We start from the raw sequence: 115,343 nt of genomic DNA on the forward strand, positions 1-115,343 counted from the left end.
GTTGGTCTTCCCGCCGCCCGCGACGTCCAGGCACATGCCCTTCGCGCCCGGCACCTCGATGGTCACATGGCTGTCACCGATCCAGCCGACCCCGCCCGGAGACCAGTAGTCCTGCCAGCGGGCAAGATGGTCGGCGACCCAGGAGTGCCCCAGCAGGTCGCCCAGTGTCTTCGCGCCCGCGGCGAGGGACTTGGTGGCGTCCTTGTTGGCAGTCAGGAGCTGGTTGCGCTGCGCCTGCTGGGAGACGATCTCCTGCTGCCACTCCTTCGCGGCCGTGGCGGAGATGTCGCCCAGCGCCTTGTCCGGGTCGATCGGGTCGCGCCACGCACACGACGCGAACCGGGTCTTCAGGTCCTCGACCGCGATGCGGTGCTCCGCCGTGCCCGGCTGCGGGGCGGTGCGGGGGAAGCCGCCGGAGGCGAGGAAGAGACGGGCGTTGTCCGCCCCCGCCGGCTCCAGCGCGAATCCGTGCAGCCACTTGAACGCGCTCTGCTCGGCCAGCTGACGATCCCACTCAGGCAGGTTCGGATCAGGTTCCTTGCCGTAGAGGGGGGTACCCAGGTCGTCAACGGCCTTGAGCGTGGCCGCATCAGCCTTGGGGGTGGGGTCCTCGTAGAAGTCGCTCTCGCTCTTCCAGAACCGGTCAGAGATCCACTTGCTCAGACCGGTCTGGGAGTAGAAGTCCTCCTTGCTGTCACCCGGCGACCCCGGCGGCCAGTGGAAATCGGAGTCATTGATGCCGCCCGGAGTCTCCAGCCCTACGAGGGGCTTGCTCCATCCGCCCCGGAGAGCGTGGAGGGCGTCCAGTTCCCTGGACGCCGCGTCCCTGTCGTTCTCGTACGCCTGGGCGAGCGGTGTGTTCTCCCAGTGCTGCCGGTTGGCCAGCGCGTGGAGCTTGTCCTGCGGCTGGTTGAGGCCGTCCTGCGCGACGGTGGCCATGGCCGGCCCACCCAGGCGCAGCACTTCGGACATGAGGCACTGGTCCTGCCGCAACTGTTCGACGGCGGTGTCCTCGAACCAGTCGTAGGAGTCGCCTGCCGGGGCCATGCGCTGTCCCGCGACCTGGTCGAGTACAACGGGCTGGACAGCCAGGCCACCGAGGACGGACAAAGCGGCGACGGACGTGACGACAGAGGTGAAAGTTGCGGATGTTCGTGATCTGGGTCTGAGCAACCCTGGTCTGGGGCGCAAAAGAGGCATCCTTCGTAGCGAACGAGGGCAGGCGGGGGCGACCGTCCCAAGAGTCGGTGGCGATGCGCGCGGGTCAGCCCGCTGTCCCGGCGCGGAAACAGGGGCAGCGGACGGCGCCGACCGAGACGGCATTCGCAAGGAGCCGGTATCGCGGCATGACGGTCATCCCTCCCCCGTGGCGGCACTGTCCCCCCGGCCGCCGGCTGATGTGCGCGCGTCACGACGGAGCGGTCAAGGTCCACCACGCGCGCGCGGCGATCACCATAGGCACAGGTCAACACCCCGGAGCAAGAGGTGACTTCAGCGTCCGGAGCCCATGACCCGAGGCACCCACGGCGAGCCCCTCCGATCGGGCGGACGCAAATCCCGTGCTCATGACGGGGGCTACCTGTGTGTCTGCTGTGAAGGCCGAGTGGACGTGACGACGCTTTTCAGCCTGGAAGTTGACCAATAAGCGACCTTCATTGACGGAGGGATGTGTGGCGCAGGCCGCACGCCGGGTCGCTGGTGAACCGCGTGGCGCGGGGGTACTCCGCGAACGCCTATCCGGCCCCAGGCCTGGACCCCCGGACCGGGAACGGTGTCGGGCAGCGAAGGTCCCCGGCCATCGGGACTTCGCGACGGGGGCTGGCCGGCGAAGGCGACGCCACCAGCTTCCTGAGGGCCTCGAACACGACCCGGTCTACGCGGTCGCTGTCACCGCCGTACAGCGGCCAGGGGCGCGCGTACCTGCCCCTCTGGCTGCTCGGCGGCAGCCTGCTGGGCCCAGCAGGCTGCCGCCTGGCGTCGTGACACTCGATGCCGTCTGGTCCAGGAGGCTGCTCGGCCGACGGGGCGACTACAGCAGCTCGGCTTTGGCTGAAGTGGAGTTCGTACGCGACCCAAGATCGCCGTTCACTGCCGGGCCATGTGCATACGCATCTCGCTGTCCGCGTCGGTGATGAGCTCGCCCGACAGGTCGATGGTCACGCTGTGGAGCGTGCCGGTGAACCGGAACGGCGCCCGGTATTCGGCTGTGACCGGTTGGCCGGGGTTGGCGCCGCAGGTCAGGCCGCCGGGGTTGAACATGATGGGGGTGGTCACCGGGAAGTCGGCCTCTGCCACGAGGTTGCGGTCGATGTAGAGCTGGGCACGGCCCGGTGCGCCCTTGCCGATGGCGAGGTCGGGCTTTCCGGTCGGTTCGAATTCGAAGCGCAGCTCATGACGGCCTGCGGGCACCGGGTCGGTCGCGGACACGGTGTAGAGGGCTCGCGAGACGTAATTGTGGACGTACGTCAGCTTGCCGTCCTTGATGTAGAAGCTCCAGCCGCCGGCCATCGAACCTTGGCTCATCAGTACGCCTTCGGCGCCGCCCGTGGGGATCTCCGCGTCGGCGGTGATGCTGTGCGGCCGGTTGAGCACCCGGGGCACGACGGAGGCCGGCAGCGTCTGGGTGTCGGGCCGGAAGGCGTAGCTGGTCCGCTCCCTGGTGATCTGGGGGCGTTCCACGGTCATCCGTGCGAGGGCGCTGCCGTCGATCGGCAGCACGCCGTACTTGCCTGCCTCGACGTACCACAGCGACACCATCTCGATGAGCTTGTCGCGGTGGTCTGCGGCGATGTCATGGGTTTCCGCGAAGTCCTCGTCGATGTGGAAGAGCTCCCAGGAGTGGGCGTCCAGTTGGGAAAGTGTCTCGGAGCTGATGGGTGTGCCGAAGGGCTGGCGCGCCTCGGTGAAGGAGGAGCCCGGCCAGGGGCATACGGCGCGCCAGCCGTCGTGGTCGATGGCGCGGTGGCCGAGCATTTCGAAGTACTGGGTGTGATGGCGTGTCGGCGCGTTCGGGTTGTCGAACGTGTGGGCGAAGCTGACGCCGTGCAGGGGGGACTGGGTGACGCCCTTGATGGTGTCGGGCGGTTCGATCCCGAGGACGTCGAGGACGGTGGGGACCATGTCCACGAGGTGTGCGTACTGAGTGCGCACCTCTCCTCGCGCTCTGATGCCGCGTGGCCAGTGGACGAGGAACGGGTCGCTGGCGCCGCCTCGGTAGGTCTCCCGCTTCCAGCGCCGGAACGGGGTGTTGCCCGCCCATGTCCAGCCCCAGGGGTAGTGGTTGAACGTGGTCGGGCCGCCGAGTTCGTCGATCGTCCTGAGGCTGTCCTGGATCGGTTCGGGGGCGTTGTTGAAGAACTGTGCCTCGTTGGTGGTCCCGGTGACTCCGCCCTCCGCGCTGGCCCCGTTGTCGGAGACGACCATGATCAGGGTGTTGTCGAGTTCGCCGGTCTCCTTGAGGAAGTCCAGCAGTCGCCCGATCTGGTGGTCGGTGTGGGACAGGAATCCGGCGTAGACCTCCATCATGCGGGTGGCGAGGCGCCGGGCGTCCGGGGGTAGGGAGTTCCAGGCCGGGACGTCGGGGTCGTGGCGGGAGAGTTCGGCGTCAGGCGGGACGATGCCCCGTCTCTTCTGGTTGGCGAACGTGACCTCGCGGTACGCGTCCCAGCCGTCGTCGAACCGGCCCCGGTAGCGGTCCGCCCATTCGCGCGGTACGTGGTGCGGTGCGTGGGTGGCTCCGGGGCAGAAGTGGAGGAAGAACGGCTTGTCGGGGGCGACCTGCTTGGCGTCGGAGATGAAGAGCATCGCTTTGTCCGCCAGGTCCTCGGTGAGGTGGTAACCCTGCTCCGGCGAGCCGGGGGGTTCGACCTGGTGGTTGTCGTACACAAGGTCCGGATACCACTGGTTGGTGTCACCGCCGAGGAAGCCGTAGAACCGCTCGAAGCCACGGCTGAGCGGCCAGCGGGTGTAGGGGCCGGCGGGGGACTCCTGCTCCGAAGGCATCAGATGCCACTTGCCGAGCATGTACGTGTTGTATCCGTGCTGCAGCAGCATCTCGGACAGGAACCCGTTCTCGAACGGGATGTTGCCGTTGTAGCCGGGGTATCCGGTGGCCATCTCGGTGACCGCAGCCATGGCGTTGGCGTGGTGGTTGCGGCCGGTGACGATGCAGGAACGCGACGGCGAGCACAGTGCCGTGGTGTGCATGTTGTTGTAGAGCAGCCCCTCGGCGGCCAGCCCGTCGAGGCTGGGGGTCTCCATCGGACTGCCGTAGCAGCCCAACTGTCCATAGCCCGTGTCGTCGAGCACGATCATCAGCACGTTGGGGGATCCCGGCACCGCGCGTGGTGGCTCGGGCCATGCGGGGCTGGACACATCCGTGGTCCGCCCGATCACTCCGGGGAACCCGCTTCCTGGCTTGTACTCGTTCACTGGCATCGTGCCTGTCCTCCTTGCGACCGAACCGATGAGCGGCTCCGGCAGGTGGATTCGGGTGGGTGATACCAGGCCGTCGCCCCTGTCGGCCGTGTACCCGTGAGCCTCGGATCGTCGATGTCCAGCAAGCCTCGGCCGCACGGATTCACCGGTACGAACGCCGGCGCCGGGGTGCTCGCCGGTCCGCACAACTGCGCCGGCCCAAAGAGGGCCGCACACGGACCGCTTCGCGATTGCGTGCGCTCACATGGAGGTGTCTGCCGACGGGTCAGATCCGTGGCGCACCATCACCTGGCAGGCGGCCTTTCAACTGAGGTCGGACCGCGTGCGGTCCGACCTCTGCCCGCTTACCGCGTATTTCGCCCACTGTTTATGCTAGATCTTCGCCACGACGGCTGCCACCGGAGCCGCGGCCGATGCGGCCCTTCCCGCGTAGGACTCCGGTTCCCCGTGCGCGGTCGCCAACGCCGCACCCGACCGGGAGAATTGAGACCGGGAAACCGGCACGGGCTCTGGGCCGGTTAAAGGCAATCGATTGAGAGCTGCGCCTGGCCGCCGAGTCAACCTGCCCGGCGCAGCTCACAAATACGGTCAGCGCGGCGCCGGATGCAATATCGGGCCATGGATGAATCCTCCGTCGAAAATCACAAGTCCAGGAGGATTTCCGCCGAGGAGTTCCACGGCCACCCCTGCGAGCGTTGACGTGAAATGGAAAGCGCATCACTGAACCTACTGTCGAGCCTGGGACTCAAGGGCACTCTGTCGGCGATGGGGAGCTGATCGACAATCTGACGAAACTGTTCTTTGCGAGAAGCGCCCGACCGCCGGCTGGAGCGCGGGAATCCGCATGTGCAATCCACGCGGGGAGGGGAAGGAAGATCGGTGGTACTCATGGCTCGGCATTGGTATCCACTCGCCGAGAGTGGAGACGCATTTCTGAAGTCCGCACCCTTCCGCTATGTGCACTCCGTGGAGGCCACAGCCCCTGCCGAGCGCATCTGGGAGGTCCTGACCGGCGATAAGTTGGTCCACTGGGTGTGGGTATTCACCGGCCTGCGCTGGGTTTCGCCGCGCCCGTTCGGCGTCGGAACCGTACGTGATGTCACGCTACTGGGAGTGTTCACCGCTCGTGAGCGCTTCTTCCGCTGGGACGAGGGACATCGGTTTACGTTCAGCGTTTTCGAGGCATCGCTTCCCGGCCTCCGCCACGCGGCGGAGGACTGGACCATCGAGTCCACCCCTTCCGGCTCACGCCTCACCTGGACGATGGCCATCGAGGCAATCCCGCTGGTCACCCCGCTGATGTGGGTCAGCAGCCCGGTCATCAGGCTCGTGAAACGCCGCGCCCTGCGCACCATACGTGCCCACGTCGGCAGCTGACGCCCGGCTCCCGACCCCCAGTCGGTACGCCGCCGGGCCTGGCGGTGGCCCTGTCGGCTCCGGCCAAGGAAGCTTCGCCGCCGTGATCCGCGTATCTCCGGTGGGCAGCAGCGGTGCCGGGCCCGGATGCGAACGGCCCACCTCGATCCACGTCCTGCTCTGTGAGCGAGGACACAGAGACCGACAGGACTGCGGACGTACGATCCATGCGAAACACCACTCCGCACGATGCACGGGGAAGCCCGGTGCTGACTGGCGACGTGGCCGTCGACGGGGTGTCCCGACACTGCGGAGGACCCGAATGGTTCGCCTGGCTTCCTTGACAGACGCGCGCGTGCGCGCGGTGAGCGAGGCCCTGAGCCCCTACGCGTGGCGAAGGCTCACCCCCGAAATGGTCAGCCGTCGCGCGCTCGCCGCGATCGACGACCCCGGAAGGGCCGACCCAGTGCCGGCGGCCCGCCATGACGAGCGGATCGGCGTACTCGTCGAGTTCCTCGGAGGCTGCCCGTGGCGCTCACTGACAGCCGACGCAGTGAGCCGCCAGATCGTGACCGCCCTGGACACATGGCGTCACGAAAGCCAGTGGCTTGAGATCGAGTTGCGCTGGTTGTCGGACGCAGACAGCTGAGACACGGCTTGGAGACGCCCCGGGCCACGCCATCACGGCTTGGAGACGCCCGGGCCACGCCATCACGGCTCGGGCTCGCCCTGGAGCGCCCATGACCGGTCCGTACGAGCCCGGTGGCGGCCCGAAGGGGGCGAGTGACGCGGCAGGGGGTGGGCACCCGTCACTCGCAGGTGGACGCATTGCACGGAATACCGTCTCTGCGGTGCTCATCGTGCTCACCTGCGTCTTGGTGCCGGTCGCGCAGCTCACGGTCTGGGCGGCGCACGACATCGTGCTGGACACCGACCGGTATGCGGCCGGGCCGACCCAGGCCGCCCGTTGGCTCAGGTAGCTGGGAACACCATCCGGAGATACGCTCAAGGGAATAGGCAAACAAGCCTATTTCACCCAGTGCGGGTGGCTGGGGGCGATCCGTTACGGCGGCGACCCGGTCAGTACCGAACTCGACGTCATGCTGGACGACCCGCGACCTCGGCGGCCGCCGACCACCATGCGCTGCGCGCCGACGACGAGATCGTGGAGCGTCTGCAATGACCGAGAATCATCTCTCCGGCGACGAGACACGGCACCTCACCCCGCAGGAGCGGGTCGCCCGCGGCAAGGCCGCACGATCCGCCGCACCCCGGTCCAGTCACGCCGAGTTCCATCCCCCGCCGAAGCGCACGGACCCCGTGGAGATCATCGAGAAGCAGTCCGCGACGCGCGTGCCGGAACTCGTGCCGATCCGCTACGGCAGGATGAGCGAGGCGCCATTCCGCTTCTACCGCGGGGCCGCCGCCATCATGGCCGCGGACCTCGCCGAGACGCCGCGCAGCGGGATCAGGGTGCAGTGCTGCGGCGACGCGCACATGCTGAACTTCCGGTTGCTGGCCTCACCGGAACGCCGGCTGATGTTCGACATCAACGACTTCGACGAGACACTGCCTGGACCATGGGAATGGGATGTCAAGCGGTTGTCGGCCAGCCTCGTCATCGCGGGCCGGGCGAACGGTTTCAGCTCCAAGGAGCGGGCGTCGGTGGTCCGGACGGCCGTGGGGTCCTACCGCGAGAGCATGCGTGGCTTCGCCGGGCTGGGCAATCTCGAGGTCTGGTACACCCGCTTCGACGCGGACGAGCTGCAGCAGCAGTTCGCCTCCGCGGCGAGTGCCAGGCAGCGCGATCGCTGGGAAAAGACGCGGGAGCGGGCCCGTGCTCATGACACGCTGCAGGTCTTCGACAAGCTCACACACGTTCTCGACGGAAGGCGTCTGATCGCTCCCGATCCGCCGCTGCTGGTACGGCTCCAGGATCTGCTTCCGGACGCCGAACGCGGCGCGCTGGAGAAGGAACTCAGCCGGCTGATCGAGCGCTATGGCCAGACCCTGTCGACGGACCGCCGGTTCCTGCTGGAGAGCTATCGTTTCGCCGATGTGGCCCGCAAGGTGGTTGGTGTGGGCAGTGTGGGAACCCGCTGCTGGATCATCCTGCTGCTCGGCAAGGACGATGAGGATCCTCTGTTTCTCCAGGCCAAGGAGGCCGACGAGTCGGTTCTGGCGCCATACGTCGGCGGCAGCACATTCGGCACGCAGGGCGAGCGCGTCGTCGCCGGCCAGCGGCTCATGCAGGCCACCAGCGACATGTTCCTGGGATGGGAACGCCTCACGGGTATGGACGGCAAGCGGCGGGACTTCTACGTACGCCAGTTGCGGGACTGGAAGGGAATCGCCGTGGCCGAGGACATGTCGCCCAAGAAGATGGCTCTGTTCGGCCGGCTGTGCGGTGCCACGCTGGCCCGCGCCCACGCCAGGTCCGGGGACCGGATCGCGATCGCCGCCTACCTGGGCGGCGGCGACGCCTTCGACCGCGCGCTGGCGGCATTCGCCGAGCTGTACGCGGACCAGAACGAGAAGGACCACCAGGCCCTGGTCGATGCCATCGAAACCGGACGGGTCCCGGCCGAAGCGGCCTGAGAAGCCGGCCGCCCGCAGTATCGGCAACGCCTTCGGGCTGGAGCTTCCCTCGGACAGGACCAGTTACGAACGGCCCGGCCGGGACCCCGCGCTTCCGCATGAGGGCCCGCGACCCCCGTCTCAACATGATCTTCCAGCCATCCGCCGGACGCTGCTGGACGTACCCGCTCACATCCCCGAGTACTCGCCGACCGACCCCTTCCATCAGCGATTCCCGTGGTTCGACACAGAGGGTCATGTCCGCTCGTACCTCTACCGTGCCGCGACGCGGTAGGGCGGTTCTGCGGCCGCTCTCCGGACCAAGGGCCGTCCCGCTCCTGCCGGTTGCGGGCCTGGTGGCATGATCAAAGCGTGACCAGCGAACTCGGCCGGCCCGGCCCCAAGAGGTACGTCCTGTTCGATGTCGATGGGACGTTGATCGACGCTGTGGACAACCAGCGCCGGGTCTGGCGAACGTGGGCGGAGCGGTATGGGCTGGATCCTGATGGGGTCTATCAGGTGGCGCTGCGGACGAGGCCCCTGGAGACCTTCGCCGAGGTCGCTGCGGATCGCGATCCGCAGGAGTGCCTGGCTGTGCTGCACGAGCTGGAGGACGAGGATGTTCGGTCCGGTGACTATGCGGCGTTCGACGGTGCGGCGGATCTCCTGTGTGGCCTGCCGCCCGGGTCGTGGGCGCTGGTGACCTCGAACTATGAGCACCGGGTGCGCGGACGGTTCGTCCGGACCGGGTTGCCGGTCCCGGGCTTGATCGTGGACGCGGCCGCCGTCGGGGAAGGCAAGCCATCGCCCGTTCCCTATCTCCAGGCCGCTGAGCGCCTTGGCGCCGCGCCAGGGGATTGCCTGGTCATCGAGGACGCCCCGTCGGGGGTGCGGTCCGGGCTGCGTGCCGGCATGACGGTGTGGGGGGTCAACGCTCCTGTCGCGGTGGAGGGCGTGCACCGTCACTTCGGGAGCCTGCGCGATGCGGTCCACGACATTCTCGCCTTCGCGTCCGCAACCCTCCCTCATCAGCTGGAAGGATCGGCCCCAGTGGAATGATCGTGCTCTGGCTGGTGTGCTCACGGCGTCGGAGCCGTCTTGGACAACCCCGTTCACCGGGCTGAGCCCGCGCCGGTTCGCAGAGCCGGCGACCGCGCCGCGTCGCGAGGGTGTCGACTCCGTGATGCGGGGTCGGCCGTGGGGGCTGCCCCTGGAGGGCCGGGTTCTGCTGGTCGCGTCCTACTGGCGCACGAACGTGACGATGCGCCCGCTCAGCTGACTGACATGACAGCACTGTGGGCCGCACCCCGAGGGGGTGCGGCCCACAGCCTTGTGCGGCTCCCGGTGGATCTGGTCAGGCGTTTCCGCCCGTGAAGTAGTTGTGCAGGCCGGGAACCGACAGCGTCCCGCCGAACTGGCCGGCCTGGGTCACCTTCACATTGGTGAAGAAGGCGAAGGGAACATTCAGCGGCGGAGGGGTCTGCGGGCTGAATGTGATCGGGATGAGGCCGAAGAGGTTGCCCTTCAGCTCCTCCGTGTACATCGTCACCGTGCCGTTGCGGATCTTGGACGTGGAGCCCTTGGACGCCTCGACGTGCGAGGTGGTGCCCATGGGGCCGACCACCAGTTGGTGGAGGTCCTTGATGTCGACGCCCGAAGCGGTGAACTTGAGCACCTTCTTGACCTTGCCGCTGCCCGTCTTCACCTCGACGATGCCCTTGTAGTCCAGGCCCGTCAGGGTGAGCATCGAGCTCTGCAGAACCCACGGGTCGTCAGGGAGCAGCGGGATGCCCGGCTCCATGTCCGCGGCTGCGAGGGCCTTCGGGTCGGCCGTGGGACAGGGGAAGTGCGGCTTGGCGCCGTCGGGTATGTCCTCGTCCGCCTTCGGGTCGAGGCCCTTGACCGCGTCGTCGAGTTCCTCGGTCGTCGCACCGGCCTTGTCCGCCGCGTCCTTGATGGCGTCCTTGGCCTTGTCGGCCTTGTCGGCCACCGTGTCCACCGGGTTGGTGGACGGCTTCTCGGCGGGCTTCTCCGACGGCTTGGTGGACGGCGTCGCCGAGGGCTTCGGCTCCTCCGCCGGCTTGCTGCTCTCGGAAGCGCTCGGCGTCGGAGCGCTGGCCGGCTCCTTGTCGGGGTCGAACAGATCCTTGAGCGCGTCGCCGAGGCCCAGCGGGTCCAGCGGATTCTTGGTCTTCGTCTCGCTCGGTGTGACGGCCGGGTCCGGCGCTGGCGCCTTCGCGTCCGCGGCCTTGCCCGCGTCGGAGGCCGACGGGGTCTGGCCCGGCTTGGGCTCGTTCGCGTCGGTGCCCTTGTCGTCCGCAGGCTCGCTCGCGGTCGGGTCGGGCTTGTCCGAAGGCGTCTCGGACGGCTTCGCCGAGTCCGACGGCTTGGGCGACTCGGACGCCGCCGGCTCGTCCGAGCGGGTCACGCACGGACCTGGGGCGAACGGGATGTCCTTGTCCTCGGCGAGCGCCAGCTTGGGGGTGAGGCCCATGCCCACGAAGACTGCGGTCGGCATCGCTGCCAGGGCTATCGCCTTGCCGGCCGGCATCTGGAGCTTGTTCAGCAGGGATTTGCGGGGAGCCGCGTGCCGCGGCCCTCTTCTGGCCTGCGTCCCGTCGCCTCCAGCCGTGGTCAGCGGTGTGACATCACCCGGCACTGTTCCTCCCGCCGTTGGCGTCGTTGGATGACTCGTACATGTCCGCGCCCGCCATGTCCCACTGCTTGGTCGCGGGGGCATCGGCGGGCTCGGCCGCCGACTCCTTGGCAGGGACCGCCTCCGCGACGGGCTTGCCCGGCGCCCAGGAGAGCGCGAGAGCACCGCCGACGAGGGAGAGCAGGAAGCCGACGATGAAGCCGCCCAGGTTGGAAATCGGGATGGAGATCAGCGCCAGCAGAATCGTGGCGACTCCGGCGAACACTCTGACGATGGCGTGGAACCACATCGTCAGTCCGAGCGTGACCAGCAGCACGCCGATGATCAGCGAGCCCGCACCCGCGGTCGTCGACATGGAGAGCGTCATGTGCCCGAGCTTGAAGCTCGCGTACGGGAAGTAGGCGATGGGGATGCCGCCGAGCACGGTGAACAGACCTGCCCAGAAAGGCCGCTGCCCCCGCCAGGTTCGGAAGACCCGCCGAATGGCACGAAGGTAGTGCTCGTCCCGCCCCGGTGACACTGCAGACTCGGCGCTCATGGAAAACAGCTCCCTGAAACTGGCGTTGCTGTGTAGAGAGAAAGATGGGCGGGCGAGGACCGTTCTGTTTTCCCCGCCCGCCCGGACGGCATGACCGTCAGTAGCACTCGACGCCGTCGCCGGAGCCCTTGAGCAGCTTCATCTTCAGGCCGCTCAGCTTGAAGGTGCCGGCGGTCGTCGCCCACGCCTTCTGCTTGACGTCGTCAAGAATCGCGCGGTCGGCCTGCTGTGCGAACCCGTTCGGAAGGATCGAACTGTCCTTGACCGCGGGGCCCTTGCCCGTTGTCGGGTTGTCCGTGTCCTTGGCGGCGACACCGATGTCGATGTTCCTGAACTCGGCGTCCGCCTCCAGCTCGGAGACGTCGAGGTACAGGTTCTCCGCGGAAACCGGAGTCTTGCCCTCGCCCGCCTTCAGCTGAAGGGTGATCTTGCCCACGAACGGCACGTCGGTGACGACCGACTGGCACATCTTGTTGATCGTGGCGTTCTTGAAGGTCGAGATCGCGACCGGGTGCGCGGTCTTCGCGTCACCCTTCAGGTCCGCGTATCCCATGTCGACGCCGCCGTACTGGGCGAAGCCGTGACCGTCGAGGTGACCGGCCGTGACCTTGAACTCCTGGCCGGACACGGCGAAGGACGCTGCGAGCGCCCCCTGTGCCAGGCCGATGCCTATCGCGGCCGTTGCGGCCACACTCGGCACCATGACAAGGGCGAACCGCTTCCATCTGGTTCCACCACGAGCCACAGACTCCATGACTTTCCTCCTTCTCGGACGTACATCTCCGGCCCGGACTCTCATGTCCGTCCTTTGATGGGAGAAGTGCTACGTCCTCGGGAAGGAGAGCGCCTGTACTTTCAGGCGCTAGCTGCGTCCGAAACACCGGCGATCACCCCCGAGCGACAACCACTGGTCGCGCCTGACGCATCACGCACAACCTGTCGGACAGGCCCTGCTGAGTGGCAGGAACCCCCCTGTCCGCGGTCGGCGCCACTGCCGCCGACCGGCCCAGTGGGGACCCGAACTCCCGCGGCACGGCTGGAGGCCGGGCTGGTGCGGTATCGGACCGAGCGTGGCCGATCGTGGTCCATTCCCGCCCTCGACACAAGGGGGTTCGTTACTCACTAGTAACGGCCCGATAACCACGCAACGACCGGCAGGTATCGGGTGGCCACACACGGTACAGCCGAGGGGTGAGCCCCAGGGGGAGAAAGCCGCCAATAAGCGGACAGAACAAGCCGGTTGATTTACTACGAGTAACAGCTCGTCCGATTACCAAGTTTTGGTAAAGCGGCGCCGCGTTCTGTCACCAGGTCGCCAAAGCGGCGACGGCGCCTCACCAGCGCCGCCGCCGCAAAACCGTCAGACCCGGCGGAACGTCTCGTTCAGCACAGGCCTTTCAAACATGGCCGAGATATGACCTCAGAAAAGCACCCGCGCCAGCGCCGAACGTGCCGCGGTCACCCGTGGATCGTCCGGACCGACGACCTCGAAGAGTTCCAGGAGCCGGACCCGGGCCGCGTCACGGTCCTCGGCCGCCGTGCGCCGCACGGTCTCGATGAGCCGGCCGAACGCGTCCTCCACATGGCCGCCGACCAGGTCCAGATCCGCCGCGGCGATCTGCGCGGTCACATCGGCCGGGTTGTCCGCCGCATCCTGGCGCACCTTTGGCGGGTCCATGTCCTTTACGCGCCCGAGCAGTTCGGCCTGGGCGAGGCCCAGCTTGGCCTCGGTGTTGCCCGGGTCGTCCGACAGGACGTTCTTGTACGCCTGGGCCGCACCGCCGAAGTCGCCCGCGTCGAGCGCGTGCACGGCCGCCTCCAACAGGGCGTCGTACGGACCCTCCGGGACCGCGGCGGGAGCCGCCTCCTCGGCGGACGCGTCCGCGTCGACCGCGACACCGGTGAGGCCGAAGCGCTCCTCGGCGACCTGCACGAGCTGGTCCAGCGTCTGGCGGATCTGGGCTTCGGGGGCCGCTCCCTGGAAGAGGGGCAGCGCCTGGCCGGCCACCACCGCGAAGACCGCGGGGATGCCCTGGACCCCGAACTGCTGCATCAGCATCTGGTTGGCGTCGACGTCGATCTTGGCGAGGACGAAGCGGCCGCGGTACTCCTGCGCCAGCCGCTCGAGCAGCGGGCCGAGCTGCTTGCACGGCTCGCACCACTCGGCCCAGAAGTCGATGACGACCGGGACCTCTGCGGAGCGCTGGAGGACATCGCTCTCGAAGCCCGCCTCATCGACGTCGATCACAAGACTGGAGGGGGCCACCGCACCGGCTCCGCCCTGACGGGCGGCCTCCGCACGGGCCTGCTCCGCTTTGGCCTTGGCCTCGCCGGCCGCCTTCACCGCGGCGAGGTCGACGACGCCGCTCATGGACATGTTCCTAGGCTGCATGAGTACATCCTCCCCCCTCCGCGCGCGCATGTGAAAAGTGCGGCCAAAGGACCGCGGTACTGGCCAGAATGCGTCGCACTGGCCAGAATGGTCGGCGGCGGGTCCCCACCCGGCGCCAGTGGTCTGTCGCGTGGTTGTCGCTCAAGCCGGTCAAGGCTTTCGCTACGAGGCGTAGCGTATCTGCATCCACTCGTGCGCGTGTGAGATTCCTCCGGTGAACTGCCTCACAACACTTTGCCTACTCGCCGGTATGGTCGCCGTCATGTGCAGCCACACCCGCCCCCATACCCTGCGTACAGGTCGTACGGGACGCCCTCGCAGCGCCGCGGCCGACGCCGCGATCCTCGAGGCGACCCGCGCTGCCCTCGTCGAGCTGGGCTGGTCGAAGCTGACGATGGGCGATGTGGCCACCCGAGCGGGCGTCGCGAAGACAACCCTCTACCGTCGCTGGGCGAACAAGAACGAGCTGGTCGTCGATGCCGTCGCGGTCCTCTTCGATGAGCTCGAACTCCCCGACCGCGGAAGTCTGGTGGCCGACGTGGAGGGTGTGGTGCTGCAGTTCGCCGCGCTGCTGGCCCGGCCCGAGGCGAAGACCGCACTGATGGCGGTGGTCGCCGAGTCGACACGCGACGAGGCGCTGCGCAGCCGTATCCGCTCGGCGATCGTCGACCGCCAGAAGCGTCTGGTGATGGAGGGGCGGGCGCGCGCCCAGGCCCGCGGGGAACTGCCGTACGAGGAGGACGCCGAGGCGGCTTCCCGCAGCGCGGATCTCATCTTCGACGTGATCGCGGGGGCGGTGGTGCACCGGGCGCTGGTCAGCGCGGAGCCGGTGGACGAGGCCTGGGCACGCAGCTTCACACTGCTGCTGGTGTCGGGGCTGGCGTCACTGCGGAGCTGACGCACGGAGCACGCATGCCCGGGCCGACGAGCTGACGCACGGAGCACGCATGCCCGGGCCGACGAGCTGACGCACGGAGCACGCATGCCCGGGCCGACGAGCTGACGCATGAAGCACACACGCCCGGGCCGACGGCACGGCGGGCCAGGTCGCCGGAGCCGGCACAGGGGGCATGCCCCGCTCCGGCTGACGACGGCGGGGGGCCCGGGCGGCCGTGCCTGACGCTGTCGGTACGTCGGCCGTGCCTGCCCGGGCCCTCGGTGTTCGGGCTCAGAAGCCGGGCGGCTCGGTGTACGTCCCCCACTCGTCCCGCAGGGCGTCGCAGATCTCCCCGAGGGTGGCCTCCGCGCGGACGGCGTCCAGCATCGGCGCGATCATGTTCGAGCCGTCGCGTGCCGCGCTCAGCATCGCTTCCAGCGACGACTTCACGCGCGCGTCGTCCCGGCCCGCCTTGCGGCCCGCGAGCTCGCGCACCTGCTCCCGCTCGACCTCGTGGCTGACCCGCAGGATCTCCAGATCGCCGGTGACGGAGCCGTGGTGGACGTTGACGCCCACGACCCGCTTGTCGCCCTTCTCCAGCGACTGCTGGTAGCGGAAGGCCGACTCGGCGATCTCGCCGGTGAACCAGCCGTCCTCGATGCCGCGCAGGATGCCGGAGGTGATGGGGCCGATGGGGTGCTGACCGTCGGCGTGGGCCCGGCGGCCCCGCTCCTTGATCTGGTCGAAGATCTTCTCGGCGTCCGCCTCGATGCGGTCGGTGAGCTGCTCGACGTACCACGAACCGCCCAACGGGTCGGCGACATTGGCGACGCCGGTCTCCTCCATCAGCACCTGCTGGGTACGCAGCGCGATCTCCGCCGCCTGCTCACTCGGCAGGGCCAGGGTCTCGTCCAGGGCGTTGGTGTGCAGGGAGTTCGTGCCGCCGAGGACCGCGGAGAGCGCCTCGACCGCGGTGCGGACGACGTTGTTGTACGGCTGCTGGGCGGTGAGCGAGACGCCCGCCGTCTGGGTGTGGAAGCGCAGCCACTGCGCCTTGTCGGTCGTGGCGCCGTACACCTCCTTCATCCAGCGGGCCCAGATCCGGCGCGCCGCGCGGAACTTGGCGATCTCCTCGAAGAAGTCGAGGTGCGCGTCGAAGAAGAAGGACAGTCCGGGCGCGAAGGTGTCCACGTCCAGGCCCCGGCTGAGGCCCAGTTCGACGTAGCCGAAGCCGTCGGCGAGGGTGTACGCGAGCTCCTGCGCGGCTGTCGCGCCCGCCTCGCGGATGTGGTACCCGGAGACCGACAGCGGCTTGTACGCGGGGATGCCCTGCGCGCAGTGCTCCATCAGGTCGCCGATCAGACGCAGATGCGGCTCGGGCTGGAAGAGCCACTCCTTCTGCGCGATGTACTCCTTGAAGATGTCGGTCTGGAGCGTGCCGTTGAGGACGGCGGGGTCGACGCCCTGGCGTTCGGCGGCGACGAGGTACATACAGAAGACGGGGACGGCGGGCCCCGAGATCGTCATCGAGGTCGTCACGTCACCGAGCGGGATGTCCTTGAACAGGACCTCCATGTCGGCGGCCGAGTCGATGGCCACACCGCAGTGGCCGACCTCGCCGAGCGCGCGCGGGTCGTCGGAGTCGCGGCCCATCAGGGTCGGCATGTCGAAGGCGACCGAGAGGCCGCCGCCGCCCGCGGCCAGAATCATCTTGTAGCGCTCGTTGGTCTGCTCGGCGTTGCCGAAGCCGGCGAACTGGCGGATGGTCCAGGTGCGGCCTCGGTAGCCGGTCGGGTACAGGCCACGGGTGAAGGGGTACTCCCCCGGCCAGCCGATCCGCTCGAAGCCTTCGTACGTGTCCCCGGGACGGGGACCGTAGGCAGGCTCGACCGGGTCGCCGGAGAGCGTGGTGAAGTCCGCGTCCCGCTTGCGGGCCTTGTCGTAACGGGCCTGCCAGCGTCGGCGGCCTTCCTCGATCTCGTCAGCGTCCATACCTACGAATTTACTAGGACGTCCTAGTAAATGTCGATGGCAGACGGCCGCGAGCCGCGCTCGCGGCCGTGGGGAGTTCTACGCTTCCGCGGTGGCGGGGGCGTCCGTGATCAGCGGGCGGACCTCGCGGGTGATCTTCGGCTCGACGAAGAAGGAGGCCACGGGGATACAGCCCGCTGCCAGCACCCACAGGAGCTTGCCGAACGGCCACTTCGCCTTGGAGCCGAGATCGAAGGCGAAGACGACGTAGATGATGAACAGCACACCGTGGATCTGGGAGATCAGCATGGTGTCGCCGGTCTCGAACCCGTACTTCAGGATGATGGCCGCGGTGAAGACCAGCAGCCAGACGGCGGTGACGTACGCCATCACCCGGTAACGGGACAGCACATTCGACTTCATGGCATCGAGCGTAACCGGCAGGTGAGAGCGATCTTCGGGCGGGGCGGCGGCCCTGGAACGGGGGCCTGTGCCTCACTTCTGCGTCCCCGCGTCCCCGCGTGTCCCCGCCTTCCTGCGTTCCTACGTCCCCGCGTTCCTACGTCTCGTCGAAGTCGTGCGCCGAGACGCGCAGCGGGCGGAGCAGCGCGAAGATCTCCCCGCACTCCTCCGCGTCGTACGCGCCGAGCCCGAAGTCCATCTCCATCAGGTCGCGGGTGGCCGCCTCGACGACCTCCCGGCCCTTGCCGGTGATGGAGGCGAGGGTGCCTCGTCCGTCGTTCGGATTCGGCCGCTTGTCGACCAGACCGGACCTGACCAGCCGGTCCACGGTGTTCGTCACCGAGGTCGGATGGACCATCAGCCGCTCACCGATCTTGGACATCGGCAGCTCACCGGCCTTGGAGAAGGTGAGCAGAACGAGTGCCTCGTAGCGTGCGAACGTCAGTCCGTACGGCTTGACGACGGCGTCGACCTCGGCGAGCAGGATCTGGTGCGCGCGCATGATCGAGGTGATCGCCGCCATCGAGGGCACGGCACCCCAGCGCTGCTGCCAGAGCTCGTCGGCTCGGGCGATGGGATCGAAGGGAAGACTGAGCGGCTTCGGCACGGCACCGACCCTACCGACTGGTCATATGGCGGTCAGCTCCGTCTCGCCCTTCGGTCCTCCGTACCTCCGCGAGAAGCAGGAGCAGACATCCCGTGCCCACCACCGCGGACCCGGCGACCACCTGGTGCACGGGGAAGAACTCGGCCGCCAGGCCGGCCAGTGCCATACCGACGCCCTGGACCGTCATCATGCCCGCGGTCATGAGCGTCATCGCACGCCCGCGCAGTTCCTCCGGGACGGCGTCCACGTACCACTGGTCGAGGCCGAGGGTGTAGGCACTGGCAAGACCGGTCAGTACGAGGACGACCAGCGCCAGGGGCACTGCGGGCCGTACGGCGAAGACGGCGAGCGGCAGCAGACACACCGCGGCCACCGGCAGCACGATCCTGGAGCGCGTGCGGGGGCTGAGGACGGAGCCCGCGAAGAGCTCCCCGGCGATGTGGCCGACCGGCATGGTGCACATCAGCAGCCCGAGCGCGGCGGTGCCGACGCCGATCTCGTCGGCGTACGGGGCGCCGAGGGCCTCCGGCGCGACGACGAACATCGGCGGCACCCAGAACATCAGCGTCAGCGCGCGGATCCGGCGGTCGGCGAAGACCAGCCGGGCCCCGGCCAGCGACTCCCGCATCAGCGCCCCGCCCTGCCCGCCCCGAGGCGGGCGGCTGCGGGTGCCGAACCGCAGCAGCGCGGCGGAGCCGAGGAAGCTCACCGCGGTGATCGAGAGCGCGCCGCGCGCGGGTACGACGGCCAGGAGCACACCGCCTACGCCGAACCCGACGAGCAGAGCGCTCTGCGCGACGATCCGCAGGAGCGAGCGCCCGAGGACGTAGAGGCCACCGTCGCCAAGGATGTCGGCGAGGGTGGCGGCCCGCGTTCCGTTGAACACCGGCGAGACGGCGGCCACGGCGCACCGCAGGGCGAGCAGCCCGAGGACGGGCGTCCAGGGCAGCACCATCAGCGACGCGCACCCGGCACAGACCAGATCACACACGACGAGCACCCGGCGGGCCGGGTAGCGGTCGGCGACGCCGGCCAGGAGGGTCCCGCCGAGCAGGTACGGGAGGAAGCCGAGCGCGAAGGTGAGCGCGCTCATCAGGGGCGAACCGGTGAGGTCGTAGACGAGGACGGTGAGCGAGATCTCGCAGACGACGACCCCGAGGATGGACATGAGGTGCGCGGCGAAGACGGCCCGGAACTCATGGACCCGGAAGACGGCGAGATATCCGTCGGACGCACCGGTGTCCGCGCCGGGATGCGGGTGCCCGCCGGGCTCCGCTGCCGGGCCGGGGGCGTCGCCGGCGCCGGGACCTCGACCGGAGCCCGGGCCTTCACCGGGACCGGGACCTCGACCGCGGCCGGGGCCTCCACCGGGACCGGGGTGTTCCGCGCCTGCCTCCGCCAGGGCCGGTTCGCGACCCGCATGCCCGCCCGAGCCCATGCCCATGCCCTGCCGACCGGCGTGCGCGGGCCCCTCGTCCGGTACCGCGCCCGGCCCCGTGTCCGGCCCCGTGTCCGCTTGGGCGGCTGTCACCCCCGGGCGACCGTCAGCGCCCCCGCCTTCCTGTCCGTCACGGCCCGGCCGGGCCCCCCGCGCTCTCTTCGCCTGCTCGTTCCGCATGGGCGTCAGCGTGCCGTCGGCGGTCCCCACCGCCCTAGACTTTCGGCTTCAGCCGAATCTTCGATCTTCGGAAGGGGTTCAGGACGTGCCGTTCCATCTCCACTTCGGCGAAGTCGATCTGCTCCGATTCCGTTTCGCCCTCTCGCCCTTGTGGGAGACCCAGGAAGCCGTCCGCACCCTCACCCGGCCCGAGCGGCACGGATACCACCTGCCCTGGCTGCGCCGGATCCGGGAGGCGGCCGGCGGGCTGGAGCTCGCTCCCCTGCGGCTGCTGATGCCGCTGCGGGGGCACACTCCGGACTTTCTGGGCCCGCCCCCGATCGGTCCCGCCGCCTCCTTCGAGGAGGAGATCGCCGCGGTGCGGTCCGCCGACCCGGTCGCCGCACGCGAGGACATCAGGCAGTCCCTCGTCTGTACGCCCGGAGCCGTGGAGAGCGCCGCGGGCCTCGCCCTTCTCGCCGATCCCGCGCGTGCGGTGCGGGAGTTGGCCGATCTGCTGGAGCGTGCCTGGCAGGTGCTGGTGGAGCCCGAGTGGCCGCGGCTGCGCGCCCTGCTGGAGGCCGACGTGGCGTATCACTCGCGACGTCTTGCCGAGGTCGGACTCGAAGGGCTGCTCGCCGAGCTCCACCCGGCGCTCAGCTGGCAGGACCGCACGCTCACGCTGGCGAGGAAGGGCGAGCACGTACGGGACCTGGACGGCCGGGGTCTGGTCCTGATGCCCAGCGTCTTCGCCTGGCCGGACGTGGTCAGCGGATTCGAGCCGCCCTGGCAGCCGACCGTCGTCTATCCGGCGCGCGGCATCGGCAGCCTGTGGACCGAGGCCGGCTCCAGCACACCCGAGGCGCTGGCCCGGTTGCTCGGCCGGGCGCGGGCGGACGTCCTGTGCGCGCTCGACGAGCCCGCGGGGACGACCGCGCTCGCACACCGCCTCGGGCTCGCACCCTCATCCGTGTCGGCGCATCTGTCGGTGCTGCGCGGCGCGGGTCTGCTGACCTCGCGCCGCTACGGCCACCAGGTGCTGTACGAGCGGACACCGCTCGGTATCGCCCTGACGGCCGCACAACCGTCGTGACCGCGGGCGCCATGACCCGCAGGCGCCATGACCGCAGGCGCCATGACCCGCCGCCGCTACGCGGAGAGGTGCCGCTCCACGGTGTCGACCTTGGACGTCAGCCCGTCGGTGACGCCGGGCCGGATGTCGGCCTTGAGGACGACGGAGACACGCGGCGCACGGGCCTCGACCGCGGCGACGGCACGTCTGACGACGTCCATCACCTCGTCCCACTCTCCCTCGACCGAAGTGAACACGGCGTCCGTGCGGTTGGGCAGACCGGACTCGCGGACGACGCGGACCGCGTCGGCGACGTACTCCCCGACGTCCTCGCCGACGCCCAGCGGAGTGACCGAGAAGGCGACGATCACGCGTTCACCGTGCCCTCGCGGCGGGCGCGGGACGCGATGACCTCGGCCTCGGCCGCACGCCGCAGCTTGCGGTCCGCGACGAAGCCGCCGAAGGGGAGGACGGAGAGCACGAAGTAGAAGGCCGCGGTCGCCAGACCCCACTTGGCACGGTTCCAGGCGAGGACCCAGAAGATCACGTACAGGACGAAGAGCACGCCGTGGACCATGCCCATGACCGGGACCGCGTTGAACTCGGTGGTGCGCTTGAGCACCGAGCAGACCAGGAGCAGCAGGAACGAGACGGCCTCCGGGGCGGAGACCAGACGGAGGCGGTGGAGGGACGAGGCGGTCTTGATGTCCACGGGGGCACCTTCGGTGGGAGGAGGCGGCAGTGATCTTGTGAACGTGCGCACAAGCGCTGCACCATTGTGGCAGCCGCAGCGCCGTGCCCGGCGCCCGGGGTACCCCGGGGCAAACGCCGCATCAGGGGCCATGTCGGGGTTCGTATCCTCCCGGGGTATCTGTTCGCACCGCGCACCGGCCGCTAACGTCGCTCCGTGGCAACGTTCCGGCTCCAAGGGAGCAAGGTGCTCGCCGTCGACATGACCGGCGACTCCGTCAAAGCGAAGAACGGCTCGATGGTCGCCTACGACGGCCAGGTGGCGTTCAAGAAGATGTCCGGCGGCGGTGAGGGCATCCGAGGGATGGTCACTCGCCGCCTCACCGGAGAACAGATGACCGTGATGGAGGTCAAGGGGCAGGGCACCTGCTACTTCGCCGACCGCGCGTCCGAGATCAACCTGGTGAACCTGCACGGCGACAAGCTGTATGTCGAGGCGAGCAATCTGCTCTGCACCGACGCCGGGCTGCGTACCGGGACCACCTTCACCGGCCTGCGCGGCGGTGCGAGTGGGAACGGCCTGTTCACCACGACCGTGGAGGGCACCGGCCAGGCGGCGATCATGTCCGACGGCGCGGCCGTGGTGCTGCGGGTGACGCCCCAGTACCCGCTCTCCGTCGACCCCGGCGCCTACATCGCCCACCAGGGCAACCTGCGGCAGGACTTCCAGTCCGGGGTGACGTTCCGCACGTTCCTGGGCGAGGGCGGCGGCGAGGCCTTCCAGATCCGCTTCGAGGGCGACGGCCTGGTCTATGTGCAGCCGAGCGAGCGGAACACCATCGGAGGGGACGTCTGATGCCGTTCCGCGAAATCAACTCAAAAATGGTCGAGGCGACGGTCGTCCCGGGCCAGAAGATGTTCAGCCAGCGCGGCGCGATGCTCGCGTACCGGGGTGATGTCTCCTTCACGCCGAACATCCAGGGCGGCCAGGGCGGCCTGATGTCGATGATCGGGCGGCGGGTTGCCAACGAGGCGACCCCGCTGATGACGGTCGAGGGCAACGGCACGGTGATGTTCGGCCACGGCGGCCACCACATCCAGGTGATCCAGCTGACCGGCGACACCCTGTACGTCGAGGCGGACCGGCTGCTCGCCTTCGACGGGACACTCCAGCAGGGCACGATGTTCATGGGCTCGCAGGGCGGGGTCATGGGCATGGTGCGCGGTCAGGTGACCGGCCAGGGGCTTTTCACCACGACACTCAAGGGGCACGGCGCGGTCGCCGTCATGGCGCACGGCGGTGTGATCGAGCTTCCGATCATGCCGGGGCGCGACATCCATGTGGACCCTCAGGCGTATGTCGCGCACCACGGCGACGTACGCAACAAGCTCTCCACGGCGCTCGGCTGGCGCGACATGGTGGGGCGCGGCTCGGGCGAGGCCTTCCAGCTGGAACTGAGCGGCAGTGGCGCGGTGTTCGTACAGGCCTCGGAGGAGAAGCTGTGACCGGTCCGGTGGTCTTCGACCCGATGACGCTGCCGAGCGACGACAACGTCAACAAGTACACCTTCTGCGTGGAGCTGAAGGGCAGCCAGTGGTTCCTGCAGAAGGGGAAGATGATCGCCTACTACGGGCGCATCGACTTCAACGGCATCGGCCACGGCCGGCTCGACCGGCTGCTGCGGACGTCCTTCCACTCGCCGCTGCACGCCGCCGACTGGGTGGTGGCGGAGGGCAGCGGCAAGATGCTGCTCGCCGACCGGGCCTTCGACGTCAACTCCTACGACCTGGAGGAGGGGAACCTGACGATCCGGTCCGGGAATCTGCTGGCGTACCAGCCGAGTCTCGCGCTGAAGCAGTCGATCGTGCCGGGCTTCCTCACACTGATCGGCACGGGCAAGTTCGTGGCCGCGTCGAACGGCCCGGTGGTCTTCATGGAGCCGCCGATCCGGGTGGATCCGCAGGCGCTGGTGGGCTGGGCCGACTGCCCCTCCCCCTGCCATCACTACGACCACGGCTACATGACCGGCGTCATGGGCGGTCTGCGGGCGATGACGGGAGTCGGCGGGGCCTCCGGCGAGGAGCACCAGTTCGAGTTCGTCGGCGCCGGTTCGGTGCTGCTGCAGTCGACCGAGGTGCTGATGCCCGAGCAGGCGGTGGGCGCGACGCCCGCTCAGCCGGGCGTCCCGGGGGGCCACGCGGGAGCCGGAGCCCCAGGTCAACACGGGTCCACTCCCCGTCTCCCGGGCCAGCTGGGGGACCTCCAGCGTCGCTTCGGCCTGTGAGCGGTAGTCTGCGGAGTGTGACGTCGAACGTCTGCGCCCTTGTGGGCGCCGCCTCCTTGGCGCGCCGGGTGCCCGGCGTCACATCCACCGACTTCGTCCGTCTTTCAACTTCTTAGGTAGAATCCATATATGGAGACCGAGACGGCCACCCGCTGGCTGACCGATGACGAGCAGTGCGCCTGGCGCACCCACCTGGACGTCAGCAGGCTGCTGATGCACCAGCTCGAAAAGGACCTCCAGCCGTTCGGCCTGACCAACAACGACTACGAGATCCTGGTCAACCTCTCGGAGTCGCCGGAGCGGCGGATGCGGATGAGTGACCTGGCCGCGGCCACCCTGCAGTCCAAGAGCCGCCTCTCCCACCAGATCACCCGCATGGAGAACGCGGGACTGGTCCGCAGGGAGAACTGCGAGTCGGACCGGCGCGGGCTGTACGCCGTACTGACCGAGCAGGGCACGGAGACCATGCAGAAGGTCGCGCCGCACCATGTCGCGTCCGTACGCAAGCACTTCATCGACCTGCTGACGCCCCAGGCGCTCGCCGAGCTGCGCGAGTCGCTGTCACCGGTGGCCGAGCATCTGCGCGGGCGGCGCGGCAAGCCGTAACGGCTTCGGCCGGCGGGGGGCCTCACCGGCCTGCCCCGCCGGCTCCGAAGGCCCCGGGCGCGCCCCAGGGGCGTCCTGGGTCGGCTCGGGCCTACGACCGCGTGATCCCCGCGACCAACTCGGGCCTACGACCGCGTGATCCCCGCGACCAGCTCGTCCGCCGCCCTGTACGGGTCCAGCTCCCCCGCCACGATCCGTTCCGCCAGGGCTCCCAGCCGGCGGTCGCCGTGCAGATCGCCGATGCGCTCACGCAGGGCCGTCACCGCGATCGTCTCCACCTCGCCCGCCGCCCTGGCCGCGCGCCGCTCCGCGAGGACGCCGTGCTCCTCCATCCACGCGCGGTGCTTCTCCAGCGCCTCGACCACCTCGTCGATGCCCTCGCCGCGCGCGGCGACCGTCTTCACGATGGGCGGGCGCCAGTCCCCGGGCCCCCTCGCCTCACCCAGGCTCAGCATGTGGTTCAGTTCGCGGGCCGTCGCGTCCGCGCCGTCCCGGTCCGCTTTGTTGACGACGTACACATCGCCGATCTCCAGAATGCCCGCCTTCGCTGCCTGGATGCCGTCACCCATGCCGGGCGCCAGCAGCACCACCGAGGTGTCGGCCTGGGAGGCGATCTCGACCTCCGACTGGCCCACGCCGACCGTCTCCACGAGGACCACGTCACAGCCCGCCGCGTCCAGGACGCGGATCGCCTGCGGGGCCGCCCACGCCAGGCCGCCCAGATGGCCGCGCGTGGCCATGGAGCGGATGTAGACGCCCGGGTCGGACGCGTGGTCCGACATCCGGACCCGGTCGCCCAGCAGCGCCCCGCCCGAGAAGGGCGAGGACGGGTCGACAGCGAGGACACCGACCCGCTTCCCCGCCTTGCGGTAAGCGGTCACCAGCGCCGACGTGGAGGTGGATTTGCCGACGCCGGGCGAGCCCGTCAGGCCCACCACGTACGCCCCTCCCGTCAGCGGGGCGAGGGCCGCCATCACCTCGCGCAGATGCGGGGACGCCCCCTCCACCAGCGAGATCAGCCGGGCCACCGCCCTCGGCCGGCCTTCCCTCGCCTGGGCGACGAGCTGGGGGACGTCCACCATTGCCGTGCTCCTCAACTCGACTTACTTGCCCGGAACGCGGACGATCAGCGCGTCGCCCTGACCGCCGCCGCCGCACAGCGCGGCAGCACCCACACCACCGCCGCGGCGCTTCAGCTCCAGCGCCAGATGGAGAACCACGCGTGCGCCGGACATGCCGATCGGGTGGCCCAGGGCGATCGCACCGCCGTTGACGTTCACCTTTTCCGGGGATACCCCGAGATCCTTCATTGACTGCACGGCGACCGCGGCGAACGCCTCGTTGATCTCGATGAGGTCGAGGTCGTCGACCCCGATGCCCTCCTTGCGCAGCGCGTGCTGGATCGCGTTGGACGGCTGGGACTGAAGGGAGTTGTCGGGTCCGGCGACATTGCCGTGCGCGCCGATCTCCGCGATCCAGTCGAGGCCGAGCTCCTCGGCCTTCGCCTTGCTCATCACCACGACCGCCGCCGCACCGTCGGAGATCTGCGAAGAGGTGCCGGCGGTGATCGTGCCGTCCTTGGCGAACGCGGGGCGCAGCTTGCGCAGCGACTCCGCGGTCGTCTCGGCGCGGATGCCCTCGTCCTTGGTGAACAGGATGGGCTCGCCCTTGCGCTGCGGGATCTCGACCGGTGTGATCTCCGCCTCGAACAGGCCGTTCTTCTGCGCGGCGGCGGCCCGCTGGTGGGAGAGCGCCGCGATCTCGTCCTGCGCCGGGCGCGCGATGCCGAGCCGGGTGTTGTGCTTCTCCGTCGACTCGCCCATGGCGACGCCCTCGAAGGAGTCGGTCAGACCGTCGTACGCCATCGAGTCGAGCATCTCGATCGCGCCGTACTTGTAGCCGTCGCGCGACTTCGGAAGGAGGTGCGGCGCGTTGGTCATGGACTCCTGGCCGCCGGCGACGACGATGTCGAACTCGCCGGCGCGGATCAGCTGGTCGGCCAGCGCGATGGCGTCGAGCCCGGAGAGACAGACCTTGTTGATCGTGAGCGCGGGCACGCTCATCGGGATGCCCGCCTTGACCGCCGCCTGGCGTGCCGGGATCTGCCCCGCCCCGGCCTGGAGCACCTGGCCCATGATCACGTACTGCACCTGATCACCACCGATGCCCGCCCGGTCGAGCGCCGCCTTGATGGCGAAGCCGCCGAGATCGGCGCCGGAGAAGGACTTGAGGGAACCGAGCAGACGTCCCATGGGCGTTCGGGCGCCCGCGACGATCACTGAGGTGGTACCGGTCGTTCCAGACATGAGACAGGATCCCCTTCCAGCACGGAGCTGAGGAGTGAACGAGGGTTTACCTCAATGTACTGAGCGGTACTGGCCCCGGTCACCGGGCAGCCAGTGTGATCGCGCGCACGTTGCGTAACCGGCCTCCGGGGCGATGCACTGGTGGAATGCTGACGCGAATCGACCACATCGGGATCGCCTGTTTCGACCTCGACACGACTGTTGAGTTCTACCGGGCCACCTACGGCTTCGAGGTGTTCCACACCGAGGTCAACGAAGAGCAGGGCGTCCGGGAGGCCATGCTCAAGATCAATGAGACGTCCGACGGCGGCGCCTCCTACCTCCAGCTCCTGGAGCCCACCCGCGAGGACTCGGCGGTCGGAAAGTGGCTGGCCAAGAATGGTGAGGGGGTGCATCACATCGCCTTCGGCACGGCGGACGTGGACGGCGACGCCCAGTCGATCCGGGACAAGGGCGTGCGGGTCCTCTACGACGAGCCCCGTATCGGCTCCATGGGCAGCCGTATCACCTTTCTCCACCCCAAGGACTGCCACGGCGTCCTCACCGAACTCGTCACCTCTGCAACGGAGCACTGACCCTCACGATTCCCGGCCCGGTAGAGTGGGCGATTCCGGGCCGGGGCCGGGTCGGGGCCGCGCCGCGTCCTCGCCGTTGATCTGTCACCATTCCCCGGGGGACCGTTCGCCGGCGAACGGTGCTCGTACGGAGAAAGTTGCGACCAGGGGACGGATGGGACCGCGCAGTGCGGGGCTACGAACGCCAGGAGAGCCACCGAGCTGACGACGACCACCTCTCGCGGTTCGAAGCCGAGATGGACCGGCTGAAGACCGAGCGGGAGAAGGCCGTCCAGCACGCCGAGGACCTCGGTTACCAGGTCGAGGTGTTGCGCGCCAAGCTCCATGAGGCGCGTCGCACCCTTGCCTCCCGTCCCTCGTACGACAGCGCGGACATCGGCTACCAGGCCGAGCAGTTGCTCCGTAACGCCCAGATCCAGGCCGACCAGCTCCGCACGGACGCCGAGCGCGAGCTGCGCGATGCCCGAGCGCAGACCCAGCGCATCCTCCAGGAGCACGCCGAGCACCAGGCCCGGCTCCAGGCCGAGCTGCACTCCGAGGCGAACCAGCGCCGGCAGCGGCTGGACCAGGAGCTGGCCGAGCGCCGCCAGACCGTCGAGGCGCACGTCAACGAGAACGTCGCCTGGGCCGAGCAGCTGCGCGCCCGTACCGAGGCACAGGCCCGCCGGCTCCTCGACGAGTCCCGCGCCGAGGCCGAGCAGGCCCTGGCCGCCGCCCGCGCCGAGGCCACCCGCGTCGCCGAGGAGGCACGCCACCGGCTCGGCTCCGAGGCCGAGTCGGCCCGCTCCGAGGCCGAGTCGATCCTGCTGCGCGCCCGCAAGGACGCCGAGCGGCTGCTGAACGCCGCCTCGAACCAGGCGCAGGAGGCCACCAGCCACGCCGAGCAGCTGCGCTCCTCCACCAGCGCCGAGTCCGACCAGGCCCGCCAGCAGGCGGCCGAGCTGAGCCGCGCCGCCGAGCAGCGGATCCAGGAGGCGCAGGAGAAGCTCCGCGAGGCCCGCGCGGAGGCCGAGAAGGTCCTGACCGAGGCCAAGGACTCGGCGGCCAAGCAGGTGGCGACCGCCGAGTCGGTCAACGAGCAGCGCACCCGTACCGCCAAGGCGGAGATCGCCCGGCTGGTCGGCGAGGCCACCACGGAGGCCGAGGCGCTCAAGGCGGAGGCCGAGCAGGCGCTCGCGGATGCCCGCGCGGAGGCCGAGAAGCTGGTCGCCGGCGCGGCGGAGAAGGCCAAGACGGTCGCGGCCGAGGACTCTGCCGCTCAGCTCGCCAAGGCGGCCCGTACCGCCGAGGAGGTCCTGACCAAGGCCACCGAGGACGCGCGGCAGACCACCCGCAAGGCGGGCGAGGAGGCGGAGCGGATCCGCCACAAGGCCGAGGCCGAGGCGGACCGGCTGCGCGGCGAGGCCGCCGAGCAGGCCGACCAGCTCAAGGGCGCGGCCAAGGACGACACCAAGGAGTACCGCGCCAAGACGGTCGAGCTGCAGGAGGAGGCGCGCCGGCTGCGCGGCGAGGCCGAGCAGCTGCGGGCCGAGGCGGTCGCCGAGGGCGAGCGCATCCGCGGTGAGGCCCGCCGGGAGGCCGTCCAGCAGATCGAGGAGTCGGCCAGCACCGCCGAGGATCTGCTCACCAAGGCACGGGCCGACGCCGACGAGCTGCGGTCGACCGCCACCAACGACAGCCAGAAGGTCCGCACCGAAGCGATCGAGCGCGCCACCACGCTGCGCAAGCAGGCCGAGGAGACGCTGGAGCGCACCCGCGCCGAGGCCGAGCGGCTGCGCGCCGAGGCCGAGGAGCAGGCGGAGGGCGTCAGGTCGGCCGCCGAGCAGGCGGGCGCCGAACTGCGCGTGGAGGCCGAGCGCGGCATCACCGCCCGCCAGGCCGAGGCCGCCGACGAACTGACCAGGCTGCACACCGAGGCCGAGGCCCGGGTGGCAGCCGCCGAGCAGAACCTGGCCGACGCCCGTGGCGAGGCCGAGCGCATCCGCCGCGAGGCCGCGGAGGAGACGGAGCGGCTTCGCACCGAGGCCGCCGAGCGCATCCGTACGCTTCAGGCGCAGGCCGAGCAGGAGGCGGAGCGGCTGCGCACGGAAGCCGCCGCCGACGCCTCGACCACCCGCGCCGAGGCCGACAACATCGCGGTACGGCTGCGCAGCGAGGCCTCGAACGAGGCCGAGCGGCTCAAGAACGAGGCGCAGGAGAGCGCCGACCGGCTGCGCGCCGAGGCCAACGCCGCGGCCGACCGGGTCGGCGTCGAGGCCGCCGAGGCGCTGGCCGCCGCCCAGGAGGAGGCGAGCCGGCGTCGGCGCGAGGCGGAGGAGATCCTCGAATCCGCCCGCGGCGAGGCGAACCGCGAACGTGAGCTCGCCCGCGAGCAGAGCGAGGAACTGCTCGCCTCCGCCCGCAACCGGGTCGAGGAGGCGCAGACCGAGGCGCACCGGCTCGTGGAGGAGGCCGACCGCCGCGCCACCGAGATGGTGGGCACCGCGGAGCAGACCGCCCAGCAGGTCCGGGACTCGGTCAACGGCCTCCAGGACCAGGCCGAGCAGGAGATCGCCGGACTGCGTTCCGCGGCCGAGCACTCCGCCGACCGCACCAGGAGCGAGGCACAGCAGGAGGCGGACCGGGTCCGCGCCGACGCGTACGCCGAGCGGGAGCGGGCCGCCGAGGACGCGGGCCGGCTGCGGGCGAGGGCCCAGGAGGAGACCGAGGCGGCGAACGCGCTGGCCGAGCGGACCGTTTCGGAAGCGATCACCGAGTCGGACCGGCTGCGCGCCGACACCGCGGAGTACGCGCAGCGGATGCGTAGGGAGGCGTCGGACGCCCTCGCCTCGGCCGAGCAGGACGCCTCGCGCGCCCGTGCCGAGGCGCGCGAGGACGCCAACCGGATCCGCTCCGACGCCGCCATCCAGGCCGACCGGCTCATCGGCGAGGCGACGAGCGAGAGCGAGCTGCTGCGTACCGAGGCGGCCGAGGCGCTTGCCTCCGCGGAGGAGTCCGCGACGCGGCTCCTCGGCGAGGCCGAGCAGATCAAGGCGGAGGCCGAGACCGAGGCCGAGCGGCTGCACGCCGGCATCCGGGGCGAGGGCGAGCAGATCCTGGACGAGGCCCGCGAGGCGGCCGACAAGCGCCGTGCCGACGCGGCGGCCCAGGTGGACCAGCTGATGTCCGAGGCGACCGGAGAGGCGGAGCGGCTGCGCGCCGAGGCCGCCGACACGGTGGGCTCGGCCCAGCAGGCGGCCGAGCGGATCAAGTCCGAGGCGCAGAAGATCAAGGCCAACGCGGAGGCGGCGGCGGAGCGGATGCGCGCCGAGGCGCGCGAGGAGGCGGACCGCACCGTCGACGAGGCGCGTGTGGCCGGGGCGAAGCGCCGCGCGGACGCCGCCGAGCAGGCCGACCAGCTGATCAACAAGGCTCAGGAGGAGGCGCTGCGCGCGGCCACCGAGGCCGAGGAGCAGGCCGACACGATGGTCGGCGCGGCCCGCAAGGAAGCCGAGCGGCTGGTCGCCGAGGCGACCGTCGAGGGCAACTCCCTGGTGGAGAAGGCCCGCACCGACGCCGACGAGCTCCTGGTCGGCGCCCGCCGGGACGCCACGGCCATAAGGGAGCGCGGCGAGGAGCTGCGGGCCCGGGTCGAGGCCGAGATCGAGGAGCTGCACGAGCGGGCCCGCCGGGAGACCGCCGAGCAGATGAAGTCCGCGGGCGAGCGCGTCGACCAGCTGGTGAAGGCCGCGACCGAGCAGCAGGCCGAGGCGGCGGCGAAGGCCAAGGAGCTGCTGTCCGACGCCAATTCCGAGGCGGGAACGGTCCGTATCGCCGCGGTCAGGAAGGCGGAGGGGCTCCTCAAGGAGGCCGAGCAGAAGAAGGCCGAGCTGGTGCGCGAGGCGGAGCGGATCAGGTCGGAGGCCCAGACCGAGGCCGACCGTCTGGTGGGCGACGGCAAGCGGGAGCTCGATGTGCTCGTCCGCAGACGCAAGGACATTCAGGCGGAGATTTCCCGTGTCCAGGACGTACTTGAAGCGTTGGAATCTTTCGAGACACCGGCCGGGGGCGGCAAGGAGGGGAACGGTGTGAAAGCAGGCGTGACCGCGGGGGTTACACGTTCGAGTGGCAAGTCGTCGGAGGGCTAGCCACTCAAAAGGCTGGACATTCTCCAGATCAAACGGGCATCCGCTCGATGACACGCCGCTTCGGCCCCTAGGATTCCCCCTAACACCTCACCGGTCTCATTCGACAGGAACCCCATGAGCGACACATCCTCCCCCTTCGGCTTCGAGCTCGTGCGGCGTGGTTACGACCGCGGTCAGGTGGACGACCGCATTACCAAACTCGTCGCCGACCGTGACAGTGCACTGACCCGAATCACCTCTCTGGAAAAGCGCATCGAGGAGCTCCACCTCGAGACGCAGAACGCCCAGGCCCAGGTCAGCGACGCGGAGCCGTCGTACGCCGGTCTCGGTGCCCGCGTCGAGAAGATCCTCCGCCTCGCTGAGGAGGAGGCGAAGGACCTGCGTGAGGAGGCCCGTCGCGCGGCCGAGCAGCACCGTGAGCTCGCCGAGTCGTCCGCCCAGCAGGTGCGCAACGACGCCGAGTCGTTCGCGGCCGAGCGGAAGTCCAAGGCCGAGGACGAGGGCGTCCGTATCGTCGAGAAGGCGAAGAGCGACGCCTCTACACTGCGTGCCGAGGCGCAGAAGGACGCGCAGTCCAAGCGCGAGGAGGCGGACGCCCTCTTCGAGGAGACCCGCGCCAAGGCCGCCCAGGCCGCCGCGGACTTCGAGACGAACCTCGCCAAGCGCCGCGAGCAGTCCGAGCGCGACCTGGCCTCGCGTCAGGCGAAGGCCGAGAAGCGCCTGGCGGAGATCGAGCACCGCGCCGAGCAGCTGCGTCTGGAGGCCGAGAAGCTGCGCACGGACGCGGAGCGCCGCGCCCGTCAGACGGTGGAGACCGCTCAGCGCCAGGCCGAGGACATCGTGGCCGACGCGAACGCCAAGGCCGACCGGATCCGCAGCGAATCGGAGCGCGAGCTGGCGGCGCTCACCAACCGCCGCGACTCGATCAACGCGCAGCTGACCAACGTCCGCGAGATGCTGGCCACGCTGACCGGTGCGGCCGTCGCCGCGGCCGGCACCCCTGCCGACGACGAGCCGATCTCCCGCGGCGTCCCGGCGCAGCAGTCCCGCTGATTCCTCTCCGCGCACGACTCGTACGCCCTCGAACGCCGGGCGGGCCGACATCGGCCCGCCCGGCGTTCGCCGGTCCGGGTCCGGGAGCGGAGCCTCGCCGTCCAGGATTGCGGGCCGCCCCGGCCCCCCTTAGCGTGGCCGCATGATTGAGCTCGAGGGCCTCACCAAGCGCTTCGGTGCAAAGACGGCGGTCGACCATCTCTCGTTTCAGGTCAGACCGGGTGTGGTGACGGGATTCCTCGGCCCGAACGGCGCGGGCAAGTCGACGACGATGCGCATGATGCTCGATCTCGACAACCCGACCAGCGGAACCGTCAGGATCGACGGCAGGCGCTACCGGGAGCTCCAGGAGCCGCTGAAGTACATCGGCGCTCTGCTGGACGCGAAGGCGATGCACGGCGGCCGAAGCGCGTACAACAATCTGCTCTGTCTCGCCCAGGCGAACCGCATCCCCTCGTCCCGCGTCGGCGAGGTGCTGGACACGGTCGGTCTGACGCCGGTGGCGAAGAAGAAGTCCAAGGGCTTCTCGCTGGGTATGGGTCAGCGGCTGGGAATCGCCTCCGCGCTGCTGGGCGATCCGGAGATCCTGATGTTCGACGAGCCGGTCAATGGGCTGGACCCCGAGGGAATTCACTGGATCCGCAATCTGATGAAGACGCTGGCGTCCGAAGGGCGGACGATCTTCGTCTCCTCGCATCTGATGAGCGAAATGGCGCTGACCGCGGATCACTTGATCGTGATCGGGCAGGGAAGACTGTTGGCCGATACCTCTATGGCCGATTTCATTCATGAGAACTCACGAAGTTTTGTGAGACTCCGCTCTCCGCAGCAGGAACGACTGCGGGATGTGCTGCACGCCGCAGGTTTCATCGCCGTCGAGTCGGGAAACGGCACGCTGGAGATCGACGACGCCACCACCGAGCAGCTCGGTGAGCTGGCCGCGCAGCATCAGCTGGTGCTGCATGAACTGAGCGCGCAGCGCGCCTCGCTGGAGGAGGCGTTCATGCAGATGACGGCCGGTTCGGTGGAGTACCACGCGCACTCGGCGCACGAGGAGGCTCCGCCGCCGGTGCAGCCTCCGGCCCCCCAGTGGGGCGAGAGCTACGAGCGCAGCAAGGGAGTCTGACCCATGGCTTCGGTACCCGCGGTCCTCCAGTCCGAGTGGACGAAGATCCGTACGGTCTCCTCGACGACCTGGACACTGGTGAGCGCCCTCCTGGTGACGGTCGCGATGGGCGCGGCGATCAGCGCGCTGCTGAAGTCGACCTTCGACGATCTGTCCCAGGCCGAGCAGCTCACCTTCGACCCGACGTTCGTCAGCTTCTCGGGGATGATCCTCGGGCAGCTGGCGATGGTGGTCTTCGGGGTGCTCGTGGTCGGGACGGAGTACAGCTCCGGCATGATCCGCACATCGCTGGCCGCCGTGCCGCAGCGCGCCACCTTCCTCTTCAGCAAGATCGCGGTGGCGACGGCGCTGGCGCTGGTGGTCGGTCTGGCGACGAGCTTCCTCTCCTTCTTCCTGGGACAGGCGCTGCTGGGCGACCACCGCACGACGATCGGCGCGGACAACGTCCTGCGCGCGGTGGTCGGCGGAGGCCTCTACATGGGGCTGATCGCGCTGTTCTCGATGGGCGTGGCCACGATGCTGCGCAGCTCGATGCTGTCGCTCGGCATCCTGATGCCGTTCTTCTTCCTGGTCTCGCAGATCCTCGCGTCCGTGCCGAAGGCGAAGACGGTCGCGCTGTACTTCCCCGACCAGGCCGGTTCCAAGATCATGCAGGTGGTCCCGGACGCGCTGAACAGCGACCCGGCTCCGTACGGGCCGTGGGGCGGGCTCGGGATCATGGTGCTGTGGGTGGTGGCCGCGCTGGCGGGCGGCTGTCTGGTGCTCAAGAAGCGGGACGCGTAGGGGGCGGCGGGGTCCCTTCGTCGGGCAGCAGCTCGTCGAAGTCCCTCCAGCCCTGCCAGGACCAGACGTCCTTCGCCAGGTTCGGCTCCAGCGGTACGAAGCGTCCGGTCTCGAAGTCGTCACCGTCGAGGTCGAACCAGCGCTCGTCGACCACCTCGGTGCCCATACCGACGGTCCGCGCGGTGAGACGGACCAGCAGTTTCGCGCCGTGGGACTGGGAGAGATCCTTGCCCTGGATGCTGCTGACGGGCAGCTGGGCCACCGGGGCGTCGACGGGTATCCATACGGTGAAGGGCGCGCCGCGTTCCACCGCGAGCCAGGACCGTTCGTCGGCCGGCTCGCCCTTCTCGTCCAGCACCCGGAGCCACTTCTTGTAGATGACCAGGCTGCCGTCGTGCGGGGAGCGCTCCAGATAGCGCAGATGGACCCGGGCCCGCAGATCGACCACGGAGAGATTGTCGAGGTGGTTGTAGAAGCGCACGGCGATGATCGCGTCATCGCTCTGGGCGTGCATCCGCGCATAGCCGGGGAAGTCCGCCGCCCAGGCGTGGGAGACGCTCGCCCGTTGCCGCCAGACGAAGGGCCGCAGGGCGAACATCTTGATCAGGACGATGCCGAGGAGCACCGCGGGCGCCAGCGCCCCGGTCACCGAGGCGAGCGTGGCCAGCAGTTCCTGGGCCACACTGCCCTTCTCCGGGCTGAGGCTGTCGGTGCCGACACAGGCCCGCAGCGCCTCCAGCGCCAGATTCAGCAGCCTTTCCCCATCCCGCAGCCGCTCGCCGACGCCGCGCGGGGAGTCCTCGGCGAGCGTCCAGGCGACCGCGATGGCGACGGCGAGGACGGTCAACGCGCTCAGTGCCATCAGGAACAGAGCGTGAACGGGACGCCCGGCAACCCACCACCGAACGGAGGTCCGGTACCGGGGGTGCGCTCTGTGCCGCCCCGGCCACCCCGGAAACGCTTTCAACTCCCGACCCCCCACGTTGAGTTCATCTCACAGCAGATCATCCTGCCCGGGGCGGGCCGTTGCCAACCGCCATCGCGTGGAGGGTCCCGTACGCTCGGCATGGGTAGACATGAGGTGAAGGCTCTGCCCGTATGCGCGCGAACGACCCCGAAGGGCATCTCCCGTGAAGGACCGAAGCCTTGAAGCTCTTGGCCTGGACGGCGTCCCGGCCAAGCAGCCGCTGACCTATCCGGGCCGCCCCACCACCGAGCCCTCGCTGCTCACCGGTGACGAACTGCTCCAGCTGGACGTCCGTCCGCTGCGGCTCGGCGACTGGTACGTCGAGGAGAAGGCGCAGCAGCAGAGCCTGGACGAGGCGCTCTCCGACCTCGGCCAGGTCGTCACGGGCCGCCGCCACCCGGTCATCTCCGTCGGATCGAACGCCTCGCCGGGCCAGGTCAGCCACAAGCTCAACCGGCTCGGCATCCCCGCGACCGTCCCCATGGTGCCGGTGCGCGTGGGCGGCATCGGCGTCGGCTGCTCGGGCCACATCAGCCCGGCCGGCTATGTGGCGGGCACGCCGTACGTCGACCGGGACGCGGAAGCCGTCCTTGTGGTCGCCTGGCTGGACTCCAACCAGCTCAAGGCCGTCGACGACACCGAATTCCCCGACTACCGGCGCGCGATACTGCCGGGCGAGGCGTTCCCGATGACGATGCCGTCCGGGGAACGGCTGGGCGGCGCGTACATCTACTTCAGCGCCCATGGCGTTCTCGCGGGCCCGGACAGCTCGCCCCGCCCGGGCGGCGGGGACCAGGCGGAGCTGCTCGCGGCCCTGCTCGATTCCTCTGCGCGCCTGCGTGAGCTGCTGGGGCCCGATCCGGCGACCTGGGTTCGCAGGGCGGGCGCGGACGGGTCGCTGCGCGAGGAAGGCACCCGGATCTTCGGCGACGAGGGCTGGGTCCTGCCGCAGACGGACTTCCTTCCCTATCTCGACGAATCCGCCGAACTGCGGCTCTACGACGATCTGCCGCCCATCGGCGACTCGCTCCCGCCGAGACCGTAGCGTTACGGCTTGGCCGGAACCGTCAAGCCCCGGATATCCTCCTAACTCTTACGGGGGCGTCTGGCCACATGGCCTGGGCCCCGCCGACCCAAAAGTCGATGGGGCTGGAGAATGATCGAGGCAGTCGGCCTGACCAAGCGCTACGGCGCCAAGACGGCCGTGTACAACCTTTCCTTCCAGGTACGGCCCGGCGCCGTGACCGGGTTCCTCGGTCCCAACGGCGCCGGCAAGTCCACGACGATGCGCATGATCCTCGGGCTCGACCAGCCGACCGAGGGACATGTGACCGTCGGTGGCCGCCCCTTCCGGCAGCTTCCCAACGCGCCCCGCCAGGTCGGCGCGCTGCTCGACGCCAAGGCCGTCCACGGCGGGCGCAGCGCGCGCAGCCATCTGCTGTCGCTGGCCCAGCTCTCCGGCATCCCTGCCCGCCGGGTCGACGAGGTGCTCGGCGTCGTCGGCCTCCAGGAGGTCGCCAAGAAGCGCTCCAACGGCTTCTCGCTCGGCATGGGACAGCGGCTCGGCATCGCGGCGGCACTGCTCGGCGACCCGAAGGTGCTGCTCTTCGACGAGCCGGTCAACGGTCTCGACCCGGAAGGCATCCTCTGGGTCCGCAATCTGATGAAGCAGCTCGCCGCCGAGGGACGCACGGTCTTCGTCTCCTCCCACCTCATGAGTGAAATGGCGCTCACCGCCGACCACTTGATCGTGATCGGCCGCGGCCAGCTGCTCTCGGACATGAGCGTCAAGGACTTCATCTCGCACAACTCCGCGGACTTCGCCCGGGTGCGTACGCCGCACACCGAGCCGCAGCAGCGCGAGAAGCTCTCCGCCGCGCTCACCGAGGCCGGCGGCCAGGTCCTGTCGGAGCCGGACGGCGCGCTGCGCGTCACCGGGCTGCCGCTGCCGCAGATCAGCGATCTGGCGCACTCCGCGGACGTCCGGCTGTGGGAGCTCTCGCCGCACCAGGCCTCGCTGGAGGAGGCATACATGCGGATGACGCAGGGAGCCGTCGACTACCGCTCGACGGCCGACCAGAAGTCGGGTCTGATGCAGCAGCAGCCGATGGGGTACGGCCCGCCGCAGCCGCAGATCCCCGATGTGCCGCAGCAGGGCTGGTACGCCCCGCCGCCGCCGCCCCAGCCCGGCCAGAACCCGTATGCCGCGCCGATGCCTCCCGCCGGGCCCGCGATGCCCCCGGCAGCCGCTCCCGCCGATCTGACCAAGCCCGAGGACGCCCGATGACCACCCCGTACCAGCAGCAGGGCACGCCCAACGCCGGGTACTCCTCGCCGATCCCCGAGCGCAGCGCGCATCTCGGCGACGCCCTCGCCTCCGAGTGGACCAAGATCCGTTCCGTGCGCTCCACGATGTGGACGCTCGGCGTGATGATCGTGCTGATGCTCGGCATCGGCGTGCTCTCCGCGGTGGCCGTCTCCGCGTCGAACGCCGATCTCGGGGACCAGTCGGTCCTCTCGCTCGGCTTCTTCGGCGTCCTCCTCGGCAGCATCTGTGTGATCACGCTGGGCGTGCTGACCATCGCCTCGGAGTACGGCACGGGGATGATCAGGACCACGCTGACCGCCTGCCCGAGCCGCACCCGCGTGCTGACCGCCAAGGCAATCGTCTTCTTCCTGCTCGTCTTCACGCTCACCACGGTGGTCACCGCGCTCGTGGGCGCACTGCAGACCTCGATCATCGACGCGAGCTCGTCGACCCCCGGGGAATGGTTCCACGCGACGGTCGGCACCTCGCTCTACGTCGCGATGCTGGGTCTGATCTCGCTGGCCGTGGGCACCCTGATCCGGCACTCGGCGGGCGCGATCACCGTCATGATCGGTGTGGTGCTGCTGCCGCTCGTGCTGGCCATGTTCATGTTCTCGGAGTCCCTGAAGGATCTTCAGCAGGCTCTCTTCGAGTACTCGATCCCCAACCAGATCGGCGTCCTCTACGACCAGGCGGTGGCCGACTCGGGTCCGGCCGGCTGGGAGCCGCTGTGGATCGTGTTGGGCGTGACGGCCGTCGCGCTCGCCGGCGCCTACGCCTCGCTCAACACGCGCGACGTCTGACCGCTCAGAGCACTCCGGTGCTCATGAGCCTCCGGGACCTCTCAGTACCTCGGGGCGTTACGGGACCGCTGCACCCGCGTGGTGCGGCGGTCCTTCGCGCTCCAGCACGCCTTGTGCCAGTGCCGGCGGTCGTCGATGCCTCCGTGTTCCGGCCAGGCGACCACATGCGGGACGCCGGAGGGGATCTCCTGGTCGCATCCCGGGCAGCGGTACCTCTTGCCTGCGGCACTTGCGCCGGCGACATGACGGACACACCATTCCTCGCCCCGCCAGGACTCGCTCCGCCCGAAGCCGCCGTACCTGTCGCCCGGCTCGGCGGCTTGTTCGGTCGGCTTCTCGCCGCCTCGGGGGCGGTTTCTGCGCGGGGACACGTGACACCTCACGGGGCAAGTCCGGACAGTTCCCGTCCAGCCTACGGGCCCCGGTCACGGGTACACGTACGTCACGAGGCGAGACCGGGGCACCCACAAGGTGCAGTTACCGGAAAATCGCAACAACTTCACGAGCGGCCGTGCCTTTGGCACGTGTCAGACGTTATTGCCTACAGGGGGAGTGACGCGTCGGCCGCAAGGAGGCAAAAGGCGATGCGCGTGGGAACGTTTGTACTGGCCGCCCAATTCCCGGGCCAGGGGCAGGGGGAGGCGCTGCACAGGGCGGTGCGGACCGCGGAGGTCTCCGAGGAGTCCGGACTCGATTCCGTCTGGCTCGCCGAGCACCACTTCGTGCCGTACGGCGTCTGTCCGTCGGCCGTCACACTCGCCGCGCTGCTGCTGGGCCGCACCCGGCGCATCCGCGTGGGCACGGCCGTGAGCGTGCTGCCCAACGTCCATCCGGTGGCGCTCGGCGAGCAGGCCGCGCTGCTGCATCTGACCAGCGGAGGAAGGTTCTCACTCGGCGTCGGGCGGGGCGGCCCCTGGGTCGATCTGGAAGTCTTCGGCACCGGCCTCGATGCGTACGAGAAGGACTTTCCCGAATCCCTCGAACTGCTGCTGCGCTGGCTGCGCGACCCTCGCGTCGCCGCCGGGGGCGACCGCTTCACCTTCCGCGAAGTCCCGGTCGTGCCCCGGCCGGACGAGCTCATCGGCGGCTCGTCGACAGGCCCCGAGGTGGTCGTCGCGTGTACGTCCCCGAAGAGCGTGAAGCTCGCCGCCGAGCGCGGGCTGCCGATGCTGCTCGGGATGCACTGCAGCGACCGGGAGAAGGCGGACATGGTTGCACTGTGGCGTAGGCACGCGCGCGCCGCGGGCCGTACGCCGGAAGAGGTCGCGTGCGCCGGTCATGTGTCGGCGGGTGTGGTCCAGATCGAGGACCGGGCGGCCGGGGCCCGGGAGACGCTGCTGAAGTCCCTGCCCGGCTGGCTCAGGCAGGGCCTGGACGCCCATGTCACGGTCGATGGACGCCCGCGGACCATGCGGGACCCCGTGGCGTACACGGAACTGCTGTGCGGGCTGCATCCGGTGGGCCCGCCGCAAGTGGCCGCCGACCGGCTGGCGGCCACCGCCGAACGGACCGGCATCACGCGTTTCGCCCTGCTCGCCGAGGGCTCGGGCGACCTCGCCGCCACCGAGGAGAACGTGCGGCGGCTCGGCGCGGATGTCCTGCCCCTGCTGAACTGAGCCCCGGGCTCGTCACTGCCGCACGGGAGGTGCTGCCGCTCCGACATCTGTAGCACCTCCCGCGATGCGGAGCGGCAGCAAAAGACGTCAGCAGTCGCGCAGTTCGGGCGACTGATTGAGCAACTGGGCGCGCACGGAGGTGAAGCGGGCCAGCCGCTCGTCGACCGAGGAGTCCAGCGGGAACACCGCGACGCGGTGGCAGTTCTGGAATGCCAGGCGCACTCCGAAGTGCCGCTGGAGCGCACCGCGAATGGCGTCACTCGCGAGCGCGCGCAGCAGCTGACCACGTGCCTGCTCGTCCGGCGGAGGCGTCTGGTTGTCGGCGAAGTCGCCGCCGTCCACCTTCAGCTGTGCCACCAGAGAACTGATCATCTCCCATGCGAAGGGCAGGGAGGTCCGGACGCAGTCGACGAAAGCCGCTTCGTCGACCTCGCCTCGCTCGGCCTGTTCCAACAGCGCCGGTGAGACGTCGAGCGACATGGGTTCTCCTCTCGCGACCCCGGTGAACGGGGTCTTACGGGCAGGGAAGGAGGACGCCGGACGACGACGACCCGCGAACGACGCGCGACGACGCAGAGTGCCCGACCGACAACCTCCTGCTTCCACGGTAAGTGCGCGGTGAGGTGCGCACCAGGAGATTGGGAGCACAACCGGCCAATAACGAACAGGGCTTCCGGGGCGAATCGCGCGCCAGGGCGCGCGTCGAGTAGCGTTGCCGACCATGCGCCTTGTCATCGCCCGCTGCTCCGTGGACTACGCGGGCCGGCTCACCGCCCATCTGCCCTCCGCTCCCCGTCTGATCCTGGTCAAGGCGGACGGCAGTGTCTCCATCCACGCGGACGACAGGGCGTACAAACCACTGAACTGGATGTCCCCTCCCTGCACGCTCAAGGAGGGCGACGACAGTGTCTGGACCGTCATCAACAAAGCGGGCGAGAAACTGATCATCACAATGGAGGAAATCCTCCATGACTCCTCGCACGAACTCGGCGTGGACCCCGGCCTGATCAAGGACGGCGTGGAGGCGCACCTCCAGGAACTGCTCGCGGACCGCATCGAGACGCTGGGCCAGGGCTACAGCCTGATCCGCCGCGAATACCCCACGGCCATCGGCCCGGTGGACATCCTGTGCCGCGACTCGGACGGCGCGACGGTGGCCGTGGAGATCAAGCGGCGGGGCGAGATCGACGGTGTCGAGCAGCTCACGCGCTATCTGGAGCTGCTGAACCGGGACCCTCATCTGGCTCCGGTGAAGGGCCTGTTCGCGGCACAGGAGATCAAGCCGCAGGCGCGCGTACTCGCGACGGACCGCGGGATCGGGTGTGTGGTGCTGGACTACAACGCGCTGCGGGGCATCGAGGACGACAAGCTGAGACTGTTCTGAGCGGATCCGGCGCGGCCGACGGTGAGGTGCGGGGGCCGGGACGGAGCCCCGGCCCCCGCGGCCTGCTCAGATGACGGGGTCGGACGCGGCCGGCTCGGAGGCGGGCGGGACGCTGCTGTTCGCCGGCGCGCCGGTGATCTCGGCGGGGCCGCTGGCGGACGAGGACCCGCCGGCCGGTGGCGGACCCGAGGTTGACGTCGAGGGGCTCGTCGACGGCGAGGCGCTCCCGGTGGGCGACGGGGTGCCCGACGGCGGCCTCGTGGGCGTACTCGACTTCGTCGGACTCTTCGTCGGCGACGGCCTGCCCGACGGCCTGCTGGAGGGCGTCGGCGCGCTCGATGACGTCCTGCCGCTCGGCGCCGTCCCGGGACCACCCGTCGACGAACTCGCCCCCGGCGTGACCGACGGCGGGTTCGCCGGCTCTCCGGAGCCCTTGCCCGGACTGTCCGTGGAGGCCGCCGGCTCCTCCGCGTCCAGACCGTTCCCGCCGTCGTCCTCGCTCGCTGACTGACCGTTCTTGACCTTGTTGCCGGGCTGGTCCTGCTGGTCCGAGGTCGCGCCGAGCGTCACCACCGTGCCGAGCACCGCGGCGAGCAGTGCGCCCGCGCCCGCGGCGACCAGGTTGCGCCGGGCGCCACCGAGGATGGTGCGGCCACGGCCCGGCTTGCCGCCCCCGGGCAGCCCCTGACGCGACACGAGCGTCGCGGGCTCCTCCTGAGCCTTCGGCAGGCCCACGGCCCCGGGCCCCGGGCCGATGCCCCGCCCCAGCGGCAGCACGGGCGCCGGTACCCCTCCGAGCGGTGACGCCGACTCCTCGTGGCGCGCGGCCGGCACCTCCTCGCCCGACGGGGTGCTCCCACCGGGGACGAGTCCCCCCGAACGGTCCGAGACGAGCGCGAGTGCCCTGCGCCCGGCGACGGTGCCGCGCTTGTCGGCGAGCGCACCGCGCATGGCGATGGACGCCTCCAGCTCGGCGCGCGCCCGGTCCAGACTGCCGGTGCAGAGCGCGAGGACGCCCAGCTCATGGTGGAAGTACGCGTCCTCGGCGACCTCGCCCGCGATCCGGGCCGCTTCGGAGCCGGCCCGCAGAGCCCGCTCCCAGGCGCCCCAGTGCAGCCCCGCGGCGAAGGCGGGAGCGGCGCTGCGGGCGAGCAGGACGGCCGTGCTGAGGTGCCCTGACTCCTGGCCCGGAACCAGCGCGCCGAGGGCGGCGAGGACGGCGTCCGCCTCGGCCACCGCCCGCTCGGGCGTGACGGACGGGTGCCCGGCCCACCAGGCGTAGTGCTGGGCGGCGGTGTGCGCGTGGGCGGGCGCGTCGTCGGAGTAGCCCTTCTCGGTGAGCTGGGCCATCACGCTGGCCGCGAGGCGGTAGCGGGTGCCGACCGGGGAGAGCAGGCCGCAGCCCATGAGCTCGCCGATCGCGGTGTCCGCGTGCGTGTCCCCGACGAGCGCCGGCAAGTGCGCCTGGTGCGGGACCTCGCCGGCGAGGGCGACGGCGAAGCGCAGGGTCTCGCGCGCGGACTCGCTCAGCCGGGAGGCGAGGAGCGAGGCCGGTGCGGCGCCCTCGCCCAGGGTGGGCAGCGGTACGTCGATCTCCACGACGCCGTCGAACGGCGTGTACTCGTCGAGCTCGTCCGGGTCGCAGCGCAGGCTGTCGCCCTGCCGCAGCAGCGCGCCCGCCTGGATGAAGCGCAGGGGCAGGCCCTCCGACTCGAACCAGAGGTCACCCGCCCAGTTCGACTCGTCCTCGGTGAGCGGGCGCTCCACGGTGCGCTGGAGCAGCTCCAGGGAGGCGCTGCGGCCGAGGCCGGAGAGGAAGACCTCTTCGAGGTGCGAGTCGGCCGCGGGCGCGGCCACGTCGGGTGTGGCGGCGACCAGGAACGCGCACTCGGGTGCCGCGTCCAGCAGCTCGCCGAGGGCGGCACCGCCGAACTCCAGGTCGTCGAGGACGACGATCGCACCGATCTCTCCGACGTGTTCGAGCAGCGCGGCGCGGTCCGGCCGGTGCCCGGAAGCGCTGTGGACCGCGGCGAAGAGCTCGTGCAGCAGGTCGGTGGCTGTGCGGCGGTAGCCGCACAGCCGTACGACTCCGTCGGGTGCGAGGTTCGCGCAGTCCTCGGTGACGATGTCGAGCAGGGCGCTGCGCCCGGAGCCCGCGGGGCCGGTGAGGCGCACGGAACGCCCCCGGCCCAGCAGCCGGACGAGCCGCTCGCGCTCCTCGTCGCGTTCGAGCAGCGGGAGCCTCGGCAGTGCGGGCCCCGCCGGTACGGGCGGCAGGGCGGCGCGCTGGCGCTCGGCGCGCTCGGAGGCGCTGAGCCGGGCCGGCCTGGCGGGCTGCTCTCCCGGCGGGCGGGCCTCTATCTCGCTGCCGTCGACGGGATTGACCGTGAGCAGAAGGTCGCCCGCGACGATCTGGACGGTACGGGCGAGCGCCGGCGCGGACTGTGCGAAGTCCGGGGCGCCGGTGTCGCGCGGGGGCCGGGCCTGACCCGCGCCGTCGCCAAAGCTGTCGTTGTCCATGGTCCAAGCCCCCCAGATGCGTTGCTGGCTTCGTCCCCGCCTGGGTTTCCCTCAGTACTGGCGGAGCCGCGTGCGGACAGTCCCTCCCGGCCTCTCTGCACGCCCCGCTGTCGCTTCGGTCCGGTGCCTGCCGTATGGGCTTTCGTTTCGGCAGGCGACCGAACCTTAGACCTTCGGTCAGTATCTCGGACAGGGCGGGGTCCCGCCCCGCCCGCGACGTCACAGTCTCGTGAGGATTGCGAGCCTTCTACCGTTCACACCCGAGGGAGCGATTCGGCCGCGATGCCGCCTTCGATGGCAAGAATGCGGTGCAGCCGGGTGGCGACCAGCAGCCGCTGCATCTGCGGTGGCACGCCGCGCAGCACCAGCCGGCGACCGCACCGGCCGGCCCGGCGGTGTGCGCCCATGATGACCCCGAGCCCGGTGGCGTCCCAGGAGTCGAGGTCGCTCAGGTCGAGCACGAGGTCGCCGACTCCGTCGTCGACGGCCGTATGCAGGACCGTACGGGCGTCCGCCGCGCTGCGGACGTCGAGGCGGCCCCCGACGACCAGCTCGGCGTGGTCGCCCCTGATGTGCATATGCGCTCCCCGTGAGTGCGTCAGTGCCCTGTGTATGTCTCTTCTGCCTTGCTCGATCTGCTCTTGGATGTTTCTTTCAACAACTGACTGCCCCGTGAGCGAGGAAGTTGCAGTCTGTAAGCGAACCGATACCGAATTCACCCCTCGGAGTGATACGAAACCGGTCGATGCGGGTCAGTGCTTATAGAAGCCCTGCCCGCTCTTGCGGCCGATGTCACCGGCATCCACCATCCGGCGCATCAGCTCCGGCGGGGCGAACTTCTCATCCTGCGACTCGGTGTAGATGTTGTTCGTGGCGTGCAGAAGGATGTCGACGCCCGTCAGGTCGGCGGTGGCGAGCGGCCCCATGGCGTGGCCGAAGCCGAGCTTGCAGGCGACGTCGATGTCCTCGGCGGACGCGACGCCCGATTCGTACAGCTTCGCGGCCTCGACGATCAGCGCCGAGATGAGGCGGGTCGTGACGAAGCCGGCGACGTCGCGGTTGACGACGATGCAGGTCTTGCCGACGGACTCGGCGAACTCCCGCGTGGTGGCGAGGGTTTCGTCACTCGTCTTGTAGCCGCGCACCAGTTCGCACAGCTGCATCATCGGGACGGGCGAGAAGAAGTGCGCGCCGACGACCCGCTCCGGACGCTCCGTCACCGCCGCGATCTTCGTGATCGGGATGGCGGAGGTGTTGGAGGCGAGGACGGCGTCCTCCCGTACGAGCTTGTCGAGCGTACGGAAGATCTCGTGTTTGACCTCGAGCTTCTCGAAGACCGCCTCGACGACGATGTCCGCGTCCGCGGCCCCGTCCAGATCCGTGGTGGTCGTGATGCGCGCCAAGGCCGCTTCGGCGTCGGCCGCTTCGAGCTTGCCCTTGGAGACGAACCTGTCGTACGAGGCCTTGATGCCGTCCGTGCCGCGGGTCAGGGCCGCATCGGTGACATCGCGCAGCACGACCTCCCAGCCCGCCTGGGCCGAGACCTGCGCGATACCGGACCCCATGAGTCCGGCTCCGATGACGGCGAGCTTCCTGGCCACTGCGACACCCCTTAACACGTGTTTACTTTCGGCTCTCCGGCGGAGGTTAGCGTCCGTGAGGTGCCCTGTGGCGGTGAAGAGATGCGCGTCACGTCTCAGATGACGGACATCACACTGGTACGGCCCATCACGCGCCGCGGACCGCATACTTGAGCACCTTCCGCCCCAGCAGTTCCTCCGTCTCGTCAAGGAGGACGAGCGCCTCGCGGGAGATCTCGGCGGCCTTGCGGCCTTTGACCACCTCCGTGCCGATCCGGCCCGGAACGGTGCCGTGCGGTCAGTTCGGCCGGCCGGCGACGAGCGCAGCGCGCCACCGCTTCGATGCTGTACGGCGGCGTACCGGTCGCCCTCGGGTTCGCGGCGCTCGCCCTGACGGTCGGCACGCGTGTCTTCCACGAGGCCGGTGCGTAACTAGGCTGGTCGCATGGTCAATCTGACGCGCATCTACACCCGTACCGGCGACCAGGGCACCACGGCGCTGGGCGACATGAGCAGGACAGCCAAGACCGATCTGCGGATCTCCGCGTACGCCGACGCCAACGAGGCGAACGCCGCCCTCGGCACAGCCGTCGCGCTGGGGCAGCTCCCCGAGGAGATCGTCCAGGTCCTCGTCCGCGTCCAGAACGATCTGTTCGACGTGGGCGCGGACCTGTGCACCCCGGTCGTCGAGAAACCGGAGTTCCCTCCGCTGCGGGTGGAGCAGTTCTACATCGACAAGCTGGAGGCGGACTGCGACCGCTTCAACGAGGAACTGGAGAAGCTGCGCAGCTTCATCCTCCCGGGCGGTACTCCGGGGGCGGCGCTGCTGCACCAGGCCTGCACGGTGGTGCGGCGGGCGGAGCGTTCGACCTGGGCGGCGCTGGAGGCCCACGGCGAGACGATGAACCCGCTCACCGCGACCTACCTCAACCGCCTCTCCGACCTCCTGTTCATCCTGGCCCGTACGGCGAACAAGGAGGTCGGGGACGTGCTGTGGGTCCCGGGCGGGGAGCGCTAGGGCCTCTCGTTTGGAGGCCCTAGAACTCCCCGCCCGCAGGGGGAGCCGGTGGGCACGCGGCTCCTGGGGCCCGTTCCTGGAGATCGGGCCCGGGGTCTAGCGCTTGATCCGCTCCGGCTCCCGCTCGGACTTCTCGTGCTCCGGCGCCTTCTTCGGCCAGATCATGTACGTGAGCGCGATCAGGCCGTGGATCCCGGCCGCCCGCCAGGACACGTGCATCCAGCTCTGGAGCGAGCCGGCGCGGCTCGCGTCGCCGACGTACCAGACGGCGAGCTGGAGCAGCGCCGTGGCGACGGCCGCCGCCACCAGCGTGCCCACCCAGATCATGCCCTCGTGGCGGGCGCGGGCCATGCCGTAGCGCGGCGGGCGGGCCGGCGGCGGGGCGCCGCCGAAGCGATGTGCGGCATGGCCGTCGATCCACCTGACGGTGCGGTGGCCGTGCCCGACGGTGTAGCCGATGTAGAGGGCTGCCAGGCCGTGCTTCCAGCTCGGGTCCGCGCCGTTCTTCAGATCCATGGCCGTGACCACCAGCAGCACCACTTCCAGCAGTGGCTCGCACAGCAGCAGCACCATGCCCGCACGCGGCATTCTCAGCACATAGCGCGTGGCGAGCCCGGCGGCCAGCAGGGCCCAGAAGCCCACCTCGCAGATCACGATCAGCGTGACGATCACGGCACTCTCCCTTCGTTCCCCTCAAGCGTCCCGTCCGTGCGGCGGCCGATCGTCGTCGCCAGTGACGAAGTGGCACTGCATCCTTCGATGTAGCGGGGCTTCGGCCGTGACGTGGCCGCCCGCGCGCCGCCCGCCGTGTTTGATGGGGGCTGTGACCGCCTTCCCCCGCCCCCACCGCGACGATGTGCTCATCGCCGTGGCCGGATTCCTCGGCGGCCTGGCCCTGTGGTCGCTGGGTCTGTACACGCGCGGCAGCGCGGGCGTCGACCCGCGCTCGCTCACGCTGCTGCCGCTGGCGGTGATCAGCGGCGCGGAGCTGCTGCGCCGGACCATGCCGAACACCGCGCTGGCCATCGGCTGTGCGGCGATGCTCGCCGACCAGTTCACCCACGGGAACGTCGCGACCATCGCGATGTTCACGGATCTGGTCTACGCGGCCGTCCTCTACGGCACTCCCTCCGCCGCCCGCCGTATCCCCGCCGTGTCGATGGTGGCCACGGCCGCCGTCACGGTGACCGCGCTCGTCGTCTTCCACGATGCGCAGGCCATCCTGCTCGGCCTGGTCTTCGCGGTGATCACCGTGGCCCCGGCCTGGACCGGCGTGAGCGTACGCACCCATCGCGACGCGGCCGAGGCCGCCCAGCTGCGTGCCGAGCAGACGGCCCTGCTCGCTGAGATCGACCGCGCCCAGGCGGTGACGGCCGAGCGCGCCCGGATGGCCCGCGAGCTGCACGACATGGTCGCCAACCATCTCTCGGCGATCGCGATCCACTCCACCGCGGCCCTCTCGCTCGACGACCCGAGAACCACACACGACGCGCTCCGTGTCATCCGCGAGAACAGCGTCGACGGTCTCGCCGAGATGCGCCGGCTGATCGGGCTGCTGCGCAGCGGCGACGAGTCCGCCGACGCCGAGCCCGCGACCGCCCCGACACTGGACGGCATCGACGCGCTCCTCGCCCAGGCGTGCGCGAACGGCGCCCCCAGCGGCCTGGAGTTCACGCTCGCCGACACCCGCGAGGCGGCCCTCGCGCTGCCCGCGCCGGTCGAGCTCGCGGCGTACCGCATCGTCCAGGAGTCCTTGACCAACGCCCTCAAGCACGCGTCGCCGGGCGAGGTCTCGGTCCGTCTGGACGAGTCCGGACGCACGCTGACGGTGGAGGTCACAAGCCCGTGCGGCGACCGTCCCGGCCCGCGCGCGCCCGGTTCCGGCGCCGGCCTGATCGGGATGCGCGAGCGGGTGGCGCTGCTGGAGGGGCGTTTCGAGTCGGGGCCGGTGACCGCCGGCGACGGGGTCAAGGTCTGGCGGGTACGGGCAGAGCTGCCCATCGACGAAGGGAACGGCAGGGTATGACGATCCGGGTACTGGTCGCGGAGGACCAGAGCGCCGTACGCGCCGGTCTGGTCCTCATTCTGCGCAGCGCTGCGGACATCGAGGTCGTCGGTGAGGCGGCCGACGGCGAGGAGGCCGTGCGGCTCGCCCGTGAGCTGCGCCCTGACGTGGTGCTGATGGATGTTCAGATGCCGCGCCTGGACGGGGTGTCGGCCACGCGCCGGGTCGCCGCCGAGCAGCTCGCCGATGTGCTCGTACTGACCACCTTCGATCTGGACGAGTACGTCTTCGGGGCGCTGCGCGCCGGGGCCGCCGGCTTTCTGCTGAAGAACACCGAAGCCGAGGATCTGCTGGAGGCGGTGCGCACGGTGGCCCGCGGTGAGGGTCAGATCGCTCCGGCCGTCACGCGCCGGCTGATCGCGGAGTTCGCCGCGCCGAGCCCCCTGCCGAAGCCGGACGCGCCCGATCCCGCGATCCTCGATGTGCTCACCAGGCGGGAGCGCGAGGTGCTGGCGTGTCTCGGCCAGGGCTTGTCGAACGCCGAGATCGCGGTGCGCCTCGACATGGCGTCGGCCACGGTGAAGACGCATGTGAGCAGGCTGCTGGGGAAGCTCGATCTGCGCAGCCGGGTCCAAGCGGCCGTGCTGGCGCAGGAGTTGGGCGTCTGACGGACATCTGGCAGGTGGGTGAGGTTTCCCCTCCCCCACCCCTCACACCTTTGGTCTGGACCTATTGACGATTGGTCCAGACCTTCCTACTCTCACCGCAAACACCCTGCGGTGAGCCCCGCAGGGTGCGCAGTGCACGGATCGGCCCGACTCTCCGGAACTCCTCAAGGAGCACCCGTGAACACGCAACCCCCACTGCACAGCACCAGATTCGGATTGAGACACAGAACCGCCGCGGCCCTGACCGCGCTGCTCCTCCCACTGGCCGCCATGGTCAGCCTCGCCTCCCCCGCCGAGGCCGCCGCCTCGGCCACCGCCACCTATACCAAGGTCTCCGACTGGGGCACGGGCTTCGAGGGCAGGTGGACGGTGAAGAACACCGGCACCACCTCCCTCAGCTCCTGGACCGTCGAATGGGACTACCCCGCCGGCACCGCCGTCACCTCCGCCTGGGACGCCGACGTCACCAGCTCCGGCAACCACTGGACGGGCAAGAACAAGAGCTGGAACGGCACCCTCGCGCCCGGCGCCTCCGTCTCCTTCGGCTTCAACGGCACGGGCTCCGGATCGCCCTCCGGCTGCAAGCTCAACGGCGCCTCCTGCGACGGCGGCAACGTCCACGGCGACAACCCGCCCTCCGCGCCGGGCACTCCGAGCGCGTCCGGCATCACCGACACCTCGGTGACGCTGAGCTGGACCGCGGCCACCGACGACAAGGGCATCAAGAACTACGACGTCCTGCGCGACGGCACCAAGATCGCGACCGTGACCGGCACCACGTACACCAACACCGGCCTCAGCGCGGGAACGGACTACTCGTACACCGTCCAGGCCCGTGACACCGCCGATCAGACGGGACCCGCGAGCGGCGCCCGCGCGGTGCGCACCACCGGCGGTGGCGGCGACCCCGGCCCGGGACCGGGCTCCACGGTCAAGCTCGGCTACTTCACCGAGTGGGGCATCTACGGGCGCAACTACCACGTGAAGAACCTGGTGACCTCCGGCTCCGCCTCCAAGATCACCCACATCAACTACGCCTTCGGCAACGTCACCGGGGGCCGCTGCGCCATCGGCGACTCCTACGCCGACTACGACAAGGCCTACACCGCCGACCAGGCCGTCGACGGCGTGGCCGACACCTGGGACCAGCCGCTGCGCGGCAGCTTCAACCAGCTGCGCAAGCTGAAGAAGGCGTACCCGAACATCAAGGTGCTCTGGTCGTTCGGCGGATGGACCTGGTCCGGCGGCTTCGGCCAGGCGGCAGCCAATCCGACGGCCTTCGCCCAGTCCTGCTACGACCTGGTGGAGGACCCGCGCTGGGCCGACGTCTTCGACGGCATCGACCTCGACTGGGAGTACCCGAACGCCTGCGGTCTGTCCTGTGACACCAGCGGCGCCGCCGCCTTCAAGAACGTCATGCAGGCGATGCGTGCCAAGTTCGGGACGAACAACCTGGTCACAGCGGCCGTCACGGCGGACGCCTCGTCCGGCGGCAAGATCGACGCCGCCGACTACGGCGGCGCGGCGCAGTACGTCAACTGGTACAACGTGATGACGTACGACTTCTTCGGCGCGTGGGCCGCTCAGGGCCCGACCGCCCCGCACTCCCCGCTCACCTCGTACGCCGGCATCCCGCAGGCGGGCTTCAACTCCGCCGAGGCGATCGCCAAGTTCAAGGCGAAGGGCGTCCCGTCCGCCAAGCTGCTGCTGGGCATCGGTTTCTACGGCCGCGGCTGGACCGGAGTCACCCAGGCCACCCCGGGTGGCACCGCGACCGGGCCCGCCGCGGGCACGTACGAGCAGGGCATCGAGGACTACAAGGTCCTCAAGAACACCTGCCCGTCCACCGGGACCGTCGCCGGCACGGCCTACGCCAAGTGCGGCAGCAACTGGTGGAGCTACGACACCCCGGCCACCGTCGGCTCGAAGATGAGCTGGGCCAAGGGGCAAGGCCTGGGAGGCGCGTTCTTCTGGGAGTTCAGCGGTGACACCACCAATGGAGAGCTGGTCGGCGCGATCAACAGCGGACTCGGCTAGCCACAGCCGAAAGGGGCCGGGGAGAACACTCTCCCCGGCCCCTCTCGGCGTACTGAAAGCCGGGACGGCCCTTAGGCCACATTGACTCGTTGGCCGGGCGGTGCCGCCTCCAGCCAGGCCAGGAAGCCGGTCAGCGCGTCCTCGCTCATCGCCAGCTCCAGGCGCGTGCCCCGGTGCATACAGCCCAGGACGACGGCGTCGGACAGCAGCGCCAGCTCCTCCTCGCCCTCCGGTGTGCGGCGCGAGACGACCTCGATCGCCGAGCGCTCAAGGATCCGGCGCGGGCGGGGGGCGTACGAGAACACCCGGAACCACATGATCCGGTCGCCGCTGTAGCGGGCCACGCCGTACACCCAGCCCTTGCCGGAGAGGTCGGTCTCCTCCGGGACGTTCCAGCGGAGACTGCAGTCGAAGGTGCCGCCCGAACGCTGGATCAGCCGTCGGCGCAGTCCGAAGACGAACAGCCCGACCCCGACCAGCGCGACGACGACCAGACCGCTCACAAGCAGAGCGAGGAACATCTCCACCGACCTCCTCGCATCGTTCTCGTCCTGGTCCCCGCACGCGGTCCCGCGTGCACCTGCATTGCCTCAGCCGCGGCACGGTCTGGATAGTTCCAGCCCGGCCGCGGCTGAGGGTCGGTCTCTCGGGGCAGTGCTACCGCACCGCCACCGCGCGAAGCCGGACATCGGCGCGCCGCTCGGCGGCGTCGTCGTCGCCCGACTTGGCGCGCTCCAGCGCACGCTCGGCGCGCTGGGCGTCGATTTCGTCGGCCAGCTCGACGATCTCCGCCAGCAGCGACAGCTTGTTGTCGGCGAAGGAGATGAAACCGCCGTGCACAGCGGCGACGACGGTCGCGCCCTCACTCGTACGGATGGTCACCGGGCCCGATTCCAGCACACCGAGCAGCGGCTGGTGACCGGGCATGACGCCGATGTCGCCGGATGTGGTGCGCGCGACGACCAGGGTGGCCTCACCGGACCAGACCTGTCGGTCGGCAGCGACCAGCTCGACGTGCAGCTCAGCAGCCAAGGGTGGCTCCTCGGGTCACCACCCGGCGGTTCGGCCGGGTGTTGGGTCAATTCTACGGGGCGTACGAAGAGGGGCGGGACGGACCCCGCCCCCCTTCACGAGCACGGGGCTCAGGAGACGCCGAGCTCCTTGGCGTTGGCCTTGAGGTCCTCAATGCCACCGCACATGAAGAACGCCTGCTCGGGGAAGTGGTCGTACTCTCCGTCGCAGATCGCGTTGAACGCGGTGACCGACTCGTCGAGCGGCACGTCCGAGCCGTCCACGCCGGTGAACTGCTTGGCGACGTGGGTGTTCTGGGACAGGAAGCGCTCCACGCGACGGGCACGGTGGACAACGAGCTTGTCCTCCTCGCCCAGCTCGTCGATACCGAGAATCGCGATGATGTCCTGGAGGTCCTTGTACTTCTGCAGAACACCCTTGACACGGGTAGCCGTGTCGTAGTGGTCCTGCGCGATGTAGCGCGGGTCCAGGATCCGGGACGTGGAGTCCAGCGGGTCCACGGCCGGGTAGATGCCCTTCTCGGAGATCGGACGGGAGAGAACCGTCGTCGCGTCGAGGTGGGCGAAGGTGGTGGCCGGGGCCGGGTCGGTCAGGTCGTCCGCGGGGACGTAGATCGCCTGCATCGAGGTGATCGAGTGACCACGCGTCGAGGTGATGCGCTCCTGCAGCAGACCCATCTCGTCGGCCAGGTTCGGCTGGTAACCCACCGCGGACGGCATACGGCCGAGCAGGGTGGACACCTCGGAGCCGGCCTGGGTGTACCGGAAGATGTTGTCGATGAAGAAGAGCACGTCCTGCTTCTGCACATCGCGGAAGTACTCCGCCATGGTCAGACCGGCGAGCGCGACGCGCAGACGGGTGCCCGGGGGCTCGTCCATCTGACCGAAGACAAGCGCCGTCTTGTCGATGACGCCGGACTCGGACATTTCCTCGATGAGGTCGTTGCCCTCACGGGTACGCTCACCGACGCCCGCGAACACCGACACACCGTCGTGGTTGTTGGCGACGCGGTAGATCATTTCCTGGATCAGAACGGTCTTGCCGACACCGGCACCACCGAACAGACCGATCTTTCCACCCTTGACGTACGGGGTGAGAAGGTCGATGACCTTGATGCCCGTCTCGAACATCTCGGTCTTGGACTCGAGCTGGTCGAAGCTGGGCGCCTTGCGGTGGATCGGCCAGCGCTCGGTGGTCTCGCTGTTCGCCTCGGGGACGTTCAGCACCTCACCGAGGGTGTTGAACACCTTGCCCTTGGTGAAGTCGCCGACCGGGACGGTGATGCCCGAGCCCGTGTTGGTCACCGTGGCCTGGCGGACCAGACCGTCGGTGGGCTGCATCGAGATCGCGCGGACGAGGCCCTCGCCGAGGTGCTGGGCAACCTCGAGCGTCAGGGTCTTCAGCGCGCCGTCGAGGGCCGGGTCGGCCACCTCGACGGTGAGCGCGTTGTAGATCTCCGGCATCGCGTCGACGGGGAACTCCACGTCGACGACCGGGCCGATGACCCGGGCGACGCGGCCCGTGGCGGCGGCCGTCTCAACAGTGGTCGTCATTACTTGTCACTCCCCGCGGTCGCGTCGGCCAGGGCGCTGGCGCCACCGACGATCTCGCTGATTTCCTGGGTGATTTCGGCCTGGCGGGCCGCGTTGGCAAGCCGGGAGAGGCTCTTGATGAGCTCACCGGCGTTGTCGGTGGCCGACTTCATCGCGCGGCGGGTGGCTGCGTGCTTGGAAGCAGCGGCCTGGAGCAGCGCGTTGTAGATCCGGCTTTCGACGTAGCGCGGCAGCAGGGCGTCGAGGACGTCCTCCGCCGACGGCTCGAAGTCGAACAGGGGCAGGATCTCGCCCTTGGTGCCCGACTCCTCGGCCGCCTTCTCAAGACTGAGGGGCAGCAGCCGGTTCTGCACCGGCGTCTGCGTCAGCATCGAGATGAACTCGGTGAAGACGATGTGGAGCTCGTCCACGCCGCCCTCGGCCGTGTCCTGCCGGACCGCCGCGATCAGCGGGCCGGCCACCTTCTTGGCGTCCGCGTAGGTCGGGTTGTCGGTGAACCCGGTCCACGATTCCGTGACCTTGCGCTCACGGAAGCCGTAGTACGAGACACCCTTGCGGCCGACGATGTACGCGTCGACCTCCTTGCCCTCGCCGCGGAGCCGCTCGGTGAGCTGCTCCGCCGCCTTGATGGCGTTGGCGGAGTAGCCGCCGGCCAGACCGCGGTCGCTCGTGATGAGCAGGATCGCGGCGCGGACCGGAGCCTCCGCCTCGGTGGTGAGGGGGTGCTTCGTGTTCGACCCGGTCGCCACCGCGGTCACCGCGCGGGTGAGCTCGGTCGCGTACGGCGTGGAGGCCACCACCTGGCGCTGCGCCTTGACGATGCGCGAGGCGGCGATCATCTCCATCGCCTTGGTGATCTTCTTGGTCGCGGTGACGGATTTGATGCGACGCTTGTAGACCCGGAGCTGGGCTCCCATGAGTCAGGTCCCTTCCGTCGTCACTTGGCCGTGCCGACCGGCGCGTCTTCGCCCAGAAGCTTGCCGTCCGAGGTCTCGAACTGACGCTTGAAGGCGGCGATCGCGTCGCCGATTGCCTGAAGGGTGTCGTCCGACATCTTGCCGCCCTCGGCGATGCTGGTCAGCAGCTCCTTGCGCTCACGGCGCAGGTGCTCGAGCAGCTCGGCCTCGAATCGGCGGATGTCCTGGACCGGGACGTCGTCCATCTTGCCGGTGGTGCCGGCCCAGACGGAGACGACCTGCTCCTCGACGGGCATGGGCTGGTACTGAGCCTGCTTGAGCAGCTCGACCATCCGCTTGCCGCGCTCCATCTGCGCCTTGGAGGCCGCGTCCAGGTCGGAACCGAAGGCGGCGAACGCCTCCAGCTCACGGAACTGGGCGAGGTCCACACGCAGACGGCCGGAAACCTGCTTCATGGCCTTGTGCTGGGCGGAACCACCCACACGGGAGACCGAGATACCGACGTTCAGGGCCGGACGCTGGCCGGCGTTGAACAGGTCGGACTCCAGGAAGCACTGGCCGTCGGTGATGGAGATGACGTTGGTCGGGATGAACGCCGACACGTCGTTCGCCTTGGTCTCGACGATCGGGAGGCCCGTCATCGAACCCGCGCCCATGTCGTCGGACAGCTTCGCGCAGCGCTCGAGGAGGCGCGAGTGCAGGTAGAAGACGTCACCCGGGTAGGCCTCACGGCCCGGCGGGCGGCGCAGCAGCAGCGAAACGGCGCGGTAGGCGTCGGCCTGCTTCGACAGGTCGTCGAAGATGATCAGGACGTGCTTGCCGGCGTACATCCAGTGCTGGCCGATGGCAGAACCGGTGTAGGGCGCCAGGTACTTGAAGCCGGCCGGGTCGGACGCCGGGGCGGCGACGATGGTCGTGTACTCGAGCGCGCCGGCCTCTTCGAGGGCACCGCGCACGGAGGCGATGGTGGAGCCCTTCTGGCCGATGGCTACGTAGATGCAGCGCACCTGCTTGTTCACGTCGCCCGAGCGCCAGTTGTCGCGCTGGTTGATGATCGTGTCGACGGCCAGAGCGGTCTTGCCGGTCTGACGGTCACCAATGATCAGCTGACGCTGGCCGCGGCCGATCGGCACCATGGCGTCGACAGCCTTGTAGCCGGTCTGCATCGGCTCGTGCACCGACTTACGGACCATGACGCCCGGGGCCTGCAGCTCCAGGGCGCGGCGTCCGTCGGTCTCGATCTCGCCGAGGCCGTCGATCGGGTTGCCGAGCGGGTCGACAACACGGCCGAGGTAGCCCTCGCCGACGCCGACGGAGAGAACCTCACCGGTGCGCTGCACCGGCTGGCCCTCCTCGATACCGCTGAACTCGCCGAGGACGATCGCACCGATCTCGCGCTCCTCGAGGTTGAGGGCGAGACCGAGGGTGCCGTCCTCGAACCGCAGCAGCTCGTTCGCCATGGCCGAGGGCAGACCCTCGACCTTTGCGATGCCGTCGCCGGCAACGCTGACCGTACCGACCTCCTCGCGCGAGGCCGCGTCCGGCTGGTACGACTGGACAAAGTTCTCCAGCGCGTCCCGGATCTCCTCCGGCCGGATCGTGAGCTCCGCCATCTGGGTTCCCTGCTCTCCTTGTTGGGCCCGAAGTTTCTTAAGGGGTCTGGGGGCGACCCCCAGGAATCTTCTGCAATCTCTGCACGGCCCAACCGGGCCGCTCGTACTGCTGTGTTCTGTTGCCGGCGGTCAGCCGGCGATGCGGCGTGACGCCTCTTCGAGACGCTCCGCGATCGTGCCGTTGACGACCTCGTCACCGACGCGCACCGAGATCCCGCCGAGGACCTCGGGGTCCACGTCGAGGTTGAGGTGCATCTCGCGGCCGTAGATCCTCGCCAGCGCGGCGCCGAGGCGCTGCTTGTGCTGGTCGGACAACGGCACCGCCGAGGTGACGACGGCGACCATCCGGTTCCGGCGCGCCGCGGCGAGCTTGGACAGGGAGTCGAGTCCCGCCTCCAGGCTACGTCCCCGGGGCTGGGTCACAAGACGGACGACCAGACGCTCGGTGACCGGATTGGCCTTCCCGCCCAGCAGGCTGCGCAGCAGCTCGCCCTTGGCGGAGGCCGGAGCCGACTTGTCGGTCAGCGCGGACCGCAGCTCGGTGCTGGACTCGACGATCCGGCCGAAGCGGAACAGCTCGTCCTCGACATCGTCGAGCGCGCCGGCTCGCTGCGCCACGGTGAGGTCGGCGGTGGCCGCCAGTTCCTCGGCCGCGTCGACCAGGTCACGCGACCGCGACCAGCGAGAGCGCACCATGCCGGAGATCAGGTCGACGGTCTCGCCGCCCACCTGACCGCTCAGCAGGCGTCGCGCCAGCTCGGCCTTGGCCTCGCCGGCCTGCGCCGGGTCGGTCAGGACCCGACGCAGCGAGACCTCACGGTCGAGCAGCGCGGTGACGGCGGCCAGCTCCTCGGCGAGCTTTGCCACGTCGACCGACGTGTTGTCGGTCAGCGCGTCAAGGGACTCGCGTGCGGCAGCCAGCGCCTCGCGGCTCGCTCCGTTCATCGCGTGGCCTCGGCCTTCGAAGCGCCGTCCTCGAGAGCGTCGAGGAAGCGGTCGACGGTCCGGCTCTGCCGGGCCTGGTCCTCGAGGGACTCACCGACGAGCTTTCCGGCCAGTTCGACCGCGAGCGTGCCGACGTCCTGACGCAGCGCCGCGGCCGCAGCCTTGCGGTCGGCTTCGATCTGGGCGTGACCGGCAGCGATGATCTCCTCACGCTGCCGCTGGCCTTCCGCCTTCATCTCCTGGATGATCGCGGTGCCCTGCTCGGTCGCCTCCTGGCGCATGCGAGCGGCCTCGTGGCGGGCCTCGGCGAGCTGAGCCTTGTACTGCTCAAGAACGCTCTCGGCTTCGATCTTGGCCGCGTCGGCCTTCTCGATGCCACCCTCGATGGCCTCTCGACGCTGCTCCAGAACCTTGTTGATGTTCGGGAGGAGCTTCTTGGCGAGGAAGCCGAAGACGATGACGAAGGCGATCAGGCCGATGACAAGCTCTGGAATCGGCGGGACGAGGGGGTTTTCCGCCTCCTCGGCCGCGAGCTGAACCAGGGGGTTCACATCAGTGCCTTTCGTCTAGTTGGCTGGTCGAGGATCCGAAGATCACTGGCCGTAGACGAACGGCATGACCAGACCGATCAGGGCGAGCGCCTCACAGAAGGCGAAGCCGAGAATCTGGTTCTGGCGGATCAGACCGGCCGCCTCGGGCTGACGAGCAAGAGCCTGGGTGCCGTTACCGAAGATGATGCCGACGCCGACGCCGGGGCCGATGGCGGCGAGGCCGTAACCGATGGAGCCGAGGGAGCCGCTGACGGCAGCAAGGGTCTGGGACATGCCAGTTCTTCCTTCTCTTTCACGGACCGGTGGGGGTTGGCCACCGGACGACTATGGGTTCAGGGGTGGGCGGTCAGTGGTGCTTGGCGAGCGCGCCCTGGATGAAGCTGCAGGCCAGGAGCACGAAGACGTATGCCTGAACCGCTTGGATGAAAAGCTCGAAGAGGGTCATCACCAGGACCATCACGAACGAGACGCTCGCGTACGCGATGCCGATGCCGTTCAGCAGGTACCAGCTGGCGATCGTGAACAGCAGCAGGAGCGTGTGTCCCGCGAACATGTTCGCGAAGAGTCGGACCGCGTGGGTGAAGGGGCGGACCAGGACGTTCGAGAAGAACTCGATGACCATGACCATCGGCAGAACCGCACCGAGCGACTTGTCGTAGCCGGTCAGGTTCTTGAAGCCGCCGACAAAACCGTGGGTCTTGAAGGTCAGGCTCATCCAGATGACATAGACGATGGCCGCAAGAATCGCCGGGTAGGCGATGATCGCGGTCACCGGGAACTGGGCGAGCGGAATGATCGACCAGAGGTTCATCATCCAGACGAAGAAGAACAGCGAGACCATCAGCGGGACGTACTTCTCGCCGTCCTTCTTGCCGATGACCTCGTAGACGATCCCGCGGCGCACGAAGTCGTACCCGGTCTCGGCGACCATCTGGAGCTTGCCCGGAACGACCTTCGGCTTACGGAAGGCAGCCCAGAAGAAACCCACGATGATGACCGTGCCGAGCAGGGCCAGCAGCATCGTCTTGTTGAAGTAGACGTTGCTGTCCGCGTCGCCGAAGATCGGCTCGAAGAGGAACGAGTGCAGGCCCGGAGCCGGGAATCCACACCCATCGGCATCGAAGATGTGGCAGTCGGTCTCGAAGGCGAGCACCGTCGTCGGGTCAGCACTCACCGCGGGCTCCTTCAGCGTGGCGCATAGGTACGGCAACCTCGTTGTGTCGGCGCGGCGCGCAGCCGCGGTTCGGCACTGGACTGGTGTTACGGATGTGGGGGCGGCTGGCAGGCATGGAGCCTCGCGAATGAGCAGGCGTCAGCTCAGATGCCCGCGCCCGCAGTGCCGCAGTTGGCACCGGACGATAGCAGGATCGCGAACGCGCGCTTATACCGGCCCTACCCCTCACGACGACGACCCCTTGTTCTCGGGCTTGTCGCTCTTCGAGGACTCGGGTTCGACGTAAAGCAGCTTGGCTTTCATGTGGGCACGGGTCTGAGCGGCGATCCAGACGAGGGTCGTCGCGACCAACGTGATCGCGAAGGCCTTGGGGTTGAACAGCGTCGTGTTCTTGAATGCGGCGACAAAGACGAACAGCAGCAGAATCTGCGCCGTGTAGAGCATCAGCCCCATGGCCTGGAACAGGTGCGGAAGCGACCTGGCCGTCCGCTGGAGCACCACGAGGCCGATTCCCATGAAGAGAATCACAATCACCGTCGCGACAAGGGCGCCCACCACTCCTTTGCCGCCCACGACCACACCGCTGATCACAGCGGCGAGAACGCCGGCGCAAGCGGTGGGCAGGGCAGCGTGAAGCAGTGTTCGGGCGTCATTGGACCGCATGGCGGCAGCTCCGCAGGTGGTGGGGGCATGAGTGTCGTCATGGACGAGCGTAGGCCCGGAGCGAGATCGTTCCTCGCGCCAAGGAGCCGTCGCAGTACGGCCCTTCGGCTCTGTCGCCGGGTTTCGTGAACGATATCACAAACTATTTGATGAGGTCTTTACCTAGAGGTGTGCCCACCGTCACACATGAGAGTGAATGCGCCCGTGTGTGCAAGACAAGCCATGACTATGTCTGGTATTAGGCGCCCATATGGGGACTCGTCATCCGCGCGTTCCGGCCTTCCTCCGGTCCGGGAACCGCGAACGGGGGCCGATGGCGGTCGCTCCGTTGACGCCGTTGACCCCGACCGTGACCGCAGTGCGCTCCTCGGGCTCGCTCTGAGGCGTCTCGTACGCGGCCGTCGCCGGCGCAGCCGCCTCGGACAGCACCGTGCGGCGCCGGTAGCGCGGCGGGACGAAGGACTGGGCCCAGAGGGGCGCGCGGGGGGTGAAGCGCGGCAGCAGCAGAAGCACCAGGCCGACCGTGCTCAGCGCGACGACGAGCAGCACGATCCACATCGACGCCGAGTGCACGGAGTACGCGACCACACCGAAGGCGATCAGCGCCGACCAGAAGTACATGATCAGCACGGCGCGGCTGTGCGAATGTCCGATCTCCAGGAGCCGGTGGTGCAGGTGGCCGCGGTCGGCGGCGAAGGGCGACTGTCCGTTCCAGGTGCGGCGGACGATCGCGAGCAACAGGTCGGCGACCGGGATGGCGATGATCGTCAGCGGCAGCAGCAGCGGGATGAAGACCGGAAGGGCCGCGTGCGTGGCCTGACGGGTGCTGCCCTCGAAGATCTTCAGGGCGTCGGGGTCCACCTGGCCGGTCACCGAGATCGCCGCCGCGGCGAGCACCAGACCGATCAGCATCGAGCCCGAGTCGCCCATGAAGATACGGGCGGGGTGCATGTTGTGCGGCAGGAAGCCCAGGCACATGCCCATCAGGATCGCGGTGAACAGGGTCGCGGGGGCGGCCGCCTCGATGCCGTAGCTGAACCAGATCCGGTACGCGTACAGGAAGAACGCCGCGGCGGCGAGGCAGACCATGCCGGCCGCGAGGCCGTCCAGACCGTCGACGAAGTTCACGGCGTTGATCGTGATGACGACGAGCGCGACGGTCAGCAGGGTTCCCTGCCACTGGGTGAGCGAGACCGTGCCGACACCGGGGACCGGGATCCACAGGATCGTCAGACCCTGTATCACCATCACACCCGCGGCGATCATCTGGCCGCCGAGCTTGATCAGGGCGTCGATCTCGAACTTGTCGTCCAGGACACCGATGATCCAGATCAGGGCGGCGCCGGAGAGCAGCGCGCGCGGTTCGTTGGACAGCTCGAAGACGCTGTTCAGGTTCTGCAGATGGTCGGCGACCAGCAGACCGGCGCACAGGCCGAAGAACATGGCGATGCCGCCGAGTCTCGGTGTCGGCTCTCGGTGTACGTCGCGGGCACGGATCTCCGGCATCGCTCCGGTCGCGATGGCGAACTTGCGCACCGGACCGGTCAGCAGATAGGTCACCGCAGCCGTGACACAGAGCGTCAGCAGGTAATCACGCACGGGCTGCCCCACAGGAATCGCTGGCCATCTCAGCCCCACACCCTAGCTCTGGTAGCCACATGCTTGAGGACATATGGGCGACGGGGATGGTTGCACTGCTACGCGGCTACCCCGGATAAGGGGGAAATCTACCGGCCAGCTCACGCACTTCCGCACGGACGGTGCGCGCTTCCTCGCCCTCGTCGCGCATCGCCGCTGTGAACAACGCGGCGATGCGCGCCATTTCGGGCTCGCCCATGCCCTGGGTGGTCAGGGCCGCGGTGCCGAGCCGGATGCCGCGCCCGTCCCCGTAGGGCAGCGCGCAGGTGTCCAGGACCAGTCCGGCCGCGGCCAGACGGCCACGGGCCGCCTTGCCGTCCACACCCAGCGGAGCGGGATCCGCGCTGATCAGGTGGGTGTCCGTGCCCCCGGTCAGCACCGCGAAGCCCTCGGCCTCGAGCCCGTCGGCGAGCACGCGCGCATTGGCGACCACCTGACGGGCGTACGCCGCGAACGCGGGGGTTGCCGCCTCCCCGAAGGCGACGGCCTTGGCCGCGATCGTGTGCATCTGGGCACCGCCCTGGGTGAAGGGGAACACCGCCCGGTCGATACGCTCCGCGAGCTCGGATCCGCACAGGATCATTCCGCCGCGCGGTCCGCGCAGCACCTTGTGGGTAGTGGCGCACACCACATCGGCGTACGGGACGGGGCTGGGGGCCGCGCCGCCCGCGATCAGGCCCATCGGATGCGCCGCGTCGGCGATCAGATACGCACCGACGTCATCGGCGATCTCGCGGAAGACGGCGTAGTCGGGGTGACGGGGGTAGGAGATCGAACCGCAGACGACGGCCTTGGGCCTGTGGTGGCGTGCCAGGGTGCGGACCTGCTCGTAGTCGATGAGGCCGGTGTCGGGGTCGATGCCGTACCCGACGAAGTCGAACCAGCGTCCCGAGAAGTTGGCGGGCGAGCCATGGGTGAGATGACCGCCGTACGAGAGCCCCATCGCAAGCACCGTGTCACCGGGCTTGAGGAGGGCCGCGTACGCCGCCAGGACGGCGGAGGAGCCGGAGTGCGACTGCACATTGGCGTGCTCGGCGCCGAACAGGGCGGTGGCGCGCTCGACGGCGATCCGCTCGGCGGCGTCGACCAGCTCGCAGCCACCGTGGTGACGGGCGCCGGGGTAGCCCTCGGCGTACTTGTTGGCGAGTGGGGAGCCGAGGGCCGCGAGGACCGCGGGCGAGGTGAAGTTCTCCGCCGCGATGAGCTGGAGGCTGTCGCTCTGCCGGCCCAGCTCCCCGAGGATCACCTCGGCGATCTGGGGGTCCTGGCGGCGCAGGGCGTCGAAGTCCCCGCCGGGGTGGGTGATGCGGAAGGCGTCTGGTGCGGCGGTGACCGACATCGTGTGCTCCGGGCCTCGCGTGGGGTGACGCCTCCAATGTAGGCCGGGCACCGCCCCCGCGCCCGGTACAACGGCCGCCCGGTCATCTCGTCGGCGGGCTCGTCGAGCCCGCCGGTCCGGCGGCACGGAGCCCGGGGGCAGGGGGCCGGGGCGCGGCCCTACTGCCGCGCGGGTACGCCCGTCAGCGCCGTGACCACCGGATCCAGCGCCTGATTGATCTCGTCCCCGATCGACCGGAAGAAGGTGATCGGTGCGCCGTACGGGTCGTACACCTCGTCCGCGTCCGGGCTCGGCGCCAGCAGCCATCCGCGCAGCGCAGCCGCCGCCCGCACGAGCGCGCGAGCGCGCTCCACGACGCCCTCACGCGGGTCCGGCAACGTTGCCGGGTCTATCGCGCGCACCAGACGCGTGAACTCCTTGAGCGTGAAGGTGCGCAGGCCCGCCGAGTGGCCCATCGAGATCACCTGCGCCCGGTGGTCCCTGGTCGCCGTCAGGACCAGGTCTGCCCGGATCACATGCTCGTCGAGCAGTTCGCGCCCCACGAAGCCGCTGGCGTCCGCACCGAAGTCGGCCAGGACGATCTCCGCGTTGGCCTCCATCGGGGCGCCCTCGTGGCCCCAGGTGCCCGCGCTCTCCACGATCACGCCGCCCGTGAGCGGGTCGCCGAGGCGGTCGCTCAGGGCATGCCGCGTCAGCCGCTCGGTGATCGGCGAGCGGCACACGTTTCCGGTGCTGACGTGGAGGATGCGGAAAGTGCAGTTGCTGCCGACGGATTCCGCTATGCCACGCCCCTCAGGGGCGGTCAACTGGCCACCTCGAGGTCGGGTACGACTTTGCGCAGTTCGTCCGGCGAGAGCGCGCCCTCGCGCAGCAGCACCGGCACCTTGCCCGTGACATCGACGATCGAGGACGGGACGTTGCCCGGGGTCGGGCCGCCGTCGAGGTAGACCGATACGGAGTCGCCGAGCATCTCCTGGGCGGCGTCGCAGTCCTCCGGCGCGGGGTGCCCGGTCAGGTTGGCGCTGGAGACCGCCATCGGGCCGACCTCGGTGAGCAGCTCGATCGCGACCGGGTGCAGCGGCATCCGGATCGCGACCGTGCCACGGGTGTCCCCGAGGTCCCACTGGAGCGAGGGCTGGTGCTTGGCGACAAGCGTCAGCGCACCCGGCCAGAAGGCGTCGACGAGCTCCCACGCCTGCTCGGAGAAGTCGGTGACCAGGCCGTGCAGGGTGTTCGGGGAGCCGATGAGGACGGGCGTGGGCATATGGCGGCCACGCCCCTTGGCCGCCAGCAGGTCGGCGACGGCCTCGGAGCCGAAGGCGTCCGCACCGATGCCGTACACGGTGTCGGTGGGCAGCACGACCAGCTCGCCGCGTCGGACGGCGGATGCGGCTTCACGCAGACCGGTGATGCGATCCGTCGCGTCGTTGCAGTCGTATCGCCGAGCCATCAGCGGGCCTCCTCGTACACAAACGTGGTCATGGCGTTGCCTTGCGCGCGGTCGCGAAGCGCGGCCGCTTGTTCAGGTCGGGGTGGTCGGCCGCGTCCGCCCAGCCGGCCTCTTCACTGAAGATCCACGGCACCTGGCCGCCCTGCGTGTCCGCATGCTCGATGACGACAAGGCCGCCGGGCCGCAGCAGCCGGTGCGCCGTGCGCTCGATGCCACGGATGGTGTCGAGGCCGTCCTCACCGGAGAAGAGAGCCATGTCCGGGTCGTGGTCGCGTGCCTCGGGGGCGACATACTCCCACTCCGTGAGCGGGATGTACGGCGGATTGGAGATGACCAGGTCGACCTGCCCGTCCAGCTCCGGCAGGGCGGACATCGCGTCGCCCTGGTGGACGGTGACGCGCGAGCCCTCGGCGTTCTTGCGGGTCCATCTCAGCGCGTCCTCGGAGAGCTCGACGCCGTGCACACGCGAGCGCGGCACCTCCTGCGCCATGGCCAGCGCGATCGCGCCCGATCCCGTGCACAGGTCGACGATGAGCGGCTCGACGACATCCATCGCCCGTACGGCGTCTATGGCCCAGCCGACGACCGACTCGGTCTCCGGGCGCGGGATGAAGACCCCCGGCCCCACCTGGAGCTCCAGATAGCGGAAGAAGACGCGCCCGGTGATGTGCTGCAGCGGCTCACGGGCCTCGCGGCGGGCCACGGCCTCCCAGTAGCGGGCGTCGAAGTCGGTGTCCTTGACGTTGTGCAGCTCTCCCCGCTTCACACCGTGGACGAACGCGGCGAGCTCCTCCGCGTCGAAGCGCGGTGAGGGTACGCCTGCGTCGGCCAGCCGCTGGGTGGCCTGCGCCACCTCGGCAAGCAGCACAGATCGGGGGGACGGGGGTCGTCCCCCGGGAGATAGCTGCACGCTGGTCCTCCGGGCTGGTGCGGTGTGCTGGGCTTACTGGGCGGCGGCGAGCTTCGCGGCGGAGTCGGCGTCGACGCACGCCTGGATCACCGGGTCCAGGTCCCCGTCGAGCACCTGGTCCAAGTTGTACGCCTTGAAGCCGACTCGGTGGTCCGAGATGCGGTTTTCCGGGAAGTTGTACGTACGGATCTTCTCCGACCGGTCAACCGTGCGGACCTGGCTGCGGCGGGCGTCCGCGGCCTCCTTCTCCGCTTCCTCCTGCGCGGCCGCGAGCAGCCTGGAGCGCAGGATACGCATTGCCTGCTCCTTGTTCTGAAGCTGACTCTTCTCGTTCTGGCAGGAGGCGACGATTCCGGTCGGCAGATGCGTGATGCGCACCGCGGAGTCGGTGGTGTTGACGGACTGCCCGCCGGGCCCGGAGGAGCGGTAGACGTCGATGCGCAGATCATTGGCGTGGATCTCGACGTCGATCTCCTCGGCCTCGGGCGTGACCAGCACACCGGCGGCGGAGGTGTGGATACGGCCCTGGGACTCGGTGGCGGGCACGCGCTGCACGCGGTGCACTCCGCCCTCGTACTTCAGCCGCGCCCAGACGCCCTGTCCGGGCTCCGTGGCGCCGTTGCCGCCCTTGGTCTTCACCGCGACCTGGACGTCCTTGTAGCCGCCCAGCTCGGACTCGGTGGCGTCGATGATCTCGGTCTTCCAGCCCACGCGCTCCGCGTAGCGCAGATACATCCGCAGCAGGTCGCCGGCGAACAGCGCCGACTCGTCGCCGCCCGCGCCCGCCTTGACCTCAAGGATGACGTCCTTGTCGTCGCTGGGGTCGCGGGGCACGAGCAGCAGCCGCAGCTTCTCGGTGATCTCCTCGCGCTGCTTCTCCAGGACCTTGACCTCGGCGGCGAAGTCCGGGTCGTCGGCGCCGAGTTCACGCGCGGTGGAGATGTCGTCCCCGGTCTGCTTCCAGGAGCGGTACGTGCCCACGATCGGGGTCAGCTCGGCGTAGCGCTTGTTGAGCTTGCGCGCGTTCGCCTGGTCCGTGTGGACCGAAGGGTCGGCGAGCTTCTTCTCGAGATCGGCGTGTTCGCCGATCAGTTCCTCGACCGCCTCGAACATTCGGGGGCTCCTGGTATTTCGTACGCGAAGGGGGCTGCTCAGAACGGACAAAGCGCCGGCCTCGGCCACCCCGGACAGGGGTGGCCGAGGGCCGGCGCAGTGGCTCGCTACTTCTTGGCGGAGCCGGCAGCCTTGCCGAAGCGGGCCTCGAAGCGGGCCACACGGCCACCGGTGTCGAGGATCTTCTGCTTGCCCGTGTAGAACGGGTGGCACTCGGAGCAGACCTCGGCACGGATGGTGCCGCTGTCGATGGTGCTGCGAGTGGTGAACGACGCGCCACAGGTACAGCTGACCTGGGTCTCGACGTACTCGGGGTGGATGTCGCGCTTCAAGGTGTCTCCTAGTTTCGGGAGGGCACCGGGTCGCACGAGCGGATTGCTCGTACGTGAACCGGGGCCGACGTACCAGTCTGCCAGGACCGGCCGTATCTCCCAAAACCGGGGTGTGGCCGGAACTATTCCCGGGGGCCGAGCGGCCGGCCGCCGGGCCCCCTGCGGCCTACCGGCCCTTGACGATGGCGCCCGCCTCGCCCTTGTCACCTGCGGAATCCTTGACCGCGGAGGCGGGGACCGGCAGATCGTGCCCCAGTGCCGTCCAGACCTGCTGGGAGGCGGCCTTGATCGGTATCACCCGGTTCGGGTCGACCTGGTCGTACTCCACCGGCATCGTGATCATGTGGACGTCCTTGGCGCCCAGGCCGCTCAGCCCCCGGGCGAAGTCCATCAGCTCGGGGACCGATTCGAGCTCGGAGTCGGGTGTGATCGCCTTCGTCGCGGTGTCGGCCACATCGAAGAGCTTCTTGGGGTTGGTGAACACACCCACGCTCTTGACCTGCTCGATGAACGCCTTCATGAACGCCTGCTGCAACTGGATCCGGCCAAGGTCACTGCCGTCGCCGACGCTCTTTCGGGTGCGTACGAGTCCGAGCGACTGCTCACCGTTGAGCGTGTGCGTACCCGGCGCGAGGTCCAGATGACTCTTGGCGTCGTCGATCGGCTTGGTGGTGGTGATCTCCACGCCACCCAGCTTGTCGATGAGTTTCTTGAAACCGGTGAAGTCGACCTCGATGTAGTGGTCCATGCGGATGCCGGACATCTTCTCGACGGTCTTCACCGCGCAGGCCGGGCCGCCGACCTCGTACGCCGTGTTGAACATGGCCCGCTTCTCACCGGCGGCGGAAGCACCCTTCTCGTCGGTGCACTCCGGGCGGTCGATGAGGGTGTCGCGGGGGATGGAGACGACACTGGCCGTCTTGCGGCCCTTGTAGACATGAACGACCATCGCGGTGTCCGAGCGGGCCGCGCCCTCGTCCTGGCCGTATTCGCTGTTCGCGCCGGACCGGGAGTCGGAGCCGAGGACCAGGATGTCCATGGAACCGTTGTCGAGGTTCTTGGGACGGTCCGTGAGCGCGGAGTCGATGTCGATGCCCTGGATGTTGCCGTTGAGCCTGAAGAAGGCGTAGCCGAGACCCGAGCCGCCGACGAGCACCAGTACCGCGGCCGACCATGCTGCGACGGTCAGTGCCTTGCGGCGTCTGCTGCGCTCCCTGCGGCGCTTGCCCCGGCTGGGTATTCGGCTTTCGCTGCTGCTCTGTTCGCTCATCGTCCCCTCGGCTCTCGTTGGTTCCGCTACCCCCTGCCGTCGAGTTCAGGCGCGGTTTGTCCTTTTGTCAGACGGTGAAGCACGAGGAAGGGTTGCACAGGCGGCTGAGAACTCCCTGAGAACGCGTTGTGCCCACCGCGCATGGCGCGATGGGCACAACGGGCTGCTGTACGGGCCTGACTATCCACTCTCGCCTGGTAGTTCGGCGAGCGGGGAGTCCGGGCGCGGGAGCGACGTCACGCCTTGCGGCTGTGGCGAAGGTCTCCCGGCCGCGGCCCTGAGATCCCCTGAGACGTCAGTCGTTGCCGTTTCCGGCGGACGGCGTCGTCTTCTGGATCTGGAGCAGGAACTCGGCGTTCGACTTCGTCTGCTTCATCTTGTCGAGCAGCAGCTCGATCGCCTGCTGCTGGTCGAGGGCGTGCAGCACGCGACGCAGCTTCCAGGTGATGGCGAGCTCGTCGCTGCCGAGCAGGATCTCTTCCTTACGGGTGCTGGACGCGTCCACGTCCACTGCCGGGAAGATGCGCTTGTCCGAGAGCTTCCGGTCGAGCTTGAGCTCCATGTTGCCGGTGCCCTTGAACTCCTCGAAGATCACCTCGTCCATCCGCGATCCGGTGTCGACCAGCGCGGTGGCCAGGATGGTCAGCGAGCCGCCGTCCTCGATGTTGCGCGCGGCGCCGAAGAAGCGCTTCGGCGGGTAGAGCGCGGTCGAGTCGACACCACCGGACAGGATGCGCCCGGAAGCGGGGGCGGCGAGGTTGTACGCACGGCCCAGACGGGTGATCGAGTCCAGCAGGACGACCACGTCGTGACCCAGCTCGACGAGACGCTTGGCGCGCTCGATGGCCAGCTCGGCGACGGTGGTGTGGTCCTCGGCCGGGCGGTCGAAGGTCGAGGAGATGACCTCGCCCTTCACCGACCGCTGCATGTCGGTGACCTCTTCCGGACGCTCGTCGACGAGGACGACCATCAGGTGGCACTCGGGGCTGTTGACCGTGATCGCGTTGGCGATCGCCTGAAGGATCATGGTCTTGCCGGTCTTCGGCGGAGCCACGATCAGGCCTCGCTGGCCCTTGCCGATCGGCGACACGAGGTCGATGATCCGGGTCGTGAGGACGCCCGGGTCGGTCTCGAGACGCAGGCGGTCCTGGGGGTACAGCGGGGTCAGCTTGTTGAACTCGGGGCGGCCACGGCCGGATTCGGCCGCCATGCCGTTCGCCGAGTCGAGGCGTACGAGCGCGTTGAACTTCTCGCGGCGCTCGCCCTCCTTGGGCTGACGGACGGCACCGGTGACGTGGTCACCCTTGCGCAGACCGTTCTTGCGGACCTGGGCGAGCGAGACGTACACGTCGTTCGGGCCCGGCAGGTAGCCGGACGTACGGATGAACGCGTAGTTGTCGAGGATGTCCAGGATGCCCGCGACGGGGATCAGGACGTCGTCCTCGGAGACCTGCACGTCGGTGGCGAAGTCGTCACGGCCACGACGCCCACGACGGTCGCGGTAGCGGCCACGGCGTCCGCGGCGTCCGCCGTCGAAGTCGTCGTCGTTCTCGTCGGCGCGCGGGCCGGCTCCCTGGCCGCCCTGCGGGCCGCCCTGGCGCTGCTGGCGCTGGCCGCCCTGCTGCTCGTCGCCCTTGCCACGGCCGCCGCGCTCACCACGCTCGCCGCGGTCGCGCTGACGCTCACGGCGGTCGCCGCGCTCGCCTCCGCGCTCACCACGCTCGCCGCGCTGGCCGCGCTCCTGGCGGTCACGCCGTCCCTCGCCGTCCTGTGCCGAGACGGCGGTGGCGGCCTCGGCCTTGGCGTCGGGGGCCTCGGTCTTGACGTCGACGGCGGTCTCGGCCTTGGCCTCGGCCTTCGTCTCGGGGCTTCCCGCCTGCGCGGTGGCCCGACGACGACGGCGCTCACCGGCCGGCTGGTCGTCGCTGGCCGGCTGGCCCGGAATGTCGATCTGCTGCTGGGCGACGGCCTTCTCGGCCTTCTCCGCAGCGGCGGCGTCGTCCGTGCGCGCCTTGGAGGTCGCGCGGCGCTTCGGCTTGGTCTCGGCGTCGCCGGTGCCCGTCTCGGCGCTCTTCGGCGCGGCCGACCCTCCGGCCTGCGCCTCCTTGATGACCTCGATCAGCTGGCTCTTGCGCATACGCGCGGTGCCTCTGATGCCGAGGCCGGACGCGACCTGCTGCAGCTCGGCCAGGACCATGCCCTCGAGGCCGGTGCCGGAGCGGCGGCGCCGTGAGGTGGTGCCGGAGGCAGCACCTGCGGCGGGCGCGGAGGTGTCGACGCTGTTGTCGGCAGTCACGCCCATCAGATCGGTGGTGTCGCTCACGAAGGGTCCTTCCCTGGAGCGGACGTCGGCCTTCTGGCTCGGCGACCGGTTGTGCTGTCCGACGGCGGTCCTTGGAATGTGGACCGTGCCGGGGCGGTGGTCCCGCCGGATAGAACGGCGGAAAGAGATTTAGTGCAAGATCCGGCTCGAGATCCCCCTGCTCGGCCCACTCCTGGAAAAGCGAGGGGTGTCGCGCCGGTTCCGGAGCATGCGCGAAACTGCTCAGGCAGGCTGCTCAGGCAGTTGGGGAGGCTCCCGGAAGAATGTTGGCCCCCGATGGGGACACGAAGCACCGCGCCACATAGACGTCGGTTGCAGACTTGAGGTTAACACTACCGGCTCCAACAAACATTCCCCCTCTCCATCACCGGCAATCTCGTGTCACTGCGGGGCGAGCGGCAGAACAGTCGCTCCCGCGGCGTCGAAGCCGAGCCGGTTGGCCGCCCAGCCCTCGCCCGCCAGCCGTGCGACCTTGTCCGCCGCACCGTCGTCGGCCAGCGCCAGCACCGTGGGGCCCGCGCCGGAGATGACTGCGGGGACGCCTTCGGCGCGCAGTCGGTTGACCAGGTCGATGCTCTGCGGCATGGCGGGGGTCCGGTACTCCTGGTGGAGCCGGTCCTCCGTGGCGGGAAGCAGCAGCTCAGGGCGCCTGGTCAGGGCCTCGACGAGCAGAGCGGCGCGACCCGCGTTGGTGGCTGCGTCCACATGGGGGACGGAGCGCGGGAGCAGCCCGCGTGCCGTCTCGGTCAGCACCGGCTTGCCCGGCACGAAAACCACCGGAACGACGGAATCCGAAGGATCCATCCTGATCGCGCGCGCCGCTCCCCCGTCGGTCCAGGCGAGCGTGAAGCCGCCGAGCAGACAGGCGGCCACATTGTCGGGGTGCCCCTCGATCTCGGTGGCGAGCTCCAGCAGCGCCGCGTCGTCGAGCTTGGCGTCGCCGCCTATGGTCACCGCGCGCGCGGCGACGATGCCCGCGCAGATGGCCGCCGAGGAGGACCCAAGGCCCCGCCCGTGCGGGATGCGGTTGGCACAGACGACCTCGAGGCCGCGTGGCTGCCCGCCGAGCAGGTCGAAGGCCGTACGCAGGGCACGTACGAGCAGATGGCTCTCATCGCGGGGCAGCGTCGTGGCGCCCTCACCCGCGATGTCGATGTGCAGACCGGAGTCCGCGACCCGCACGACGACGTCGTCGTACAGCCCCAGGGACAGGCCCAGGGCATCGAAGCCCGGCCCGAGATTGGCGCTGGTGGCAGGGACGCGCACCCGGACGGCGGCGGCGCGGAACGCTGGACCGGCCATCGCTCGACGACTCTCCTTGGTTCTGACTGCGAGGTTTTTTCGAGAGGTGTGAACACCCGAGGGCCGTAACGGCAACAACACCGCGGCATATGCGGCGGGGCGGGATCAGGTACAGCTTATCGAAGGAAGGTTCAGCGGCGACATAGGGCGCACAGGAGGCGCACGATGCGTGTCGCCGGCCTCCTGTGCCCCTACGTACGGTGTTGTCCCGCTTGCCTTGCTTCCGCAGGGCTCACGGACACCCACCGGGCTCACGGACAGCGGACGCGGCGGATTCCCGCCGCACCGCGGCACCGCGGTTTCACGCCAGGCCGAGCCGCTCGGCCGCCGCGGCCGCGTCCACCGGCACGGTGACCGGCTGGGGCGCTCCGGCGACCGCCCAGTCCGGGTCCTTCAGACCGTTGCCGGTGACGGTGCAGACGATCCGCTGGCCCGGGTCGACCTTGCCCTGCTCGGCGGCCTTCAGCAGACCGGCGACGGACGCCGCGGACGCGGGCTCGACGAAGACGCCCTCCTGCGAGGCCAACAGCCGGTAGGCGCGCAGGATCTCACGGTCCGTCACCTCGTCGATGAAACCGCCGGACTCGTCGCGCGCGGCGAGCGCCTGCTTCCACGAGGCGGGGTTGCCGATCCGGATCGCGGTGGCGATGGTCGAGGGGTCCTTGACGACCTCGCCGCGCACGATCGGGGCCGAGCCGGACGCCTGGAAGCCCCACATACGGGGGGTGTGCGTGGACATCTTGTCGGCGGCGTACTCGGTGTAGCCCTTCCAGTACGCCGTGATGTTGCCGGCGTTGCCGACGGGCAGCACATGGATGTCGGGGGCGTCACCGAGCGCGTCGACGATCTCGAAGGAGGCGGTCTTCTGCCCCTCGATACGGTACGGATTGACGGAATTGACCAGCGCCACCGGGTAGTTCTCGGACAGGCGCCTGGCGAGGTTCAGGCAGTCGTCGAAGTTCCCGTCGACCTGGAGGATCTTCGAACCGTACACCAGCGCCTGGCCCATCTTGCCGAGCGCGATCTTGCCCTGGGGCACCAGGACCGCGCAGACCATTCCGGCCCGTACGGCATAGGCGGCGGCCGAGGCGGAGGTGTTGCCGGTGGATGCGCAGATGACCGCCTGCGCGCCCTCCTCCTTGGCCCGGGTGATGGCCATGGTCATGCCGCGGTCCTTGAAGGACCCGGTGGGGTTGGCGCCCTCGACCTTGAGGTGCACCTCGCAGCCCGTGCGCTCGGAGAGCACCTGCGCCGGGACCAGCGGCGTGCCACCCTCACGGAGCGTGACGACGGGTGTCGTGTCCGTCACCGGGAGACGGTCCCGGTACTCCTCGATGATGCCGCGCCACTGGTGGGTGCCGTTGGTCGTCATGGGTCCCTTACTCCCCTTCAACACGCATGATGCTGGCGACACCGCGCACGGTGTCGAGCTTGCGCAGCGCCTCGACGGTCCCGGAGAGGGCCGCGTCGGGCGCGCGGTGGGTGACGACGACGAGGGAGGCCTCGCCGTCCTTGCCCTGCTGGCGAACCGTGTCGATCGATACGCCGTGCTCGGCGAAGACCGTCGCGACCTGGGCGAGGACGCCCGGCTTGTCGGCCACGTCGAGGCTGATGTGGTACCGCGTCACCACGTCGCCCATGGGGCTGACGGGCAGCTGGGTGTACGCGGACTCGCCGGGGCCGGTGGCCTCGGCGAGGAGATTGCGGCAGACGGCGACGAGGTCGCCGAGGACCGCCGACGCGGTGGGCGAGCCGCCCGCGCCGGGACCGTAGAACATCAGCTGCCCGGCGGCCTCGGCCTCGACGAACACGGCGTTGTACGCCTCGCGCACGGAGGCGAGCGGGTGGCTGAGCGGGATCATCGCGGGGTGGACGCGGGCGGTGACCGAGCGGCCGTCGGCCGCGCGCTCACAGATGGCGAGAAGCTTGACGGTGCAGCCCATGCGCCTGGCGGAGGCGATGTCGGCGGCGGTGACCTCGGTGAGGCCCTCGCGGTAGACGTCGTCGAGTCGTACGCGGGTGTGGAAGGCGATCCCGGCGAGGATGGCGGCCTTGGCGGCGGCGTCGAAGCCCTCGACATCGGCGGTCGGGTCGGCCTCGGCGTATCCGAGTGCGGTGGCCTCGTCGAGGGCCTCTGAGTAGCCCGCCCCGGAGCTGTCCATCTTGTCGAGGATGAAGTTCGTCGTGCCGTTGACGATGCCCAGCACACGGTTGACCTTGTCACCGGCGAGCGACTCGCGCAGCGGCCTGATCAGCGGGATCGCGCCGGCGACCGCGGCCTCGAAGTAGAGGTCCTTGCCGTGCTCCTCGGCGGCGGCGTAGAGCGTCGCACCGTCCTCGGCTAGCAGCGCCTTGTTGGCGGAGACGACCGACGCGCCGTGCTGGAAGGCAGAGGTGATGAGCGCGCGGGCGGGCTCGATGCCGCCGATGACCTCGATGACGACGTCGATGTCGCCGCGTTTGACGAGGGCGGTCGCATCGGTGGTGATCAGCGCGGGGTCGATGCCCTCACGTACTTTCGACGGCCGGCGCACGGCGACTCCGGCGAGCTCGACCGGCGCGCCGATGCGCGCGGCGAGGTCGTCGGCGTGCGTCGTCATGATGCGCGCCACCTCTGAGCCGACCACTCCACAGCCCAGCAGCGCCACCTTCAGCGGACGCGTACGCATCATCCGACCTCGCTTCTCATTACTTCTACGGTGTGGACCAGTCTCACTCACCGGACGGAAGTTTCTATGCTCCGTCCGGTGAGTGAGACAGCAATTTCATCAGCCGACATCGAGCCGCAGGAGATCTTCCTCGGTCTCGCGCCGGACGATCACCCGCGCCTCACCGTCCCTGACGGCGACGACGGGCGGGCGCAGCGCGTGGTTGTAGTTGCTGGCCATGGAGCGGCAGTACGCCCCGGTCGCGGGCACGGCGATCAGGTCGCCCGGCGCCAGGTCGGCGGGCAGGAAGGCGTCCTTGACCACGATGTCGCCGCTCTCGCAGTGCTTGCCCACGACGCGCGTGAGCATCGGGGCGGCGTCGGAGCGGCGGGAGACGAGCGCGACGCTGTACTCGGCGTCGTACAGGGCGGTACGGATGTTGTCCGACATGCCGCCGTCGACGCTGACGTAGGTACGCAGCCCTTCGAGCGGCTTGATGGTGCCGACCTCGTACAGCGTGAAGGCGGTGGGCCCGACGATCGCGCGGCCGGGCTCGACGGAGATGCGGGGCGTGCGCAGCCGGGCGGCCTCACACTCACGGGTGACGATCTCGGTGAGGGCCTTGGCGATGTGGTGCGGCTCGCGGGGGTCGTCCTCGGAGGTGTACGCGATACCGAGGCCGCCGCCGAGGTCGATCTCGGGCAGCTCGATGCCGTGCTCGTCACGGATCTCGGCGAGGAGCCGGACCACCCGGTGGGCGGCGACCTCGAAGCCGGAGGTGTCGAAGATCTGCGACCCGATGTGGGAGTGGATGCCGATGAGTTCGAGGCCGTCGAGCCTGAGGGCGCGCCGCACGGCCTCGGCGGCCTGCCCGCCCGCGAGCGGAATACCGAACTTCTGGTCCTCGTGCGCGGTCGCGATGAATTCATGCGTGTGCGCCTCCACGCCGACCGTGACCCGGATCTGGACGCGCTGGCGCCTTCCGAGGCTCTGGGCGGTGTGCGCGACGCGGACGATCTCCTGGAAGGAGTCGACGACGATTCGGCCGACCCCGGCGCCCACGGCCCGCTCGATCTCCTCGGCGGACTTGTTGTTCCCGTGGAAGGCGATGCGGTCGGCGGGCATCCCGGCGTCGAGGGCGGTGGTGAGCTCGCCGCCGGAGCAGACGTCGAGGTTGAGCCCCTCCTCGTGGAGCCACTTCACCACGGCCCGGGAGAGGAAGGCCTTGCCGGCGTAGAAGACGTCCGCGTCCTTGCCGAAGGCATCGGCCCAGGCGCGGCAGCGGGTGCGGAAGTCGTCCTCGTCGAGGAAGTAGGCGGGGGTGCCGAACTCCTCGGCGAGCCGCGTCACTTCGATCCCGCCGACGGTCGCGGTCCCGTCGTCGTTCCGCGTGACGGTCTTCGCCCAGACCTTCTCGTCGAGGACGTTCAGGTCGGAGGGCGGGGCGGTGTAGTGCCCCTCGGTGAGGACATCGGCGTGACGGGGCCCGGCGGGGTGTGCGGAACGGCTCATCGTTTCTCTCTCACAGGTATTCGGGTGCGCTGATGCCGAGCAGGGACAGGCCACCTGCGAGCACCACCCCGGCGGCTTCGGCGAGCGCGAGCCGGGAACGGTGGGCGGCCATGGGTTTCTCGTCGCCCAAGGGCAGCACGGTGTGCTGGAAGGCGAGCAGAGCGTCTGCGGTGTTCTCCAGATGCCGGGCGAGCCGGTCGGGCGCGCGGAGCCGGGCGGCACAGGCGAGGACGGCGGGGTGGTCGCCGAGTGCGGTGGTGAGCAGCGGGGCGTCGACGGGCACTTCGGCGGATGCGGTGATCTTCAGCTGCGCGGCACCGCGGGTCAGGGCCCGTGCCCGCGAGCAGGCGTACCGGATACGGAAGAGGGGGTTGCTCTCGTGCTGCACCAGGAGCTCGTCCCCCAGCCGGGGCCGGTCGTGCGCGGCGGCGGACAGGAGCCCCCACCGGGCGGCATCGACGCCGAGCCGCCGCAGCAGGGCGGCGGCGTCCTCGTCTGCGGGCACCGGGGTCACATCGGTCCGCAGCCTCTGGCGCGCGTCGGCGGCCTCGATCCGTACACCCAGCTCGGCCCAGGCCGGGTCGGCGGCGTCCTCGCAGGTGACCCGGGCGAGGGTGCCCTGCGAGACCAGGATCCGGCCGAGAACATCGGCGGTGACGGCCGCCCGCACCTCGGACCGGCAGCTGATCTGCGCAACGCTCCCGGTCGGCCCGGCCCAGCCGTACCGGTCGCCACGCTGGAGCACCTTCCGTACGAGGTCCTGCTGCGCCTGCGGATCAAGGGTGATGTTGAGGAAACCGGGCCCGGTGACCTCCACCCCGGCGATCCCCGGACTCCCGGCGATCCGCCGCCCCAGCTCCTCCGCGACGGCACGCGGGGGCTGCCCGGCCTGCCCGGCGAGCCGCAGGGCGACACCGGTGGCGTAGTCCCCGCATCCCCCGGGCCGCGGCCGTTCGACACTGACGCTCTCGGGCACGGGCGCCCGCAGCACGCCGTCCTCCACCGCGCGGCACACTGCGTGCAGCACGGTACGAGAGAGCTCGGCGGGGGTCACGGGACAAGCGTATGGGAGGAAGGGGGGCCCTTCGCGAACCGGTTTCGCCATGCGGTCAGCCGCGCGTGCTCCCCGCCCGCCCGGCACCATGCCTGCCGTCGACAGACGGCGGACCCTCCCGGTGCATCAACTGCCGTACGAGCCGCACGAGCTCGGCCGGCTCGAAGGGCTTCGCGAGAAACGCGTCGACACCGGCGGCGAGACCGCTGTCGACCTCGAACTGCGTGCACGCGGAGATGATCGCGACGGGCAGATGACTGGTCCGCGGATCGTCCCGCAGGAGAGCGGCGGTCCGCAGACCGTCGAGGCGTGGCATCACGACATCGAGGGTGACGACATCGGGACAGACCCGATGCACAACCTCCAGGCACTCGGCACCATCAGCCGCGGTCACGACCTCGAAGCCCTCCAGCTCGAGATTGACCCTGATCAGCTGCCTGATGACCCTGTTGTCGTCGACAACGAGCACCCGGCCGGACGCGCCTGACACAACTCGAGAGTAGGTCGGCGGACAGGGCTGCGTCCGGGTTTTGCCCACTTCCACCCCGTGCGGGGGATGGGAGGGGGACGTCGGATGGCGCGGAAGGGGGCGGGACGGCCACCGGGGATGAGGGCGAAATACCTGTTCACGGGAGGGGTCTGGGAGCTGGTAGGGTTCTACCCGTCGCCGCCGATAACGCGGCGGAACGCCCCCGTAGCTCAGGGGATAGAGCAACGGCCTCCGGAGCCGTGTGCGCAGGTTCGAATCCTGCCGGGGGCACCCTGTATGAGGTGCCCAAAGACCCCGCCATCAGCGCTTTAGCTGAGGACGGGGTCTTCGCGTATGTGCAGCCGTATGCCGCCGTAAGTCGGGGTCCGTGGAGGAGGCGTGGACGGGATCTTGAGGCATCGACCCATGTAATTGCGCGCAAATGGCGGGGCCTCGACTCCACTTCCTCCATCCCCTCCCCCGGATCGCCGACGACACCGAGGGCTGGCGATGCCGCCACCCATAAGGCCTGCACGATTGTCAGCGATAGTCGTCGAGGAGATGTCCATCGGGGCGCGGTCGTTGCAGATTCCGCCGCCCAGATCAAAGGCGCGATTGGCGCCGACATGTAATTGATTACCTTTTAGCGACGATGGCCAGTGTTCCACGAGCCCTGCAGCCTGCCATTCGCGGCAGAGGCACGACCAGCAGCCGAGCACCGACGCAACAGCCATGGCTTCCGACGCGTCGCAGCGCGTACGCGAGGGAGCCAAGCTCCCCTCGGCCAACTCCCGGACGTCCAGCTCGCCTTGTCTTGCACTGCTCCCAACCAACCTCGCGGCTTTCGTGGCCTTCGCCCCTCGACCCCTTGGGGGAACAGCGCGTGCACCAGACGTCGCAGCCCTGTGACGTCCACCGCCTCGCTCAACAGGTGAACGCATCTGGTGCAACCGCCGATGACGCAGGCGCCGATTCAGACATTCCACGATCCGCGAGCCGGACATTCACTCCGAGCCGGGAGCATAAGGGGTAGGATTAATGGCATGAGTGAGCCTACCGGCAAGTACTCGATCACCATGCCGCGCGACATCGCCGAAGCCGCCAAGGCCCGTGGGGGTCCGTCCGGTCTGTCTGCCTACGTGGCCGCGGCCGTTGCCCGCCAGATCGAGCGGGACAACCTGAACGAGCTCATCCAGGTCGCCGAGGCGGAGCACGGCCCTGTCACGGACGAGGAGATCCAATCTCTCCGTGACCAGCTCCACCAGGCGCGCCGCGAGCAGACTCGGGGCGGAACGAACGCCGCGTGACCCGCTCCCCCGCCGTCCCTGGCGGCACCCTCGTCCTCGACAGCGATGGGCTCGCCAAAGCTGTCCTTCGCGACCGGACGGTGACCGGCTGGCTCGCCCTTGCCCGCGCCGATGACCTGCGCGTGGTCACCTCGGCGGCCACGCTGGTAGAAGTGGTCCACCCCCGGATCAACCGCCCCGCCCTGGAATGGACGCTCTCCCGCCTCGTCGTGGAACCGGTGACCGAGTCGATCGCCCGGCACGCCGCCGCGCTCCTTGCCGACACCGGTCTCCATGGCCACAAGTACGCCATCGACGCCATGCTCAGCGCCACGGCACTGGCCGCCCCTGGTCCCGCCACGGTCCTCACCTCCGACCCCGAGGACCTCACCACGCTATGCGGCGGACGCGTCACCGTTATCAAGGTCTGACCGCAAATCTGAGCAGCGCCGGTCAGCAATTTCATGAACCACCAAGTAGCTCATCTGGGATGGCACCGAGAGCACGGACCTCATCTCACCCTTCCCGACCCAATTCAGGACGCTGTTTGTACAGCGCATCCGCAGCGGCCTGCGTATCCGGATGCCGCGGACCGCGCGTGCCGTTCCGGAGTTGTGCTGTGGGTGGTCCACACAGGCTTTGGCATGGGTGGCTGCTTATTGAGCAAATGGGCCCTGCTGCTGTAACAGGCCCGGCTATGAACCAGTCGAACCGTCACTCAGGCCCCAGTGCCGCAGCGCGTCACCTTGCGGAAAAGGCACGCGAACTCAGGTTGTGGATTGCAGCCGGGGCGTACGGCCCAGCACAGGACTGCAACTGAGCTGCATGGCCCGCCCGTAGAGGCCATTTCATGTGGCTTGTCCGGACGGTGTCATGCAGAGGCCAAGACCTCCCCGGCCATGACCTGGGGAGGGTTGGGGAGCAGTGACGCAAGGTTGTCCCGCACGAAGTCCGCCGCCCTTGAGACCGATTCGTCCGCACCAGCCTGGTCCTGGAAGACGCTGGTCGAGACCATCACTCCGTCCCCGGCATCGACCCAGTAGTACGCCACGAAGCCGGAGACCTCGCGCATGAGCGGCACAAACCCCTCGTTCACGAGGCGTCCCGCCTCGGCCGGATCGGTCACCCCTTCGTACCGGCGGACTGCTGCGTACATCGCCAAGCTCCTCACGGGGGTTCGGGGATCGTCTTCCGCTGAGACGTCGTACCCCTGCGACAGCTGTGTGACTCACGAGGGATCCGGCAATCACCTGAAGGGCCGCCTTGGGCGATCCGAACGGCGGCTTCCGGACCGGAAACACTGCCCTGCGCGTGCCTGCCACAGTCGCACCGCACTACAAGCGCCAAGCCGAACGCTTCCTCGCCTTCCCGAGCATCGGCTGTGTGTCTATCTGATACCGCAGAATCGCCAAAGGAACTGCCCCCTAGAAGGCACCCCAGGAGTCGCGTCCCCCGCCCGCTCGCAGAGACCGCATGCGTCGCGCGAACTCCGCGGCGAAACGCTCACTCGTGCCCACCTGGTGGCCGATCCATACGACCATCATCAGTTCCCGCAGGTCGGCCAAGGTCTCGTACCCGGGCCAGTTCATGAGCTCGAAGCCGTACCGGTGGACGAACTCGGCGTACCGCGCCTTGGTATGCCAGCCGTACCGGTCGTAGTAGATCGCGGTCAGGATCAGGTCCCACTCACGTGGGGCGAGGGCCAGCCCATCGAAGTCGATGAGGACCGCATGACCGTCCCGGTGGCGGAGGATGGTTTCCGATGCCGGTGCCCCCGTGGATCAGGCCGAAGGGAAGGACGAAGTCCAGTCGGTCGTACACCTTGGCCAGCCTGGGCGCTCGCTCCTCCCGACAGGATGCCAGGGCCTCACACGTGGCTTGGTGATCAGGCTTGGATCTCGCGAACCAGGGTGTTGTCTCCTTCGTAGAGCTCCAGGGAGTAGCTCATGCCGAAGCGGTGGAGTATGCCGGCGAGCTCGTCAACACGCTGCGGGTCGACGACGCCGTTCAGTAGAACGTCTGGCCCCTCGACCAGGTCGACCTCCAGTTGGCACCAGCTGGTTTCGACCTCGTAGCCACGCCAGGAAGACGACCTCGAACTCCAACCCGCCCTCACGAAGTATTGGGCTACCGCTGAGGCATCCCGGCAACCGCGCAGAACGCCACATACGTTGTTGCCAAGCTCCACCCACTCAGGATCGAGCTGTTGGCCGTCGTCGGAAAGGTCCACCCCGGAAGTATGAAGCACCTGGTCACGCGCGATCACTCGTATGCGCGAAGCAGTTCCTCGATACGCCGGTTGGCGACGTCTTGCCGTCCGTCGAGCTACTTCGCGTAGCGGGTCAGCAGGACCTCAAAAGCTTTCTGGCTGAAGGCGACAAAGTGATCTTGCACGTGCGGGGCGCTCACCCCGACGCTGGCCTGGTCCAGGTTTTCAAGATGGCAAGAATCCAGCGCCGAGCTGGGCGGATGCCGGCATGCGAAAGCGGGAGTCAGTGTTACTGACTCCCGCTCTTTACTGTTGTTGCCCAGTAATCGCGATAGACGCGCGAAAGACCATGGTCTCCAGGCTCTACGAGAGCAAGCTGGCGACCGCAGCGGCGAGCGCCGCTCCACCAGCCGCGCCGGCGGACGCCAGGAACCTCTGCGCGACGAGGGCGACCACCGCCGGACTGTCTGCAATCGCCGGCTTGAGCTGCACGTCGACGAAGTGATCACGGACGTCAAGTGTTGGCGCGCCTTCGACAAGGGCGGTGAGGATGATCTCTTCCCCCTTCCTGATCAGCTCAGGCCCGAACGAGATGGTTTCACCCGAGACCGCGCAAGCGCCGATGACCGTCCCGTGTTGGTCGGCCTCAGCGCTCAAGAGCTCTACAACCGACGCGCTCAGATCGATCTCAAGGGCTCTCTGTTGATCGAACTGCTCACTGGCGATCGCATGACGTCCCGAATTCTTCAAGCGAACGACGGCCAAGTGCGGATCAGCCAGAGGCACACCGTTACAGAGCACCTCGATCGTCATGCTTCCGGACTGGAGGCCGGACTGGTCGACCAAGGGGGAGGCGCTCTCAAGCGCGTACGAGAGCCGACGTTTGGGAGGGAACAGAGCCCTCCTGGCGTAGTAGACGGAGACTCCCCCCAGAGCCAACGCAAGTACCGCAAGCACGATGGTGAGTACGTTGAAGCCCTTACCGTCCAATATCTCCACAGCTGACCGCACTTCTCCCCTTCCAGGGTCACACTGAATGGCGCAGTGCAACGTACAGCTAGAGCAACACACTCCGCCACGAGGAAGTCACGCAAGGTCGTCGGGCCGACCGAGCTCCGCCTCGATCTTGTTCAGTTCCCACAGCGGGCGCGAGCCCGCCGCCCACTCTCCCGAGGTGAAGCGTCCGTTCGTCACGACGAAGGCCGGACCGTCGAGACGGTCCGGCCCTTTCGCCCGGCCTCGTGGCCGGTGGTGGCGTCAGCTTCCGGGCTGCAGGATCGCCCAGGCGTCCCCCGGAGCGGACTCGGTCCCGTCGGCGTGGACGGCGGTCACCCAGTAGAAGTGGGTCGTACCGGTGGCGGCCGTGGTGTCCGTATAGGACAGGCCGGTGACCGGTTCCGCCGTCAGTTGCTCGTACGACCCGGCGTCGTGGTTCCACCGGTAGACGCGGTAGCCGGTCGCCTCCCCGGCTGCGCCCCAGCCAAGCTCCACCGCCTGGCCCGAATCAGCGGCCCTGGCGGTGAGGTCGAGCGGTGCGCCCTCCGGAGTGTCCACGGACGGAGTCAGGTCCAGCTCCTTCACCTCGGCGAACGTCATGCTCTCCGGGTTCAGGTACAGCGTGTAGAGCGAGTTTCCCGAGGTGTCCACGGCGTCCACCGAATAGGTCAGGGTCTCGCCGTCCGGCAGCTCCTTGTCCACGAAGTGGGTGGTACCGGCGTCCACTTCGGCCAGATTGCACCAGCAGGGAAGCTTCTCCACCGGCTCCCTGCGGATGACGAACTTGGCGATGTCGGGAGCCGTGTTGGGATCCCAGTCGAGCACCACACCGTAGGGCGTGGCCTTGGCGGTCACCCCGGTGACCGCCGGCGGGGGCGTCCTGTCCACGCGCGCGATCGCAAACGGGGCGGACCGCTCCGACTCGCGCCCCTGGGCGTCGACGGAGGTCACCGCGTAGTGGTACGCGGTCTTGGCGACCGCCGTGCGGTCGGTGCAGTAGTGGACCTGTACGTACGGCGTCGAGCCCCCCTGCCCCCAGTCCTCGCACGTGACAGCGTGCCAGGAGGGGTCGGTCGAGCCGGGTTCGGAACGGTGGACGCGGTACCCCGTCGTGCCGGCGTTCAGGCGGGCTTCCCAGTACAGAGCGATACCGGTGTCCGCCTCGTTGTTCTGGGCGTGGTAGAGCCGGGGAACGGCCGTGGGCCGGGTGTACAACAGCACGCCGGACGCCGCCGATGTGTTGCCCGCGGCGTCGGTGGCAGTCACCTTGTAGTGGCGCGCCGTGCTGTAGGGGACGTCGGTGAGGGCCAGGGTTGTCGCCTTCGTCGTACCGACGAGGGTGTACGGCCCGGCGGCCGATTCGGCCCGGTACAGCCGGAAGGTGGAGCCCGCCTCGCTCGCCTTCCAGCCCAGGGTGACGTCCCACTGGCTGTCGGCGGCGGTCAGGCCGGTGGGCGCCTGCGGAGCCGTCCGGTCAGCGGTCGTGACGGGCAGATCAATGACGGAGGACGAGGTGTTCCCCGCGATGTCCACGGCGTCGACACCGAAGCGGTAGACCGCACCCGTGGCGGGCAGCGTCGTCGAGTAGGACGTCCCGGTCGTCCGCACCACCAGGGTGCTGGTGCCCGGCCTGCGCAGGTACACCTTGTACCCGGCGAGATCCATCTCCTTGTTCCTCGACCAGGTGAAGGTGGCCTTGCCGGTGACCTTGTCGTACGCGACCTTCGCGCCGGACGGGGCCAGCGGGGCGGTCCTGTCGACGGTGGCCGAGGTCCTGGGCGCGTAGCCGAATGCGACGTTCGCGCTTCCGGTGAAGGCGGCGAAGTCGACGCGGATGGTGTGGGTGCCCTTGGGCACGGTGACATAGACGGTCTTGCCGCGGGTCGACGAGACGTTGGACCACAGATCGATCTTGCGGGTGCCGTCGAGGTAGACGCGGACGGCGTCCTGGACGGCCACGCTGAAGGTGAAAGGTCCACCGGAACCGAAGTCTCGGGTCATCGACCAGCGGACCCCGAAGTTGTCGCGCGGCAGCGTGACGCCTGCCGGGTCCCCGGTGCCGTAGCTCTCGCTGATCGCCGAGTCGCACACGGTCCCTTTAGGGGTCCCGGCGAACGTGGTGTTCGCGTAGTACGACGCTTTCCAGACCCCGGCGGCGCAGGTGGTTGCGGCCTCCGCGCCGGACGCGGGCAACGCGAGGCACGCGGCGGCCCCCGACAGGGCGGTCCCCACCGCTCTGACGGTGGCACGGCGCCGTCGCAACGGGCGGCTTCCTGTGGACGTGTTCATGATCCCCTCCCCAGAGGGGGGCAGCATGGCATTTGCCCGGCAGCCCGCAAAATCCCTTTCCCCGCTGGTGGGCGACCGGACGAGTACGCGGTTCGCCGTGAGGGGAACGCCCGGAAATGCAACTTTCGTACTCACATGCGAATCTGGGAGTGCCTACCATCCGGGATCCCTCGCAGGAGGCGCGATCGTGAGTAAGAAACAGAGTCGGCAGAACCGCGGCGCCCGCACGGGCGGCCATGAACGCAGCACTCCCGCGGAGACGAAGGAGCAGGCGCAGACACCTGCCGCACACGACCCAGTGCGCTCGATCGCCGAGCAGGTCTCCCACAAGAAGCAGCGCAAGTTCGGCCACAACTGATCTTTCGAGTGGCTCAGTAGGCGGAGTCGACGTTGTCGATGGAGCCGTACTTGTCGGCGGCGTAGTTGGCGGCCGCGGTGATGTTGGCGACCGGGTCGGTCAGGTCGTTCGGGGTGCCCGCGACGTGGTAGGCCTCGAAGGTCGGCTGGATGACCTGGAGCAGGCCCTTGGAGGGCGTGCCGTTCTGGGCGTTGACGTCCCAGCCGTTCTCGGCGTTCGGGTTGCCGCCGGACTCGCGCATGATGTTGCGGTGGAGCCCCTCGTAGCTGCCGGGGATGCCCTTGGCCTTCATGATGGCCAGCGACTCCCTGATCCAGCCGTCGAGGTTGTCGGGGTAGGTCTTCTTCGCCTTGGCGGCCTTCTTGGCGGTCGTGGCCTTCTTCGCCTTGGTGGCCTTGGTGGCCTTGGCGGCCTTGGTGGCCTTCTTGGCTGCCGGGGCGCCCGCCACCGAGGCCGTGGCCGCCGACACGCTCGCCGAAGTCGTTTCGGCGGCGTGAGCGGGCGAGGGCGCCAGCTCAGGGCCACTGCCGCGAGGCCGGCGGTGGCTATGCCGGTCACGGAGAACTTGCGGAATCGGGCGGTACGGCTGCTGCTGGTCCGGGCGAAGGTCATGCGGAAGTACCTCTCCTTGGGGATGTGGGGCGGCCGACCGGAACACCGGTACGGCGTGGGCGGAGCAGATGTCCGCCGCGTGGGCCGGGGAGGTCGGAGCGGGCGGAACGCACCCGGTCCGGCACTCGGCTCCCCGGAACGTCAGCCATGGTTAACGGCGACCGGCGAGGGACGCAAAGATGCGACGTACTACCGGACTACGCAGATATGTCCGCAATGCCCATGAGTGAAGGACTCCGGTGCCGGAGCGCGGGGGGGCGGTTCCACTACCGCTCTTAGGACGTGACGTGGGCCCTATGGGCGGGCTCACACGTATGGCGCGATTCGCGCGCTTCGGGGCCCCTGGGCATGACGCGCCGCAGGGGTTCACTCACCGGGCGCACATGAATCGGCGATATCCCGCGCGGAAGGCGCCGAGTGAGGCACACGGGTGCGCCGAGCGCGTCCCGCGCCGAATCCCGGCTGTCCCCACTCCCGGCAGGTCACGCGGGGGCGCGCCGACCATGTCCGGATGATGATGTACGGCGCCGGCGCGCCCGGGCTCCGGGCCGGGCGGCTGATGCCGCTCGTCGACCGGAGCGGCCGCGCTCGGTGAAGCTCGCCGCGAACCAGCACAGGGCGGTCGGGCAAGATCACGACCCGCGCGGAGACCACTGCCCGGCGGAAGCGTGGACCAGGGCACGCCCCACCCCTTCCGGAAGCACCGACACCGCGAGCCGGACCCGGTATCACCGGGTCCGGCTCGCGGTGGTGGCCCCTGGTCCGCCACGGCGGACCGAGCGGCTCAGGCGTTCGGGCGCTTGCCGTGGTTGGCCTTCTTCTTCTTGCGGGCCCGTCGCTTGTTGCCTCGCTTGGCCATGGTGCGCATCTCTCTGAGTCAGGACAAGTCCGTATTTTCCATGCCGTCGCCAGTCTAGGGTCGGCCCGTAGGCCCCGCAGCAGCGGCGCGGCGGCCGTACGAGGGTTGCCCGGCTCCATGGGGCATGGTCGAGCGGGTCGCCCTCACCGTCGATGAGCAGGGGCAGTTCATGGCCGTGCACGCTCCGGTCGCGCATCCGGTCGCGCAGAGGAGCGGGGATCGGAGACCGGCCCCGGAGAAGCACATCTGGCCGGGCGTGCCGTCGCGCCCGGCCAGATGGTTGGCAGTGGACGTCAGGCCGAATTCGCCGGAGCCAGGCCGAAGATGTCCACCGCGTGGTAGTAGGCCCAGGCCGTGCTGTTGCACGCCGTTCCCGTCGCGCCCGAGTAGCGGGCGCACACGCGCTTGAGGTCTTCGTAGAACGCCGAGTCGATGCGGGACTTGTTGGCGGAGAACGTGCCGGCCGCCTTGTAGTTGCGGTAGCCGAAGTCGTGGCGGGCGCAGGCCGTCCGGAAAGGGAAGCCGAACGGGTTGTCGGGCGAGGAACTGCAGTAGTCGGTCGACCAGTCGAAGCCGTACGCGGCCCAGCTGCCCTGGTTCTGGCGGGCGGTGTTCCAGGCGTTGTAGCTGGAGGCGCTGGTCTGGGTCCACGAGCTGAGGACCTGTGGCTTGTCCGCGGGGGCCGCCGAGGCGGATGCGGCGGGGAGCAGAGCGAGGGGGACCGCCAGAGCTGCGGCGGCGAGGGGTAAGGCGGAACGGCGGCGCATGCGTGACCTCCGCGGGTGGGGGGTCTGGATGGGGGGGCCGTGCACCCCGTGGGATCTCACGGGCAAATCCAGAGTCTCGCCATGTCCCTGTCATGACTAGGGTCGGGGAGCGTCAGGGTCCCCGTCATGTAGCTGTCAGAGATCCACAGGTCGCAGCGCCGGTCCAAGGCGGCCGTAAGCCCTCGCAAGGGAGCTGCTCGGGCTTACGGCCGACGTGGTGGGCGTGCGTGCGGGGCGTCGCGGATCAGGCGGGACTTCGCGGACCAGGGCACGCGAGCCCGGCAAGATCCAGACGAAAGGCCCTAGCCGAAGCGGCCCTCCACATAGTCCGCCGTCCGCGGATCCGACGGCGTGGAGAACATCGCGCGCGTCGGGCCGTGTTCGACGATCAGGCCCGGCGTGCCCTGTTCCGCGAGGAAGAAGGCGCACTGGTCCGAGACCCGCGCGGCCTGCTGCATGTTGTGGGTGACGATCACGATCGTCACCTCGTGGGCCAGGTCGCGGATCGTCTCCTCGATGCGGCGCGTCGACGTCGGGTCCAGCGCCGAGCAGGGTTCGTCCATCAGCAGCACCTGGGGGCGGACCGCCAGGGAGCGGGCGATGCACAGACGCTGCTGCTGGCCGCCGGAGAGCGCGCCGCCCGGCTGGCGCAGCCGGTCCTTGACCTCCTTCCACAGGCCGCCCTTGGTCAGGCACTCCTCCACCAGATCGTCCTTGGCGGCCCCGCCCAGCCGAGTGCCGGTCAGTTTGAGGCCGGCGGTGACGTTGTCGTAGATCGACATCGCGGGGAAGGGGTTGGGCTTCTGGAAGACCATGCCGATCCGGCGCCGCGCCTCCGTCAGGCGCCGGCCCGCCGCGTAGATGTCCTGGCCGTCGATCTTCACCTCGCCCGCCAAGGAGGCGGAGGGGATGAGTTCGTGCATCCGGTTGAGAATGCGAAGGAAGGTCGACTTGCCGCAGCCGGAGGGGCCGATGAGGGCGGTGACCAGGCTCGCCGGCATGGTCAGTGACACCCGGTCGAGGACTTTGTGGTTGCCGAACCAGGCCGAGATCCTCTCGGCCTCCAGTGTGGCCCCCGCGCCCGCGGGCGGGGCCGACTGCGCCGGAAGCAGGAGCGTCGTCCCGGCCCCTGCGGTCTGGGTGGTGCTCTGGGTGGTGCTCTGGGTGGTCTCGTTGCTCACGGTCGTGTCCTCACTCGGCACATCTGGTTCGGGGCGGGCTCGGCTACAGCGGGTCGGGGAGCGGCGGAGCCGCCGCGGCAGGCAGGGTGACAGCACCACCGCTGCCACAGACGGGCAACGGCGGTGCCGCTACAGCAGGTTGGGCAGCAGCAGCGCCGCCTGATCGGCCACCGCCAGACCCAGCGCGACCAGCAGGGGCACGCCCACCACCCAGGTGTGGGGCCGCCCCCACCGCGCGTGCGCCCACGCGACGGCCGCCGCCGCCAGCACCAGCGCCTGGCCCCACAGCACGAGCGGCAGCCAGGCCGCGTGCAGGGCGGCCATCGGCTTCTCGTCCTCCGGCAGGGCGCCCGCGGGCACGGCGGTCGGCGGGGTCGGCTGGACGGGCGACGTCAGGTCGGCGTCCACCCGCAGGATCCCCCGGGGCATGAACGGCGTGCCATCGGCCGTGACGAGCGTGAGGCGGCCCCGGCCGGCGGCGAGGGCGGGCGGCTGCGGGTCGCCTCCCCTGCGCGGGCCGATGACCTGGTACGTGTGCTTCCCCTGACCCGTGGTCACGGTGATCCGGTCCCCGGTGCTCAGCTCGGCCACCTGCCGGAACGCACCGCCGTAGGACGCCTGGCGGCCCAGGATGACGCTGACTCCCGACTGGCCGGGCAGGGGGGTGTCCCGGCGGTGGCCCACCGCCCGTGCCAGATCCTCGGCCGAGGTGCCCTCGCGGACGACCTCGCGCAGATGGAGCGCGGGGATCTCCAGGAGCGCCACCGGTTCGCCGGGCACCGGAGCCGTGCCTCCGCCGGCCGATCTGCCGACCGGTGCGACCCCGTTGGCCAGCGCGGAACGGAAGTCCGCATAGTCGACCTGGCGGTCGCGGGCATGCCGGAGGCTGCCCACGAGGCCGACGTCCACGACGAATCCGAGCAGCACCGCGGCGAGGATGCTCAGCGCCGCGCCGATCACGCGCACGCCGGGGCCGGAGGCCGGACGCTGCTCACGCGCGCGTCCTGGCACCGGCGCGGGCGCGGGGTCCGGTGCCCCGCCGCCGGTGGGCGGCCGGTCCTCCCGTACCTGGGCGGGGGCGAGAGCGCCCGGTGCTGTCATCCGATCCTCCGCGATGTGGACGTGGCGGAGCCCCAGGCGTATCCGGGGCGTTTCGCCGTGACGGTGACGGTGAGGAGGTGGCGGCGGTCGGCGGCGGTCGGGTAGTACGTCGCGCGGGTGGCTCCCTTGATCACCCGGCCGTCGCGCTTCCACACGTAGCTGTACGTCGTCGCCGCGGGGCTCCAGGTGCCGGGCTTGGCGGTCTGGCGGTAGCCGACCCTGGCGGTTCCGGTGATCGACGGACGGGTCCCGTTCCTGAGGGCGGGGCCCGCGCCCACGGACACGGCGGGGCTGGTCGCCGTGGTGCTGCCGGTGCTGTTGGCCGCGGTCGCCCGGCACGCGGTCTTGTGGGCGTAGTCGGCGGCGACGAGGGGGCGGGTGCGCGCGGTCGCCCCGGCGATCTGGGCGGTGTCGCGGAGCCAGACGTACCTGAGGGTGGTCGCACCGCCGAAGGCCACCGTGCAGGTCACCGTCGATCCGACCTTCGCCGTGCCCGTCACCTTCGGGGGTGTCGTGACGACGGGAGGCTTGATCTTGACGGTGTAGGACAGGACGGCGGAGGCCGAAGGGCCGTACGCGGCCGGGTCCTTGGGTGTGAACTCCGCCTTCACCGTGTGGGTGCCGACGGCCAGGGCGCTTGTCGTCAGGGTCGCCGTCCCGGCGGACACGGGCACGGGGGCGCCGAGTTGGGCGGCCCCGTCCAGGAAGCGGACCGTGCCGGCCGCGTCGGCCGGGGCGAGGGTCGCCGTCAGCTTCACGGCCGTGCCCTGGACGACGGGGCTCGCCGGAGTTGCCGCGAGGGCGGTTGTGGTCACCGCGGCGGGCGGGGTGCTCCGGTACGTGGTGTCGGAGGTGAACCAGAGCGGCGCGGTGAAGTCGCCGTAGGTGGTCGAGCCGAAGGCCGCCCGGCAGGTCAGGGTGAAGTCGTAGCGGCCCTGAAGCGTGCTGAAGCCCGCGGTGCTCGCGTAGTCCCGCATCGTCTGGGTGAGCGGCACCACGATGCCGCCGGTGCCGGTGGCACCGTAGGTGTCGATCGGCGAGTTGCTCACCACGTTCTGGCCCTCGGCAGGGAAGCCCGAACCCTTCACCGAGACGATGAGGTTGCTCGCCCCCTCGGGGCACGGCCCGGAGGTGGTCAGCGTGATGCCGCTGGTGTCGGTGCCGGTGGCTGGAGCGATCTCCATCGAACCGAGGACATCGGCCTCGGCGCCGCCCGCGCCGAGCGCGACCGCACCGGCGGCCAGGAGTGAGGCGAGCGCGAGGGACAGCGATCGGCGTGCGGTCGTGAACGTCATGGTCGGCGTCTCTTTCATCGTCCTGTCGTCCCGGCTCAGATGTTCGGGGTGTCGGTGAGGGTGAACTCCTCGCGCCGACGGGCCCGGCGCACGACGGTGACACCCGTCAGGACGAGGGCGGCGGACGCGGCGCCGAGCAGGGCCACATCGGTGCCGGTGGCCGCGAGGGAGCCCTTGCCGCCGCCGCCCGAACCGCCGCTGACCTCGGTGGAGATGCCCTGCGAACCGCCGTCGGCCGTCGCGGCGTCCGTGGGGGCGGCCGTGTCCGTGGCGGACGCGGTGTCGGTGGGCAGCGGGGAGTCGGTCGGCGAGGCCGTGTCCGTGGGCGACGCGGTGTCGGTCGGGGACGCCGTGTCCGAGGGCGAGGCGGACCCCGAGGGCGTGGCGGAGGCGCTGGTGGAGGGGGCGCCGGAGGACGGCGGCGTGCTCGGCCCCGCGGGGTCGGTGTTGCGGTACGCGGTGTTGGAGGTGAACCAGAGCGGCGCGGTGAAGTCGTCGAGGCTCGTGCCGTTGAAGGCGGTACGGCAGGTGAGGGTGAAGTCGTAGCGGCCCCGGAGCGTGCTGAAGCCCGCCGTGTTGGCGTAGTCCCGCATCGTCTGGGTGAGCGGCACCACGATGCCGCCGCCGGTCGTGGTGGAGTAGGTGCTGATCGGCGAGTTGCTCACCACGTTCTGGCCTTCGGCGGGGAAGCCCGCGCCCTTCACCGAGACGATGAGGTTGGTCGCCGCGTCGGGGCACGCCTTCGAGGTGGTCAGCGAAATCCCCGTGACGTCCGTACCGGTGGCCGGGGTCACCTCCAGAGCGCCGGCGGCCTCCGCGTGGGCCGCGGTCGTGGCGAGCAGTCCCGCCGCGCCGCAGGCCACGATCAGCGCTCCGACGCGGACTGCGGCGGTACGGGACAGCGGAGCGCGAAACCCGAGGGTGCGGGTCCCCGGAGTGCGGGGGGTGCGTATGAAGGACACGGTTGTTCTCTCCCTTTGCAATGGGTCAAGACGTGGTGATGGTGGTGGTCAGTCGGCCTGGCCGGGCCCGTCCGCGGCGCGCGCCCGGCGGCCCCGCACCCACTGGGCGACGCCCGTGAGCAGCGCCAGGAGGCCGACGGCGAAGCCGATGACCGACCAGGCGACGAGTGAGGTGTCGGAGCCCTGGGCGGCGGCGTCGTCGGCCGCCGCGGCGGGTACGCCCGCGGGGGTGCCTGAGCCCCCCGCGGGCGCTGACGGCCCGCCGCTGCCCGGGGCGTCCGCGCCCGTACCGCCCCCCGACACGGTCGGCGGTACGGGCTGCTCTGTGGGCCCCGGCGCCTGGGCGCCCCGGGCCGGTCCCTCCACGGCCGCGGCCCGCGTGCCGTCGCGGTACGCGTCCTTCGCGGTGAACCGCAGGGACCCGGTGAAGTCACGCAGGCTCGTCAGGCCGAAGGCACCCTTGAGGCAGCTGACCGTGAAGGTGTACGTGCCGCGCAGCGCGGTGAATCCGGCTGTGCTGGCGTAGTCCCGCATCGTGTACGTCAGCGGGATCGCCGGGCCGCCGCCCGCCGTCGTCGGGTAGGTGGCGAGGGGCGCGTTGCCGACCACGATCTGGCCGCCGCGGGGGAAGCCCGCTCCGGTGACGCGGGCGATGACGTTGGTGGTGGTGGCGGGGCAGGGTGCGGCGGCGGTCAGGGTGATGGGCTGCGTGTCGCTGCCTTGGCCCGGGGTGACCGCGAGCCCTCCCCCCGCCGGGGTGACCGCGAGCGGTGCCGTTCCCCGGGCGGGGGCGCGTCCCGCGGTTTCCGCCGCGTGCGCCTGGTGGGGACTTCCGGCCGCGACGACAACGGCGGCGGCCAGCGCCAGCGCCGCCACCCCGACGGCACGTTTCGGGGCGGTACCGGGCCCGCGCCGCCTGGATTCGCCGGGCCGTGGTCCGCGGCGGCGGTGTCTGCGCACCAGCTTCACCGCGGCGGTCGCGGCGGCCACCAGCAGCACACCGAGCAGGGTCCACGGCACGGCCGAGAAGGCTTCGGTCCGGGTGACGCGGGGCAGCACGCGGTACTTGATGTCGCCACGTACGGGCTCGGGGTCGACGGTGACCGTCGTCGTGCCCCGCACCGCGGGTACGACACCGGTGGCCGAGGCGGTGATCTTCAGTGTCGCGCCGGGCAGCAGCTCGGTGACGGCGGGCAGCTTCCCCACCAAGGCCCGGCCGCCGAACAGATCGCGCACGCCGACCGCTTGGCGGGCCGCCAGCCGGACGTTTCCGGAGTTGCGGACGGTGTACGTCACCGTCGCGGAGCCGCGGGCGAAGGGGTTGGCGGTGCCGTGGTAGGTGGTGGTCAGGTCCTCGACGGCGAGCCGGGGCGCGAGTTCACCGGCGACCCGGAGGTAGATCCGCGCGCCGACCCGCTGGTCGACGGCGACCTTGTTGCCCTGCTTGTCGGTGCGCGTCGCCGCCAGCGAAGCGACGATGCCGCCGGTGTGGTCGCCGGGAGTGACGTTCCTCGGGACGGTCAGGGTGAAGGGGATGATGGCGCGGGAGCGGGCGGGCACTCTCAGCAGGTTCCGGCCGAGTTTCACCCAGGAGCCCACGTCGGTGGGCCGGTGGTTCGCCGCGTACAGGTCGAAGCCGCCGTCGGCGGTGGTGAAGGCGTCCCCGGCGTACACCCGCAGGGTGATCGGCTCGTCGGCGTAGTTCAGGACGGCGATGTGGTCCTTGACGGCGGCGCCCGGGGTGACTGCGTACGAGAAGTTCGGTCGTGCGTCGGGCTTCTTCGCGGCCGACGGCTGGACTCCGAAGGTGGTACGCCTCTGCCCGCCGTCGCCCGGACCGGTGGCCGGGAGCCCGGCGACCGGGAGCGACGCCGCGGCCGTCATGGCTCCCGCCCCGGCCGTCACGGCCGCGGTGGCCGCCGAGGCGGCAGTGGCAGCGGCCGGCAGAGCGGCCATGAGACAGGCGGCCAGGACGGCTGCGATACGTCGGGCTGAGGTCGTGATCATGTCGGGTCGTCCGATCGCGCGCGGGACGGGTGGGGTGGCAGGGACAGGTGGAGCGGGGTGGCCGGGACGGGCATCGCTGCCCGTCCCGGCCGGGGCGGTACCTGGGGGACGAGGTCCGCCCCAGGGCCGTCCGACCGAGGTCAGATGGCCGTCAGGGTGAGCGTGGCCGTGTAGGTGCCGGCCACGGTCGAGGTCGGCGCGCTGAGCGCCAGGTCGGCCCCGACGTGGGCGGTGCCCAGGCCGGTGCCGGTGGCGAGGGAACGGGAGGACTTGAGTCCGGCCGTGCCCGCGTCGGCGGGAGCGACACCGCCTGCCGGCGCGACCGCCCCGCCGGCCGTGACCGTCTGGGACGCGCCCTTGTCGATCACCTTCGGCGTCCAGCCGAGGTTCTGACCGTTGATCAGGTGCGTACCGCCGTCGGAGAAGTCGGTCAGCTGGCCGCTGACCGACCAGCCCGGGTTGCCGGCGCGGGTGTCGGTGAGCGTGACCGGATTGATCGCGCCCGTGGTGGTGAGGAGGTCGCCGCTGGTGTTGAGCGCCGGGGACGGCAGGGTGACGTGCGGGTTGTCGACGCTGATGACGAGCGCGCCCGCCTCGACGGTGGTGGTGATGTCCTGCGAGGCGGTGACGCCGGTGAAGGCGCCGACCACGTGCGGGACGGCGCCGGAGCCGGAGCCGAGGTAGGCGGCGGCGTTCGCCGGGACGAAGGTCGCCGAGAAGGAGTGGTCGCCCGCGGCGAGGGCGCTGGTGGTGAAGGCCGCCTGGCCTGCGGCGACCGGCACCGTGGCCAGGGTGGTGGTGGTGCCGCCGACGGTGTCCTGGAACGTGACGGATCCGGCCGCCGAGGCGGGCGCGACCGTGGCCGTCATGCTGACCGGGCTGAACTGCGCCGAGGTTCCGGCCGGGGCGACGGCCAGCGCGGTGGTGGTCGCGGTCGCCGCGGCGGCGTTGACCGTGTAGGCGACGGCGGTGGAGGTGGATCCGTTGTACGCGGTGCCCGACGGCGTGAACACGGCCGTCAGCGCGTGGTTGCCCTGCCCCAGGCTGCTCGTGGTGAGCGCCGCCTGGCCGCCGGAGACGTTCACCGGGTTGCCCAGGGCCGCGCCGTTGTCGCGGAATTGCACGGTGCCCGCCGCGGCGGCGGGTCCGACGGTCGCGGTCAGCGTCACCGGGGTGCCCGCGGTGACCGGACCGGCCGGGGTCGCCGCGAGGGAGGTGGTGGTGTCGGTCTTCACGCTCGGGTCGGTGTTCTGGTAGGCCGTGTTGGAGGTGAACCAGACCCCGGCCGGGAAGTCGCCGAGGCTCGTGCCGTTGAAGGCCGTGCGGCACGTGACGAGGAAGCTGTACTTGCCCGTCAGGGTGGTGAATCCGGCCGTGTTGGCGTAGTCACGCATCGTCTGGGACAGCGGGATGACGAGCCCGCCGTCCGGCGTCGATCCGTAGGTGTCGATCGGCGAGTTGCCGACGACGTTCTGGCCGCCGGCGGGGAAGCCCGCGCCGGTCACCGAGACGATGATGTTGGTGGCGTTCGCCGGGCAGGCGCCCGACGTGGTCAGCGTCATGCTGGAGGTGTCGGAGCCGGTCGCCGGGGTGACCGCGGCGGTTCCGATGTCCGCGGCGTGCGCCGCGGGGGCCAGAAGCAGGCCGCCCGCCAGCAGGGCTACCAGGCTCGCGAGGCCACCCGCCAAGCTCCGCGAGAGGGTGTTCTTCCACACAGTCGTGCTCTCCTTCTTGGAAGGATTCGAAGGTGACGAAAGCAAGGGGTTCGACGTGGGGGGTCGAGGCACCGGGGAGCGTCAGGGGGTCTGCTTGCTGGTGTCGCCGCAGTTCGCGTTGGTCGCGAAGCCGTAGGTGTTGATCACGGCCTGCTGCTGGCAGATGAGGGAGTTCGGGCCGACGAAGACATTGCTGTACGGCGCCGTGCCGAGCTTGCCGGTCGGGATGACGTTGTAGACATCGCGCTTCACACCGAAGTTGCTGTTGAGCGTGGTGGGCGCGATGTTGTCGACGGTGCCGAGGATCGCGCGGCCGCGGAGGTCGGCGATGGTCTGCGAACTCTGCGCGTTGTACTGCGCGATGGAGAACGGGACGACCGACTTGTCGTCCAGGACACGGCCGTCGTGCTCCTCGACCGGTGCGCCGGCCTTGGTGTCCTTGATGCAGGGGTAGACGCCGGCGACCACGTCGGCGTCGGTGATGCCCATCGTGGACTCCCAGAAGCTGCGCGTGCCGGAGCCGGCCTGCGGCAGGTACACGTTGAGGCTGAAGTTGGGAGCGCTGCCCACGTAGTTGGGGTCGCAGTGGTAGATCGCCTTGAGGTCCGTCAGCGAGAGCTTGCGCGGAACGGTGCTGGTGGGCGTGATCGCGTAGGTCACCGCGTCCACGGCGAACGGAACATAGGTCAGGCCGGGGTTCGCGGCGCCCAGGTTGAGGCTGGAGGAGCGCGCGAAGTCCAGACAGCCGTTGTTGGCCTGGAGCGAGTTCAGCAGTGCGGTGCGGCCCGCGTTGGAACCGTTCGGGCGGTTCATGGCGCAACCCGGCGTGGTGGCGGGGTCCTTGGTGGTGATCTGCGCCGAGCCGACGGCGTCGTAGGAGCCGATCACCTTGGTGCCGTTGATGGTGATGGCGTTGGCGAGGCCGTTCATCACGCCCTGCGTCGTGTCGGAGCCCACGCCGGAGAGCTGGCGGTAGGGCGGCGGACCTGCGGGGTCCGCGACGGCCTGGCCGGCGCAGACGCTGCCGACGACCAGACCGGCGATGCCGACGGCGGCGAGGGCTGTCTTCCTCGTGTTCACGTGCGTTACCTCTCGGATAGGCTTTCGCCGGGTGGTGCCCGGCGCGTGTGTTTCTGACAGTTCGTTGGCGCGGACCTGTCGAGGTATCGGGTTCGGGCATCACCTCCCTCGGCTGCCGGGCGACATGGCCCTGGCCCGCCGGTCCGACAGAGCCGCCGCGAGCCGGGGCAGCACCCTCGGCAGGAGGGGGCCGCCGACCGCGGCGGCGAGCCCGACGAGCAGGGCGGTCACAAGGGCGTAGCGCACCGCGCCGAGCGCCCAGGCAGGAGTTCGGAGCAGGGGGCCGTCGGCCGCCGCGGGCGCCGCCGCGGGCGGAGCGCCGGACGGCTTGGCGGTTCCGGACGGGGATGCTCCGGGCCCGCCCGCCGCCGCCGACTGTGCCTGCCCTGTGCCCGCGCCACCCGTACCGGCGCCACCACCGCCCGTGCCGCCGGCCGTGGAGTCGGCGCCCGCGACCGGGCCGCCGGGACCTGCGCCGGGACCGGAGCCGGACGGCGAGGCGCCCGCACGGGAGGCGATGGCGTCGGCGGCGGCGCGGGTCAGTGCGCGCACGCTCCGCGGCAGCGGGGCGTATCCGTCGGGAAGGGTCCCCGCGGAGACACCCGGCTGCTGGCCCGTGCCGGCCGCGTATCTGAGGAGGGCCGCATAGTCCTGGCCCTCCTTCTTCGTCAGCTGTTCCGGCACGGTGGCGGCGTAGGTGAGGAGGGTGAGCGGGTAGGCGTTCTTGGCCTTCGTGCCCGGGTTCGGGCTCACCACTCCCGCGACACCGCTGATCTTCATCGCCGCCTGTCCGGCGGTCAGGGCAGCCACGTCGGGACCGACGAAGCGGCCCGCGGCGTTCTGGAGCTTCGCGGTCACCAGCCCGTAGCGGCTCGCCGTCGCCGTGTCGGTGACCGCGAGGACCGCCCGCCGGCCCATGGGCTGCGGAGGGTTCTTCTTGTAGCCGGGGGGCGTGCTGGTGTTGTCCCAGGTGGCGCGGGCGAGCGTGTCGCCGCGGGCGGCGGCCCGGGCGGCGGCGTGCATGTCGGAGGCGTACGGATGCTTGTCCTGGATGCACAGCGGGTTGTCGGGGTGGTCCCCGAACTGCTGGCAGAACGGGTCGCTCTTGGGGAAGTCGTTCACCGGGAGCCTGATGTCCCGGTAGTGCGGATTGACCTTCATACCCGCGTAGGCGGCGTTGCCGTACCGGCCCTGGTTGTCGGGGGTGCCGGCGAGGAACTCGCGGGCGGCGGCGTCCTGCGCGACCCATTCCCACAGCTGCCGGGCCGCGTCGGAGAGCGCCTCGGGCACAAGCGCGTCGCCGAGGCCGCCGCCGAAGTCCAGGTCCTTGTACGCCGGGTTGAAGGCGCGGAACTCCGGGTCGCGGGCCAGGTTGAAAGGATTCTCCGCGGTGCTGGGCGCGAACCGTGAATTGCCGTCCTGGTACGACTCGGTGAGCAGTTTGGCGACCAGTCTCGGGGTGAGGTTGAGCCCCGTCAGCCGTGCTCCGTCGCGTGCCTTGACGGCGTCGGGGGCGCCGAAGCCCGCCTGGCTCTCGACGAAGTACCCGATGGTCAGCCCGGACAGGGCCATGGGTGCGTACACCGGCCGCAGGGAGGCCGGCAACTGGTCCCCGGTGGCGGGGCGGCCGAGGAAGACGAGTCCGGGTTTCCCGGAGACCAGTTTGGCGCGGGCGGTGTCGTCGGTGACCTGCGCGTAGCCGTAGATGGTCCGGCTCGCGGACTGGCACAGCGCGGGCTGCCAGCGGGCGACGGCCTCGGCGACGATCTCGTTGCCGAGCGTGCTGCGCTCGTCGGCGCCGATCGGGCAGAAGCGGCCCATCGGCTCGAAGCGCAGCGGAACGGCCAGCCGGTGCTGCCAGTTGCTCGCGGTGAGCGGCGAGGACTGCAGGAGGCCGCTCGGCTGGGATCCGTACGTGGTGCCGTCCACCTCTTTGTCGCCACGCGGTACCACGACCAGCCAGCAGGAGCGGCCCGCCGTCGCGTTCGAGGCCCCGGCGGGAACCTCGCCGCAGCCCAGGCCGGGCGCCTCCAGCGCGGTCTGGGTCTCGAAGTAGACCTCGCCCCTGCCGTCGGGGCCGCTGCGGGCGTAGGGGACCTCGTTGGTGGTGTTCACGTCGTAGAACTCGTTCCAGTTCCCCTTGGTGATCACATCGCCGGTGGCGGACCTGAAGGGGACGTACGAGATGCCCGTGGCGGTCGGCGGGGGAAGCTTCTGGGCGGGGTCCTTCAGTCCGCCGTAGGTCAGCTGCCGGGTGTTGGTGTACGCGCCGGCGGCCTGGCTGCCCGCGCCCGCGCCGAGCGCGGACGATCCGCCGTACTGGCACTGCTCGGGGTCGGGTCCGCCGGTGCCGTCCCCCCAGCACTGCATGACCTGGAGGTAGTTGGCCGCGTAGGTGGTGTCCGAGACCGTGGGGGCGCCGCCCTGCCAGGAGATCCTGACGACCTGGTTGACCAGGTTCCGGGTCTGGCTGACGGTCACCTTCAGGTCCGCGTAGGGGCCCCGTCCGGAGACGGTCACCGCGGACCCGGTGCCGCTCCGGTCGGCGGCGTCGGCCGGACCGGGAGCCGTCGCCAGGACGACGGCCACGATCAGCGACAGCAGGACGAGCGCGACGGCGGACGAGGTCCGGACGAAGCGGCGCAGCGCGGCGATCATGACCGGCCTCGCTTGAGCCGTCTGTTGAGCAGCGGGGGCCCGACCGTGAGGACGATCAGCATCACCGCGGCCACCGCCATCAGCGCGGTCTGCGTGCCCCCGCCGATGCTGCGGGACGTCGTGACGGGGACGGCGAACGCGTCACCGCTGCCGCCTCCGGCCGCGGCTCCGTTGTCCCCGATCACCTGGCCGGTGTCCGGGTCGACCGTCGCCCCGCCCGGGCCGCCGGACGCGCCCGCGCCGCCGGTGCCGGCCGTCGTGCCGCCCGCGGCCTTGCCGCCCGCGCCGGAGGCCGGACCGCCGGGGCCGCCGCCTCCTGTGCCGCCGGTGGCGCCCTGGCCGGAGCCGGACGCGCCGCCGGAGGTGCCGGAGCCGTTGACGTTGGTGGGGGTCTTCGCGCCGCCGGTGCCGGTGTTGCACTGCGCCGCGCCCTTCTTGTCGCAGGCGGGCGGGTAGGGCGCGGTCCTGGCGAGGGTGTTGCTGCCGTCGCTGGAGAAGGTCGGGTTGTGGCAGTCCTTGATGTTGATCTTCTCGACATCCACGCCGGGGATCCTGCGGACCTGCTTCAGACCGGCCTGGACGAGGTTGACGGGCAGCGGCGAGTAGCCGAGGTTGTCCACGTGCTGCTGCCCCTGGCAGAGGAAGTAGTACGCGAACGCGCCGAGCGTCTTGCCCTTCTGGGTGTTGAAGTTCGACTCCAGCGCGGTCGGGATGACCATGTAGCTGTAGCTGGAGAGCGGGTAGGCGCGCGGGTCCCGGTCGTTGTAGACGTCGTCGAGGATCTGTGTCAGATAGCCCGGCGACGAGCTGTTCTCGTTGATCCGCGCCTTGGTGAGGGCCACGGCCACGTTCTTCGCGGTCGGTTCGGAGTAGTACCCGGCGGAGTTGAGCACCTTGGCGACGGGGAATCCGGTCGTGTAGACCGCGTAGGAGTACTCGACGTAGGTGATCGTGCCGACGTTGCCCGCCTGGGCCACGTAGCCGGAGACACCGTTCGAGCCGGACTGGCCGACGAAGCCGCTGCCGGGGACGAGCGGGTAGTTGGACGTCGCCCCGCAGGGAGTCCCCCGGCCCGCCTTGCGGCAGTAGGCGTCCCACAGCGAGCCGTACTGCTTGCTCATCCAGGTGGTGAACTGCGCGGTGGTGCCGGAGCCGTCGGAACGCACCACGGGCACGACGCGCCGGGCGGGCAGCGCCGAGGCGAGCGCCGGGTTGTCGGCCTTGATCGCCGGGTCGTTCCAGGTCTTGATCTGGCCGGTGAAGATCTTGGCGAGAACCTCTCCGGACAGCCGGAGGTTGGTCACCCGCCGGTTGCCGATCGTGAGGTTGTACATGAACGAGGTGCCGCCGGCCACGATCGGCATGTAGGCGTACTTGCGGGAGGGCGGCGGGTCGACGACACCCGAGTCCTTGATGCCGTAGGGGATCTCGGAGACGCCGTAGTCCACGGTGCCGTTGCGGAACTGGTTACGGCCGTCGGAGGACCCGGTGCCGTTGTAGTTCACGGTCATGCCGTACTGCTTGACGTTGGCCCGCCACTGGTCGAGGGCGTTCTGGCTCCAGGTGGATCCGGCGCCGGAGATCGGGACGTACGTCGCGGCATGGGCGAGCTCGGCACCCGGCATCGCGGCGCCGAACAGGAGCGCGGCCAGGAGGACGAGGGCGGTCACGGCTCTCTGGCGGAAGCGTGCGGAGATTGCCGGAGGCGATCCGGGCATGGCAGGTGACTCCTGGTCGGTGTCGTCGGTACAGGGCGGTGCGGATTCCGCGGGTGCGGGGGGGGAGCCGGGTGTCTCGGCGGCGGTCAGTCCGAGACCGGGCCGTGGGCGGGGGGCGGGCCGTCGGAACCCGGCGGGCGGGTGCCATCGGGACTGCCGGACGGACCGGCGGCCGGAGCCCTGCCTCCGGCGGAGGCCGGAGGGGCGGTTTCGGGGCTGCCGGACGGGCCGGCGTCGGATTCCGGCGGGCTGGCCACGGGTGAGTCCGGTCCGGGGTCATCCGGTGCCGGAGCGTCCGGTCCCGCGGCGTCCGGTCCCGCGGCGTCCGGTGCAGGAGCGTCCGGGAAGTCCCAGGCAGCCGCGCCGCCCGCCCCCGTCCCTCGCTGGGCCGCTCGCCCGCCCATCCGCTCGGCGTCCCGGCGCGAGGCCACCACGCGCCGGTGCTGCTGGTTCCGGGTCAGCTCGCCCGGCCCCCGGCCGCCGACCACCCGCGCCACGAGGAAGAGCAGCAGCACGAGGGCCATCAGCAGAGCCGCCGAGCCGAACCCGCGGGCGATGAGGCTGGGTTGCGGGGACGCGACCAGCTGGAAGGTCGCCAGCGGCAGCGACACCTGCGGCCCGCTGAGCGCATTGGCGTTCAGGTCCGCGGTGAATCCGGAGGTGAGCAGGACCGGCGAGGTCTCGCCGATCCCCCGGGCGGTGCCCAGGATGACCGCGGTGGTGAGACCGGAGCGCGCGGTGGGCAGCACCACCGTCCACACCGTGCGCCACTGGCTCGCGCCCAGGGCGTAGGACGCCTCGCGCAGCGAGCCCGGCACCAGCCGGATGACCACGTCGGAGGCGCGGATGATGATGGGCAGCATCATCACGCTCAGTGCCAGCGCCGCGGCGGAGCCGGACTTGTCGACGCCGAGGATGAGGATCACGGTGGCGTAGATGAAGAGTCCGGCGACGATCGACGGCAGTGCGGTCATCGCCTCGACGATGGTCCTCACGAACCGGGCGTAGCGGCCGGGCACTTCGTTGAGGAACACCGCGCATGCCAGCCCGAGCGGCACGGTGATCGCCAGCGAGAGGGCGATCTGCTCCAGCGTGCCGACGATCGCGTGGAAGACTCCGCCGTCGCTGAGCGGCTGGAGCGGGCCGGTGCGCGACATGTCCTCGGTGAAGAAGTTGAGGTGCGCGAGGGCGGAGTGGCCGCGCCACAGCGTGTACGCCACGACCATGACCAGCGCCGCCAGCAGCAGGGTGGCCAGGCTCTGCCACACCACGGCGGCGACCTTGTCCCGTACGGCCACGCTGTTCTCGTCGAACGAGACGAGCACCGCGTACAGCCCGAGGAAGAGCAGATAGGCGACGACGACGAAGCCCAGGACGGTGTCGAAGGGCGCGATCCAGAGGAACAGCAGGGCCGTCAGGGCCAGTGATCCCACGGCCGCGCCCGCGAGGGCGAGCAGGTCCGTGGCGTGCACGGACGAGGTGTTGCGGCGGGGCTCCGGGGACTGGTCCCCGGGCTCGGCCGCCGGCCGCACGGTCTGTGCGGGCCGCTCCTTGAGGAGGTCGGTCATCTCAGGCCTCCGTCCCGCTGCCCGAGCGGCTGCGGGCCGCGATCGAGGACGCGATGAAGTTCACGACGAGGGTCATCAGGAAGAGCGCGAGTCCGGCTGCCATCAGGGCCGACATGCCGAAGGCGCTCGCGGAGCCGTAACGCAGCGCGATCAGCGCCGACACGGAGTTGGCGCCGTTCTGGAGGATGTGGGGCTGTACCGCGAAGACCGGCGAGATGATCATGTAGACGGCGATGGTCTCGCCCAGGGCCCGGCCGAGGCCGAGCATCGTGCCGCCGATCACGCCGCCCCAGCCGAAGGGCAGGACGACCGCGCGGATCATTCCCCAGCGGGTCGCGCCCAGCGCGAACGCGCCCTCGCGCTCGCCGGGCGGCGCCTGGGAGAACGTCTCCCGCATGACCGAGCAGGCGATCGGCGTGACCATGAGCGCCACGACGATTCCGGCGATGAAGGTCGACGAGGTGTAGACGGTCGTCGTCTCCAGCGGGTCGTGCGGATCGGTGCCGTCGACCTTCAGGAGCGGGATCCACGAGAAGTAGGTGGCGATCCAGCGCGAGAGGCCGACGATGTGCGCCTGGAGGAAGAAGGCGCCCCACAGCCCGTAGACGACGCTCGGCACGGCGGCCATGAGGTCGACGAGGCTGATGAGCGTCCGCTTCAGCTTCCTCGGCGCGTACTCGGAGATGTACAGCGCGGTGCCCAGGGCCAGCGGCAGCGCGATGCCGATGGCGACCACGCCGATGAGGACGGTGCCGGTGATCACCGCGGCGATGCCGAAGTGGTGCGAGTCCGGCTCCCACGCGGACGTGGTGAGGAACGAGCCCTTGGCCACGTCGAGCGCCTGGGACGCGCGGTAGGTGAGGAAGACGCCGACGAGCAGCATGATCCCCAGGACGACGGCGCCGCTTGTGCGGGCCGCTCCTCGGAAAAGACGGTCAGCAGGCTCGCCCCTGCCGCGCAACGCGCGGGGCGCGTCCACCGGATCCCGGCCCGGCTCGGACGTGCGTCCGAGACCCTGTGCGGCCACGGTCATCGCGCACCCGCCGGGATGTTCGTACCGCCGAACGCAAGGCCGTGGCCCTCGTCGTCCGGTTCCTTCGCACGCGCGGAGCCGGTCAGCGCGGGACCGCGGAGCGGCAGGGCGCGCGCCCGCGGCCTGCTGGGCACTCCCACGGCGAGCTGGGCGACCGGTACCGCGGCCAGGAACTGTGCCAGGTTGTACTGGCATTCGCGGTGCCGCTGGTAGGACCGCCCGGCGACGGCGACGGACCGCCCCTCGATCTCCAGCCGCCACGTCCAGCTGCCCGTCATGTCGGACATGGTGAGGAATCCGCGGGCCTCCCCGACCCGCTCCCGGAGCCCGTTCACCGACGCCTGGCATGTCGTGACGTTGTCGAACGCCTCCGCACTGCGTCCCAGTTCACGGTTGTTCGCGCCGATCAGACGCCAGCCGACCGGCTTCTGACCGCCCTCCGGTCTCTGCTGCGATACGGGCACTACGTACAAGAACCGCGGCCGAACCATCGAAACCACCCCCTTCCGCCTTTCGCCACTGCGCTTTTTGCCACTGGCCGAAAGACCCGCCCCAAACGCACCTGACAGTGGCGGCTTGTGTAGGGCATGTGTGCACGGAGAGGTGAAGGCCGAACGGAGAGAACATGAATGGGAAGCTCCGGTGAACCCAAGGTAATCGTGATCAAGATTCCGGTGACGCTGTGCGTCGTACCGGGGCCGCGGCGGGGGTGCCGGCGCGCGGGTTGTCGCAGAACTGTGGGTCTGCATCACGCGTGTGATGAACGGGCCGCCGGTGGACCCGTGCGTCGTGCAGCGACGGCACCATGGCTCCTGGGGTTCCAGCCGGATTCGCTCAGGCGGAGCAGATGACCGCAGGCAGCCGCGCTTTACCGGAGGCGTCGCCGGTTCCGTACGAAGGCCCGGCGAGGGTACTCGTCGCCGACGACCACGATCTGATCCGCGGCGGACTGGCCGCACTGATCCGGGCGGCTCCCGGCTTTGAGGTCGCGGGGGAAGCGGTGAACGGGCTCGACGCGGTCGCCCAGGCGGCCCGCGTCGTGCCCGATGTGGTGCTGATGGACATGCAGATGCCCGAGCTCGACGGTGTCGAGGCGTGCACCCGCATCCTGGCCGCCGCGCCGGTGGACAGCCGCCCCCGGGTGCTGGCGCTGACCACCTTCGACCTCGACGAGTACGTCCATGCGGCGCTGCGCGCCGGCGCCTTGGGGCTCCTCCTCAAGGACACCGGCCCGGAGCGGCTGCTCAGCGCCCTGCATCTGACCGCCGACGGCGACTGCCTGTTCGCTCCGAGCGTGACGCGGCGGCTGGTGGAGACGTACACCCGCGCCGGACGGCCTCCCCGCGGCGGTCCTCCCGCAGCGGTGGGAGGTTCACCCTCGACTCTGAGGCAGGAAAAGCAGGAAAAGGGAGACGGCTCAACCCGGGGGTCAGTCCTCGCCCTCCAGGTCGCCCTCCGTCTCCAGGAAGACCTGGCGCAGCGCGGCGAGGGTGCCGGGGTCCGGCTTCTCCCACATGCCCCGCGACTCCGCCTCCAGGAGGCGCTCCGCGATGCCGTGCAGGGCCCAGGGGTTCGCCTCCTGGAGGAACGCGCGGTTCGCCGGGTCCAGGACGTACGTCTCGGTGAGCTTGTCGTACATCCAGTCGGCCACCACGCCCGTCGTCGCGTCGTAGCCGAACAGGTAGTCCACCGTGGCGGCGAGCTCGAAGGCGCCCTTGTAACCGTGGCGGCGCATCGCCTCGATCCACTTGGGGTTGACCACACGGGCGCGGAAGACGCGGGAGGTCTCCTCGACCAGCGTGCGGGTGCGGACCGTCTCCGGACGGGTGGAGTCGCCGATGTACGCCTCGGGGGCCGTGCCCCGCAGGGCGCGGACCGTGGCCACCATGCCGCCGTGGTACTGGAAGTAGTCGTCCGAGTCGGCGATGTCGTGCTCGCGGGTGTCCGTGTTCTTCGCCGCGACCGTGATGCGCCTGTACGCCGTCTCCATCTCGGCGCGGGCGGGGCGGCCGTCCAACTCACGGCCGTAGGCGTAGCCGCCCCAGACGGTGTAGACCTCGGCCAGGTCGGCGTCGGTGCGCCAGTCGCGGGAGTCGATCAGCTGGAGCAGACCGGCGCCGTACGTGCCGGGGCGGGAGCCGAAGATGCGGGTGGTGGCACGGCGTTCGTCGCCGTGGTCCGCGAGGTCGGCCTGGGTGTGGGCTCGTACGAAGTTCTGGTCGGCGGGCTCGTCGAGGGATGCCGCCAGGCGTACGGCGTCGTCCAGCAGGCCGATCGTGTGCGGGAAGGCATCCCGGAAGAAGCCCGAGATGCGCAGGGTGACATCGATGCGGGGGCGGCCGAGTTCGGCGAGCGGGACGGGCTCCAGGCCCGTGACGCGGCGGGAGGCGTCGTCCCAGACCGGGCGGATGCCGAGCAGGGCGAGCGCCTCGGCGACATCGTCGCCGCTGGTGCGCATCGCGCTGGTGCCCCACAGGGAGAGACCGACCGAAGGCGGCCAGTCGCCGTTGTCCGTGCGGTAGCGCTCCAGCAGGGAGTCGGCGAGCGCCTGGCCCGTCTCCCAGGCGAGGCGGGACGGGACGGCCTTGGGGTCGACGGAGTAGAAGTTGCGGCCCGTCGGAAGGACGTTGACGAGGCCGCGGAGCGGGGAACCGGAGGGGCCCGCCGGGACGAAACCGCCGTTCAGGGCGTGGACGGCGTGGTCCAGTTCGGCGGTGGTGGCGGCCAGGCGCGGCACGACCTCGCGGGCGGCGAAGTCGAGGATCGCGGAGACCTCCACGCCGTGTTCGGACGGGACGGCCGCCGGGTCCCAGCCCGCGTCGTCCATCGCCTGGACCAGGGCGCGGGCCTTCTCCTCCGCCTGGTCCGCCGTGGTCCGGGTCGCCGCCGACTCGTCCAGGCCCAGCGCCTCGCGCAGACCCGGCAGGGAGGCGGTGCCGCCCCAGATCTGGCGGGCGCGCAGGATGGCGAGGACCAGGTTGACCCGGTCGGCACCGGCCGGGGCCTTGCCCAGCACATGCAGACCGTCGCGGATCTGGGCGTCCTTGACCTCGCACAGCCAGCCGTCGACATGGAGCAGGAAGTCGTCGAAGCCGTCGTCGTCGGGGCGGTCCTCCAGGCCCAGATCGTGGTCGAGTCTGGCGGCCTGGATCAGGGTCCAGATCTGGGCGCGGATCGCGGGGAGTTTCGCCGGGTCCATGGAGGAGATGGCGGCGTACTCGTCGAGCAGCTGCTCCAGGCGCGCGATGTCGCCGTACGAGTCGGCTCGCGCCATCGGCGGCACGAGATGGTCCACCAGCGTGGCGTGGACGCGGCGCTTGGCCTGGGTGCCCTCGCCCGGGTCGTTGACGAGGAACGGGTAGATCAGCGGGAGGTCGCCGAGTGCCGCGTCCGGGCCGCAGGCGGCGGACAGGCCCGCGTTCTTGCCGGGCAGCCACTCCAGGTTGCCGTGCTTGCCGAGGTGGATCATCGCGTCGGCGCCGAAACCGCCGTCGTCCGCCCGGGCGGCGATCCAGCGGTAGGCGGCCAAGTAGTGGTGCGAGGGCGGCAGATCGGGGTCGTGGTAGATCGCGATCGGCTTCTCGCCGAAGCCGCGCGGCGGCTGGATGAGGATCAGCAGATTGCCGCGGCGCAGGGCCGCCAGCACGATGTCGCCCTCGGGGTTGCGGGACCGGTCGAGGAACATCTCGCCGGGCGGCGGGCCCCAGTGCTCCTCGACGCCGGAGCGCAGCGCCTCGGGCAGCGTGGCGTACCAGCGCTTGTAGTCGGCGGCGGGGATACGGACCGGGTTGCGGGCCAGCTGCTCCTCGGTGAGCCAGTCCTGGTCGTGGCCGCCGGCCTCGATGAGGGCGTGGATGAGCTCGTCGCCGTCGCCGGACTCCAGGCCCGGCACCGTCTCGTCGCCGAAGTCGTACCCCTCGGCGACGAGACGGCGCAGGAGAGCCACCGCGCTGGCGGGGGTGTCGAGCCCGACGGCGTTGCCGATACGGGAGTGCTTGGTCGGATAGGCGGACAGCACCAGGGCGAGGCGCTTGTCGGCAGCCGGGATGTGCTTGAGGCGTGCGTGGCGTACGGCGATTCCGGCGACCCTGGCCGCCCGCTCGGGGTCGGCCACATACGCCGGGAGACCGTCCTCGTCGATCTCCTTGAAGGAGAACGGCACCGTGATCAGGCGGCCGTCGAACTCCGGGACGGCGATCTGGCTCGCCGCGTCCAGCGGTGAGACGCCCTCGTCGCTCTCCTGCCAGGCGCCGCGCGAACCGGTCAGGCAGAGCGCCTGCAGGATGGGCACGTCCAGGCCGCTGAGGGCGCCCGCGTCCCACGACTCGTCGTCGCCCCCGGCCGACGCCTCGGCGGGCCTGGTGCCGCCCGCGGCGAGGACGGTGGTCACGATGGCGTCGGCGGGGCGCAGCGCGTCGATCAGTTCCGCTTCGGGGGTGCGCAGGGAGGCGACGTACAGCGGCAGCGGGCGGCCTCCCGCGTCCTCGATCGCCCGGCACAGGTCGTCGACGAAGGCGGTGTTGCCGCTCATGTGGTGGGCGCGGTAGTAGAGCACGGCCACGGCCGGGCCGCTCACCTCGCGCGCGGTGCGCTCCAGCGGGCCCCAGGTCGGCGCGGGGGCCGGCGCCTCGAAGCCGTGGCCGGTGAGCAGCACGGTGTCGGAGAGGAAGCGGGCCAGCTGGCCGAGGTTGGCGGGGCCGCCATGGGCGAGGTAGGCGTGGGCCTCGGCCGCGATGCCGACGGGGACGGTGGACGCCTCCATCAGCTGGGCGTCGGGGGCCTGTTCGCCGGTGAGGACGACGATGGGCAGCTGGGCCTCGTGCAGCAGGTCGAGACCTTCCTGCCAGGCCCGTACGCCGCCGAGCAGACGTACGACCACGAGGTCCACGCCGTCGAGGAGTGCGGGGAGCTCGGAGAGATCGAGGCGGGCCGGGTTGGCGAACCGGTAGGGCACCGGGCCCCCGGACGCGCGGGCGCTGAGCAGGTCGGTGTCGGAGGTCGACAGCAGCAGAAGCATGCGTGCGCAGGCCTTCCTCGGGGTGTCCGCGCCCCGGGCGGTGTGGACGGCGGGAGTTCCTGGCTCACTCGGTGGGGACCGGGTTCACAGTGGCGGGACCGCGCCGGATTCGCACCGGGCTTCCTCCATGTCGCCGTCGCAGGCGATGACGGGCCGGGTGGCCCGCCGACGAGCATAGTAAGGCTCGTGGGGCGGGCGCGGGGCGCGCGGGCGCTGTGATGATCGGCGCAGGTGAAGGGCGGTAGCGACAGTCGGGTGATGGGTATGCTCGCCGCCATGCCGACGGCCCCAGGCCCCCGTACGACCGGGGGGACGCCCCCGACCCGGGACGGCGGTGACGCCTGCCCCGGCGCACTGCGGCTGCACATGGCGGACGACGGGGCGCTGGCCCGGGTGCGGATTCCGGCGGGCGTGCTGAGCGTGGACGGGGCGTTGGCGCTGTGGGATGCGGCGCGGCGGCTCGGTGACGGATCACTGCACCTCACCTCGCGCGGCAATGTGCAGCTGCGCGGACTGGGTGCGGGCTGTGGCCGCGAACTGGCCGATGTGCTCTCGGCCGCGGGGCTGCTGCCGTACGCCCGGCACGAGCGGGTGCGGAACTTCGCCGCGTCGCCGCTGTCCGGCCTCGACGGCCTGGGCGAGGCGGAAGTGCAGCCGTGGGCACGGGAGTTGGACCGGCTGCTGTGCGCGAGCGAGTCGACGACAGGTCTTTCGGGGCGGTTTCTGTTCGCCTGCGACGACGGGCGCGGTGACATGGCGGCGCTCGGCCCGGACGTTTCACTGACCGCGGCCGGCGGGGGCGCGCTTCTGCGGCTGGGGTCGGCCGGGACGGCGCTCGCCGTACGGGTGCAGGACGGACCGCGCGCCGCGGTGGCGGCGGCGGAGGTGTTCGTGGAAGCGGCCGGGTCGCATTCCTGGCGGGTGGCTGAACTTCCGTGTGGCCCGGATGAGTTGACGGACCGTGTGGCTGCGCGGCTGACGGCGGAGGGGATCGCTGACGAGCGGGTGCCTGTGGTCCACGGGCCGCTGGGGGCCGCCCCGGCACCGGGCCTGGTCGTCCGGCCGTCCGGCCGGGTCACGCGGCCCGCCCGGGGCACCGCTCGCGGGCAGGGCGCGAACGCGGGAGAGGGGACCGGCTCGGAACCGTACGCGGACGCGGGGCAGGTCGCGAGCGGGGACCACGACGCCCGCTCGGGGTCCGGCAGCGCGGAACGGCGCTTCTCCCTCTCCGTACTCGCCCCTCTCGGGCAGCTCACCGGCGACCAGTGGCAGCGGCTCGTCTCCGTCGCCGACGCCCACGGCAGCGGCGAGTTGCGGCTCACCCCTTGGCGTGGGGTCGTCCTCCCCGGCTTCGGCCAGGGTGCCCAGGAGCAGCTCGACGCGCTCGCGGCGACCGGCCTGATCGCCTCCCCCGCCTCCCTGTGGCTCGGCGTCGGCGCGTGCATCGGCCGGCCCGGGTGCGCCAAGTCCCTCGCGGACGTCCGGGCCGATGCCCGGACCGCACTCTGGCCCACGGGCGACGCACCCGCCCTGCCCGTCCACTGGTCCGGCTGCGAACGCCGTTGCGGCCACCCGCGCGGCGACCATGTCGACGTCCTCGCGACCGCCGACGGCTACGACATCTCGGTGCGCGGTGAGCTCCGGCACACCGGGGTGAACCCACCCCCCGCTCCCCCCGCACCCCGCGAAACCTCCGGAGCATCCGAACTCGCCGCCCGTGTGGCGGCTGCGCGCACGACCGCCGTGACGCGTTGACGAAATGAGCGAGAGCACAGTGTTCGACTACGAGAAGGACGGCGCGCAGATATACCGCCAGTCCTTTGCCACGATCCGCGCCGAGGCGGACCTCGCCGGGCTGCCCGCCGATGTCAGCCAGGTCGCGGTCCGGATGATCCACGCCTGCGGCATGGTCGACCTGGTACGCGATCTCGCCTACACCCCCGAGGTGGTGTCCCGTGCCCGCGCGGCACTTCGGGCCGGCGCGCCGATCCTGTGCGACGCGAACATGGTCGCCAGCGGGGTGACCCGCAAGCGGCTCCCCGCCGACAACGAAGTGATCTGCACGCTCGCCCAGCCGTCCGTCCCGGACCTCGCCGCGGAGCTGGGCACCACCCGCAGCGCGGCCGCGCTGGAGCTGTGGCGCGACCGTCTCGAAGGCTCCGTCGTCGCCATCGGCAACGCGCCCACCGCGCTGTTCCGGCTGCTGGAGATGATCGAGGAGGGCGCTCCCCGCCCGGCCGCGGTCATCGGGGTGCCGGTCGGTTTCATCGGCGCGGCCGAGTCGAAGGACGCCCTCGCCGGACACATCAGCGCGGTCGACCACCTGGTGGTGCGGGGGCGGCGCGGCGGCAGCGCGATCGCCGCTGCCGCGATCAACGCGATTGCGAGCGAGGCGGAATGAGCACCCAGCAGACCGGACGGCTGTACGGAGTCGGGCTCGGGCCCGGCGACCCGTCGCTGATGACCGTACGGGCGGTCCAGGTCATCGCCGAGGCCGATGTCGTGGCGTACCACAGCGCCCGCCACGGCCGTTCGATCGCGCGCTCCATCGCGGCGGAGCACATCCGTGAGGACCACATCGAGGAGCGGCTGATGTATCCGCTCACGGTCGAGACGACGGACCATCCCGGCGGCTACCGCGGCGCGCTCGACGACTTCTACGAGGAGGCGTCGGCGCGCCTGGCCGCGCATCTGGACGCCGGGCGCACGGTCGCCGTCCTCGCGGAGGGCGACCCGCTCTTCTACGGCTCGTACCAGCACATGCACAAGCGGCTGGCCCATCGCTATCCGACCGAGGTGATCCCCGGGGTCACCTCGGTGAGCGCCGCCGCGGCCCGTCTCGGGGAACCGCTGTGCGAGGCCGAGGAGATCCTCACGATCATCCCGGGCACCCTGCCCGAGGAGGAGCTCACGGCGCGGCTCGCCTCGACCGATTCGGCCGTGGTGATGAAGCTGGGCCGCACCTTCCCCACGGTCCGCCGGGCGCTGGAGCGCGCGGGGCGGCTGGACGAGGCGCGCTATGTCGAGCGCGCCACGATGGCCGGGGAGCGCACCGCCGAACTGGCCGACGTGGACCCCGAGTCGGTGCCGTACTTCTCGGTGGCGGTGCTGCCGAGCCGTATCGACGCGGTGGCCGAGGTACGGGAGCAGGGCGACGTCGTCGTCGTGGGCACCGGTCCCGCGGGGCCGCTGTGGCTCACCCCCGAGACGCGGGGCGCGCTGGCCGCGGCCGACGACCTGGTCGGCTACACCACCTATCTGGACCGGGTGCCGGTGCGTCCGGGCCAGCTCCGGCACGGCTCCGACAACAAGGTGGAGGCCGAGCGCGCCGAGTTCGCGCTGGACCTCGCCCGGCGCGGCAGGCGGGTGGCGGTGGTGTCCGGCGGTGACCCGGGCGTCTTCGCCATGGCCACCGCCGTCCTGGAGGCCGCCTCGCAGGACCGCTACAAGGACGTGCCGGTGCGGGTGCTGCCCGGTCTGACGGCCGCCAACGCGGCGGCGGCACGCGCGGGGGCGCCCCTCGGCCACGACTACGCGACGCTCTCGCTGTCGGACCGGCTCAAGCCGTGGGAGGTCATCGCGGAACGGCTGCGCGCTGCCGCTTCGGCCGATCTGGTGCTCGCCCTCTACAACCCCGGGTCGCGCAGTCGCACCTGGCAGGTCGGCAAGGCCCGCGACCTGCTCCTCGAACACCGGTCGGGCGCCACGCCGGTCGTGCTGGGCCGGGACGTCGGCGGGGACGCGGAGAGCGTACGGATCGTGACGCTCGCCGACCTCGATCCGTCCGAGGTCGACATGCGCACCATCCTGATCGTCGGCTCGTCGCAGACGCGGCTGGTACGGCGCGGGGACGGCCGGCAGATCGTCTGGACGCCGCGCCGCTATCCGGAGAACTGAGCGAGCCAGGCGGCGGCCTCGTCCGGTGAGGCCGCCACCGGGACGCCCGCCGGAACGGGGGGCCGCTGGATGACGATCACCGGCACTGCGGCCTCCCGGGCGGCGGTGAGCTTGGGTGCGGTGGCGGCTCCTCCGCTGTCCTTGGTGACGACGACGTCGACGCGGTGGCGGCGCAGCAGCCTGCGTTCGCCGTCGAGGGTGAAGGGGCCGCGGTCGAGCAGCACCTCCATGCGGGGCGGGTAGGGAGGCTCGGGGGCGTCCACGGACCGTACGAGGAACCATGGTTCGCCGAGGTGGGCGAAGGCCGCGAGCCCCATGCGGCCGGTGGTGAGGAAGACGCGCCGGCCGAGGCCCGGCAGCAGATCCGCGGCCTCCTGGAGGGACGCGACCGGGTGCCAGTCGTCGCCCTCGGCCGCGACCCAGCCGGGCCTGCGCAGGGCCAGCAGGGGAACATGGGCCTCGGCGGCGGCCGACGCCGCATGGAAACTGATCGTCCCGGCGAAAGGATGGGTGGCGTCGATGAGCGCGTCCACATCGTGCTCGCGCAGCCACTGGGCGAGCCCTTCGGCTCCGCCGAAGCCGCCGACGCGGACCTCGCCCGGGGGGAGCCTGGGGGCCGCGACACGGCCGGCGAGGGAACTGGTGACCTGCGTGGTGGCGTGGAGCTGTTCCGCGAGCCGTCGGGCCTCGGTCGTTCCGCCGAGGATCAGTACGTGCATCGGGACGGCTCCAGGGGTGAGGGCTCGGAGGGCGAGGACTCCACAGACTCCACGGACTGCACGGACTCCACGGGGAGGGTCCCATGGGTGACGGCTCGACGGGCGGTGGGGCGAAGGGCGGGCGCAGCGCCCAACTGAAGCACACCGGCCTCAGGCACGGCTGGACGACCGGCGCGTGTGCGACCGCGGCCACGACGGCCGCGTACACCGCCCTCCTGACCGGCGACTTCCCCGACCCGGTGACGATCACGCTGCCCAGGGGACAGACCCCGTCCTTCGCGCTCGCGTCCGAGGAACTGGCAAAGGGGCGGGCGATGGCCGGCGTGGTCAAGGACGCGGGCGACGACCCGGACGTCACCCACGGCGCCCTGATCCGGTCGACGGTACGGGTGCTGCCGCCGGGCTCCGGGGTTCTCTTCGCGGCCGGTCCCGGTGTCGGCACGGTCACCCGGCCCGGGCTGCCGCTCGCCGTCGGCGAGCCCGCCATCAACCCCGTGCCGCGGCAGATGATGCGCGACCACGTCGCGCTGGTCGCCGGACGGTACGGCGGGACCGGCGACGTCGAGATCACGGTCTCCGTCGACCACGGCGAGGAGATCGCCCGCTCGACGTGGAATCCCCGGCTGGGGATTCTGGGCGGCCTGTCGGTCCTTGGGACGAGCGGCATCGTCGTGCCGTACTCCTGCTCGGCGTGGATCGACTCGATCCGGCGGGGTGTGGACGTGGCACGGGCCGCCGGGCGCACGCATGTGGCGGGCTGCACCGGGTCGACCTCGGAGAAGACGGTCGTCGCGGAGTACGGCCTGCCCGAGGACGCGCTGCTGGACATGGGGGACTTCGCGGGGGCGGTGCTCAAGTACGTACGCAGGCATCCCGTCGACCGGCTGACGATCTGCGGCGGTTTCGCGAAGCTGTCGAAGCTGGCGGCGGGCCATCTGGATCTGCACTCGGCGCGCTCGCAGGTGGACAAGGGATTCCTGGCGGACCTGGCGCGCCGGGGTGGGGCGGACGAGGCGCTCGCGGCCGAGGTGGCCTCGGCGAACACGGGCCTGGCGGCGCTCCATCTGTGCGCGGCGGCGGGGGTACCGCTCGGCGATCTGGTGGCGGTCGCGGCGCGCGGGACGGCGCGGGAGGTGCTGCGGGGGGCTCCGGTGGTGGTGGACGTGGTGTGCATCGACAGGGCCGGGACAGTGGTCGGCCGGAGCGGTCCGGACTGACGGAGCACCGTTCAAGCCCGTTGGAGGTCCCCCGCCCCGGACGAAGGCTGGGGGACATGGACGAAGGCTGGGTGACATCGCGGACGGGGTCCGGTGCGAAGCCCCCGTTCCCGACGCCTCAGCACTCGTGGCGGTCCCGCTCCCGCGAGTACAGATGGCTGTCCCTGAACTGCGACGCGCCCAGCGTCCGCCCCACCATGATGACCGCCGTGCGGACGACACCCGCGGCCTTCACCTGGCCCGCGATGTCCGCCAGCGTGCCGCGCAGGATCAGTTCGTCGGGGCGGCTCGCCAGTGCGACGACCGCCGCCGGGCAGTCCGCGCCGTAGTGCGGCTCCAGTTCCGACACGACCCGGTCCACGTAGCGGGCGGCCAGGTGCAGCACGATCAGCGCGCCGCTGCGGCCGAGGGTGGCGAGGTCCTCGCCCGGGGGCATGGGGGTCGCCTGCTGGGCGATACGGGTGAGGACGACGGTCTGGCCGACCGTCGGCACGGTCAGCTCCCGCTTCAGCGCGGCGGCTGCCGCGGCGAAGGCGGGCACGCCCGGCACGACTTCGTAGGGCACGCCCGCCGCGTCGAGGCGGCGCATCTGTTCGGCGACGGCGCTGAAGACGGAGGGGTCGCCGGAGTGCAGCCGGGCCACGTCGTGGCCCTCTTCGTGGGCGCGTACCAACTCGGCGGTGATCTCATCGAGGTTGAGCCGTGCCGTGTCCACCAGCCGTGCGTCCGGGGGGCATTCGGCGAGCAGTTCGGTCGGCACCAGGCTGCCCGCGTAGAGGCAGACCCGGCAGGAGGCGAGCCTGCGGGCGCCACGCACCGTGATCAGGTCGGCGGCGCCGGGGCCTGCCCCGATGAAGTACACGGTCAACGTTGTTCTCCAGTCTCTGCGGACTTGACGACGGACCACTGGGTGACCGGCATGGCCTGCCGCCAGCCTGTGAAGCCGCCCACGGGGACGGCGTGCGCCACCGCGAGGCGTACGAGCTCACCGCCGTGACGGCGGTACCAGTCCGCGAGGAGCGCCTCGGACTCCAGGGTCACCGTGTTGGCGACGAGCCGCCCGCCTGAGGGCAGGGCTTCCCAGCACGTTTCGAGCAGGCCGGGCGCGGTCAGCCCGCCGCCGATGAACACCGCGTCCGGCGTGGGCAGTCCGGCGAGCACGCCCGGCGCCCGTCCTGTCACGACACGCAGCGCGGGGACGCCGAGACGGTCGGCGTTGCGCGAGATCCGGGCGGCCCGGAGCGGGTCCCGCTCGACGGTGACGGCCCCGCAGGAGCGGTGCGTACGCATCCACTCGACGGCGATGGAGCCGGAACCGCCGCCGATGTCCCACAGCAGTTCGCCGGGCGCGGGAGCGAGCGCACCGAGTGTCGCGGCCCGCACATGGCGCTTGGTCAGCTGCCCGTCGTGTTCGTACGCCTCGTCCGGCAGCCCCGGTACCGCGCCGAGGCGCGGGGCGCCGGGCGCGCGGCGGCAGTCGACGGCGATGACGTTCAGCGGGTCGCCGTGCGGGCGGTCCCATGCGTCGGCGGTGCCCTCGGCCAGTTCCTCGCGCTCGCCGCCCAGCTGTTCCAGCACCCGCATGCGGCTGGGTCCGTACCCCTGCTCCCGCAGATACGCCGCGACCTGGGCGGGCGTCGCCGCCCCGGCGCTGAGGACGAGCAGCCGCCGGCCGTCGTACAGGGCGGTGCCGAGTCCCGCGACGGGCCGGCCGACGACGGTGAGGACCTCGGTGTCCTCCAGCGGCCAGCCGAGGCGCGCGCAGGCGTACGAGACGGACGAGGGGTGCGGCAGCACGCGCGGGGGCGCCTGGTCGCCGAGCAACTCGGTGAGGGTCCGGCCGATCCCGTAGAACATCGGGTCGCCGCTGGCGAGCACGGCGACCCGCTTTCCGGAGTGGGCGGCGAGCAGCCCCGGCACGGCGGGCCGCAGCGGGGACGGCCAGGGCACCCGCTCGCCCGCGCAGTCGGGGGGCAGCAGGTCCAGCTGGCG

General features: G+C 70.2%; 101 protein-coding genes, 1 tRNA gene, 3 pseudogenes and 1 riboswitch (2 of these 106 cut by a window edge). Of the genes and pseudogenes, 35 read left to right on the forward strand and 70 right to left on the reverse strand.

The annotated features are described in order from the left end of the window. Nucleotides 1–1,200 carry the beginning of a ricin-type beta-trefoil lectin domain protein gene (locus tag OG293_RS09870; protein WP_405998398.1) on the reverse strand. It extends 3,771 nt beyond the left edge of the window, so the window shows 1,200 of its 4,971 coding nt (coding positions 1–1,200); its start codon is at nt 1,198–1,200; its stop codon lies beyond the left edge, outside the window. An 885-nt stretch (nt 1,201–2,085) separates the two neighbouring features. Next, nucleotides 2,086–4,437 carry an arylsulfatase gene (locus OG293_RS09875; RefSeq protein WP_405998399.1) on the reverse strand — a complete coding sequence of 784 codons (2,352 nt, stop codon included), beginning with the start codon at nt 4,435–4,437 and terminating at the stop codon, nt 2,086–2,088. Between the two features lie 888 nt (nt 4,438–5,325). Between OG293_RS09875 and OG293_RS09880 the strand changes: the two genes are divergently transcribed. The 6 genes and pseudogenes from OG293_RS09880 to OG293_RS09905 all read left to right on the forward strand — a co-directional run. Further along, complete coding sequence (locus OG293_RS09880) at nt 5,326–5,814, forward strand: SRPBCC family protein (RefSeq protein ID WP_405998400.1); 489 nt, start codon at nt 5,326–5,328, stop codon at nt 5,812–5,814. 319 nt (nt 5,815–6,133) lie between these two features. Continuing rightward, a complete protein-coding gene (locus tag OG293_RS09885) occupies nt 6,134–6,442 on the forward strand; it encodes a hypothetical protein (protein ID WP_405998401.1) in 309 nt (102 codons plus the stop codon). Nucleotides 6,443–6,644: 202 nt separating this feature from the next. After that, a complete protein-coding gene (locus OG293_RS09890) occupies nt 6,645–6,773 on the forward strand; it encodes a hypothetical protein (RefSeq protein ID WP_405998402.1) in 129 nt (42 codons plus the stop codon). Nucleotides 6,774–6,972: 199 nt separating this feature from the next. Then, nucleotides 6,973–8,391 (forward strand): DUF2252 domain-containing protein, encoded by a 1,419-nt coding sequence (locus OG293_RS09895; RefSeq protein ID WP_405998403.1) that lies wholly within the window; start codon nt 6,973–6,975, stop codon nt 8,389–8,391. A gap of 351 nt (nt 8,392–8,742) precedes the next feature. Next, nucleotides 8,743–9,429, forward strand: coding sequence for an HAD family hydrolase (locus OG293_RS09900; RefSeq protein ID WP_405998404.1), 687 nt, complete (start codon nt 8,743–8,745; stop codon nt 9,427–9,429). A 7-nt stretch (nt 9,430–9,436) separates the two neighbouring features. Beyond that, a pseudogene (locus OG293_RS09905) lies at nt 9,437–9,646 on the forward strand (IS5/IS1182 family transposase); the annotation flags it as partial. 78 nt (nt 9,647–9,724) lie between these two features. On the opposite strand, the gene OG293_RS09910 reads toward OG293_RS09905, so the two are convergent. From OG293_RS09910 to OG293_RS09925, 4 genes are all read right to left on the reverse strand, one after another. Then, nucleotides 9,725–11,029, reverse strand: coding sequence for a hypothetical protein (locus OG293_RS09910; protein WP_405998405.1), 1,305 nt, complete (start codon nt 11,027–11,029; stop codon nt 9,725–9,727). Beyond that, the gene (locus OG293_RS09915) at nt 11,019–11,564 is read right to left on the reverse strand and encodes a DUF6114 domain-containing protein (protein ID WP_405998406.1); all 546 of its coding nucleotides are present in this window, start codon (nt 11,562–11,564) and stop codon (nt 11,019–11,021) included. The genes OG293_RS09910 and OG293_RS09915 overlap by 11 nt, the downstream gene beginning before the upstream one ends. Before the next feature lie 97 nt (nt 11,565–11,661). Beyond that, complete coding sequence (locus OG293_RS09920; protein WP_405998407.1) at nt 11,662–12,318, reverse strand: DUF6230 family protein; 657 nt, start codon at nt 12,316–12,318, stop codon at nt 11,662–11,664. 666 nt (nt 12,319–12,984) lie between these two features. Then, nucleotides 12,985–13,956 carry a tetratricopeptide repeat protein gene (locus tag OG293_RS09925; protein ID WP_405998408.1) on the reverse strand — a complete coding sequence of 324 codons (972 nt, stop codon included), beginning with the start codon at nt 13,954–13,956 and terminating at the stop codon, nt 12,985–12,987. 250 nt (nt 13,957–14,206) lie between these two features. Between OG293_RS09925 and OG293_RS09930 the strand changes: the two genes are divergently transcribed. After that, nucleotides 14,207–14,854, forward strand: a complete 648-nt coding sequence (locus OG293_RS09930; protein ID WP_405998409.1) for a TetR/AcrR family transcriptional regulator — start codon at nt 14,207–14,209, stop codon at nt 14,852–14,854. 270 nt (nt 14,855–15,124) lie between these two features. Here OG293_RS09930 and OG293_RS09935 read toward each other — a convergent pair whose 3' ends face one another. The 4 genes from OG293_RS09935 to OG293_RS09950 form a co-directional block, all read right to left on the reverse strand. Further along, the gene (locus OG293_RS09935) at nt 15,125–16,825 is read right to left on the reverse strand and encodes a methylmalonyl-CoA mutase (protein ID WP_405998410.1); all 1,701 of its coding nucleotides are present in this window, start codon (nt 16,823–16,825) and stop codon (nt 15,125–15,127) included. 78 nt (nt 16,826–16,903) lie between these two features. Then, nucleotides 16,904–17,227, reverse strand: a complete 324-nt coding sequence (locus OG293_RS09940) for a DUF3817 domain-containing protein (protein ID WP_405998411.1) — start codon at nt 17,225–17,227, stop codon at nt 16,904–16,906. Between the two features lie 136 nt (nt 17,228–17,363). Further along, nucleotides 17,364–17,873 (reverse strand): MarR family winged helix-turn-helix transcriptional regulator, encoded by a 510-nt coding sequence (locus OG293_RS09945; protein ID WP_405998412.1) that lies wholly within the window; start codon nt 17,871–17,873, stop codon nt 17,364–17,366. Between the two features lie 10 nt (nt 17,874–17,883). Continuing rightward, nucleotides 17,884–19,311, reverse strand: coding sequence for an MFS transporter (locus OG293_RS09950; RefSeq protein ID WP_406003549.1), 1,428 nt, complete (start codon nt 19,309–19,311; stop codon nt 17,884–17,886). 265 nt (nt 19,312–19,576) lie between these two features. On the opposite strand from OG293_RS09950, the gene OG293_RS09955 reads away from it, so the two are divergent. After that, complete coding sequence (locus tag OG293_RS09955; RefSeq protein WP_405998413.1) at nt 19,577–20,563, forward strand: DUF5937 family protein; 987 nt, start codon at nt 19,577–19,579, stop codon at nt 20,561–20,563. A gap of 56 nt (nt 20,564–20,619) precedes the next feature. On the opposite strand, the gene OG293_RS09960 is transcribed toward OG293_RS09955, so the two are convergent. Both OG293_RS09960 and OG293_RS09965 read right to left on the reverse strand, forming a co-directional pair. Then, nucleotides 20,620–20,913 carry an MTH1187 family thiamine-binding protein gene (locus tag OG293_RS09960; protein WP_405998414.1) on the reverse strand — a complete coding sequence of 98 codons (294 nt, stop codon included), beginning with the start codon at nt 20,911–20,913 and terminating at the stop codon, nt 20,620–20,622. After that, nucleotides 20,910–21,254: a DUF3817 domain-containing protein gene (locus tag OG293_RS09965; RefSeq protein ID WP_405998415.1), complete on the reverse strand. Its 345-nt coding sequence runs from the start codon at nt 21,252–21,254 to the stop codon at nt 20,910–20,912. Before OG293_RS09965 ends, OG293_RS09960 begins: the two co-directional genes overlap by 4 nt. A gap of 195 nt (nt 21,255–21,449) precedes the next feature. On the opposite strand from OG293_RS09965, the gene OG293_RS09970 reads away from it, so the two are divergent. From OG293_RS09970 to OG293_RS09985, 4 genes are all read left to right on the forward strand, one after another. Next, nucleotides 21,450–22,088: an AIM24 family protein gene (locus OG293_RS09970; protein WP_405998416.1), complete on the forward strand. Its 639-nt coding sequence runs from the start codon at nt 21,450–21,452 to the stop codon at nt 22,086–22,088. Continuing rightward, the gene (locus OG293_RS09975) at nt 22,088–22,738 is read left to right on the forward strand and encodes an AIM24 family protein (protein WP_405998417.1); all 651 of its coding nucleotides are present in this window, start codon (nt 22,088–22,090) and stop codon (nt 22,736–22,738) included. Before OG293_RS09970 ends, OG293_RS09975 begins: the two co-directional genes overlap by 1 nt. Beyond that, on the forward strand, nt 22,735–23,517 hold the full coding sequence (locus OG293_RS09980) for an AIM24 family protein (RefSeq protein WP_405998418.1): 783 nt from the start codon (nt 22,735–22,737) through the stop codon (nt 23,515–23,517). Before OG293_RS09975 ends, OG293_RS09980 begins: the two co-directional genes overlap by 4 nt. A gap of 129 nt (nt 23,518–23,646) precedes the next feature. Continuing rightward, the gene (locus tag OG293_RS09985) at nt 23,647–24,123 is read left to right on the forward strand and encodes a MarR family winged helix-turn-helix transcriptional regulator (RefSeq protein WP_405998419.1); all 477 of its coding nucleotides are present in this window, start codon (nt 23,647–23,649) and stop codon (nt 24,121–24,123) included. A 125-nt stretch (nt 24,124–24,248) separates the two neighbouring features. On the opposite strand, the gene meaB is transcribed toward OG293_RS09985, so the two are convergent. Next, a complete protein-coding gene (meaB, locus tag OG293_RS09990; RefSeq protein ID WP_405998420.1) occupies nt 24,249–25,205 on the reverse strand; it encodes a methylmalonyl Co-A mutase-associated GTPase MeaB in 957 nt (318 codons plus the stop codon). A gap of 21 nt (nt 25,206–25,226) precedes the next feature. Then, nucleotides 25,227–26,429 carry an acetyl-CoA C-acetyltransferase gene (locus tag OG293_RS09995; protein WP_405998421.1) on the reverse strand — a complete coding sequence of 401 codons (1,203 nt, stop codon included), beginning with the start codon at nt 26,427–26,429 and terminating at the stop codon, nt 25,227–25,229. A gap of 146 nt (nt 26,430–26,575) precedes the next feature. Here OG293_RS09995 and mce point away from each other — a divergent pair, with 146 nt between their 5' ends. The 5 genes from mce to OG293_RS10020 all read left to right on the forward strand — a co-directional run bounded on the left by mce (nt 26,576) and on the right by OG293_RS10020 (nt 34,093). After that, nucleotides 26,576–27,004, forward strand: a complete 429-nt coding sequence (gene mce / locus OG293_RS10000; protein ID WP_405998422.1) for a methylmalonyl-CoA epimerase — start codon at nt 26,576–26,578, stop codon at nt 27,002–27,004. A 167-nt stretch (nt 27,005–27,171) separates the two neighbouring features. After that, nucleotides 27,172–31,131 (forward strand): polarized growth protein Scy, encoded by a 3,960-nt coding sequence (gene scy, locus OG293_RS10005; RefSeq protein ID WP_405998423.1) that lies wholly within the window; start codon nt 27,172–27,174, stop codon nt 31,129–31,131. 114 nt (nt 31,132–31,245) lie between these two features. Next, nucleotides 31,246–32,184 (forward strand): cellulose-binding protein, encoded by a 939-nt coding sequence (locus OG293_RS10010; protein WP_405998424.1) that lies wholly within the window; start codon nt 31,246–31,248, stop codon nt 32,182–32,184. Nucleotides 32,185–32,326: 142 nt separating this feature from the next. Next, nucleotides 32,327–33,310 carry an ABC transporter ATP-binding protein gene (locus OG293_RS10015; protein WP_405998425.1) on the forward strand — a complete coding sequence of 328 codons (984 nt, stop codon included), beginning with the start codon at nt 32,327–32,329 and terminating at the stop codon, nt 33,308–33,310. A gap of 3 nt (nt 33,311–33,313) precedes the next feature. After that, on the forward strand, nt 33,314–34,093 hold the full coding sequence (locus tag OG293_RS10020) for an ABC transporter permease (RefSeq protein WP_405998426.1): 780 nt from the start codon (nt 33,314–33,316) through the stop codon (nt 34,091–34,093). On the opposite strand, the gene OG293_RS10025 is transcribed toward OG293_RS10020, so the two are convergent. After that, nucleotides 34,074–34,955: a hypothetical protein gene (locus OG293_RS10025; protein ID WP_405998427.1), complete on the reverse strand. Its 882-nt coding sequence runs from the start codon at nt 34,953–34,955 to the stop codon at nt 34,074–34,076. The genes OG293_RS10020 and OG293_RS10025 overlap by 20 nt on opposite strands. A 268-nt stretch (nt 34,956–35,223) precedes the next feature. Between OG293_RS10025 and OG293_RS10030 the strand changes: the two genes are divergently transcribed. The 3 genes from OG293_RS10030 to OG293_RS10040 all read left to right on the forward strand — a co-directional run bounded on the left by OG293_RS10030 (nt 35,224) and on the right by OG293_RS10040 (nt 38,171). After that, nucleotides 35,224–36,105, forward strand: coding sequence for a hypothetical protein (locus tag OG293_RS10030; RefSeq protein ID WP_405998428.1), 882 nt, complete (start codon nt 35,224–35,226; stop codon nt 36,103–36,105). 111 nt (nt 36,106–36,216) lie between these two features. Beyond that, nucleotides 36,217–37,347, forward strand: a complete 1,131-nt coding sequence (locus OG293_RS10035; RefSeq protein ID WP_405998429.1) for an ABC transporter ATP-binding protein — start codon at nt 36,217–36,219, stop codon at nt 37,345–37,347. Beyond that, complete coding sequence (locus tag OG293_RS10040) at nt 37,344–38,171, forward strand: ABC transporter permease subunit (RefSeq protein ID WP_405998430.1); 828 nt, start codon at nt 37,344–37,346, stop codon at nt 38,169–38,171. Before OG293_RS10035 ends, OG293_RS10040 begins: the two co-directional genes overlap by 4 nt. A gap of 41 nt (nt 38,172–38,212) precedes the next feature. Here the strand turns inward: OG293_RS10040 and OG293_RS10045 are convergent, their stop codons facing one another. Then, nucleotides 38,213–38,542, reverse strand: a complete 330-nt coding sequence (locus tag OG293_RS10045) for an ATP/GTP-binding protein (RefSeq protein ID WP_405998431.1) — start codon at nt 38,540–38,542, stop codon at nt 38,213–38,215. A gap of 213 nt (nt 38,543–38,755) precedes the next feature. Between OG293_RS10045 and OG293_RS10050 the strand changes: the two genes are divergently transcribed. Next, the gene (locus tag OG293_RS10050) at nt 38,756–39,787 is read left to right on the forward strand and encodes an LLM class flavin-dependent oxidoreductase (RefSeq protein WP_405998432.1); all 1,032 of its coding nucleotides are present in this window, start codon (nt 38,756–38,758) and stop codon (nt 39,785–39,787) included. Nucleotides 39,788–39,874: 87 nt separating this feature from the next. Here the strand turns inward: OG293_RS10050 and OG293_RS10055 are convergent, their stop codons facing one another. Next, nucleotides 39,875–40,267, reverse strand: a complete 393-nt coding sequence (locus OG293_RS10055; protein ID WP_142213642.1) for an SCO5389 family protein — start codon at nt 40,265–40,267, stop codon at nt 39,875–39,877. A gap of 241 nt (nt 40,268–40,508) precedes the next feature. On the opposite strand from OG293_RS10055, the gene nucS reads away from it, so the two are divergent. Continuing rightward, on the forward strand, nt 40,509–41,171 hold the full coding sequence (gene nucS, locus OG293_RS10060) for an endonuclease NucS (protein ID WP_405998433.1): 663 nt from the start codon (nt 40,509–40,511) through the stop codon (nt 41,169–41,171). 66 nt (nt 41,172–41,237) lie between these two features. Here nucS and OG293_RS10065 read toward each other — a convergent pair whose 3' ends face one another. The 3 genes from OG293_RS10065 to OG293_RS10075 all read right to left on the reverse strand — a co-directional run bounded on the left by OG293_RS10065 (nt 41,238) and on the right by OG293_RS10075 (nt 45,292). Next, a complete protein-coding gene (locus tag OG293_RS10065) occupies nt 41,238–43,691 on the reverse strand; it encodes an ATP-binding protein (RefSeq protein ID WP_405998434.1) in 2,454 nt (817 codons plus the stop codon). A 254-nt stretch (nt 43,692–43,945) separates the two neighbouring features. Beyond that, nucleotides 43,946–44,269 (reverse strand): STAS domain-containing protein, encoded by a 324-nt coding sequence (locus tag OG293_RS10070; RefSeq protein WP_405998435.1) that lies wholly within the window; start codon nt 44,267–44,269, stop codon nt 43,946–43,948. Nucleotides 44,270–44,443: 174 nt separating this feature from the next. After that, on the reverse strand, nt 44,444–45,292 hold the full coding sequence (locus OG293_RS10075) for a 3-hydroxyacyl-CoA dehydrogenase family protein (RefSeq protein ID WP_405998436.1): 849 nt from the start codon (nt 45,290–45,292) through the stop codon (nt 44,444–44,446). 424 nt (nt 45,293–45,716) lie between these two features. Between OG293_RS10075 and OG293_RS10080 the strand changes: the two genes are divergently transcribed. Continuing rightward, nucleotides 45,717–46,289: a cob(I)yrinic acid a,c-diamide adenosyltransferase gene (locus OG293_RS10080; protein WP_405998437.1), complete on the forward strand. Its 573-nt coding sequence runs from the start codon at nt 45,717–45,719 to the stop codon at nt 46,287–46,289. A 96-nt stretch (nt 46,290–46,385) separates the two neighbouring features. Here the strand turns inward: OG293_RS10080 and OG293_RS10085 are convergent, their stop codons facing one another. Next, nucleotides 46,386–46,961: a hypothetical protein gene (locus OG293_RS10085; protein ID WP_405998438.1), complete on the reverse strand. Its 576-nt coding sequence runs from the start codon at nt 46,959–46,961 to the stop codon at nt 46,386–46,388. A gap of 151 nt (nt 46,962–47,112) precedes the next feature. Between OG293_RS10085 and OG293_RS10090 the strand changes: the two genes are divergently transcribed. The 3 genes from OG293_RS10090 to OG293_RS10100 all read left to right on the forward strand — a co-directional run bounded on the left by OG293_RS10090 (nt 47,113) and on the right by OG293_RS10100 (nt 50,999). Further along, nucleotides 47,113–48,315 carry a sensor histidine kinase gene (locus OG293_RS10090; RefSeq protein ID WP_405998439.1) on the forward strand — a complete coding sequence of 401 codons (1,203 nt, stop codon included), beginning with the start codon at nt 47,113–47,115 and terminating at the stop codon, nt 48,313–48,315. Beyond that, nucleotides 48,312–48,962 (forward strand): response regulator, encoded by a 651-nt coding sequence (locus tag OG293_RS10095; RefSeq protein WP_405998440.1) that lies wholly within the window; start codon nt 48,312–48,314, stop codon nt 48,960–48,962. The genes OG293_RS10090 and OG293_RS10095 overlap by 4 nt, the downstream gene beginning before the upstream one ends. 270 nt (nt 48,963–49,232) lie before the next feature. After that, entirely contained in the window at nt 49,233–50,999 is a 1,767-nt protein-coding gene (locus tag OG293_RS10100; RefSeq protein WP_406003550.1) for a glycosyl hydrolase family 18 protein, read from the forward strand. A gap of 71 nt (nt 51,000–51,070) precedes the next feature. On the opposite strand, the gene OG293_RS10105 is transcribed toward OG293_RS10100, so the two are convergent. The 25 genes from OG293_RS10105 to OG293_RS10225 form a co-directional block, all read right to left on the reverse strand. After that, the gene (locus OG293_RS10105) at nt 51,071–51,520 is read right to left on the reverse strand and encodes a DUF2550 domain-containing protein (protein WP_405998441.1); all 450 of its coding nucleotides are present in this window, start codon (nt 51,518–51,520) and stop codon (nt 51,071–51,073) included. A 136-nt stretch (nt 51,521–51,656) separates the two neighbouring features. Then, nucleotides 51,657–52,031, reverse strand: a complete 375-nt coding sequence (locus OG293_RS10110) for a F0F1 ATP synthase subunit epsilon (RefSeq protein WP_405998442.1) — start codon at nt 52,029–52,031, stop codon at nt 51,657–51,659. 110 nt (nt 52,032–52,141) lie between these two features. Then, entirely contained in the window at nt 52,142–53,584 is a 1,443-nt protein-coding gene (atpD, locus tag OG293_RS10115; protein ID WP_405998443.1) for a F0F1 ATP synthase subunit beta, read from the reverse strand. Further along, the gene (locus OG293_RS10120; protein WP_405998444.1) at nt 53,584–54,501 is read right to left on the reverse strand and encodes a F0F1 ATP synthase subunit gamma; all 918 of its coding nucleotides are present in this window, start codon (nt 54,499–54,501) and stop codon (nt 53,584–53,586) included. The genes atpD and OG293_RS10120 overlap by 1 nt, the downstream gene beginning before the upstream one ends. Before the next feature lie 20 nt (nt 54,502–54,521). After that, entirely contained in the window at nt 54,522–56,114 is a 1,593-nt protein-coding gene (atpA, locus tag OG293_RS10125) for a F0F1 ATP synthase subunit alpha (RefSeq protein ID WP_405998445.1), read from the reverse strand. A 129-nt stretch (nt 56,115–56,243) separates the two neighbouring features. Beyond that, entirely contained in the window at nt 56,244–57,059 is an 816-nt protein-coding gene (locus tag OG293_RS10130; RefSeq protein WP_405998446.1) for a F0F1 ATP synthase subunit delta, read from the reverse strand. Then, nucleotides 57,056–57,610, reverse strand: a complete 555-nt coding sequence (locus OG293_RS10135; protein WP_405998447.1) for a F0F1 ATP synthase subunit B — start codon at nt 57,608–57,610, stop codon at nt 57,056–57,058. Before OG293_RS10135 ends, OG293_RS10130 begins: the two co-directional genes overlap by 4 nt. 42 nt (nt 57,611–57,652) lie before the next feature. After that, nucleotides 57,653–57,883 carry an ATP synthase F0 subunit C gene (atpE, locus tag OG293_RS10140; protein WP_405998448.1) on the reverse strand — a complete coding sequence of 77 codons (231 nt, stop codon included), beginning with the start codon at nt 57,881–57,883 and terminating at the stop codon, nt 57,653–57,655. A gap of 73 nt (nt 57,884–57,956) precedes the next feature. Further along, entirely contained in the window at nt 57,957–58,784 is an 828-nt protein-coding gene (gene atpB, locus OG293_RS10145; protein WP_405998449.1) for a F0F1 ATP synthase subunit A, read from the reverse strand. Between the two features lie 225 nt (nt 58,785–59,009). Then, complete coding sequence (locus OG293_RS10150; RefSeq protein WP_405998450.1) at nt 59,010–59,447, reverse strand: hypothetical protein; 438 nt, start codon at nt 59,445–59,447, stop codon at nt 59,010–59,012. Nucleotides 59,448–59,708: 261 nt separating this feature from the next. Next, a complete protein-coding gene (locus tag OG293_RS10155) occupies nt 59,709–61,046 on the reverse strand; it encodes an MraY family glycosyltransferase (RefSeq protein WP_405998451.1) in 1,338 nt (445 codons plus the stop codon). Nucleotides 61,047–61,152: 106 nt separating this feature from the next. Continuing rightward, entirely contained in the window at nt 61,153–62,424 is a 1,272-nt protein-coding gene (gene glyA / locus OG293_RS10160; protein ID WP_405998452.1) for a serine hydroxymethyltransferase, read from the reverse strand. Nucleotides 62,425–62,582: 158 nt separating this feature from the next. Beyond that, entirely contained in the window at nt 62,583–63,230 is a 648-nt protein-coding gene (locus OG293_RS10165) for a protein-tyrosine-phosphatase (protein ID WP_405998453.1), read from the reverse strand. Beyond that, a complete protein-coding gene (locus OG293_RS10170; RefSeq protein ID WP_405998454.1) occupies nt 63,227–63,874 on the reverse strand; it encodes an L-threonylcarbamoyladenylate synthase in 648 nt (215 codons plus the stop codon). Before OG293_RS10170 ends, OG293_RS10165 begins: the two co-directional genes overlap by 4 nt. Nucleotides 63,875–63,902: 28 nt before the next feature. Continuing rightward, entirely contained in the window at nt 63,903–64,784 is an 882-nt protein-coding gene (gene prmC / locus OG293_RS10175) for a peptide chain release factor N(5)-glutamine methyltransferase (RefSeq protein ID WP_405998455.1), read from the reverse strand. Between the two features lie 33 nt (nt 64,785–64,817). Then, nucleotides 64,818–65,897, reverse strand: a complete 1,080-nt coding sequence (gene prfA, locus OG293_RS10180; RefSeq protein WP_405998456.1) for a peptide chain release factor 1 — start codon at nt 65,895–65,897, stop codon at nt 64,818–64,820. Nucleotides 65,898–66,004: 107 nt separating this feature from the next. After that, complete coding sequence (gene rpmE, locus OG293_RS10185; RefSeq protein ID WP_355833260.1) at nt 66,005–66,229, reverse strand: 50S ribosomal protein L31; 225 nt, start codon at nt 66,227–66,229, stop codon at nt 66,005–66,007. A 166-nt stretch (nt 66,230–66,395) separates the two neighbouring features. After that, nucleotides 66,396–67,499 carry an LCP family protein gene (locus tag OG293_RS10190; protein ID WP_405998457.1) on the reverse strand — a complete coding sequence of 368 codons (1,104 nt, stop codon included), beginning with the start codon at nt 67,497–67,499 and terminating at the stop codon, nt 66,396–66,398. Between the two features lie 295 nt (nt 67,500–67,794). Further along, the gene (gene rho, locus OG293_RS10195) at nt 67,795–69,822 is read right to left on the reverse strand and encodes a transcription termination factor Rho (RefSeq protein ID WP_405998458.1); all 2,028 of its coding nucleotides are present in this window, start codon (nt 69,820–69,822) and stop codon (nt 67,795–67,797) included. 381 nt (nt 69,823–70,203) lie between these two features. Further along, nucleotides 70,204–71,124: a homoserine kinase gene (gene thrB / locus OG293_RS10200; RefSeq protein WP_405998459.1), complete on the reverse strand. Its 921-nt coding sequence runs from the start codon at nt 71,122–71,124 to the stop codon at nt 70,204–70,206. Between the two features lie 301 nt (nt 71,125–71,425). Beyond that, nucleotides 71,426–72,496: a threonine synthase gene (gene thrC, locus OG293_RS10205; RefSeq protein WP_405998460.1), complete on the reverse strand. Its 1,071-nt coding sequence runs from the start codon at nt 72,494–72,496 to the stop codon at nt 71,426–71,428. A gap of 7 nt (nt 72,497–72,503) precedes the next feature. Then, nucleotides 72,504–73,793 (reverse strand): homoserine dehydrogenase, encoded by a 1,290-nt coding sequence (locus OG293_RS10210; RefSeq protein ID WP_406003551.1) that lies wholly within the window; start codon nt 73,791–73,793, stop codon nt 72,504–72,506. A gap of 99 nt (nt 73,794–73,892) precedes the next feature. After that, nucleotides 73,893–75,284, reverse strand: a complete 1,392-nt coding sequence (lysA, locus tag OG293_RS10215; RefSeq protein WP_405998461.1) for a diaminopimelate decarboxylase — start codon at nt 75,282–75,284, stop codon at nt 73,893–73,895. 10 nt (nt 75,285–75,294) lie between these two features. Next, nucleotides 75,295–76,338, reverse strand: a complete 1,044-nt coding sequence (nrtL, locus tag OG293_RS10220) for an ArgS-related anticodon-binding protein NrtL (protein WP_405998462.1) — start codon at nt 76,336–76,338, stop codon at nt 75,295–75,297. Nucleotides 76,339–76,393: 55 nt separating this feature from the next. After that, a complete protein-coding gene (locus OG293_RS10225; protein WP_405998463.1) occupies nt 76,394–76,876 on the reverse strand; it encodes a response regulator in 483 nt (160 codons plus the stop codon). A gap of 150 nt (nt 76,877–77,026) precedes the next feature. On the opposite strand from OG293_RS10225, the gene OG293_RS10230 reads away from it, so the two are divergent. From OG293_RS10230 to OG293_RS10240, 3 genes are all read left to right on the forward strand, one after another. Next, nucleotides 77,027–77,098 (forward strand) — tRNA-Arg (locus OG293_RS10230). Between the two features lie 752 nt (nt 77,099–77,850). Next, nucleotides 77,851–78,114, forward strand: a complete 264-nt coding sequence (locus tag OG293_RS10235) for a CopG family transcriptional regulator (RefSeq protein ID WP_405998464.1) — start codon at nt 77,851–77,853, stop codon at nt 78,112–78,114. Beyond that, on the forward strand, nt 78,111–78,524 hold the full coding sequence (locus tag OG293_RS10240) for a type II toxin-antitoxin system VapC family toxin (protein ID WP_405998465.1): 414 nt from the start codon (nt 78,111–78,113) through the stop codon (nt 78,522–78,524). The genes OG293_RS10235 and OG293_RS10240 overlap by 4 nt, the downstream gene beginning before the upstream one ends. A gap of 440 nt (nt 78,525–78,964) precedes the next feature. On the opposite strand, the gene OG293_RS10245 is transcribed toward OG293_RS10240, so the two are convergent. The 5 genes from OG293_RS10245 to OG293_RS10265 form a co-directional block, all read right to left on the reverse strand. Then, on the reverse strand, nt 78,965–79,249 hold the full coding sequence (locus tag OG293_RS10245) for a hypothetical protein (RefSeq protein ID WP_405998466.1): 285 nt from the start codon (nt 79,247–79,249) through the stop codon (nt 78,965–78,967). 268 nt (nt 79,250–79,517) lie between these two features. Then, nucleotides 79,518–79,682, reverse strand: a complete 165-nt coding sequence (locus OG293_RS10250; RefSeq protein ID WP_405998467.1) for a hypothetical protein — start codon at nt 79,680–79,682, stop codon at nt 79,518–79,520. Between the two features lie 296 nt (nt 79,683–79,978). Continuing rightward, on the reverse strand, nt 79,979–80,323 hold the full coding sequence (locus OG293_RS10255) for a hypothetical protein (protein WP_405998468.1): 345 nt from the start codon (nt 80,321–80,323) through the stop codon (nt 79,979–79,981). A 342-nt stretch (nt 80,324–80,665) separates the two neighbouring features. Beyond that, nucleotides 80,666–81,301: a hypothetical protein gene (locus tag OG293_RS10260; RefSeq protein ID WP_405998469.1), complete on the reverse strand. Its 636-nt coding sequence runs from the start codon at nt 81,299–81,301 to the stop codon at nt 80,666–80,668. 258 nt (nt 81,302–81,559) lie between these two features. Beyond that, nucleotides 81,560–83,587 (reverse strand): PA14 domain-containing protein, encoded by a 2,028-nt coding sequence (locus OG293_RS10265; protein WP_405998470.1) that lies wholly within the window; start codon nt 83,585–83,587, stop codon nt 81,560–81,562. Between the two features lie 187 nt (nt 83,588–83,774). Here OG293_RS10265 and OG293_RS10270 point away from each other — a divergent pair, with 187 nt between their 5' ends. Then, entirely contained in the window at nt 83,775–83,945 is a 171-nt protein-coding gene (locus OG293_RS10270) for a hypothetical protein (RefSeq protein ID WP_405998471.1), read from the forward strand. Between the two features lie 13 nt (nt 83,946–83,958). On the opposite strand, the pseudogene OG293_RS10275 reads toward OG293_RS10270, so the two are convergent. From OG293_RS10275 to OG293_RS10345, 15 genes and pseudogenes are all read right to left on the reverse strand, one after another. Next, nucleotides 83,959–84,557, reverse strand: a pseudogene (locus OG293_RS10275) (transglycosylase SLT domain-containing protein). Between the two features lie 784 nt (nt 84,558–85,341). Next, nucleotides 85,342–85,416 (reverse strand): 50S ribosomal protein bL37, encoded by a 75-nt coding sequence (locus tag OG293_RS10280; protein WP_100661309.1) that lies wholly within the window; start codon nt 85,414–85,416, stop codon nt 85,342–85,344. A gap of 293 nt (nt 85,417–85,709) precedes the next feature. Further along, nucleotides 85,710–86,183, reverse strand: a complete 474-nt coding sequence (locus OG293_RS10285; RefSeq protein WP_405998472.1) for a phospholipase — start codon at nt 86,181–86,183, stop codon at nt 85,710–85,712. Between the two features lie 302 nt (nt 86,184–86,485). Beyond that, on the reverse strand, nt 86,486–87,250 hold the full coding sequence (locus tag OG293_RS10290) for a phosphate ABC transporter ATP-binding protein (protein WP_406003552.1): 765 nt from the start codon (nt 87,248–87,250) through the stop codon (nt 86,486–86,488). A 243-nt stretch (nt 87,251–87,493) separates the two neighbouring features. Beyond that, entirely contained in the window at nt 87,494–88,465 is a 972-nt protein-coding gene (locus tag OG293_RS10295) for a class E sortase (protein ID WP_405998473.1), read from the reverse strand. Continuing rightward, a complete protein-coding gene (locus OG293_RS10300) occupies nt 88,462–89,760 on the reverse strand; it encodes an Ig-like domain-containing protein (RefSeq protein WP_405998474.1) in 1,299 nt (432 codons plus the stop codon). The genes OG293_RS10295 and OG293_RS10300 overlap by 4 nt, the downstream gene beginning before the upstream one ends. A gap of 35 nt (nt 89,761–89,795) precedes the next feature. After that, nucleotides 89,796–90,722, reverse strand: coding sequence for a hypothetical protein (locus tag OG293_RS10305; RefSeq protein ID WP_405998475.1), 927 nt, complete (start codon nt 90,720–90,722; stop codon nt 89,796–89,798). A gap of 48 nt (nt 90,723–90,770) precedes the next feature. After that, entirely contained in the window at nt 90,771–92,729 is a 1,959-nt protein-coding gene (locus OG293_RS10310) for a WxL protein peptidoglycan domain-containing protein (protein WP_405998476.1), read from the reverse strand. A 140-nt stretch (nt 92,730–92,869) separates the two neighbouring features. Next, nucleotides 92,870–94,444 carry an Ig-like domain repeat protein gene (locus OG293_RS10315; RefSeq protein WP_405998477.1) on the reverse strand — a complete coding sequence of 525 codons (1,575 nt, stop codon included), beginning with the start codon at nt 94,442–94,444 and terminating at the stop codon, nt 92,870–92,872. 81 nt (nt 94,445–94,525) lie between these two features. Continuing rightward, a complete protein-coding gene (locus OG293_RS10320; RefSeq protein ID WP_405998478.1) occupies nt 94,526–95,524 on the reverse strand; it encodes a hypothetical protein in 999 nt (332 codons plus the stop codon). Nucleotides 95,525–95,623: 99 nt separating this feature from the next. After that, nucleotides 95,624–98,182 (reverse strand): hypothetical protein, encoded by a 2,559-nt coding sequence (locus OG293_RS10325; RefSeq protein ID WP_405998479.1) that lies wholly within the window; start codon nt 98,180–98,182, stop codon nt 95,624–95,626. Next, nucleotides 98,179–99,900, reverse strand: a complete 1,722-nt coding sequence (gene pstS / locus OG293_RS10330; protein WP_405998480.1) for a phosphate ABC transporter substrate-binding protein PstS — start codon at nt 99,898–99,900, stop codon at nt 98,179–98,181. The genes OG293_RS10325 and pstS overlap by 4 nt, the downstream gene beginning before the upstream one ends. An 86-nt stretch (nt 99,901–99,986) precedes the next feature. Beyond that, complete coding sequence (pstA, locus tag OG293_RS10335) at nt 99,987–101,468, reverse strand: phosphate ABC transporter permease PstA (RefSeq protein ID WP_405998481.1); 1,482 nt, start codon at nt 101,466–101,468, stop codon at nt 99,987–99,989. A 1-nt stretch (nt 101,469) separates the two neighbouring features. Further along, nucleotides 101,470–102,501: a phosphate ABC transporter permease subunit PstC gene (gene pstC, locus OG293_RS10340; RefSeq protein WP_405998482.1), complete on the reverse strand. Its 1,032-nt coding sequence runs from the start codon at nt 102,499–102,501 to the stop codon at nt 101,470–101,472. Continuing rightward, a complete protein-coding gene (locus OG293_RS10345; RefSeq protein ID WP_405998483.1) occupies nt 102,498–102,965 on the reverse strand; it encodes a hypothetical protein in 468 nt (155 codons plus the stop codon). Before OG293_RS10345 ends, pstC begins: the two co-directional genes overlap by 4 nt. 383 nt (nt 102,966–103,348) lie before the next feature. Between OG293_RS10345 and OG293_RS10350 the strand changes: the two are divergent. Then, nucleotides 103,349–103,858: pseudogene (locus OG293_RS10350) on the forward strand (response regulator transcription factor); the annotation flags it as partial. Nucleotides 103,859–103,930: 72 nt separating this feature from the next. On the opposite strand, the gene cobN reads toward OG293_RS10350, so the two are convergent. After that, nucleotides 103,931–107,518, reverse strand: a complete 3,588-nt coding sequence (cobN, locus tag OG293_RS10355; protein WP_405998484.1) for a cobaltochelatase subunit CobN — start codon at nt 107,516–107,518, stop codon at nt 103,931–103,933. A 53-nt stretch (nt 107,519–107,571) separates the two neighbouring features. Beyond that, nucleotides 107,572–107,664, reverse strand: a riboswitch (cobalamin riboswitch). Nucleotides 107,665–107,782: 118 nt separating this feature from the next. Between cobN and cobG the strand changes: the two genes are divergently transcribed. The 3 genes from cobG to OG293_RS10370 are packed head-to-tail and all read left to right on the forward strand — an operon-like array spanning nt 107,783 to nt 111,415. Next, nucleotides 107,783–109,273, forward strand: coding sequence for a precorrin-3B synthase (cobG, locus tag OG293_RS10360; RefSeq protein WP_406003553.1), 1,491 nt, complete (start codon nt 107,783–107,785; stop codon nt 109,271–109,273). Nucleotides 109,274–109,277: 4 nt separating this feature from the next. Then, entirely contained in the window at nt 109,278–109,919 is a 642-nt protein-coding gene (locus OG293_RS10365) for a precorrin-8X methylmutase (RefSeq protein ID WP_405998485.1), read from the forward strand. Beyond that, nucleotides 109,916–111,415: a precorrin-2 C(20)-methyltransferase gene (locus OG293_RS10370; protein WP_405998486.1), complete on the forward strand. Its 1,500-nt coding sequence runs from the start codon at nt 109,916–109,918 to the stop codon at nt 111,413–111,415. The genes OG293_RS10365 and OG293_RS10370 overlap by 4 nt, the downstream gene beginning before the upstream one ends. On the opposite strand, the gene OG293_RS10375 is transcribed toward OG293_RS10370, so the two are convergent. Next, a complete protein-coding gene (locus tag OG293_RS10375) occupies nt 111,400–112,134 on the reverse strand; it encodes a cobalt-precorrin-6A reductase (RefSeq protein ID WP_405998487.1) in 735 nt (244 codons plus the stop codon). The two genes, OG293_RS10370 and OG293_RS10375, sit on opposite strands and share 16 nt — an antisense overlap. A gap of 83 nt (nt 112,135–112,217) precedes the next feature. Here OG293_RS10375 and OG293_RS10380 point away from each other — a divergent pair, with 83 nt between their 5' ends. Next, on the forward strand, nt 112,218–113,351 hold the full coding sequence (locus OG293_RS10380; protein ID WP_405998488.1) for a cobalt-precorrin-5B (C(1))-methyltransferase: 1,134 nt from the start codon (nt 112,218–112,220) through the stop codon (nt 113,349–113,351). Between the two features lie 118 nt (nt 113,352–113,469). Here OG293_RS10380 and cobM read toward each other — a convergent pair whose 3' ends face one another. Together cobM and cbiE are read right to left on the reverse strand one after the other, a co-directional pair. Further along, nucleotides 113,470–114,219 (reverse strand): precorrin-4 C(11)-methyltransferase, encoded by a 750-nt coding sequence (gene cobM / locus OG293_RS10385; protein WP_405998489.1) that lies wholly within the window; start codon nt 114,217–114,219, stop codon nt 113,470–113,472. After that, a protein-coding gene (gene cbiE / locus OG293_RS10390; protein ID WP_405998490.1) for a precorrin-6y C5,15-methyltransferase (decarboxylating) subunit CbiE crosses the window boundary here: on the reverse strand, nt 114,216–115,343 show its 3' portion. The gene runs 141 nt beyond the window's last position; the window shows 1,128 of its 1,269 coding nt (coding positions 142–1,269); its start codon lies beyond the right edge, outside the window; it ends in the stop codon at nt 114,216–114,218. Before cbiE ends, cobM begins: the two co-directional genes overlap by 4 nt.

Source organism: Streptomyces sp. NBC_00829, assembly GCF_045161795.1.
Taxonomy (GTDB): Bacteria; Actinomycetota; Actinomycetes; order Streptomycetales; family Streptomycetaceae; genus Streptomyces.

What these genes read in the sequence shown, in the direction of transcription:
- OG293_RS10210 (WP_406003551.1), bottom strand. Translation starts at nt 73,793, where the DNA reads ATGCGTACGCGTCCGCTGAAGGTGGCGCTGCTGGGCTGTGGAGTGGTC.
- OG293_RS09935 (WP_405998410.1), bottom strand. Translation starts at nt 16,825, where the DNA reads ATGGACGCTGACGAGATCGAGGAAGGCCGCCGACGCTGGCAGGCCCGT.
- thrB (WP_405998459.1), bottom strand. Translation starts at nt 71,124, where the DNA reads ATGGCCGGTCCAGCGTTCCGCGCCGCCGCCGTCCGGGTGCGCGTCCCT.
- atpD (WP_405998443.1), bottom strand. Translation starts at nt 53,584, where the DNA reads ATGACGACCACTGTTGAGACGGCCGCCGCCACGGGCCGCGTCGCCCGG.
- mce (WP_405998422.1), top strand. Translation starts at nt 26,576, where the DNA reads ATGCTGACGCGAATCGACCACATCGGGATCGCCTGTTTCGACCTCGAC.
- OG293_RS10015 (WP_405998425.1), top strand. Translation starts at nt 32,327, where the DNA reads ATGATTGAGCTCGAGGGCCTCACCAAGCGCTTCGGTGCAAAGACGGCG.
- OG293_RS09915 (WP_405998406.1), bottom strand. Translation starts at nt 11,564, where the DNA reads ATGAGCGCCGAGTCTGCAGTGTCACCGGGGCGGGACGAGCACTACCTT.
- meaB (WP_405998420.1), bottom strand. Translation starts at nt 25,205, where the DNA reads ATGGTGGACGTCCCCCAGCTCGTCGCCCAGGCGAGGGAAGGCCGGCCG.
- OG293_RS10130 (WP_405998446.1), bottom strand. Translation starts at nt 57,059, where the DNA reads ATGAACGGAGCGAGCCGCGAGGCGCTGGCTGCCGCACGCGAGTCCCTT.
- glyA (WP_405998452.1), bottom strand. Translation starts at nt 62,424, where the DNA reads ATGTCGGTCACCGCCGCACCAGACGCCTTCCGCATCACCCACCCCGGC.
- OG293_RS10370 (WP_405998486.1), top strand. Translation starts at nt 109,916, where the DNA reads ATGAGCACCCAGCAGACCGGACGGCTGTACGGAGTCGGGCTCGGGCCC.
- OG293_RS10325 (WP_405998479.1), bottom strand. Translation starts at nt 98,182, where the DNA reads ATGATCGCCGCGCTGCGCCGCTTCGTCCGGACCTCGTCCGCCGTCGCG.
- OG293_RS10070 (WP_405998435.1), bottom strand. Translation starts at nt 44,269, where the DNA reads ATGCACATCAGGGGCGACCACGCCGAGCTGGTCGTCGGGGGCCGCCTC.
- OG293_RS10250 (WP_405998467.1), bottom strand. Translation starts at nt 79,682, where the DNA reads ATGAACTGGCCCGGGTACGAGACCTTGGCCGACCTGCGGGAACTGATG.
- OG293_RS10035 (WP_405998429.1), top strand. Translation starts at nt 36,217, where the DNA reads ATGATCGAGGCAGTCGGCCTGACCAAGCGCTACGGCGCCAAGACGGCC.
- pstC (WP_405998482.1), bottom strand. Translation starts at nt 102,501, where the DNA reads ATGACCGTGGCCGCACAGGGTCTCGGACGCACGTCCGAGCCGGGCCGG.
- OG293_RS10080 (WP_405998437.1), top strand. Translation starts at nt 45,717, where the DNA reads ATGGTCAATCTGACGCGCATCTACACCCGTACCGGCGACCAGGGCACC.
- OG293_RS09880 (WP_405998400.1), top strand. Translation starts at nt 5,326, where the DNA reads ATGGCTCGGCATTGGTATCCACTCGCCGAGAGTGGAGACGCATTTCTG.
- OG293_RS10010 (WP_405998424.1), top strand. Translation starts at nt 31,246, where the DNA reads ATGAGCGACACATCCTCCCCCTTCGGCTTCGAGCTCGTGCGGCGTGGT.
- OG293_RS10380 (WP_405998488.1), top strand. Translation starts at nt 112,218, where the DNA reads ATGGGTGACGGCTCGACGGGCGGTGGGGCGAAGGGCGGGCGCAGCGCC.
- OG293_RS10055 (WP_142213642.1), bottom strand. Translation starts at nt 40,267, where the DNA reads ATGTCGCTCGACGTCTCACCGGCGCTGTTGGAACAGGCCGAGCGAGGC.
- OG293_RS10375 (WP_405998487.1), bottom strand. Translation starts at nt 112,134, where the DNA reads ATGCACGTACTGATCCTCGGCGGAACGACCGAGGCCCGACGGCTCGCG.
- nucS (WP_405998433.1), top strand. Translation starts at nt 40,509, where the DNA reads ATGCGCCTTGTCATCGCCCGCTGCTCCGTGGACTACGCGGGCCGGCTC.
- OG293_RS10365 (WP_405998485.1), top strand. Translation starts at nt 109,278, where the DNA reads ATGAGCGAGAGCACAGTGTTCGACTACGAGAAGGACGGCGCGCAGATA.
- OG293_RS10095 (WP_405998440.1), top strand. Translation starts at nt 48,312, where the DNA reads ATGACGATCCGGGTACTGGTCGCGGAGGACCAGAGCGCCGTACGCGCC.
- OG293_RS10065 (WP_405998434.1), bottom strand. Translation starts at nt 43,691, where the DNA reads ATGGACAACGACAGCTTTGGCGACGGCGCGGGTCAGGCCCGGCCCCCG.
- pstA (WP_405998481.1), bottom strand. Translation starts at nt 101,468, where the DNA reads ATGACCGACCTCCTCAAGGAGCGGCCCGCACAGACCGTGCGGCCGGCG.
- OG293_RS09925 (WP_405998408.1), bottom strand. Translation starts at nt 13,956, where the DNA reads ATGCAGCCTAGGAACATGTCCATGAGCGGCGTCGTCGACCTCGCCGCG.
- prfA (WP_405998456.1), bottom strand. Translation starts at nt 65,897, where the DNA reads ATGTTCGAGGCGGTCGAGGAACTGATCGGCGAACACGCCGATCTCGAG.
- OG293_RS10235 (WP_405998464.1), top strand. Translation starts at nt 77,851, where the DNA reads ATGAGTGAGCCTACCGGCAAGTACTCGATCACCATGCCGCGCGACATC.
- cobG (WP_406003553.1), top strand. Translation starts at nt 107,783, where the DNA reads ATGCTCGCCGCCATGCCGACGGCCCCAGGCCCCCGTACGACCGGGGGG.
- OG293_RS09920 (WP_405998407.1), bottom strand. Translation starts at nt 12,318, where the DNA reads ATGGAGTCTGTGGCTCGTGGTGGAACCAGATGGAAGCGGTTCGCCCTT.
- OG293_RS10300 (WP_405998474.1), bottom strand. Translation starts at nt 89,760, where the DNA reads ATGACGTTCACGACCGCACGCCGATCGCTGTCCCTCGCGCTCGCCTCA.
- thrC (WP_405998460.1), bottom strand. Translation starts at nt 72,496, where the DNA reads ATGACGACCAACGGCACCCACCAGTGGCGCGGCATCATCGAGGAGTAC.
- OG293_RS10295 (WP_405998473.1), bottom strand. Translation starts at nt 88,465, where the DNA reads ATGACAGCACCGGGCGCTCTCGCCCCCGCCCAGGTACGGGAGGACCGG.
- OG293_RS10310 (WP_405998476.1), bottom strand. Translation starts at nt 92,729, where the DNA reads ATGATCACGACCTCAGCCCGACGTATCGCAGCCGTCCTGGCCGCCTGT.
- OG293_RS09895 (WP_405998403.1), top strand. Translation starts at nt 6,973, where the DNA reads ATGACCGAGAATCATCTCTCCGGCGACGAGACACGGCACCTCACCCCG.
- OG293_RS09875 (WP_405998399.1), bottom strand. Translation starts at nt 4,437, where the DNA reads ATGCCAGTGAACGAGTACAAGCCAGGAAGCGGGTTCCCCGGAGTGATC.
- OG293_RS10245 (WP_405998466.1), bottom strand. Translation starts at nt 79,249, where the DNA reads ATGTACGCAGCAGTCCGCCGGTACGAAGGGGTGACCGATCCGGCCGAG.
- OG293_RS10285 (WP_405998472.1), bottom strand. Translation starts at nt 86,183, where the DNA reads ATGCGCCGCCGTTCCGCCTTACCCCTCGCCGCCGCAGCTCTGGCGGTC.
- atpE (WP_405998448.1), bottom strand. Translation starts at nt 57,883, where the DNA reads ATGTCCCAGACCCTTGCTGCCGTCAGCGGCTCCCTCGGCTCCATCGGT.
- OG293_RS10190 (WP_405998457.1), bottom strand. Translation starts at nt 67,499, where the DNA reads ATGAGCGAACAGAGCAGCAGCGAAAGCCGAATACCCAGCCGGGGCAAG.
- OG293_RS09930 (WP_405998409.1), top strand. Translation starts at nt 14,207, where the DNA reads ATGGTCGCCGTCATGTGCAGCCACACCCGCCCCCATACCCTGCGTACA.
- OG293_RS10020 (WP_405998426.1), top strand. Translation starts at nt 33,314, where the DNA reads ATGGCTTCGGTACCCGCGGTCCTCCAGTCCGAGTGGACGAAGATCCGT.
- OG293_RS09995 (WP_405998421.1), bottom strand. Translation starts at nt 26,429, where the DNA reads ATGTCTGGAACGACCGGTACCACCTCAGTGATCGTCGCGGGCGCCCGA.
- OG293_RS10150 (WP_405998450.1), bottom strand. Translation starts at nt 59,447, where the DNA reads ATGCGGTCCAATGACGCCCGAACACTGCTTCACGCTGCCCTGCCCACC.
- OG293_RS09985 (WP_405998419.1), top strand. Translation starts at nt 23,647, where the DNA reads ATGGAGACCGAGACGGCCACCCGCTGGCTGACCGATGACGAGCAGTGC.
- lysA (WP_405998461.1), bottom strand. Translation starts at nt 75,284, where the DNA reads ATGAGCCGTTCCGCACACCCCGCCGGGCCCCGTCACGCCGATGTCCTC.
- OG293_RS09950 (WP_406003549.1), bottom strand. Translation starts at nt 19,311, where the DNA reads ATGGGCTCGGGCGGGCATGCGGGTCGCGAACCGGCCCTGGCGGAGGCA.
- OG293_RS09940 (WP_405998411.1), bottom strand. Translation starts at nt 17,227, where the DNA reads ATGAAGTCGAATGTGCTGTCCCGTTACCGGGTGATGGCGTACGTCACC.
- atpA (WP_405998445.1), bottom strand. Translation starts at nt 56,114, where the DNA reads ATGGCGGAGCTCACGATCCGGCCGGAGGAGATCCGGGACGCGCTGGAG.
- OG293_RS10105 (WP_405998441.1), bottom strand. Translation starts at nt 51,520, where the DNA reads ATGTTCCTCGCTCTGCTTGTGAGCGGTCTGGTCGTCGTCGCGCTGGTC.
- OG293_RS10265 (WP_405998470.1), bottom strand. Translation starts at nt 83,587, where the DNA reads ATGAACACGTCCACAGGAAGCCGCCCGTTGCGACGGCGCCGTGCCACC.
- OG293_RS10100 (WP_406003550.1), top strand. Translation starts at nt 49,233, where the DNA reads ATGGTCAGCCTCGCCTCCCCCGCCGAGGCCGCCGCCTCGGCCACCGCC.
- OG293_RS09975 (WP_405998417.1), top strand. Translation starts at nt 22,088, where the DNA reads ATGCCGTTCCGCGAAATCAACTCAAAAATGGTCGAGGCGACGGTCGTC.
- OG293_RS10040 (WP_405998430.1), top strand. Translation starts at nt 37,344, where the DNA reads ATGACCACCCCGTACCAGCAGCAGGGCACGCCCAACGCCGGGTACTCC.
- OG293_RS10120 (WP_405998444.1), bottom strand. Translation starts at nt 54,501, where the DNA reads ATGGGAGCCCAGCTCCGGGTCTACAAGCGTCGCATCAAATCCGTCACC.
- OG293_RS10025 (WP_405998427.1), bottom strand. Translation starts at nt 34,955, where the DNA reads ATGGCACTGAGCGCGTTGACCGTCCTCGCCGTCGCCATCGCGGTCGCC.
- OG293_RS10050 (WP_405998432.1), top strand. Translation starts at nt 38,756, where the DNA reads ATGCGCGTGGGAACGTTTGTACTGGCCGCCCAATTCCCGGGCCAGGGG.
- cobN (WP_405998484.1), bottom strand. Translation starts at nt 107,518, where the DNA reads ATGCTTCTGCTGCTGTCGACCTCCGACACCGACCTGCTCAGCGCCCGC.
- OG293_RS10170 (WP_405998454.1), bottom strand. Translation starts at nt 63,874, where the DNA reads ATGGCTCGGCGATACGACTGCAACGACGCGACGGATCGCATCACCGGT.
- pstS (WP_405998480.1), bottom strand. Translation starts at nt 99,900, where the DNA reads ATGCCCGGATCGCCTCCGGCAATCTCCGCACGCTTCCGCCAGAGAGCC.